This is a genomic window from Chryseobacterium sp. BIGb0232, assembly GCF_024810195.1.
GTDB classification, from domain to species: Bacteria; Bacteroidota; Bacteroidia; order Flavobacteriales; family Weeksellaceae; genus Chryseobacterium; species Chryseobacterium pennae.
In genome coordinates this window covers 57,672-173,014 of record NZ_JANUEH010000010.1, presented here as the reverse complement: position 1 = coordinate 173,014, position 115,343 = coordinate 57,672, and the positions used below count along the sequence as shown (strand labels likewise).

Sequence of the window (115,343 nt, the reverse complement as noted above, 5' to 3'; positions counted from 1 at the left end):
ATCTCAAACTTTGTTTTTGGAGTCACATTGAACATGGTCTTCAGCTTCGGTGTAATCTTCGTCAGAATACTGTTGAACCCGTCTAAAACCTCCTTAGAAGACTTATAGGTCATTGCTTTTGGATCTGTTTTCACAAAAGTGATAAACTCTTCTAATGTGCCGGAAAAACCAACCTGCTGCTTTACTTTTTCCATTTCTGCACGAAGCATAGCAACCTGCTGTAATCCGATCTTGTTGATCTCATCTGGAGATTTTTTCGTGGTTGTCCAGCTTTTGACATAATAACCGTAAATTTCATTTCCGTTGGGAAGACTGTTGTATCCATCTGTATCTCTGCCTTTGGGTAAATATTCTTTTTCAAGGAATGTTCCCATTTTGGTATAGGCAGGAATTATTTTTTTAGTAATGACATCTTTATAAAGTGCTGAAAATTTATCTTTTTGTGCTTGAGTGAAGTTCTTCGGGAAGTTTTTAACAGGTCCGTAGAAAATGTTTTTTTCCATATCCTGAGTGGTAATTTCCTCAGCTTTCATTTGTGGAATCATTTTAACAATCAGCTTTTTAGGCAAGACAACCTTATTATTAATTCCTTCACGGAAGTTATCTGCAGCGGCATCCATCCATTCCGGGAATTTTTCCATTCTCTTCAGCCAGTCACTATAGTCTTTTTCTGTCTTGAAAGGCTGGCTTCCCTGTCCGCTTCCATACAAAGGAAAGTTCAAAGGAAGGCCTCCGAACTGAGTGAATGGGATATATTCCGGGTGATAGGCATACGCTTCAATTTTATCCTTTAAAGTATAATCCAATACATCATATACCACTTTATCCTCATCAGAAAGTGCTTTGTAATCTACATTTTCAAGCTGCTTCTGTACTGAATTGTAAAAAGCCACTTCTCCTGAGATGAAATCTTTATCAATATTGATGGGAAGCTGATCATTGTATCTTAGATCTCCCTGAGATGTTGCAGCTAAAGGGTATAGTTTAAGATACTGTTCATAATAATTGGATGCAATAGAATCCAGGTTGGTAGGGGTCACCTTGGTAAGGGGAGAATCTGTCTTTTTGCACGAAGCAAGACCGATCATTAATCCTAGTCCCAGAATACTTTTCGATAAAATATTTTTCATTTCAGAATCTTTATAAAGCAAAAGTAAGTATTATTGGGTATTTACACCCATATCCGAATTGATTTTAAAAAATAATTTTCAAAATCCTTTTCACATTAAATCAATTTTTTATCTTTGTCTAAAACGTTTAACAATCATATTATTACAGTTCTTTTTTTAAGAAAAAATGAAAGGGATTTTAAAAATTTACCATCCGGAGGAAACGCTAAAATACAATATCAGAAATACTTATTGTAAAGCAGTTTACAGCAACCAGCAGCATTTTTTAGAGGTTGAAATTATTACGGATGACGGTTTGGATCACGTAGACGATGATTCATTACAGTACAACTTTCCGCAGCTTTCACTTGAGATCTTCGATTTTCCTATCGACTCTGCGGAAATAGAAGGAAAAACAATCAAAATCAATGATTCTGACGAAGAAACCTATACCGAGGTTGATCTTTTCGATGATGAAGATGCCTATGTCTATGACAATGAGCTCTTTTTCGAAAAGAATGAAGAAGGTGAGCTTCAGGTGATCTGGAAGGGAACTATTGATGATTTCTATACCGGATCCGATACTCCTATTCCTTTTAGGTTAAAATGCGAGTTCAGGCAGGATGATATTGAAGTAGACGAAGACTAAACACTACTGTCATTCTTTTTAGTATCAAATTTCTTTTCAAAATTTCTTTTGGAAAGAAATTTGCTGTTCATAAATCCTAACAAACTTTAAGTTGTTTTTAAGCAATTTTTAAGAGAGCAATTCATAATATTCCACTACATTTGTCGTTGAAACTTTAATAAAATTCACATTTAATGCTGTTAACGGAACTTTCTCAGATTTTATTTGCACAAATCACTACCCCTGCAGTTGCCGCAGACAATTTAGAATTTTCATTCTGGAAAATTATGTTCCACGGAGGAGCCTTCGCTAAAATAGTGATGGCAACCGTATTGCTGCTTGGAGTATTTTCTCTGTACCTGTTTTTTGAAAGATTTTTCTTTATTAAAAGGCTTACCTCAAAGACAGACTCCAACTTCATGAATAATATTGAAGATTTTATCAAGGAAGGGAAAATAGAAGCCGCTGCTGATTATTGTAAAACACAGAACTCTCCGGAAGGAAGAATTCTGGAAAAAGGAATTTCAAGACTGGGACGTCCGGTTTCTGATATTGTAAGTGCAATGGAATCTCAGGCTCAGGTAGAAGTGGCCAATATGGAGAAAAACCTGAATCTTTTGGCGGTAGTACCAAGTATTGCACCAATGTTGGGACTTCTGGGAACGGTAATCGGGATGATTATTGCTTTCTTTAATCTATCTCATGCATCCGGATCTTTCTCACCAAAAACACTTTCGGAAGGTATTTATACCGCCTTAGGGCAAACGGCTGTAGGTCTTGCAGTGGCAATCCCCGCAAACTTCTGCTACAATATTCTTTTAACAAGGATTGATAAGTTTGTACTGAAGGCACAGAATATGTCTGGAGAATTTTTAGATCTTATCAATAAACCTTTATAAATCTTTCCTAAGATGAAAATTCAGAGAAGAAATAAAGCGAACCCGGAATTCAGTTTAGCAGCGATGACAGACGTTATCCTGTTGATGCTGATCTTCTTTATGATTACCTCTTCTGCCGCCAACCAAAGTGCGATAGAGGTAAATCTGCCGAAAGCCGGGGCTGTTGAAGATAATATTCCCAATCCTGTGGTAGTAAGTATTAAACCGGATGGGGCTTATTTTGTAGATGACAATCCGGTGAACAGGGGAGATCTGGAGAAGATTATTGTAGATAAATTAACAAGTCAGGCCAATAAGTCTTTCACCATCAGAGCCGATGAAAATACCATGCATAAAGATGTTGTTTTCGTAATGGAAATCGCTGAAAAACATAAATTTAACATTGCTATTGCAACGGTTAAGGATAAATAATAAGTGTAAGAATCATTTTTTAGGATGAGAAGCTATACAGCAAACAAAAACGAGGAGAACCGGGACAGAATAAAAAGTGCATTGCTTTCTATTCTTATATGGTGTGCCATCCTGCTTTTTGTTTTTTACTATAAATTGAAACCGGAACTGGATAAAGAACCTGAGGTTATCACCACCATGCTGGTTAACTTTGGAGACAACAGAAACGGAAACGGAGCTGAAGAACCTGCTGAACAGCCCGGAAGTTTGGCTGCTGCTACAGAAGAAGTAACTCCTGAACCAGTAGAAGTTCCTGTTCCTGAAACGAAAGCCGAAGTAAAACCGGAACCTGTAGTGAAACCAGAACCAAAGAAAGTGGAAACTAAGGAGAAAGTTATTACAGGAAACAGTTCAAAAAATACGGTTCCTAAAAAGGAAGAATCTAAAAAAGCTGAAAAAAAGGAAGCCACCAGTGCAAGTGCTTCTAAAAATACTAAGAAATCAGGAGCCGCAAAAGCCAATTCAAAGACCGGAAACGGTGACGGGCAAGGAAATGCTGCTATCGGGAAGTTTCTTGGTGGTAAAGGACAAAACCCAGGTGGGCAGGGAGACGGAAAAGGTCCTGGAAATGCAGGAGATCCATTAGGTGGAGACGGAAACGGCGACAGTAAAGTGGGGATTGATAGAAAACTGGTAGGATACATTCCCGGAACGATGGGAAGAGGAGGAGCACAGCCCTCTCACAGCTGTACTGCCAGCGGATCTATTACAGTTGCCTACACTGTAGATAAAGCTGGAAATGTAGTATCTGCGAGAAGAGTAGGAGGAATTTCCGATCCTTGTGTATCATCTACATCCGTTAGCTGGGTAAAGAAATATGTAAAGGCTGAGAAAGCCAATGTATCTTCCAACGGAACATATAAAATTACATTCTAAAATAGAAAAAAGCACTTTATTCAAGTGCTTTTTTTAATTCATTTATTCTGTTGATGACCGGAAGGGCAAAGATTCCACTAGTTTGTAGGTAAAGCTCATAGAATGTTTTGGCCTTATCCTGAAAATCTTTATTCTGATCTTCTCTGCTCTTAAAGTAGAAAAGGTTTCCAAGCATTTCGTAATAGTCTTTATGGTCTCTTTCTTGTCTTTCATTGACAAGCGTGATCACTTCTTCTTTTGTCATTGAAGATACTTCCGTAAAATTCATTTTGAAAATATCTCTCATGAGAGTATCAAAATCCAGTTCTTTCTGTAGTAAACTTTCTTCAGGCTTGTCCAGGATCAGTTTTTCTAATGCCTGAGTCAGTTGACGAATAAGTCTTAGGGTGAATTCTTTATCTGTAATCATATACTGATATTTATTTTAATTAAAAGTTTAAATAATCTTCTGTTTGAGTGAGTTCACTCCATCTGGCAGAAAGAAATTTTGCGTAATTATAAGGGGAAATTCCATAGGTTCCCAAAGAATGTCCGTCATTTACTTCTACCAAAATTGTTTCTCCATTTTCATTTACTCCGAAATCCAAGGCATAAGAACGAGGCTGGGACTGAAATGCTGAGATTGCATTCCGAACAATTTTTAAATCAATTTTTTTATCCCATTCTCCTTTGTATCTTCTGATGTCCAGAATTTCTTTATATCGAATAAAGCACCTCCATTCCGTTTTAAAATCGATCAGTTCAGAACACCATATTCTAATATCATTTTCCGGATCAATAAGACCTACAAAATCCATTTCGTTTTTGATTACCTTGCCTGCGAAAAGCTTTGTTTCCGTTTGTGGTTTTATGAAAATGTTCCAGTTTTTGCTGTTGAATGTTTCATTGATGGTTGAATCCCAGATCTTTCTTTTTAAATAGGCTTTCAGTTCTGCAGGATAATCAATCTCTTTATTTTCACGAATGATATTTAAATTTTGCAGACGTTTTCTAACATTTAGAATACCTCCAACGATAATATGCTCAGGGTTGTTATCAGAAATTTCGCCTGAGTCTATGAATTTTTCAACTTCGAATCCAAAGTTTTTAAAGCCTTCATACGCTGTAAATGCATTCACATTATAAAACTCACCATCTTTATTTGTCTGAATATATGCTTTCATAGCGTAATAAGGTTAGGCAAAAAACAAATAAGCAAGTGCTATAGAGGTAATAATACCTACCAAATCCGCCAAAAGCATAGCAATTACCGTGTATCTGGTATTCTTAATGGCTACAGCGCCAAAATATACCGCAATCACGTAAAATGTAGTATCTGAACTTCCCTGAAGAACAGCTGCTAGTTTCCCCTGGAAGCTGTCTGCTCCAAAAGTTGACATCGTATCTACCATCATTCCTCTAGCTCCGGAACCGGATAAAGGTTTGATTAGTGCTGTGGGAAGTCCGTCAACGAATCTTGGATCAAGGTTGGCTGTATAGGCAACCCACTTCATTCCATCAATGAGTACATCAAAAACTCCGGAAGTTCTAAGAAGGGAAATAGCGATTAGCATTCCAACCAAATAAGGAATAATCTTTACGCAGGTTGTGAAGCCTTCTTTAGCGCCCTCAATAAAGGCATCAAAAACGTTGATCTTTTTATAAACGGCTCCAAGTACGATAGCAAGGAAGATAAACAGAATAAGACCATTACTTAATACCTTACTGAAGTCGTCAAGTTCATCTTTGCTCAATTGCACCAGGTAAACAACTAATAAACCGATAATTGCTGAGATTCCACCTACATAAGCAATTACTACCGGGCGGAGAAGATTGATCTTCTGATATAAAGAAACAATAATCATAGCTGCTAAGGTTGCCGCAAAAGTAGCAATCATACAAGGCAGAAAGATATCGGTAGGTGTTTTTGATCCCATCGAAGCTCTAATCGCAATAATTGATACCGGAATAAGGGTCATTCCTCCTGCATGAAGACACAAAAACATAATCTGTGAATTGCTGGCGGTATCTTTATTGGGATTTAAAGTTTGGAGACTTTCCATTGCTTTGAGTCCGAATGGGGTAGCTGCATTATCCAATCCCAGAAGATTGGCGCTGAAATTCATCAGCATATGTCCGAATGCCGGATGGTTTTTAGGTATGTCTGGAAATAATTTAGAGAAAAACGGTTGAATGAACCGGCTTAAAAGATTGATTCCGCCTGCTTTTTCCGCAATACTCATGAACCCCATAAAAAGAGTCATAATTCCAATCAGGCCAATGCATATTTTTACAGCTGTTTCTGAAGTTCCGATGACACCATCCGCTTCCTGAACACGGTAAACGTTTACATTTTGTTTTAAAGAATCTGTTTTATAATGAATTCGGCTTTCTGTAAAATCATTTTTCTTCATCAGGTTATCCTTCACGACAGGGGAGAAGGTATTCATAGGCTGAGTGGCAACCTTCACCGTATCACCACCTTTCCCAACAACCATATCATTGAAAATGGTTTTGTAATTATCTGATGAAATGTATTTTATACTGGCAATGGCAATGGCAATGATAATGAAAGCCGACCAAATTCTGCTGAGAACCATTCGATTGATTTAATTGTTTAAACTTATCAAAAATACTTTAAACCACAAAAGTTACAAAAGAATTAAACACTTAAGTTTTTGAGAAGTGAGAAGAATTCTGTTGATAACAGTCTCAAGCTATTGAAAATCATTTGTTTTAACGCAATGTTCGCAAAGATTTTTATAGGAAAATATCCATAAAGTTTTATTATTCCTTTGCGTATTCTTAGCGTTTGAAATAGAAAATATTACTCTTCCAGATAAACAAGATGACCTTCAAAATCATCATTCAGGTTTTTCAGGACCTTAGCATTATCCATTTTTTTAACTAACCCTTCTACAAAAAAGCTTTTTTCGAAGAATTGGCGGTGAATTCCTGGTAATAGTTCCATGAAATAATCCATTCCGAATTTGTTATTATGGAGATCCATTTTAGTTTCCAGAGGTTGATTGGGAAATAGTTCTTCGTGCATGTCTGTCATTCTTTTACAGAAATCCAGTGCTTTTTCAGGTGAGGAAATTTTACAGCAATACATCATGATGAAACAACACCAGAGTGCATGCCTGAAAGCATTTCCTATGCCATTGTTAGATGCTGTTTCAGGGAATTTTGCCTGTGCAATGGTAAATGCTTTCACGGTAGCATGAAAGCTGAGTATGGCAAAAAGAGGATGGGGGAGGATAAGAGATAAGAGACGGATGATCTTCTTAAAACTCATGCTCCGAATGGTATTGAAAAATATCTTAAAAGTCCTCATAAATAAAAATCTCTCCCCAATTAGAGAGAGATTGTATTGTTTTTGTTACAGAAACTATGCTTTTACAGCTAATAAATTAACGGTTTTAGCAACAGTGTCCTGAATTTCAGTTCTTTTTACAATGAAGTCAACAAATCCTTTTTCCTGTAGGAATTCAGAAGTCTGGAAACCTTCCGGTAAATCTCTACCGATCGTTTCACGAATTACTCTTGGTCCTGCAAAACCGATAAGAGCTTTCGGTTCAGCCATAATGATATCAGCAGTCATTGCAAAAGATGCTGTAATCCCACCAAAAGTTGGGTCACACAGATAAGCGATATATAAAAGACCTGCTTCTGAAAGTTGAGCCAATTTAGCCTGCACCTTAGCTAATTGCATCAAAGAATAGGTAGCTTCCTGCATTCTTGCTCCTCCGGACTGACAGATGATCATATACGGAAGTTTGTGCTTGATACAGTAGTCTACAGCTCTTCTGATCTTTTCACCCATTACAGAACCTAAAGATCCACCAATAAAAGCAAAATCCATACAAGAAACCACCATTTCAGTTCCTTTTACAGTTCCTACAGCGTTTCTGATAGAATCCGTAAGCTTGGTTTTAGCTTTTACTTCTTTTAAACGGTCTTTATAAGGTTTTGTATCCTTAAAGTTTAAGATATCAATACTTTCAACATTGGCATCCAGTTCGGTAAATTTACCACCGTCAAAAAGGATGTCAAAAAATTCCGCACTTCCTATTCTTACATGAAATCCATCTTCAGGAGAGACGTAATTATTTCTCTTTAATTCCTCATGCTCCACAACTTTTCCAGATGGAGTCTGATGCCACAGGCCTTTGGGAACGTCCTTTTTTTCATCAGTAGAGGTGGTAATGTTTTTTGCTTTTCTTTTAAACCAGTCGAATGCCATTTTTAATTGTATTAATGTATAAATGTAAAATGTACCAATGTAAATGTACTCCTTATGATTACTTTTTACATCGGTACAAATGTACAGTTCTTATTTTAAAGTATTTACGTTATTTAAATCTTCAAATGCTTTCACCAATCTTGTAGAGAATGTATCCTCACCTTTTCTAACCCAAACTCTTGGGTCATAGAATTTCTTGTTAGGCTTTTCTTCTCCTTCAGGGTTTCCGATCTGAGCTCTTAAATAATCAATATTGTTTACCATATAGTCTCTAACGCCTTCTGTGTATGCAAACTGAAGGTCAGTATCAATATTCATTTTGATTACTCCGTAGTCAATTGCTTCTCTGATTTCTTCCAAAGTAGATCCTGATCCTCCGTGGAATACGAAATTGATAGGCTTGTCAGCTGTTCCGAATTTTTCCTGAACATATTTCTGAGAGTTGTCTAGGATTTTCGGGGTAAGAACCACGTTTCCTGGCTTGTAAACTCCGTGTACATTACCGAATGCAGCAGCAATCGTAAAGTTGTCAGAAATAGCTCTTAATTTTTCGAAAGTATATGCTACATCTTCCGGTTGAGTATATAGTTTAGAGTTATCAACGTCTGAGTTGTCAACACCGTCTTCTTCACCACCAGTTACTCCGATTTCTACTTCAAGAGTCATCTGAAGCTTAGCCATTCTTTCAAAATACTGAGCTGAAATTTCAAGGTTTTCTTCTAAAGATTCTTCAGAAAGGTCTAGCATGTGCGAAGAGTAAAGAGATTTTCCTGTCTGCTTGAAGAATTCTTCGTTAGCATCCATTAATCCGTCGATCCAGGGAAGTAATTTCTTTGCACAGTGGTCTGTGTGAAGAATTACAGTTGCTCCATAAGCTTCAGCAAGAGTATGAATGTGTCTTGCTCCTGCGATAGCTCCTAAGATTGCAGACTTTTGTCCGTCATTGCTTAATCCTTTCCCTGCATTGAAAGCAGCTCCACCATTTGAAAACTGAATAATTACAGGAGAATTTAATTTCGCTGCAGTTTCCATCACAGCGTTTACGTTGCTTGATCCAATTACGTTTACTGCAGGTAATGCAAATTTGTTTTCTTTAGCATACTGAAAAATATCAGTAACTAACTGACCTGTGGCAACTCCTGCCGGAAAAATTCTGCTCATGTTTTACTTTTTATTATAAATTTATTAGGTGCTTAATTTCGTGTAAAGGTAATCATTTTTAAGAAATCATTAATTTCTTTTGTCGCGTCCCCAAAGCAGCTTCTGACGGATGGTTTCGTAAAAGCTTAGATTGTTGGGCTGTACCAGAAGAAGCTGAAAATCGGCTTTCCTGATGATGATTTCCTTATCGGTCTCAATATGGATCAGTCTGGAGTCTAAAGAAAGAGAGTATTGTGGTACCCTGCTTTCCACTCTGAATTTGATCTCCACTTTGTCGTTTACTACTAAAGGTCTTACATTCAGGTTGTGAGGAGCAATAGGGGTGATGACAAAGTTTTCGTTATTGGGAGAAATGATTGGCCCACCGCAGCTTAAAGAGTAAGCGGTAGATCCGGTTGGAGTTGAAATGATCACTCCGTCTCCCCAGAACACATTTAAAAATTCATTGTTAATATAAGAGTCTACCGTAATCATGGAAGTGGTCTCTTTTCTGGAAACCGTTACATCATTCAGCGCATAAGGAAAAAATCCTTCCAGATTTGGAGAAACTACTTCAATTACTGATCGGCGGCTTGTTTTTACATCTCCTTTAAGGATTGAATCCAGTTCTTTAAAGGCTTCCTCTTTGGTGAAAAAAGCCAGAAATCCTAATCTTCCGGTATTTACTCCTACGACCGGGATCTCAAGATCTTCAATGAATGTCAGTGAATTCACAATAGTTCCGTCACCGCCAAAGGTAAAGAAAAGGTCTACTTCCTTATCCAAAAGATCCTGTTTACTGTTGAATGTTTCGAAAATCTTCGAAAACTGAAGAGCTTCAGCCATTTCATCATACAGAACAGATTTTACACCTCTGGTTTCAAGTTCAGAGATAAACTTGCTTAAATATAAAAAAGTATCAAGATCTTTTTTCTGAGAATATATGGCTACCTTCATGTTATATTTCTATAAATTTTTGGAAAAAACCGAATCGGTCTTTAAACAGATCGGATTTCTCATCAGAATAGTATTTTTCAACAATTCTGTAATCGTACCGGTCAAAAGTTGAATCTATCGAGGCCAGGTTTTCATTGCTGATCTTGATGGTGATGTGGATCACTTCATCAGACATAAAGCTTATAAAACCACCGTAAAATTTCGAGTTATTACTTTCCACAATATTGGCAATCTCCGTCATGGAATATTTTCTGGAAGGAGTTTCTACAGTAAGAATAGCTCCTGATTCTGAAAATAGGGGATAACGGGAAAGATCCTGGAAAATATCATCACAGGTAATATAGCCCAAATACTTTTCATTCTTATTAATCACCGGGATTACATTAGAATTGAAAGTATAAAACAGGCGGATACTATCCATAATATTATGGTCATCCAAAATGGCAAACCGCTCGATCTGATGCTCAAGTTCCTTCAAAGTTCCACCATCTTCTTCGTATAAAAAGTCCTTTGCAAGGGCTCCGTAAAAGTGATGGGATTTTTTGATGAAAATATGAGAATATCCGAAATCTTCCAACATATTTCTGGCCGACTCTATAGAGTCCGACAGGCTAAAACATGGGAAGTCTTTTGAGATATAGTCCTTGATAAACATTGTGCTAATTTATAAAAAATTAAACGAAACTTTTTCTGAAAACACGACTTTTTTTAAGGTAAAACAAAAAAAATGCCATTAAAATTTGTTTGTAAAGAAAAAAAAGGTACCTTTGTCGCCTTTCATTTTTACTTTTTATTAGATTTATTTCAAACTGCACTGTCTACTAAGGACATATGCAGTTTTTTTATTTTAGGGCTTTCGCAAACTCCCACATTACAATTCCGCCACATACACTCACGTTAAGAGAATGCTTGGTTCCAAGCTGTGGAATTTCCAGAAATACATCAATATTAGGCAGTACCTCATCACTTATTCCCTCTACTTCATTGCCTAAAATCAGGGCGTATTTTTTAGACCTGTCAATAGAGAAATCTGTAATCATCTGACTGCCTGTAGTCTGTTCGATTCCTATGATTTCATATCCTTTACTTTTCAGTTCTGAAATTGCATTGTTGGTATCTTCTTCATGAGACCAGTCTACACTTTCTGTTGCTCCCAATGCTGCTTTGTGAATTTCGCGGTGAGGCGGCTGTGGCGTAATTCCGCAAAGGATTATTTTTTCAATTAAAAAGGCGTCTGCCGTTCTGAAAGCTGCACCTACATTGTGCATACTTCTGATATTATCTAAAATGATGACCAACGGAATTTTTTCAACTTTCTTAAATGTTTCTACATCTATTCTGTTAAGTTCCTCCAGTTTTAGTTTCTGTACCAATTGTATTATTTTGTTGAGATTAATTTTCCGTCTTTATAGACCTCTGTTTTTTCAATGCTGCCGTTTTCGAGGTAATGGACTCTGTTACCATTCCATTTGTCATTGGCAAATTCTGTTTCACGTTGTACTTTGCCTGAACGATAAAATACTTTCCATTTTCCGGTGGCAAGTCCGTTTTCATAATTCCCGATCTGCTTTATTGATTTTCCGTCTTCATGAAAGAGTTTGGTTTCTCCATGCAGTTTTGCAAATTTATAGTTGGAGACTTCTTCCACAACTCCCTTTGGAGAATAGAAGGTAGCGGTAAAACTATTATCATAAATGTTTTTGTCTCCATTTCTATACACTTCCTTCGCGGTAAGAGTTCCGTTTTTATCATAGTAAGACCATTCTTTTACTTTGAAATCTTTTTTGAACTCGCCTTTTGCATTTACTTTTCCGTTATCATGATAAAAAACAGCATCACCTTCTTTTTTTCCTTTCTTCCATTCAATTTCGGTTTTTACCTGCCCGTTGTCATAGAAGTCTTTGCAGTTTCCTTCCTGTAACCCGTCCTTATATCCACATGGTTTCTGGGCCAAACCCATGATAGAAAAAGAGAAAAACAATAGAAAAATGTATTTCATAGCTATTTTTATTTCAAAAATAGTAAAATACTTATATTTGATTCAAAAATATACTATGAAAAATTTATTCTCTTTATTCATACTGGTGTTTGCCTTTTTACCTTCACAGGCACAAAATACCTATTATCCTCAAGCTTTCTTTGATAAAAAACTAGCCCGTGATATGCTGGCATTCGGAAATTCAACGATTGAAGGGGTAGCTTCTACCAAGCAAAAAAATAATTGGGGCATAAAACCATTGCTTGGACAAAAACATTATGCTCCTAAGGGAACCGTTATTATGCTTTTTCCTGTAACTCCTTATTTTGAAGAGTTTTATAGCATGAGAAAAAAGTATGAAAATAAGAAGACTACAGTTTATATGTCTGAAGAAGCTTTTAAATACAGAGTGGAGGCTTTAACAGATGATCACGGCCGTTTTAAATTTGAAAAACTGAAACCAGGGAAATACTATCTTGAAACCATTGTAAACTTTACAGCAACGGCGAGTTACCAACAGCAAACGGGAACTTCAGATGCCTATAATGGATACGGGGGCTATCTGTATTCCACTCCCATATATAGCACCTTTTTTTACGGATATGACGCTGCCAACAGGGAAAGTAAATTTGTTGAGATAAAAGCAGACGGAGAACTTAAAGAAATCAACCTTTAAAAGGTTGATTTTTTATTTCTTGCTCATAATCTGATGAACATTTTTCTCAATATTCTGGGCTATGGTCTCCATTGGGATGTCATTCTCATCATTGTTGAAAGGATCTTCAATTTCCTCGGCAATCATCTCAAGACTCATCAGTACATAATACACAAAAACAGTAAGTGGTATCATGAAAAGGCCTATCGTAATAACGTAAGCAATAGGAAGGGCAAGTACATATAGGATGATGAATTTTTTAATAAAGGATGAATAAGAATAGGGAATGGGTGTGTTTTTAATTCTTTCACATCCGCCACATACTTCCAGAAAACCTGATAGTTGAGTATCTAGATACAGCATTTCAATCTCTGAAATCTTTCCTTCTTTCTTTAATTGGTTAAGTTTATGACTTAAAAGAATAAGAATTTCACTAGGTCCATGGTTTTTCAATGATTTTTCAATTTCTGTATAATCTTCATCTAATGCCAGGCGCGTTGATTCCTTAGAAAGGTGTTTGGCTAAAAAGTGAGGAAAATATTTTAAATATCTTGAAATCTGTTCTGCATCCTGACGGTTATCTCCAAGAATGGTATTGATTTTTATCGCAAAGTTGCGAGTATCGTTCACTAGTTTTCCCCATAGTTTTCTTCCTTCCCACCATCTGTCATAGGCTGTATTGGTGCGGAATACAAGCAAAAGAGAAAGGACAAACCCTAATAAAGAATGGATCATTCCTACATTGCTGATTCCTGATTTTGCAGTAAGATGAAAATATCCCACTTCCAGATATTGAATTCCCCAGGAATATAATCCCACCATAATCATGCTTGGAAAAAGTATTTTCAGGGTGTCGCTTTTATGTAAACTGAAAAGGATTTTAAGGAAATGTTTCGTGTTATAGACTCTCATAAATTCGCTTAATATCACAAATATAAATTTTTCAGAATAAAGTAGGAAGTCTGAAGCTGGAAGAGGAAAGTTATTGAGGTCGAAAAGCAGGTTTAAGCTTTCCATTAATAATTTTCTATTGAATGTTGTATTATAGGTACTTACAGACAAATAGAAACTTCCAGCCTCCTTCTTCCAGCTTCCAACTTAACAATCTTAATTTTCGCAGTTTTCAAAAAAAGACTATTTTTAATTCGCATTAAATACAAAGTACATGATCCTCGAAAACGTAGATGTAGTCAATGATATCAGTAAAGAAGATTTTCAGAAGAACTATTTCAAAAAGCATAAGCCTCTTTTAATCAAGAATTTTGCAAGCCGTTGGGATGCTTTTGATCTGTGGAACCTTGCCTATATCCGTGAAAAGGCAGGCGATCAGAATGTTCCTTTGTATGACAACAAGCCTGCTGATGCTGCTAAAAGCTCTGACGCTCCGGTAGCTAATATGAAAATGAGGGATTATATTGATACGATAAAAAGGAAGCCCTCAGATCTCAGGATCTTTTTCTACATCATTACAGACAGGTTGCCTGAACTGCTTAAAAACTTTACCTATCCTGATTTGGGAATGAAGTTCTTTAAAAGGCTTCCTACTTTATTTTTTGGAGGAAGTGAAGCACATGTGCTAATGCATTACGATGTAGATTTGGGAGATTTTATGCATATCCATTTTGAGGGGAAAAAGAGAATTTTATTATTTGATCAGAAACAGTCTCCATTTTTGTACAAAGTGCCTTTATCTGTTCATACCATCTATGATGTAGACTACGAGGATCCTGATTATGAGAAGTTTCCGGCACTGAAATACGCAAAAGGATATGAAATCTTTATGGAACATGGAGATGCGCTTTTTATTCCGGGAGCGTTCTGGCATTTCAACAGATATCTTGAACCTGGTTTTTCTCTGTCACTAAGAGCATTACCGAACAAACCAAACGTATTTGCTAATATGCTGTACCATGTCTTTATCATGAGATACACAGATAAGCTTATGCGCAAACTATTTAAAGCCAAATGGGTGGATTATAAGAAAAAATGGGCCTTTAAGAAAAGCAGTGAGGCTTTGGAAAAGCATTTACATAAAGGAAATTAGTCTGAAAGGATTGAAGATGGAGGCGGGGAAAAGTAAGTTATTTTTGTCGAAACCTCAGGGTAAGTCTTTCATAAAAAATATTTGATTCTTATATCCAATGTTGCATCATTGTCATAGGGTACGCCGAATCTTTGATTTCTGACATTTGGAAGGATATAAAAGATTCTTCCAGATGTTTAGAATGATAAGTAGATGTTTACAGACAAATAGTAACTTCCAGCTTCCTTCTTCTGGCTCCCAGCCTTATAACATCTTATTTATTAATTAACCCAAAGATCTTGGCATCTACAAATCTTCCTTTTTCAAAAAAGTAGTCTCTCAGCATTCCTTCTTCCTGAAAACGGATCGATGTTAAAAGTTTTTCAGATGAAATATTGGCCGGATCTATAAAGGCGTCCACACGATGCAGTCTCATACTTTCAAGACCAAAGGTCAGAATAGGCAGTATAGCTTCTTTCATATAAGATTGTCTCCAGAAAAGAGGATTGAGTTCATACCCGATTTCTGCCTTAAAATGTTCACGATACCAGTTGTGATAGCCGCATGTACCAATCACTTTTCCATTCGATTTCAACTGCAAAGCCCAGCGGAATCCTTTTCCTTTTTCAAATTCACTGTTGAAATGCTGAATGATTTGCTGTGCATCTTCGAGAGATTTGAACGCTTCAAGATCATAATATTCCATCACTTCTTCCAAAGAAAAATATTCGAGCAGATCTTGGGCATCATCGAGGGTAAGCTGGCGTAAAATAAGCCTTTCAGTTTCTAGAAGGGGAAATTCCATGGATGTGATTTTATGGTGAAAATACAATTAATTCCTGATAAGGAAAAGTTATTCAGCGATAAAGCATAAAACCACTCTGAACCCTGAATTTATTTTTCTAAATTTGGGGCTCATTTTTTACTATGGCAAAATCGAAGAAGGAAACTCCGCTAATGACTCAATATAATACCATCAAGGGCAAATACCCTGATGCGTTGTTGCTTTTCAGAGTAGGGGACTTTTATGAAACTTTTGGGCAGGATGCTGTGAAGACGTCCCAGATATTGGGTATTGTTCTTACCAAAAGAAATAATGGTGAAGGAAGTGTAGAACTGGCGGGATTTCCGCATCACTCAATAGATTCCTATCTTCCAAAACTGGTAAGGGCAGGGATGAGAGTAGCGATCTGCGATCAGCTGGAAGATCCTAAAATGGTCAAAGGAATTGTGAAAAGAGGGGTTACGGAGCTGGTAACACCAGGGGTAACGTTCAATGATCAGGTTTTAAATTCCAAAAAAAATAACTTCCTGCTTTCCCTGCACAAGGAAAAGGAAAAGTATGGGATTGCTTTAGTAGATATCTCTACAGGTGAATTTCTGGTAAGTGAAGGAAACCTTGAAAAACTGTTGCATATTGTCAATACTTTTGATCCCAGTGAAATTATTTTCCAGAGGAGTGTACAGATTCCGGAGCAGATTAAGAATAAGAATGCTTTTAAGCTGGAAGACTGGGCTTTTCAATATAACTTTGCCTACGAAAAATTAACCAATCATTTTAAAACCAATTCTCTAAAGGGGTTTGGAGTGGAGGCCCTTCCGTTAGCTATTACAGCAGCAGGAGCTATTTTTGCCTACTTGGTGGAAGATACACACCATAACCTGCTTTCTCATATTACAAAACTTCAGATTATTCCACAGGAAGATTATCTGATGATGGATAACTTCACCTTAAGAAATCTGGAGATCGTTTATCCAAGCAATCCGCAAGGGAAATCATTGCTGGATATTATTGATAAAACCTCAACGCCAATGGGCGGGAGATTACTGAGAAGAAGAATTATTCTTCCTTTAAAATCTGTAGATGAAATTTCAAGAAGACTTTCCCTGATTGATTTCTTAAACGAAAATGATCAGCTTAAATATGAAATAGGACAGCTTTTAAAGTCGATCTCCGATCTTGACCGATTGATGGGAAAACTGGCCGCAGAGAAAATCTCACCTAGAGAATTAGGACATCTGCGTCAAAGTTTGATTAATATTCATAGAATCAAAGCATTATTACATCCTCATGCAGATGTATTGGCTTGGCTAGAACCATTATTTGATCTTGAAGAACTGATTAAATACCTGCAGAATCACCTTAATGAAGAACTTCCGGTAAGCATTGCCAAAGGAAATGTCATTAAGAACGGGGTTTCTGAAGAGCTGGACAGATTGAGAAATCTTCAGAGTAAAGGCCGTGGCTTCCTCGATGAAATGTGCCAGAGAGAGATTGAAAGAACAGGTATTACAAGTCTTAAGATTGATTTTAATAATGTTTTCGGATACTATATTGAAGTCCGGAATACCCATAAAGATAAAGTACCGGATGACTGGGTGAGAAAACAGACCCTTGTGAATGCCGAGCGTTATATCACAGAAGAATTAAAGGAATATGAAAGTCAGATTCTGGGCGCTGAAGAAAAAATAGGCGTTCTGGAAACTCAGTTGTACAGGAATCTATGTTCTGAAACAATGGTTTATATTGATCAGATTCAGGGGAACTCCAATATTATTGCTCAGCTTGATGTAGCTGCCGGATTGTCTGAACTTGCTGTTTCAGAGAGCTATACGAAGCCTATTCTGAATGATGGTTATTCCATTGATCTGAAAGAAGCAAGACACCCGATTATAGAAAATGCTCTTCCATTGGGAGAAAAATATATTCCGAACGATATCTTCCTGAATAAAGATTCTCAGCAGATTATCATGGTTACAGGACCAAACATGGCTGGTAAATCAGCAATTCTCCGCCAGACGGCTATTGTATGTCTTTTGGCTCAGATCGGAAGTTTTGTGCCGGCTAAACATGCAGAAATAGGAATGTTGGATAAGATCTTTACCAGAGTAGGAGCTACAGACAATATTTCAGCAGGAGAATCCACTTTCATGGTGGAAATGAACGAAGCTGCCAACATCCTGAATAATATTTCAGAACGAAGCCTTATCCTTCTGGATGAAATTGGACGTGGAACTTCCACATATGATGGGGTTTCCATTGCATGGGCTATTGCAGAATATCTTCATCAGCACAATACACAGGCGAAGACTTTGTTTGCAACCCATTACCATGAACTGAATGAAATGACCGTGAATTTTGAAAGAGTGAAGAACTTCCATGTTTCCATTCAGGAAAACAAAGGGAATATTATCTTCTTAAGAAAACTGGTTCCCGGAGGCAGTGAGCATAGTTTTGGTATTCATGTGGCAAAGCTGGCCGGAATGCCTGCCAAAGTGGTAAACAGAGCAAATGAGATTCTTAAAACCCTTGAAGCAAGCAGAACCCAGGGCGGAGGAACCTCAGAGAATATCAAAAGGGTAACGGAAGAAAATATGCAGCTTTCTTTCTTTCAGCTGGATGATCCGGTTCTGGAGAATATCCGTGAGGAACTTACCAAGATAGACATCAATACTTTGACACCTATAGAAGCTTTAATGAAGCTGAACGCCATAAAAAAAATGATTGGAGGATAATCCAATCATTTTTTTTTATTGTAAACGTTTAAAATTGATTAGCAGCAACGCCCGTCTTCTCCTATAAGACCTGGTTCAAGCAATCCTGAATCACTTATACAGAATCCTGCGCGACATCTTATACCAGCCCCACCATTAATTTCTTTTAAATCTGTTTTTGTCAATTTTCTTTTTTTGTTCTCAAAATTTTTCATGATTTTTTATTTAATTTATACTAATATACATGGAAATTTTAATAATTCCACACTGTGTGATAAAATTTAACGGTATATTGTCACTGAATAGTGAATGATAGATATGCTTTCCCTTTTGTGATATGTGTTTGTACTATAAACAATTGTGTTTTATTTCTATAAAAAAATAAATTTGTTGTTTTTGTGTTGTCTTAACGATGCTTAATAATAGGATTTTAGAGTTATAAATCTAAAATTGTACCTTTCGGATTAATAAAACCAATCATGAAAAAAATATTTTTAGTATTCTTATTGATTTCACTATTCTCATGCAATAAAGCAGCAAAGGAAAGAGCTGAACAAAGAATTCATGATTCTGTAGCAGTAGTATATAAAGCGTATATCGATTCAGTGACAATCGTCAAGAGACGTGAAGATTCTATAGAGGAACATTACAGAAAGAAACCTCGACGACCAGGATCAATGTATTGTGAAAATGGAACAATGTTTTATGTTGCAAAGGCTTCTTCCTCTAAATCAAAAACTAAATCAAAAATTAGGTCAAAAACAAACACAAAATTAAAAGCTAAGAGAGAACAGTAAACATTTTTTAGCCAACAGACATGTGTAGGTTTCTGGGTTATAATTATTTATTAAATTTAACCATGTGGAATTATTAAAACCCTGTCAACTATTCTGTTTTGTACCATTGCAAAGCTCAGCCGTAAAGTATTCCCATTTTGAAATACGAAGACCTTCAAAAACGTGTTTAGGAAAAAAGGGATATCATTTTTTAAGAAAGCGGGTTCCCAAGGCAGGTGAGTACAGACATCAATAGTTTGACTTCTACAGAAGCTTTAATGAGCTGAATATGATAAAAAAAATGACTGGAGGAAATCCAATCATTTTTTTATTGTAAGCGTTTAAACTTGATTAGCAGCAGTATCCGTTTTTACCCACGGGGCCAATGATCATGAAATGACTGCTCACTCCTCTAAGTTTGCAAAGTCCTTCTGCGCAGTTGGCTGCAACACCGCCACTGATTTCTTTAAGCTCAGCTTTTGTTAGCTTCTTTTTTTCAATTTTTGATTTTTTCATATCTTTTTAATTTGGTATTATTACTCTGTAATTAGCAGCAAGGACCGTCCTGAATTCCGTAGACTCCATACAGCTCTTCCCCGGTATTACGGTCCGTACAGTTGATTACCCTCGGGCAGATAGGTCCTGCTCCGTTAATGGTTTTCAATTCAATCTTGGTAAGTTTCTTTTTTTGATTCATTGATTTTTTCATAATAATTTTAGTTTGGTTAGAAAGCTAATGTACATTTTATTTCAATAATTCAATACTGTGTGAACGATAAATTTAAAGGTTCATTGCGCCCGTTAACAAACTTTAACAGTTTGGAAATCATAGATAAAGGTTGCAATTATTAAATTTGAATATGAAGAATATATTTAAAATTCTGGCCATCTTTCTTTTCTGTGCGGTTTGTAAAGCTCAGCAGACCGAAGTTCCCGTTGTAAAATATGAAGACCTCGAAAAAACAATACAGCAAGAAAAAGATAAGTTTCTTGTTGTCAATTTCTGGGCAACCACCTGTGCCCCTTGTGTAAAAGAGCTTCCACATTTTATGGAGATAAATAATCAACATGCAGGTAATCCGAAGTTTAAAATGATTTTGGTTTCCTTAGACAGGCTGGTAGATAAAGAAAGAGTTTTAAAATTCATTAAAAATAAAAGCCTGACTGCTGAAGTGGTTCTCCTGGATGATATCAAAAGAATGAATACCTGGATTCCAAAGTTTGAAAAGGATTGGGACGGAAATATTCCGGTAACGTTATTTTATAAAAGCGGAGGAAAAGTATACTTTAATGATGGTGAAATGAGCAAGGAAGATCTTGAAAAAACAATTACTGAAAATTTACAATAAAGACTATTATGAAAAATATGAAAATTTTAATGACTGCATTCATCGCTGGTTTAGGATTACTAAGCTTTACAACGGAAGCTCATGATAAGAATAAATTGCAAAAAGAAACCGTTTCGAAAGTGAAAGGGTATGAAGTAGGAGATGAGGCAGCCGATTTTAAGCTTAAGAATATTGATGGTAAAATGATTTCCCTGAGTGATTTTAAAACAGCTAAGGGATTCATCGTTATCTTTACCTGTAACCATTGTCCGTATGCAAAGAAATACGAAGACAGAATTATTGAATTGGATAAAAAATATAAAAACCAGGGATATCCTGTCATCGCCATCAACCCCAATGACCCGAATGTACAGCCTGAGGATGGTTATAAAGAGATGATTGACAGAGCCAAGCAGAAAGGGTTTACTTTTCCGTATTTAGTGGATGAAGGGCAGAAGGTTTATCCTCAGTACGGAGCCACAAAAACGCCACATGTTTTTGTATTGCAGAAAGAAAAGGGTAAGAATATTGTAAAATATATAGGCGCTATTGATAACAACTACGATAACCCGAATGATGTATCAGAATATTATGCTCAGGATGCAGTAAATGCCCTGATTAAGGGAGAACCTATGAAAATGACAAAAACTGTCGCCATTGGATGTACAATCAAAGTAAAGAAATAATATATTTGTCAGAATAAAATCGGTATTTTTAATGAATACCGATTTTTTATGCCTGAACTTTTAAGATTTAAAACATCCATATGAAATTCCAATTTAGCCTGAAATATCTGCTTGCCTCCGTTTTTATTTTCCTGATTGAGGTACTGATTGCTACAAAACTGAAAGATATTTTCTTCGTACGAGCCTATCTTGGGGATGTTATTGTAGTAATGCTTCTCTATACTTTGGTGAAGAGCTTTTTCAGGGTAAACAATGAAAAACTTATCTGGGGAATTCTGATTTTTTCCTGTTTTGTAGAGTTTGCCCAGTATTTTAATATTGCAGAAAAACTGGGCTTCCGGGAGGGAAGCCTGATGTATATTGTCATCGGGAATTCTTTTTCCTGGATTGATATTCTGTGTTATGCTGCAGGTTGTCTGTTGCTTTATCTTTTTGTTAAAATGACAAATAATAAAAGTTTGGCTTCAACTCCTAATTCCTAATTTTCAGAACTTACCTTCCAAAACTGTCATATTTATCTTCAGCGTATTTAATAAATCTGTTCAGTAGTGCCACGTTATCCTTTTCCATGGGAGAAAGTTCGTTGTCTACATTATTGGAAACCGGAATGTACCAATTGGTCTGCTCGAAAAAGTCTCTGTACGTTTCTTTTTTGAAAGAATAACCATGCCTTGCAAACACTGAGTTCTTGATAATCTCAAGATCCAGTTTTCTCAGATTTTTAATGTCTTTTTCGCTTAGTTTTTGTTTAGAGGCATTCAGTTTAAAGACCGCATCAGAAGCAACCCGATTCTTTGATGTGGTATAACTTTCGGTTTTCCCATCACTGTCGGTGTATTTTTCTACAAAATCTTTAGGATTGTTCCAGTCTACCAGGTTGGATTCCGGATCAAGCATAAAATTAGGATTATACACAAATTCTTTTTTGATGAGTTTCAGAGATTTCAGAGGAGCTTTTACAGCTTTTTTATTGAAAGCATTCCATTTTCCCGTTAAGCTGTCTCCATTAAGTTTTACTTCAAACCTGCCGTCTGTTTTATCATTCCCGGGTTCATCCAGTACAAAAGATTTTGAAGATTCATTAAAAATTCCTCTTACAGGACGTTGGTTTCCATTCACAATGCTTTGTCCATACACACTGTCTTTGGTAATTTTGTTGATTTTTATAGAGATTCTTTTGTAGACATTCTCATCATATTCAGAGCCGTCTACATCATCAACCAGTTTTTCCATCCCTGCAAAGTCTCCGGTGTAAACTCCGTAATATTCTTTATGAACTTCAGGAATGACTACAGAGTCTTTTTTTGCGGTTAGAGAATCTTTGTCTGATTCATTCGTTTTTCCTTCTTTTTTGCAGCTTATCAGAGAAACTGCAAACAAGGAAATAAGGGTGTAACTTAAAGTTTTCATATCTGTTTTTTTGTAATTAAGTATTCAATGATAAGGATATTGGGAATCCAGCCCAGCCATGCAATGATTTGATAAACATCCATGGGATTTGGGTGAAATAAATATACAATAATAACTTTCCACATCCGTAATGTAATGGCTGATAATGTAAAAGCAAAACTCCGCCACATCCATTGCTTGTGTTCTTTAAACTTTTTTTGCCTGGCCAGCTGATAGGCTCTGAAGGTAGAAAACCACCATGAAAGCCCCAGAATAACAAATGATACCTTTGAAAAAAGGCCACCATTGGCAAAAAATCCCATATAAATTCCTGATGGTGCAGCTAAAAATAAAATGAGAAAAATATAAAACTTTCCCATGTTCCGGTGAAAGCTTTTCCATCCAAAATCTTTGCGAAGTATGGCTAAAAATCCTGAAAGAAGTACAAAAATGCTGGTGTACACATGAGTGTAGAAAAAATAAAGATATTCCGGCCTATGTTCTACTTCTGTTTGTTTAATCATCAGGAAGCTGACGTTGGGATCTACAGGAATATATTCCAACGTAATGCTGAGCATCAGCCAAAAGAAATATACAAATCCTATGATGAGAAGGATCTTTAAAAATGTGATATTTCTTTTGGCTGATAGCATACCTATGCTTTAATCAAAATTTATCGACATTGGAAGGGTATACCAATAGTCCACAGGTTTGTTTTTATAAACAGCGGGCTCCCATTTTTTGTTTATGGTATTGATGACCCGTATCAATTCTTTATTAAAGTTTTCCTGCTCTCCGTTTGCCGTCACAGAGCTCAGTTCTCCCTTGGAATCAATTAGAAACCGTACCTCTGAGTTTGCTGAGTCTGTAATGATACTAAAATTTATTTTACTCATAATGAGTGTTCTGAATACAGCAATTCCTCCTGGAAATTCAGGTTTTATATCTGCTTTATTAGTATAATCTTTTACAGGGGATTCTGCCCGGTCCTGTTTTACCTGAGAAAAACATAATGTGAACCCAAACGTAAATAGTAGAAATATTAATTTTTTCATGTGTCGTTATCCTTATTTTTAGTGATTTTTATAGGGAATTTAAATCCTGTGCAATCAGCCATCCTTCACTCCAGCATGCCTGAAAATTGAATCCTCCCGTCACAGCATCTATATTTAAAACTTCTCCGGCAATATAAAAATTAGGAAGAATTTTTGAAGACATGTTTTTAAAGTTAATTTCTTTTAAATCAACACCTCCCGCAGTTACAAACTCGTCTTTAAATGTTGATTTTCCGGTCACCGGAAACTTTTTCTTACACAGATTTTCCAGAATTTTCTGCGTTTCTTTTCCTGAAATATTGGCTACCTGCTTGTTGAGATCAACTTTTGAAATATCTAATATTTTTTGCCAGAATCTGTTTGTAATATCAAAGATTTTCGATTGGCCTATGGTCTTTTTAGGATTACTTTGTTTAAAGTTATGGAACATTTCTTCTGCATCGTCCATCTCTATGGAAACAAAGTTCACCTCAATTTCAAAATTGTATTTAAGTTTTGCGAGACTTATGGCTTCCCATGCTGAAATCTTTAGAACAGCAGGTCCGGAAAGTCCCCAATGGGTAATCAAAAGCGGTCCGCTTTCCTCAGTTTTCAGTTTAGGAATAGAAATTCCTGCATTTTCAAAACTGGTTCCGGGAAGATCTTTTAAAAGATCATCTTTAATATTAAAAGTAAAAAGAGACGGAACAAGGTCTATGATCTTATGCCCCAGATTTTCAACAATTTTTAAGGATTTAGGTGAGCTTCCGGTAGTGTACACAAGATAATCCGCTTCAAAATCTCCCGAATTAGTTTTTACACTATATTTTTCATCCTGTTTTTCAATCTCCTTTACGGTACATTTTGTCTGTACAACTACATTTTTCTTCTGAACTTCATTCAAAAAGGTATTGATGATGGTCTGTGAAGAATTGCTTTCAGGAAAAGTTCTGTTGTCATTCTCTATTTTCAACGGAACATTACGCTGATCGAACCATTCCATCGTGTCGCCCGGTTGAAATTTAGTAAAAACACTTAATAGTTCTTTGTTTCCACGGGGATAAAACTGTACGAGCTCTCTCGGGTCAAAGCAGGCATGGGTGACATTACATCGTCCGCCTCCGGAAATTTTAACTTTCTGAAGAACATCTGAGTTCTGTTCTAAAATCGTAATTTTATATTTCTTTTCGTCAAGGTTGGCTGCGCAGAAAAAGCCTGCAGCACCACCTCCGATAATGATGATCTGTTTCATGTATGGGTAATCTTATGCTGAAGATTATTTTTTCAAAAGTACAATTTTTATAAACCATCTTATTTGAGTATTTTTGAAGATTATAATTTTAATGATACCAAAAACGATTTCAGTATGATTTTCTACCATAAATTTGAAGTGCGTTGGAGCGATCTTGATGCCAACAAACACTTAGCCAATTCATCCTATGTACAATATTGTGCTCAAGCCAGAATGGCTTTTATGACCAAGGAAAAAATGGGAGTTACCCAATTAAGCAGATGGGGAATCGGGCCTGTTATCCTGCACGAAAGATATTCTTTCTTCAAGGAGATCTATGCCGATCAGATTGTTATTGTAAGTGTAGAAATAGACGGGTGTTCAGATGATTCCTCCATTTACCGTTTCGTTCACAAGTTCTATACACCGGAGGGAGTACACTGTGCTACTTCCGAAGCAACAGGAGTCTGGATTGATATGATGCTTAGAAAAATGACCACTCCACCAGATGATGTAGTGGAAGCAATGAATAAATACAAAAGCCCGGAAACTGTGGTGCTATCAAAGGACGATTTTAAAAAGCTTCCTTTCCATCCACATAATATTGATCCGGCAGAAATTAATATATAAAATTTATGTTTGAAGATAAATCACAGGAGCTGACTCCCATTTCAAAACTAGGAGAATTCGGTCTGATTAAACATCTGACAGAACATTTTCCTTTATCCAACGAATCTTCGGAGCTTGGAGTAGGAGATGATGCGGCAGTAATTAATCCTGGCAATAAAAAAGTAGTTCTTACCACAGACGTTCTGGCAGAAGGAGTACACTTTAATTTAGGCTATGTTCCGTTAAAGCATTTAGGCTATAAAGCGGTAGTGGTAAACCTAAGTGATATTGCAGCGATGAATGCCGTTCCTACACAGATTCTAGTCTCTTTGGCTGTTTCCAACCGTTTTCCAGTAGAAGCTTTGGAAGAACTCTATGCAGGAATTCAGGCAGCATGTACCCGATATAAAGTAGATCTGATTGGTGGAGATACTACAAGCTCCAATTCAGGATTGGTAATGAGTATTACGGCAGTAGGAATCGAAGAAGGGGAAAATATTGTGAAGAGAAGCGGAGCAAAACCAAATGATCTTCTTGTAGTAACAGGAGATTTGGGTGGAGCTTATATGGGACTTCAGATTCTGGAAAGAGAACATGCTGTTTATCTTGCAGACCCAAATATGCAGCCGGAAATGGAAGGCTATGATTATATCCTGGAAAGACAGTTGAAACCTGAAGCAAGAACAGATGTTAAAAGTATTTTGGAAGAGCTGGATATTAAACCAACTTCCATGATTGATATTTCTGACGGTTTAGCTTCTGAAATTCTTCACCTTTCCGATCAGTCTAAAGTAGGTTTCAGGCTGTATGAGGAAAAGGTACCGTTGGATAACCTTACGATCTCTACCGCAGATGAAATGAATTTAAATCCTGTTATGACTGCATTAAGTGGTGGTGAAGATTATGAATTACTGTTCACGATTTCACCAGAAGATTTTGATAAAATTAAAAACCATCCGGATTTTAGCATTATAGGACATGCTGTGGAAAAAGAAGAAGGAAACTTTATGGTAGCAAGAGGATCTAACCAATTGGTAGCTCTTACTGCTCAGGGATGGGATGCATTTTTAGGAAACCAGAACGGATAAAATTATTTAATTTTAAATATTGTAGAAAACCGCAGCACTTTTTTTGCTGTGGTTTTTGTTTATAGCTTAACTATTTTAAAACTCCAGTGATGATTATACCGGAAAAAGAAATACCGATGCACCATCTGACTTCTGAAGAATTTCAGATGAGTACTCTGAGTGCAGCTGGCCCTGAGAATTTCCATGATGTTCACCGGCATAATTTTTTTGAAATTATCTGGTTCAGGGAAGTGTATGAAAAAAGCCATTTAGAGCTGGATTTTGAAAGTTATAAACTTGAGAACAATCAAATCTGTATCATTGCACCTGGGCAGGCATTCAATATGAAGATAGAAGGAGAAGAGGGATATGCCATGGCGATAAGCCGGGAAATTTTTAACGAAGCCTGTGATATTGAATCTGTTCTTACCGGAGGTGTGCTTCCGTTCTTTTTAGATTCTAAAAATGAAAAAACCTGCAGCACACTTATCTCATTGATTGAACAGGAATATAAAGCCACTTCAAGAACAGAACTTTTAAAGGCTTATCTGAAAGCATTCTGTATCATTATTGGAGAACAAATTAATCCTCAGGAACTCTTGCTGAATGACCGTCAACGTGTTCATGACTTAGTAGGACTTATTGAGAAACATTATATAGAACAGAAGGAAACAGGTTTCTACGCCGAAAAACTAAAGATAAGTACCCATCACCTGAATGATATTGTGCGTCTTCTGAGAGGAACAACAGTAAAAAAAATGATCAACCAGCGTCTTCTCCTTGAAGCTAAAAGAGAACTCAGCTTTGGAGCGCTTACAGTAAAAGAGATTGCTTTTAAACTCGGTTTTAACGATGCTTCATATTTTTCAAGGTTTTTTAAGAAACATACAGGGCAAAACCCAGACTTTTTTAAGAATAATGAAAAACGGTAATCCTCAATATTTACAATTTTTAGGGTTTTAAACTAGCATTTTTTACTTATTATTGTACATTGATCTTCAATTTGTCCTATACTTCCTTCAGTTCTGTTATTGTAATCTTTTGCTTTTTAAGGCAATTTTGCATCCTGAAAAAAAACCGCCTGCGAAGGCTTACAATTTATGAAGAAGTTAGGTATTGTAGTGTTTATTTTAGCATTACTCAACACGTTGGAATCTTTAAGTATAGATCTTTATCTTCCTGCTTTCCCAAGCATGGCTGAAATTTTTAAAACAGATATTGGGCATATCCAAATCTCTATTTCTGTTTTCTTTGCCGGATTTGCGTTCGGACAATTATTATGGGGACCTTTATCAGACAAAACAGGCCGTAAGCCGATGCTGTATTGTGGTCTTCTCCTCTTTATCATAGGGGCTACTGCCATTTATTTTACCTCAGATATTTATGTTTTATGGGCGATGCGTTTCTTACAGGCGTTTGGAGGAAGTGCGGGAATTGTGATTGGAAGAGCCATTATTATTGATTTGTATGATAAACAAAAATCTGTAACCATTTTTGCCCAACAATCTCAGATCAGTGGAATTGCCCCGATTGTAGCTCCTTTGCTGGGAAGTGTATTTCTGAAATACTGGGGATGGAACAGTTCATTTGCTTTTTTATGCATCATGGGACTGATTACCTTCTTTATGGTATACAAATACGTTCCGGAAACAAATACAAGAATCAGCCAGCCGGATCATGACCTTCCGGATGAAAAAGGATTAAAGGAACAGTTGAAAATGATTATTTCCAATAAAGAATTCATCAACAGTACGATGGTGGGAAGTATTGCTTTTGCCTCTCTGATCATTTATATTTCAAATGCTCCGTTCTTATTTATGGAACTTCACGGATTCTCGAGTGAGACCTTCAGTTTTATATTTGCATTTAATTCATTGGCCTTGATTACAGCAGCTTATATTACTCCAAGGCTGATTAAGAGAATCAGTAATTCGGATCTTTTATTTGGAGCTACATTGATGCTGTTGCTGGTGTGTTCACTGCACATTCTGATCGCTGCCGGAAGCCTTTCTGTAGCTTTGGAAATCGCAATGCTGTATTTATCATTGCTGGCTATCGGAATTCTGTTCCCTATTACCTCTGCACATGCTTTATCTCCGTTTAAAGAGGGGAGAGGTACGGCTGCAGCGTTACTGGGATTCATGCAACTAATGGTTACCTTTTTAATATCAGGATTATTGGGGCTTTTAGAAGCAGATTCTATAATGCCGATGGTGGTTACCCGTACAGGAATGGCATTGGTTGCTGTATGGTTTGGATATCAGATATTTAAAAGTAAAAAAAACACAGTACAGCAATCTGTAGCTTAATAAGTAAGGAAGTGGGAAGCGGGAGGATGGAAGTTACTGAAAGTCAAAGAACGAATAAAGCTTAGGATTGCAGATTTTTCTGGGTTTTTAGTACTCTATTTTGTAATAACTTTCAGTAATTCAGTAGACAAATACTAACTTCCGGCCTCCCTCTTCCAGCTTCCAGCCCATTGAGCTTTATCCTGCCATTGCTTCTATTGGTCATACCATTCAGGCACTTAATCAAGTAATTTTTGTAAACAATCCCTAAAGGGTTCTCTTTGCGTAAAATTTAGAATATGAAAAGAAACCTTTTGACGGCTTTTTGCTGTCTGTTGCCATTAGGGTATTGGGTAAGTGCACAATCAGGAATCTCTGCAGAACTTAAAACAGAATATATTCCATCCTCTAATTATATCCGGCCGGAAGACAGCGTGAAAACCAATTCCAAAAGTGATTTTAAAAGAGTAAATCTGAACCTAAGTATTCCGTTATCGGTAAAAAAAGATAAAGATGGTAAGGTAAAAGCATGGGCTATGCTACTGGGTGGGTCTTACGCAAAAATGTCACACACAAATTATGAAACTCCGTTATTTCCGGATCAGATGTTGAACGCCCAGGTGGGGCTACAGCATATAAGACCTTTAGGTAAAAAGTGGAGTATGATGATGATGGCCTCCGTGGGAGTGTATACTGATATGGAAAAGATAAGCTTTGATGATGTGCTGGGACAGGGTGGTATTGTGTTTATCAGGCATTTTAATCCTAATCTTGCTTTGGGTGTTGGACCGGTGCTTACGACAGCATTCGGAGTTCCAATGGTGTTACCGTGGATCTATTTTGACTGGAAAACCAACGGAAAGGTCAAATTCAGAATTAATTTCCCGGAAGGCGCGGAAGCCGGATATGAGTTCTCAGATGCTTTTACCTTAAAAGCTGTGGTTAACCTCAGCGGGATGACTGTAGAAAGGAATAAAGAGGGACAATCCATAATGTTCGGTTATCAGCAGATTACAGCAGGTCTGAAACCGGAAATAAAGATCAATGATAAGCTGAGTATAGGGATTACAGGAGGATCAACCTTAACGAGAAGTTTCATAGAAAGTGAGCGAAAGATCAAAAGCATTTTTAAAGAGAAAAAAATTGCAGATCCAAAGTTTTCCAGTACATTCTATGCAGCTGTATCTCTACGCTGGAATTTACCTTAAGATATGAGAAAATAAGCCGGAATGTATTTATTTGATCTTATTTTTAACTTGAATAATTCCCCCACACCTTCCGGCTTTCTTCTTTTTACTTACTGATAAGCTTCTTATAAACGACCTGATTAAGCAGTTCTTCTTTTCGGGTACGGGATATAGGAAGCTCTGTTTTATTGATGAACAGACGGCCTCCGGAAATCATATCGATGTGGGTGATGTTGATCAGGAATGATTTGTGAATCCTGAAAAAATGTTCGAAAGGCAATGATTCTTCAATGGCCTTCATGGTCTGATGGATGACCAGGGATTTATCTTTAAAATGCAGCTTTGTATAGTTCTGCATACTTTCAATATATAAAATATCTACCCAGGAAACTTTGATAAAGGTATCAGATTGCCTTACGTACAGAAAAGGATCATCCCAAGGAGTGTTTTTCTTTAATTTTTCATTAATGATAAATTGCTGCTGGGCTTTATTGACAGCCTGATAAAAGCGGTTAAAAGCAATCGGCTTTAAAAGGTAATCCACTACCTGAAGACGGAATCCTTCCAATGCGTACTCAGAATAGGCGGTCGTAAAAATACATAATGGCGGATTTTCAAGCTGTTCCAGGAAATCGATACCATTCAGATAAGGCATATTGATATCCAGCAAAAGAAGGTCTATTTCGCTTTCTTTTACCTTGGTTCCTGCTTCCAGTGCGGTAGCATAAGTTCCTTCTACAGATAAGAAATCGATCTTGTCTGCCAGTTCCTTAAGGTGAAATCTCGCCAATGGTTCATCATCTACGATCAGACATTTCATTTTGGGAATATTATTGCTCATTTTCAGACAGTTTTAAGGTTAAAGTTACTTTATAAACAAGATGATCAGACTCTATTTTAAGATCGTAAGCATCAGGATATTGTAACTTAAGGCGTTTCTGTACATTTTGCAGGCCAATTCCGCCGTCTTTCTTTTTATGAACGGCTATTTCTGAATAGGAATTCTCAACATAGAAGAAAAGATTATTGTTTTCTTCCTTGCAGAAAATTTTCACATAACCGGTTTGTCCCGGAAGCCTGCAGACATATTTAAAGGCATTTTCAATAAAAGGAACCAGTAGCAAAGGTGCAATGTAAGCCTTTGTATTATTGATTTTCAGCGTGGCATTTACATTGAGCTCATTTCCCCATCTCAGTTTTTCCACTTCAACCAGGTTTTGGAGATATTCAATTTCCTTATCAAGAGGAACGAGGTTTTGATTGCAATGATAGAGCTGGTATCGTAAAATATCTGAAAACTTCATTAATAAAAAATCAGCAAGTTCAGTATCCGTTTTGATGAGAATATGGATGTGATTCAGAATGTTAAATACCACGTGGGGATTAATCTGGTCCTGAAGCAGCTTGAGTTGATTTTCCAAATGGGCTTGCTGAAGGAGAATATGGTCCCGTTCTATTCTTTCATGCTCAAGATAAAACTTAATACCGCATGTAGCTACACTTATCATAAAAGCAGCGGGAATGGCCATATAAAACCCTTGCCATAAAATGGGTAAATGACCGTAAAAACCGGGTGGTAAATCAACGGTAGGAGCCACCTGAAGGTAAGTAAAAATAATAGAATAAATACCACTTAAAATTAAAATATTCACTGTTGCCTGTACCAGAAAGATCTTCATTCTTTTTGTCCTTAAGGCTTTGGGAAGAAGCTTCTGGGCAAGATGATAAGTGAAAATAAAAGACGTTATTACAATGGCAATTGTTTGAAGTACAGCAATAAACCGGTCTGTGTTTGCCTGAAAATTAATCCATATTACAACGGCAAAAATACACCAGAAGCTGAGGTAAAATATATATTCTTTGAAAACATTAGATTTTGTCATGGATTGGTCTGAAGAGGGTTTATAAAAAATTAGAAACTGCAGATTCACAGTTTCTAATCAGTCAAAGATAATTCAAGTTTTTAGAATAAGAAATAACCTATCCCAAGGCTAAAGCTGTGAGGTTTGGATTTAAATTCCTTACTGATGTTAGACAGCCCGTGTTCATACCTTAGATCTACTGTAAAGTTTTTATAATCGATACCGACCCCGCCAGTAAATCCAATATTGGATTTGTCAAACTTATTAAAACCTTCCTGCAGAGATTCGGAAACCGATAACTTGTTGTTGAAAGCGTAGCTGTACACGCCACCAGCAAATGCTCTTACATTAAAATCATCGGTTTTAATAAATTTGTATCCAATCACTACAGGAATATCAATGGCATTCCATGTTAATTTTGCTTCTCCTTTGTCTTTTGCTTCGTAAGATGTTTTTCTTTTGTTGAACAGCGTTTCTCCTTGTACATACAGGCTTCCAATATCGAACCTTACCATTGCCCCTGCCTGATAGCCGAACCCGTATTTCCCTTCCAAGGAAGAAGATTCCGTTGAGGTTTTTGTAAAATTTGCCCCGCCCTTGATTCCGAAATGAATAGATGGAGTTTGTTGAGCCTGTGTATCCATAGAACATGTAATGCATAATAACAGTGAGCAGAATGCTAAAAATTGTTGTTTCATAATTTTAATTATTGTTAGAAATCTGATGCAAAACAACGAATCCGGAAGGCTTGATAAAATTTTATTTGATGAACGGTAATCGGGTAGTGATGAGCTGTAGATATTGCTGTTTTATCCTTTGATAACATTGATTAAAAAGAAAAAATCCCACGACAAATGAAGTGAGATTTTATCAATAGAGAGGGAAGGGTTAGTTTTTGATAAACTTAGAGCTTTGATCCCCTATTTTATACAGATAAACTCCTGCCTTAAGAGCTTCCACATCAATGGAAATGTTTTTCTCTCCGGAACTAAAGCTTTTATGGAGAACCATTTTTCCGGAAACATCATAGACCTGAACATTGTTTCCTCCGTTTCCCGGATTCATAATATTTAAAAGTTTGTTTCCCGGAATGGGAAAAGCTGAAAGCTTGTTTTTATTCTGTGTCTGAATTTCCAACGTAGTTAATGAAGAGGTAGGCAGAGAATATACTTCTGTAACAGTGCTAATGCCCAAGCTTTTTGAAATGACAAATTTGTTCTGATTAGAGGCCACATCATGGAAGATCTGGTATTGAGAATGGTAATCGTTTCCAAATTGCCTGATGATATTTCCGTCTTCATTGATAATAAGCATTAGGTGTTGTCCGCCCTGATTATTGATAAAAGTGAGTATGAACTCTAATTTATCATCAGTATTAAAAATACGTTTGGAGATGGAGTAGTTTTCTGTAAGCAATTCGGGAATATACATATAGCTACTCGGGATATTGGGCGTTAGTGTTTTATACAATGTATGATTGGCGTTGTAGATATCAAAAGTATTATTCCCTTTACCAATCAGATAATGAGAAGTAGTGTTGTCTGAATAAACATCCCAATGACTGCTATCAGAAGTATAAGAATGCTCAAGGTTCATTTGGCCAAATACAGAATTTGCTGCTATAATGGCCATTGAAAAAAGAGTTTTTTTCATAAGTGATTGTTGTTTAATGAATTTGATGCAAAACAACAGATCTGAAAGATGAACAGGAATTTTATTTGATGAATGGTAGAGATGTTTTGACGAGAATCTGTTTTCGAATGAAAATAAAAACGGAAGCCATTATAGCTTCCGATAGATTATTGTTTGATTTATCTTTAGTAAGGCTGCTCTGTGCAGTCATTCGGAGGTATGCATCCTCCTCCTCCTCCAGGATTTCCGCCACCGCCAACAGCAATGCATTGTCCCGGGCTTCCATCTTCATACATTTCGCAGGCTTTTCCCCAGGCACACTGGCAGTCACTCTGACAGTTATATGAATCTCCTCCCATATGGCAGCTGTCTATCCCGTTACCAAGAATCGTTGAAAGATCCTTTCTTAAAAGTTTTTTCATTGTTTTCATAATGTAATCTGATGTTAAAAATTAATAGTTTTTGTTTATAATGTAAAGGGTAAATATAACAAAAAAACAAATTGCTTTTAATTTTAACTATCCGAAAATGAATAGGATATGGGTGGGTTGTTATGTTGGATGATATAGAAAAAAGACCCACTCTAAAGCGGGTCTATTGTATTTATTTTTTAAATGTTAAAACTAAGGGAAGAGATATCGTAGATGATACCGGTTTTCCATTAGATTCTGCAGGTTTCCACTTACCTTTTTCTTTGATACGGTAAAAGGCGGCTTCAATAAATGAATTTACATCTTCATTATTTCCCTTTGCCTGCACCCCCAAGGCATTTCCCTTAGAGTCTACTACAAAGTTTAATGTTGCCTTATAGGAATCTGAAGCAAAATTTAAGAACGCTAGATCAACAGTATCATACAATGATTTTTGAAATGCAGTTTTTCCTGCTTCATATTCCGCTTCTTTTGTCAGTTTAATTTTGGCTGGCGGATCATTGGCTAATGCTTTTTTATCCTCTTCAGAAATTTTCTCCAGAGCATTTTTATAAGATGTTATTTTGTCTTCCGTAAGGAGCCACTCTAGCTTAGTTCTCAGATCATTAGGCTTAGGGTATTTATTATACAGGGCCGTTTTCTTTCTTTCATATTTCGAATCAGCCTTTTGAAATGCAGATATCTGAGCACTTCCGAAAGCAAAAGATAGTATGAATGCTAATGCTAAGAGTTTTTTCATCTTATTAAGCTTTTACAATATTAATAATCACTTCTGTTGCCTTCTCCATGCTTTCTAAAGCAACATATTCATAAGGACCGTGGAAATTGATTCCTCCCGCAAAGATATTCGGGCAGGGAAGTCCCATATAAGAAAGCTGAGCACCATCTGTACCTCCTCGGATGGCTTTGATCTTAGGTTCAATACCGCTTTCTGTCATAGCTTTTGCTGCAAGATCCACGATGTGCATTTTACCTTCAAACTGTTGCTTCATGTTTCTGTATTGCTCCTTGATCTCTACTTCAGCAGTTCCTGCACCATGTTTCTGGTTGAATTCAGCTATTTTTTCTTCCATGAATTTCTTTCTTGCTTCAAATTTATCAGCATCGTGATCACGAATGATGTATTGAAGTTTCGCTTCAGAAATATCAGCAGTAATATCCATTAAATGATAGAATCCATCAAAACCTTTAGTGGTTGAAGGAGTTTCATTAGCAGGTAACATTTGAGTAAATTCAGCAGCGAGTAAAGCCGCATTGATCATCTTACCATAAGCATATCCCGGGTGTACACTTAATCCGTGGATTTTCACTACCGCTCCGGCAGCGTTAAAGTTCTCATATTCAAGTTCTCCTACTTCTCCACCATCCATTGTATATGCCCACTCAGCACCGAATTTAGCCACATCAAACTTGTGTGCTCCTCTTCCGATCTCTTCATCAGGAGTAAATCCTACAGCAATTCTTCCATGCTTGATTTCAGGATGAGCAATAAGATATTCAGCAGCTGTTACAATTTCTGCACAACCAGCTTTATCATCTGCTCCAAGAAGTGTATTTCCATCAGTAGTAATTAATGTCTGACCAATATATTTTTTTAAACTTTCAAACCTTGAAGGAGATAAAGTGAATCCTGTGGTTTGGTTCAACAGAAGGTCATTTCCATCATAATTTTCCCAAACCTGAGGCTTTACATTTTCCCCGCTGAAATCAGGTGATGTATCGTAGTGTGAAATGAACCCAATCGTAGGTCTGTCATCATTTTCAAGGTTAGAAGGAACGTAGCCCATAATATAACCGTGCTCATCAATTGAAACATCTTCCAAACCGATCGTTTTCAGTTCTTCAGTGATATAGTTTGCAATATCCCATTGACGCTCTGTAGAAGGTGTAGATTCACTTTCTGCATCACTCGTTGAGTATATTTTTACATAACTAAGAAAACGGTTCAGCAATTTCTCTTTCCATAATGGATTGAATTCTATTGTACTCATCAGATTTATTGTAAATTTTAACAAAGTTAGCAAATTTGATGCTCAGAATACATTATTTGCGACTGAATATCAGTTATTGAAATTATAAATCAGATATAAAACTTTGAAAATCAAAATAATGTTAGATTTGTATACCTCAGATCTAAACTTATTTAGTTTTATTATATTTGAGAAAATGAAAGTACCAATGTTTCTTACCGAATGTCCTAGAGATGCAATGCAGGGATGGGGAGAGTTTATCCCTACTGACAAAAAAATAGATTATATCAACTCCTTAATGGATGTTGGCTTTGATGTATTGGATTGTCTGAGCTTTGTTTCTCCCAAAGCAATTCCCCAGATGGCTGACTCTGATGAGGTAGCTGAAAATATTGATAAATCCCGCTCCCAAACAAAAGTTTCTGCTATTATCGGAAACTACAGAGGAGCTGAAAAAGCGTTAAAACATGAGTCTGTAGATATTCTTGGGTTTCCTTTTTCTATTTCTGAAACATTTCAGCACAGGAATACCAATAAGAGTCAGGAAGAGGCTTTTGATGAGATCATTAAAATGCTTGAACTTGTAAAGACTGAAGGAAAACAGCTGAATATTTATTTTTCTATGGCTTTTGGAAATCCATACGGAGAAATGTGGAAATGGGAAGATGTGGACCAATGGGCACAAAGGTTTTCAGATATCGGTGTAAAAGATATTCTGCTTTCCGATACAACCGGAGTGGCAACCCCTGAAACCATAGCCCTTTTATTTGAGAAAATTCCGTCAAAATATCCTGAAATCAACTTCGGGGGACATTTCCATAACCGCTATGAAGAATCTTATTCAAAACTAAAAGCAGCTTATGATCAGGGATGCAGAAGATTTGATAGTGCCATCAAAGGAATTGGCGGATGTCCTATGGCAAAAGATGATTTAGTGGGAAATATGCCTACTGAGCAGGTCATCAACTTTATGAGTGTTGAAAAAGCAGACCACAAGCTGAATCTTTTAAACTTTGAAAGTTCTTACAATAAAGCTAAGGATATTTTTCATTTTTAAAATGATTTAAAATGATTTAAAATCTTTCGCAAACTCTACGCAGATAAGACACTGGAAAATTAGAATCTGCGAAATCCGTGTGATCTGCGTGAAATTAAAAAATATAAATAGGAGCGGACTTTAGTCCGCTTTACTATATTCATCAATCCATTGGCTTTAGCCAAAAACTAATTAGAATAACCTAAAATTTAACAAAATGTCTCCAATAGTTTCACCTTCTGAATTAAAGAGCCTTCCAACAGGTAACCTTATCATTCTTGATGCAAGAACGGGTAAAGATGTAAAGCAAAATTATCTTGAAAAGCATATCAAAGGAGCAAGATTCATTGATCTCGATAAAGATCTGGCGGATATAGGTGAAAATGCTGCTTTTGGAGGAAGACATCCGCTTCCAACTCCGGGAAAATTTGCAGAAACACTTTCCAATCTTGGGATTGCTGAAAATGCCCATATTGTTGTCTATGACGATAAAAATGGTTCAAACGCGGCTGCCAGAGCCTGGTGGATGCTAATATCCTTTGGATTTGAAAACGTACAGGTTCTGGATGGCGGAATACAGGCTGCAGAAAAGAATGATGTGGATTTTTCGTCAGGAGAAGAAATATTTGATAAAGCTCCGTTAATTAAAAAAGAAAATTGGATTCTTCCTGTTTCTAGTCTTGAAGAGGTAGAAGATGAATTGAAAATTAATTCGTCCACTGTAATTGATGTAAGAGATGCTTACCGATACAGAGGGGAGTCTGAACCTATTGATCTGGTGGCAGGACACATTCCGGGAGCCATCAATATTCCTTTTTCTGAAAACCTGGATGAAAACGGACTTTTCCTAAGCTCGGAAGTTTTAAAAGAAAAATACAGTCAATTATTAAAAGATAAACCTGAAAACCTGATTATTCACTGTGGTTCTGGAGTAACAGCCTGTCATACTATTCTGGCATTAGTTCGTGCAGGTTTTAATGTTCCAAATCTTTATGTGGGTTCATGGAGTGAATGGAGCAGGAGAGAAGGAAAAGAAATTGCAAAAGAAGCTTAAAAATAACCCTGAATTGGGTTTCAACGATACAGAAAAGGATGCCAATAATGACATCCTTTTTATATTTTCAATTCTTATATTACTTTTTATTCAGCTGCAGTAAAGCGATAATTATAAACCCTATTCCTGTAATGAAAGGAGGCTGAGTCTGCATTTTGGATCCTAAATAAAGCATATATACCCCTAAAAAAGCAAGGAGTATGGCTCCGATTTTTTTAATCATGTTTGCTGAGTCGTTGTACTATAAAATTATCTGTACAGAAATGCTTGAGATTTAAAGCATTCCCAGTTCAAACTTCGCTTCTTCGCTCATCATGTCCTTATTCCAGCTCGGTTCAAAGGTAAGTTCTAAATCTACACTTTTTACATTTTCTACCTCAGCTACCTTGTCTTTTACTTCCTGGGGAAGGGTTTCAGCTACCGGGCAGTTTGGAGTGGTAAGGGTCATTATAATTTTTACGTCTGCATCATCGGAGATCTGCACATCATAAATTAGCCCTAATTCGTAAATATCTACCGGAATTTCGGGGTCATATACGGTTTTTAGTACGTTGATGATTTCTTCACCAATGTCTGCAATTTGATCGTCTGTAAATTTCATTTTTTAATCTAGATTGATATTCCTTTTCAACAAATCTTCCTGACGCATACGTCGGAAAATATTTGCCAAAGTTAAGACATCTTTTTCACAATAGTCAACAATTCGCTGCAAGTCTTTTTCTATGTAGTAAATTGATGAAACCATTGAGCCGTCGATATCATCCTTTGGAGTGGGAATACCAAAGACATGAGCCAATAATTCCAGTGATACAAAACTTTTATAATCCCCGAACTTCCAAAGTTCCATAGTATCTATATGAGGAATCTCCCAGGGCTTTTTTCCAAACATCTGAAAGGGAGCGGGAGGTTGCATTCCGTTGATAAGATACCTTCGTGCAATCCATGGAAAATCAAATTCTTTCCCGTTGTGGGCACAGAGAATCACATTATAAAGTCTTGGACTGTTGAAGAGTTCTCCAAATTCCTGAAGCATCTTTTTTTCATCATGTCCGGAGAAGCTTTTGATCTTTAAGGTTTCATTCTTTTCCACCATTCCGATGGTAATGCAGATAATCTTTCCGAATTCAGCCATGATTCCGGCTCTGTCATAAAATTCAGCGGCAGAAACGTCTTCTTTTCTCTGGAATTTTGTTTTTTTATCCCAAAGATGCTGATCGGTTTCAGATAAATCTTCCCAGGAGCCTGCCTGTGGAACGGTTTCAATATCAAGGAATAAGACCTTTTCTAATGGTATGTTCTGTATCATCGTGTTTTTTATTTGCTATCCTACCTGCATTCCGTTTTTGGTGGGTAATGAAGGAGCTAAAAGAGTGACATCGTTTTTATCTTCCCCATATAATCCTAACACTAAACATTCACTGAAGAAGTTAGCAATCTGTTTTTTAGGGAAATTAACCACTGCTAAAATCTGTTTTCCTACCAATTCTTCTTTCTGATAAAGAGAAGTGATTTGTGCAGATGATTTTCTTATTCCCAGATCACCAAAGTCGATTTCCAACTGATATGAAGGATTTCTGGCTTTTTCAAAATCATGTACTGAAAGAATGGTTCCGCATCTGATGTCTATTTTTTCAAAATCTGCCCAGGTTATGTTTGGTTTTACGTTCATGGTAATGTGTTAATTAAATGTTCTACTTCTGTTTTCTGTTCTGCATATTTTTGTTGTAATTCCGAACCTTCACCCATTCTTTTATAATATTCCAAAGCTTTTCCGCCGAAGAATTTTTTATGAAAGTCCGAAACTTCAGGAACCTGTGGGAAAACTTTGTGAAAAAGCATTTCATAATACGCCTGAAACTCTCTTTCATTTTTATCCTCAATCACCTGTCCCGGAGCCTTTTGCCTTACATGAAGCATTTCGTGGGCTACCATATTCAGGACGAGGTTCAGGTCAAAATCAAATAAATTCCTTGGAATCATCACCGTTTGCGGGCCTCCGAGTTCCCCTTCCGCAGTAAGAAGCATCGAAGTAGGAGAGAGTTCTTCCCTGAATCCAAACCCTGCAAAATTGTCATGTTCCAGATCAAAAGAATGAATCAGGTATTGGGCTGCATCCAGAATCTGGTTGTGTTCTTTATAGGCTTCAAGGTGTAGATTAACCTGCTCGAAATTCATTTGAAGTATGTTTGATAACAAATGTATTAAAATATTGAGAAACCCAAGGTTGTTTATATCAAAGGTTTAGCATATAAGAGTAAAAAAGTTTTTATACGTCAACTTCTGTCGCTTCCGGGTAGCATCTTAGAGGACTATTATGAATCATTAAGAAAACAGTCTGATAACTTTTCTAAAAAACTGGCAGAAAGAAATGCTGAAAAAGAAACTAGAGCGATTTTTGATGATGCAGAGAAGGAATTGGATGAACACAAGTAAACTTAACGAAAGTAGATTCAAAATAAAATATAAAAATATTTCTATGAGAATGTTGAGGTTGGAAGTGCTGGTATTTCAAACGGTGGTTATCTTTCTTTTGATATTCCTGGAAACTTTCAGAGACAAAAACTTGGTGCTGAAATTATTGAAGAGGCTATTTCTTTTTTTGATAAACAAGGGAATTCAGGCAAGATGGCTGTCAGCAGCTAAATATGAAGGAGGGATTTCAACTAATTTAAAGTCGTTTCAATTGACTATCTTGGGAATAAATTACCTAGAGATGGCAGTACTTAATACACCCATAGGAAGAATAGTTAAGAAAAATGGCTTTACAAAAGTATCTGTTGATGATTGGGATGTTTTTTTGATCTAGGAGGTAATAGACCTGCTGAAATATATTGGATTGAATTAGAATTTAAAAAACCTTAAAACTGAAAAAACTATATACATACAATAATAAAAGAATCACTGTTTGTAACAATTTTGACTTAAAATTTAAAGATTTTCTTTTTTATCTAAAAAATAATGATGAAAAATTATATTTACTCTTGATGAGTAATGTTGATTTTAATGTGAATAGGGAGTTTTTTTTAGAAAAATTCAAAGATTTTTTAGAAAAATGGTTGCAAGAATTTTTTGAATTAAAACAATCTTTGTCTTTCAATAGTATAGAAAGTATTTTTAATACTGTTAAAATGACCAATAATAAATATGAAGAATTTTTCTCATTTTATAATTTTTATAAAAAGTTAATTGAATCAAAAGATGACATATTATTCTTTTATGATTCTCAATCAAAGACACCACATGAACATTTTAAAAGGTATGTAGATTAATTATGAATTTATTTTTAACTTCATTGATAATTAAAAATTATGTCAATTACATATCATTTAAAATTTCGAAACAAATTAGAACAAAAGCCAGAACTTACTCAACTTATTCATGAGTATAAAAATACGGTATTATTAATCTCTAATTTATATTCAACAGAGTACGGTTATGAAGGAGGAAAATTTCAAGATGAATATTTGGATGTTGACTTAGACAATTCTTCTCAAATATCATTTGATCTTTTACAGAAAGATGCTGATCCACAATCCTGGAAAAAACTACTGGAAGAAATTATTCATAAAATCACTAATGATGTATATCCAGATGAAGATTATTTTTTCGGTTTTCAGGGTGATATTGTGTATGAAATAAGAGAGAATGGGATTGTTAAGAAAAACAGGATTGATAAATTTATATAATAGTATTATAAATAGAAATTACCTTATTTATGTTAAAAGATAAGAAATGCTAACCATAGCAGAACGTTATTTAAAAAAACGAGGAGAACAAGGAGGCAGTAGCCATAATGACAGATAATATTATTGTGAAACCTTATGGTAGTATTTACTATTATAATTCTAAGGAATACCTATTGACAGGAGATTTCAATAAATCATTGATAGGTAATGCTCCTTTTTTAGTGGAAAAAAAATCAGATAGGGTCGTTACTTTTGGAACAGCAGCTAGATTAGAGGATTACATACTATCTTATGAAAATGGTACTATGACACCTAGTTTAGATCTTTACTGGTATGCAGATGAGGATAGGTTCGATTATAAGTAATCTTATTGCTTATAGAGTGTAATATTACAAAGGCTTTAACAAATATACAAAACAGTAGTGGTTTTACTGCTGTTTTATTATTTGGCAGCTGGAAGAAATCATGCTGTTTTTATTTATTGTAAAATATTCAGGAACAATTATGAAACAAACAGAAAATAAAATAAAAGAAGCTATAGCTAAGGTCTATAAAGATTTAAAATTAGACCATAACAACCAGTGTCCTATAAAATTGAATTTTTGGAAGAAAGAAGACAAAGATAATAGATTCAATATGGATTATTGGAGTGGCTGGTATGACTATTCAAAAGGATTTTCCTCTAATGAAATGTATGGAAACTATATAATAGCTATAAATGATGAAGATGGAAAGCCATTATCCGTATTAATCTTTCCTGAAGAACTTTGTATTGATACTGATAAAGATGGAAATTATTTCTTAGGAAATAGAAGCAATAATTAAAGACCATTTCGATTGTTTATCATTTAATATTCCGAAAACTTTAAAAAACAAAAGTCAGAATTTAAGGAGATAATATTAATGGACTTCTATCTTAAGTGTATAATTAATGGGTTATGAAAATAGAAAATTTAGATTTTGGAGCATTCTATTATGTCGAAGCTATGAAGATGATAGATGATCCCATTGAGAGTGTCAATGAATTTATGAAGTTTGAAAAAGAAAAGACAGAAATAGAATTGTTCTTAAAAGATTGTAGTTTGAAAGATTTTATTGGGGTAATCATTACTATTTTTAAAGATAAGTATGCTAATGGTGCTCTTTTGGGAGCCCTTATTTCAGAAACAATACAAAAAGAAAAACAATTAAATGAAATATTGTATGTTAAAAAATTTCAATATAGAGATGATTTAAAATCACTTAAGTTTAGATATAATGAAGATGATCACTTCGAATCACTTGAATTTGATATAATAATTCCTTTTACTCAGATTAGTCATATTATTGAGGAGTCTTTGATGGAAAAAAAATATTCAAAAAATGGAGATAAGTATATATTAGATTCTGATAGTGGAATGGAATATATTGAAGCTACTCCTACTTTTTTTAAACTTGGAGCAAACATGAAAGTATCAAAAAAATTTCATTAATAACTTAACCACCTTATTGGTGGTTTTTTTATTTTCAATCATATATATACTTCATTCAAATAAAGTATATATGATCCTGGAAAAAACAAAAAGATAAGAAAGAGGATATATTAGCAGAAAATTATTATGCTAACAGATAAAAAAATGCTGCAAATAGCAGAGCGTTATTTACAAAAAATAGGAGAAGGAAGCATTGAGGCAATAATATATTCGGCTGATACTATTAAAAGTCCTATGGTAATATTTATTTTAACGGGAGAGAAATTTAAGTATTCATTGGGTGGAAATGTACCTTTTTTAGTAGAGAAAGAAATTGGTAGAGTTATCACTTTTGGAACAGCGGGAATATTAGAAGACTATATAAAGGCTTATGAAAGGAAGACGTTATACAGAACTCTAGATCGTTATTGGTATCCAGATGAAGATAGATTTAACTACCAGTAATCTATACAATTTATACTAAGCATTCACAAAAGATTCCTACATGCGCGGAAAAAAACGACTGTATCCAAATCAAATAAAAAAACTGTATCTGTATTCATCCATAAGTTCTTCGCAACTTTACCCAAAGAAAAACGCATAATAACAGAAACATGAAGATTACACTGGTAGGCTTTAAAAAAGAAGATCGATTTTCGGTAGGAGTAGCCAATGATGAGGATAAAGAATTAATCAACTTTTTAAAAGATAAAGGATTGGATGTTGTTCCCACTATTTGGAATGACAAAAATGTAGACTGGAACAGCTTTGATGTAGCCGTTGTCAAATCTCCATGGGATTATCATAATCACTTGGCTGAATTTCTGAGCTGGTTGGATCATCTTGAAACCTTAGGCGTTAAAGTTTTAAATCCTGTGGAAATCATCAAATGGAATTCGGATAAACATTATTTGAAAGATATTGCCGATAAGCAGCTTCCGGTTATTGCAGCAGAATATCTGGAAAAAGGATCTTCCTTTAATACCCACTTTTTTGATCTTTTTAATGCAGAAAAATTAGTGGTGAAACCTTGTGTGAGTGCAGGTGCACAGAATACAGTAACAATCAGCAGGGATAATTTCGATGAACGCTCTAAAGAAATAGACCAATTTCTGAAAGAGCAGGATTATATGGTGCAGCCTTTTGTAGAGGAAATAAAAAACGGAGAATGGTCATTTCTGTTTTTCGACGGAAAATACAGCCACTGTTCCTTAAAAACTCCTAAACAGGGGGATTTCAGGGTGCAGCATTATCATGGTGGAAGCATCAGCTATCCAACTCCGGATCCTATGCATATAGAACAGGCAAGTGTTTACTTAAAAAACTTACCTCAATCTACACTGTATGCAAGAGTAGATGGGGTATTGATCAATAATTCATTTCACTTAATGGAACTGGAGCTTATTGAGCCTTATTTGTTTCTTAATGGCAACAATGAATTACAAGAAAATTATTATCAGGCATTAATGACTTTGATTTCCTGATAATTATTTTATTAAGGTGGTCTTCTACGTTGACAGCGTAGAAGACTTTTTTTATCAGGGTTATTTTATAATCTCGTATTTTGAAACTGGAATAATAGCTTTATTCTGAGGGGAATCAATCGTATTGGAGAAAGACAGTCCTCGTTTTGTAGCCTCCAAAAGAAATTCACCACCAGAGAAGGACCCGTCAGAATTATTACTTTCTACTGAATAAATGACTCTTCCAGATGTAAAATTATCATTCACTGTACAGTTGATATTTTTAATCTTATAAATCTGTTCAGATGGCTGTTTCTGAGTGGGTTCCTGTAACACGGTCTTTATGATAGAGTTTATCGGATCAATAGTAATTTCCACTTTAACCGGTTTTTCCTGACGATTTTTTGTAAAGACCATCTTATCTGATATCAATCTGAGCTTTTGTCTACATTGAATCGGATTTCCTTCCTGGCTGTTGTTGGATATCTGAGCAGATGACAGGATATATCCAAAAAATAATAAACAGATCATATACCATCGGTAATGAAAAAGAATAGGTTTCATAATAACTTATTTTGGTGCTTATATAAAAGTACAATTTATATCAGAATAAAATCGGAAATTTTTAATCTTTTTGTTTGGTTTTCAGTGGATATAGGATGCAAATAAAAACCGGACCGGAATTTTTCTCCGGTCCGGTTAAACAAGATTAAGTGTAAAATTTAACCCTTAAAAAGGCAAAAAAGGATAATTCAAATGTTGATTTTTATTGATTGAGCCTTAATCTATGTTTAGGGGGATTGATAGTAATGGAACTTTATTTTTATATGCCATGATGGCTGTCTTGCTTCGGTGAAAAAGAGATTCTACGAGATTGTATCTGTAGGGAACCATGGTCAGCAGATCAGAACTGGTCAGCTTTACTTCCTCTTCAATAGCTTTGATAATTTCAATGGATTGTATCATCTTAAAGCTGTATTTAATATCATCAAGATCATAGCCGGAATTCAGATCAATATCATGAATAACCTCCTCAAAATCTTCCAGCCTTTCACTTACATTAAACACCTCAATCTCCGAATCAAATTCATTAATGAAATAATAAATGTCGTTCATTGCTGACCAGGTGATAGATTTGTGGGTGTCATACGCAAAAAGAATTTTTCGGATCCCTGTATATTCTATATGTCCCGGAATAATCAGTATAGGCTTTTTGATCCTGTGAATAGCTTTAGTTACTGTATTTCCCAACAGCCTTTGTTCAAGCGTCTTTTCAGTCATACCCATGACAATAAAATTACAATTGACAGACTCTATACATTTATTAAGTTCCTCAATAAAATTCCCAGAAGCCAGATAATATTCTGTTTTGATGGCGTATAGTGTGCCGATTGCATTGGCCTTATCGGTAAGTTTCTTCTGGTTCTTTAGCGTCTGTTCATAGAAGAAATCAGCTGAGGCCTGAGCATTCAGCGCATGAATGGAAATGCTTTGAAGATTGAACAAAACAATATTATATTGGTTTTGTTTAGCCATGGATGCCGCGTAATGAATTGCACTTTCAGCTTCCCGGGAAAAATCTGTGCAGACAATTATTGTTTTCATTGTACCGATTTTGATATTGCAAAACTAGGGTGGAGGTTGGTAGTCTTTTATTAAAAATAGGGTGATGTTGCATAAAATGATGGTGAAATGTATTTTTCAGGTGATGAAACGTTATCTTCATTTGAACGGGTCTATTTTACGTTTCAGGTACAGTTTTGGCGGTCTCGTTAAAAACAGAGGAGGCTCTTCTGAAATCTATTTCTATATTTACATTCACAAAATCCCGGATATGAACAGGATTTCTAGTATCAGAAAAAATTTAGTACGGAGTAAAAAGATCCTTTCCACCATGAAAAGGAGATTTGTGATTTGGGCAGTAGCTGTAGTTGCTTTCTGTGGCTTTTCGTATCTTATTGACCCTTTTGATCCGGTTTGGCGGGGATATCTGGAGACCCCGTTAAAAATGATTATTGAGGACGCTCTTTGGATTTTTTTCTTTTCCATCATTATTTCGGAGGTCAGTATATTTATTGATCTGACTCTTAATAAACTGCTTCCGTGGAAGGATAGAACAGTCAAGCGATTATTGATACAGGGGCTTCTTCAGGTTTTAGGAAGCGTACTGATTGTGATGATTATTAATGCCATTGTAGATTGTACTTCAGATAATCTGCCTGAAATGGATTCCCGAAAAGAATATACTCTTTTAGGACAGTGGGTAGCCACTAATATTGTGATTTCGCTTATTATAAGCGGTTTTAATACAGTAGATTATTTACTTCAAAACTGGAAAAGAACGGCTGTAGAAGCTGCCCAGCACAAGCTTAGAGCTTCCAAACATAAACAGGCTGCGATGGTAGCTGAACTTCAGGCCCTTAAACTACAGATAGATCCACATTTTATCTTTAATAATCTTAGTGTACTTTCTGAGCTTATTCTGGAAGACCAGCAGCTGGGGTATGAATATTCGGAAAAATTTGCGCGGGTATATCGGTATTTGCTGGTGAATTCCAAGAAAGATATCATTGCCGTAGAAGAAGAGTTGAAGTTTTTAGACTCTTATATTTTCCTGATTGAAAAAAGGATCGGGGAAGGAGTAATATTTAAAATTGATATTCAGGAAGAATACAGATCCATGTATACCCTTCCGTTATCCCTGCAGCTATTGGTTGAAAATGCCATCAAGCATAACCAGACCTCCAAGGCAAACCCATTAAAAATTCATGTCTATACAAACCCCGAAAAAGAATTGGTAGTGGCAAATAATTTTTTACCATTGCTCAATAAACCGGATTCTTCAGGAGTAGGGCTTACCAATATTATTGCAAGATATGAGATCCTGGGCTACACAAAACCAATTATAGAACAAACAGAAGATAAATTTATTGTAAAACTTCCATTGATATGAAGATTAATAAAATTTTAATAGTTGAGGATGAAAGACCCAATGCAGACCGCTTAAAAAGGCTGTTGCTAAAGTTAAGACCGCACATTGAGATCCTGTCTGTAGAAGATTCAATAACCTCTACAGTCAATTGGCTGGAAAACAATGTCGTTCCGGATATCATTATGATGGATATCCGCCTGGCCGATGGCCTAAGCTTTGAGATTTTTAATAAGCATGAAATTAAAAGTGCCGTAATCTTTACCACTGCTTACGATGAATATGCCGTACAGGCCTTTAAATATAATAGCATAGACTACCTTTTAAAACCGATAGAAGAAGAAGAGCTGGATGCTGCATTGAAGCGGTATGAAACCTTTATGGAAGCAGTGCCTGTAGTGGGATCAGCGATAGAAGGGCTCCTTAATTATCTCCAGCCTAAAGATTATAGAAAACGGTTCCTTATTGTTCACCGTGATGGATATAAAACGGTTTTGGCAGAAGACATTCTCTACTTCTATACAGAATTGGGAATCAGTAAAGCAATGCTGAATACCGGTGTTGTGGAAAATATCCCACAGACCCTCGAAGAACTTGAAAAGCAATTGGATCCAAAGTTTTTCTTCCGTGCGAACAGACAGTTCATTATTCACATCGATTCCGTCAAGCAGATTTTTAATCATTTTAATGGAAAACTGAAACTGGAACTGAGAAAGCAGCCTGAAATGGAAGTGATTGTAAGCCGTGAAAAAGCCTCTGTTTTCAAATCCTGGATGGATTATTAGAGTAAGGAAGCTGGGGGCTGGAAGAGGGAAGTTATTGCAAACATAAGACAAATGAAGATCATTTTAATTACTGTTTTTTTAGAAAGGCTTTAAAATCCTTTTATCCCTGTCAGAAGTTGTATGCACTATAGTAACTTCCACCCTCCCTCTTCCAGCTTCCATCCCCATAATAACAAAACCCCCTCACGAATTGCTCATGAAGGGATCATATGAAGAAAAAGCTATGATTTAAACGTTATAAAGGAATAGCATATCCCAAAGAGATTGCAAAACCTCTGTTTTTCACATCTACTCCTTTCTCATCAGAGATATTGCTTAATCCTAAGTTATATCTGCCGTCTACAATGACTTTCCCCGGGCCCGCAGGAATTGCTAAACCTGCTCCCATCTGCAATCCGAAATCTACTGATCGGGTTTTACCATATGCTGCTTTCACTTTATCGTTTTTCCCCATTAAAAACCCAATGGAAGGACCTGCATTTACATATACCGGGCCGAAGCTGTATTTTGCCAATACCGGGACTTCTATATAGTTGAAATTGTAGGTCTCACTTCCATAATTGTTTTTAAACTTGGTTCCCTTGCTGATAAAGTTAACCTCAGGTTGTATAGAAAAGTTCTTTATCCCTGTCTGGATATTTACTCCCAAACCAGCCTGGAAGGACGTTTTTGACTTTTCACCATTTACATTTTTAATAGATTGGCTGGCAATGTTAATTCCTGCCTTCGGAATCAGTTCTATCCCTGATTCTTTTTTCGGTTCTGTGGTTTGAGCCTGTACTCCTAATCCTAACACAAGCGCCGTGATTGCTAAAAACTTTTTCATTTGATAAAAATTTAAATTATTGACTTATTTTTTGATGTTTTAATACTGCGAAATTAGGCTGGGAAATACCCTGAGTATGGAATTTTAAAAGTGAAACGTATAAATTAAAACCCCAACCGTATTTTTGAAATATTAAAACGAAAAAACCCTTTTTTATCGATCCTGATCCTGGAAATAATCGCTTTTCCTTTCATTTTTGGTATCATACGTTTCACCTGCGATTAATTACGTTTCACCTGATTTTTAGATGAATCTCCTTATTATATGAACTTATTTTGCTGCTGTAAAATTTAAAAACAAATGTTATGAACTACAGAAAAGGATATCTGGCAATCTCACTTACGGCTGCAGCAATACTGTATTCCTGCGGTTCAGGAAATAGTCAGGAAAATGCTCAGCAGGTGCAGGCTCTTCCTACAGACTTCATTCAGGTGAAATCCGGGAATGAAGATGTTTCAACAGGATACCCGGGAAGCATAGAAGGACAGGATAATGTAGAGATAAAAGCTCAGGTAACAGGATATCTGGAAGCAGTATACATCAAAGAAGGACAATATGTAAGCAAAGGGCAGACCTTGTTTAGGATTAATCCGTCTGTATACAATGAACAGGTGAATACCAATGAAGCTGCATTGAAGTCTGCATTGGCAGCACAGGAAACAGCGAAACTGGAAGTTGAAAAATTAAGACCTCTTGTAGAAGGAAAAGTAGTTTCCGATATGCAGCTGAAAACAGCGCAGGCAAATTTAAAAGCCGCAGCAGCGCAGGTTGCACAAGCTCAGTCTTCATTAGGTTCTTCAAAGATCAATGCTAATTTTACCTATATCAAAGCACCGGTGAGCGGATATATAGGCAGAATTCCAAACAGGGTAGGAAATCTTATCAGCCCGTCTGATGCATCACCATTAACGACTCTCTCAAACATCAGCAGCGTAAATGTTTACTTCTCAATGAATGAAGCAGACTTTATAGCGCATAGCAGAGCGGCTGTTTCAGGAGGAAATGCAGAGAATGTAGAGCTTATTTTAGCAGACGGTTCCACCTATGGCTTCAAAGGAAGATTAGAAAATGCAAGCGGAAACTTCGACAGAAATACGGGAAGCATCCAAATGAAGGCTGTTTTTCAGAATCCTGATAAATTGTTAAGATCTGGGGGAACGGGAAGAGTGATGATCCACAATGCACTGGACGGAGTTGTTAAACTTCCGAAAACATCTGTAAAAGATATTCAGGATAAATTCTTTGTCTATAAACTTCAAGGAAAAGATAAAGTGAAAATGACTCAGATTAAGGTGTCCGGAAGCACATCAGAGGATTACTTCGTGAAGAATGGAGTGAATGCGGGAGATAAAATCGCCATCAACAGGATAGATGCTCTTACAGATGGAGCTCTGGTTGTGGCTAAAGTAGCTTCTTCAAAATAATTTTATAATCATTCTTAGAAATTTCGAAAATGTTAAAAAAGATAATAGACCGTCCGGTACTGGCGACAGTAATATCCCTGATTATTGTCATTTTAGGGATTATAGGATTAAACCAGCTGGCAGTGACCAGGTTCCCGGATATTTCCCCACCTACCATTACAGTTTCAGGTTCATATCCTGGGGGGAACAGTGAAACGGTAATCCGTTCCGTAGTAACACCATTGGAAGAGCAGATCAATGGGGTGGAAGACATGAGCTATATGAAATCTACGGCAAGTAATGACGGAACATTTACTATCTCGGTTATATTCAAACAGGGAGTAAATGCCGATCAGGCAGCAGTAAATGTACAGAACAGAGTACAGCAGGCTACTCCTATATTACCTCAGGAGGTGATAAGAATGGGACTGACGACCTCAAAGCAGCAAAACAGTATGGTGTTGATTTTCAATATTTATACCGAAGATAATAAACAGTATGATGAAACCTTTCTTCAGAATTATGCGAATATCAACCTTATTCCACAGATAAAAAGGGTAAAAGGTGTAGGTCAGGCACAGATTTTCGGAATTAAAGACTATTCCATGAGAATCTGGCTGAATCCTCAGAAGATGGCTACTTATGGATTAGAACCATCCGATGTCTCAAATGCGATTGCTGATCATAGTTTAGAATCTGCTCCCGGTAAATTGGGAGAAGAATCAGATGCTGCATTGGAATATGTAATCCGATATAAAGGAAAAAAGAATAAGCCGGAACAATATGAGAACATCGTTGTTAAAAATGACGGAACCAATGTGATCAGGCTTAAAGATGTGGCCCGTGTAGAATTTGGTTCCATTAATAACAGTGGAGATAACCTTTCCAATGGTAAAAATGCAGTTACCGTTGCCATTATGCAGACAACAGGATCTAATGCCAATGAAATTGAAATAGGAGTAAATAAAGCGATTGATCAACTGTCAAAATCTTTTCCTCCGGGGATTAAATATACCAAGGTAATGAGTACCAAGGAAAGATTGGATGAAGCAACAGGACAGGTGAAATCTACTCTGATAGAAGCATTTATCCTTGTATTCATTGTGGTATTTGTCTTCTTACAGGATTTCAGATCTACCATTATCCCGGCCATTGCGGTTCCGGTAGCCATTATTGGTACTTTCTTCTTTCTTTTGGTATTAGGATTTACCATTAACGTATTGACGCTGTTTGCTCTTGTACTGGCAATTGGTATTGTCGTCGATGACGCTATCGTAGTTGTAGAGGCGGTTCACAGCAATATGGAAGGGACAGATCTTTCAGGAAGAGAGGCTACCCACAAAGCAATGAGCGAAATTACAGGAGCTGTTATTTCCATTACATTAGTGATGTCTGCGGTGTTTATTCCGATTGGGTTTATGTCAGGTTCTGCAGGGTTATTCTATAAACAGTTTGCTTATACATTAGCCATTGCAATTATCATTTCTGCAGTAAACGCACTTACTCTAACCCCTGCTTTATGTGCGGTATTTTTGAAAAATCACCATGCAGAAGAAGGTGGAAAGAAAAAAGGATTTGGACAGAGATTCGCTGTTGCTTTTAATGCAGGCTTCAATAATATGACCGAACGTTATGCAAAAGGAGTAAGATTTTTAATCGGACGTAAATGGATCGCAGCAGGATTGGTAGCAGGAATTATAGGACTTTCAGCATGGTTGATGTCAAGCACCACCAAGAGCTTTGTGCCTATGGAAGATGATGGGTTCTTCATCTATTCATTAAGCATGCCTCCAGGAACCGGACTGACAAAAACTACAGAAGTATCCAATAAGATCAATGCAATCTTAAAAACAGTAGATGCTGTTCAGGAGAATACTTCCATTACAGGATTTAACTTATTAAGTAACAGTGCCGGACCAGCCTATGCCATGGGATTTGTGAAATTGAAACCTAAAAAAGAAAGAGGAGCTGTTCAGGATATCGACGAGATCATGAATATAGTAAACGGAAAGCTGTCTGTAATCAAAGAAGGAAGTGTAATGAGCTTCAGAATGCCTCCGGTAGAAGGATATGGAGTGACAAATGACGCAGAGATTGTACTTCAGGACCGTATGGCTAGAGATCCGCAGGCTCTTAAGGCAAAAGCAGATGATATAATCGGGCAATTGATGCAGGTTCCTGAAGTTGCTTATGCCTATACCATGTTCAGAGCAGATTATCCACAGCTGGAACTGGAAGTGAACGAAGATAAAGCCAAGCAGTTAGGAGTAAGTATTTCCAATTTATTAAACTCTATACAGACTTATTTCTCAGGGGATCAGTCTCAGAATTTCTCAAGATTCGGGAAGTTTTACAGGGTGAATATTAAGGCTGATGGAGTATTCAGAATGGATGAGCAGGCGTTCAATGATATTTTTGTGAAAAATAATAAAGGAGAAATGGTTCCAGCCAGTACTCTGATTACTTTGAAAAAAGTATACGGTCCGGAATCCGTACAGCGATATAATCTTTATAATTCACTGAACATTAACGTAGTGCCAAAGCCGGGAATCAGTAACGGAGCCTTAATGGATAAAATTGAACCAACCCTGAATAAACTTCCGTCTGACTACAGTTATGAATGGACAGGATTAAGCTTAGAAGAAAAATCAGCAGGAAATCAGACCGTGGTAATCCTTGGATTGTGCTTACTGTTTGTATATCTGCTGCTTGCAGCACAATACGAAAGCTACATACTTCCGTTAGCGGTAATGCTTTCCATCCCAACAGGAGTTGTAGGAGCATTCCTGGGTATCAAAGCAATAGGGTTGGATAACAACATCTATGTACAGGTAGGATTAATCATGCTTATTGGTTTGCTGGCGAAGAATGCGATCCTTATCGTAGAATTTGCGGTCCAAAGGCGAAAATCAGGACTTTCTATTCTGGATTCCGCATTGGAAGGAGCGAAAGCGAGATTACGTCCGATCATCATGACCTCATTGGCCTTTATCGTGGGAATGATCCCACTGATGATCTCTACTGGAGGAATGGCTTCAGGAAATAAATCCATCAGTGTGAGTGCTGCCATAGGAATGCTGAGTGGAGTGGTGCTGGGAGTATTTGTGATTCCTGTACTGTATATGTTCTTCCAATACCTGGATGAGAAATTTTCATCCAAAAAGAAGTATCCTGTAATCCAAAACCAATTGACAAATGAGAATATTTAATATAAAGAATTTCCTTATCTCAGGCGCAATGGCATCAGTACTGGTGTCCTGCGCTGTGGGAAAACCCTATGCAAGAACAGATCTTCAGGTACCGGAAACCTATAAAGAATCCGTACAGGTAACAGGAGATACAGTAGTGGTTCCATGGAAAACGTTCTTTAAAGACCCTAAACTGATAGGGTTAATAGATAAAGCTTTAAGCAGAAATAATGAAGTAAATGTTGCATTAAAAAATATTGAACAGCTGGACCTGATTTATAAGCAAGCTAAGCTGTCTCTTCTTCCCACACTGGATTTCAATGCAGGAGCCAATAGAAGCTGGGCTTCCAAAAATACCCTGAACGGATCCCTTAATGAACAGTTCGTAGGTACAAAATATATGGATGATTTCAGCGCCAGTCTGAGACTGACCTGGGAAGTTGATATCTGGGGAAAAGCTAAAATGCAGAAAGAATCTGCCGCTGCCGAGTATTTTGCTCAGAAAGAAAATCTGAATGCCATAAAAAGCAGGATCGTTGTTCAGGTAGCTCAGGCGTACTATAACCTGATAAGTCTGGATGAGCAGGTGAAAATTGCGGAACAGAATATTGAATTAAGCAACAGTACCCTTAAAATGATGGATCTACAGTTTAAGGCAGGACAGATCAATTCACTGGCAGTGCAGCAGTCAGAAGCGCAGAAGAAAACTGCTGAACTTTTGATTCCTCTGGCAAAACAGAATATATCCATTCAGGAAAATGCGTTGAGCATTCTTTGTGGTGAATATCCGAATAAGATAGAAAGATCAGGAAATCTGAAAATGATGATTCCTGGAAATAAACTTTCAGAAGGACTTCCTGCACAATTATTGAGTCGAAGACCCGATCTGAAAATGGCAGAATTCAACGTCATCAGCCTGAATTCAAAAACAGGATTAGCTAAAGCTGCAATGTATCCGAGTATCAGTCTGAGCCCGCAGATTGGAGTTAATTCTAATAATTTCAGCTCATGGTTTGATATTCCGGGTTCTATTACAAAAGCTGTTGCTGCTAACCTGGCAGCCCCACTTTTCCAAAAAAAACAATTGAAAACCGCTTATGAGACGGCATTGATTGAACAGGAAAAAGCGGCGATCAACTTTAAACAGTCTGTAATGACGGCTGTAGGAGAAGTTTCCGATGCTATGGCAAAAAATCAGGGAACCTCAGAGAGACTGCAGCTCTTGGAACAGAGAACAGTCATTTTAGATAAAGGAATTGGTGATGCTTTAAAACTGTACAAAAGCGGAATGGCAACCTATCTTGAAGTGATTACAGCTCAGAATAATAAACTTCAGAATGACCTGGAAGCTATTAATGTAACACTGGAAAGATTAAATGCCGAGGTAGACCTTTACCGCGCCTTGGGCGGTGGAACAGAATAGAATGTAGAAGGTAAATGATAGAAAAAATGCAGCTGTATCATACAGCTGCATTTTTTATTGATTGAAGGTAAAACCGAAGTTAGTCTAAATAATTGTGAGGATAAGTAGTCTGCCCGAATTTTCTTTCGATTTCTTTTAATAGCGCGATCCTTTCCGGAGTCATTTCAGGGACAGGTAAAAACTCTCCCGGTTTTGCCGGAGTTCCTATCTCTCTGAATACCTGTTCAAGCCCTGCCGGAACCACGGTACATAACATACGGGCATAGCTATCCGAAACATTTTTAAAACAATGAACAGAGCCATTCAGTGGGATATTCACGAAACCGCCTTCCTTCAAAGTTGTTTTTCCAGCTTCTGTTTTAAACTCCAGTTCGCCCTCCATAAGGTAAAACATTTCCTGAGTGGCAGGATGGGCATGAGGTGGAGGTCCGCCACCCGGAGGAACCAGCATTTCTATAACGGCATAGGCATTATTGGTTGTTTCCCCTGAAATTACGATCCGGTAATTTCCACCTGCCACACCAAGAATTTCTCCCTGATCATGACTGACAATACTGATATTACTTTTCATAAGATAATCTTTTAGTGAGATATTTTATTGATTTGATTACCACTGTACATACCGCCATCATAATAAGGAGAGTGGGTATCTGTAACAAAGAGGACAAGCTCTGCTTTATCTTGAGTATTAAAACTGATAGATTCTCCTTTCACAAATACACTTTCACCTTTGCTTAGACTAATGGTATCATTCACTTTCAGGCTTCCCTGAAAAGCATACAAAAGAGCCCCAAAGTCTTCTCCGAATGTTTCAGGAAGTGAAAAATCCTGTCCTGGAGTAATCTGCATATCATATATCCAGGTATTGCTGCTTAGCTGAAGCTTGGTTTTGGAAGCGTCGGGTGAAGCAATCAGCCTCCATTGATTCATGCTGTGAACCTTATCCAGCTCCTGAAAAATAACTTCCGGCTTAGCATCTTTTTCTCCCGGACGGATAAATATCTGAAGCCCTTCCTGCTCGTCCAATATAGCCTCTTCGTGGTAGAAAAGCTGGCCGGCCTTCATCAGCATCAAACGGTTAGGTGTGATGAATTCAGTAAAACCTTCCGAGTCTGTATGCTTTACTTTACCTGTTCTGAAGTAGGAAAGAATATCATCGTTGATATGGGGGTGCATTTTGATAACCGCACCTCCATGAATATGAGCCTGATCAATACGTCCGATGCTGTAATATCCTGTGTCATTGTCTGTAAGGTCTAATCCGGGATATAGAATTGAGATATGAGCATTGCCCATTTTTTTAGAATTATCTATTTTTTTCAACATGTTCTTTATTTTTAATAAGGAAATTACACAAACTGTCCGATTTTGGAGATTACTTCTTCAAATACGATCTGTACTGTCTTTTCTCCATCTTCCGTTGCCCAGCTGTCAATCATATCAGCTACAAGTTGGTTGATAGTAGTGGTACGTACACCAGCTTTTTCCCATGTCTGTTGAGCCACATCATCTGCAATCTGAGTAGGAGAGCCTCCTGCATCTATCACGACCTGTACATCAAAACCTTCTTCTATCATAGATCGGGAAGGGTATACAATGCATACATCATGGGTAAGACCAGCCATAATTACATTTTTTCGGTCTCCGGCTGCTTCCAGGACTGCTTTTTTGAAGTTTTCATCCTTCCATGCATTGGTTATTCCTTCACGCTTTACCCTTTGAGCATATTCATCAGGTAAAATCTCTTTGAGCTCCGGAATAAGCATTCCTTGGGTACGATCTTCCTGGCTGCTCGTTAAGACTACGGGAATATTCAGTGCTTTTGCAATTCTTGCCAGTGCTATAGTTCTGCTGATGATCATTTCTTTCGGTCTGTTGGCACACCATTGCAGAGTTCCTGTTTGGTGGTCAATAAGTAGCATAACAGTATCTTCTTTTCTAAAATGTTTCATTGTATATAAATTTAGGGTTTACAATTATTAGGTAGTCATATCCTATTGTTAATTTTATCTTTAGGGTTATTGATTTGACAAATTGTAAAACACTAAATTAATTGATACATCATATATGGAAAAGGGCTGCAAGTAATATACTTTGGTCAGATAGTAATATTAGACTTGCTTTAAATTATTATTTTAAACATACTGTTGGATTTCCTGAATGTAATTACGGTATTCAGTGGGATTCGTTTCTGAATATTTTTTAAAATATTTTCCAAATGTACTTGGGTCAGGAAAATTTAAATGTTCGGCAATGGTTCCTATACTCATTTCTTCCTTTTGAAGCAGGATTTTGGCTTCCAGTATAATTTGGTGTTGTATCCATTTCCCTGGGGTACGTCCGGTTTCTTTACGGATAATCTGGCTGAGATATTTAGGATGAATATTCAGGAGATCTGCATAGAACTGCAATTCTCTTTGCTGGGTCGCATACTCGGTTACTGCTTTTCTGAATTGCATACTAAGGCTGTTTGTAAATGGAGTGATATCTCCCTGTTCAGTATGGATGCTAGCCGTAATATTAACCAGAGAATACACAGCACCATGTACAGTCTCTTTATGGAAAACAGATCTGGGTGGCGTATAGGAGCTTATCATTTTGAATATAGATTTGATATGCCCAGCCTCTTTTTTCCTGAGTTGAACAATAAAAGTTCCGTTTCCAGACAGATCCGAAAATCCCTTAAGAATATTATTTTCGATGATCTTTTCCTGTAAGAAGTCTTCAGAAATCAGAATACTTTCCGCTTTGTAGGGAAGTTCCTGCGTTTCCCAGTTTTTGATGGAAACCGGGTCCGCAAACACTATTGCAGGGGCTTTTACCTCATGACGGATGAGGTTGCTGTGAATCACAAGTTCTCCCTCTTTTAAAAATCCTATACAATAATAATTGGAACGGTAGGGCTCAGTAAGACTTTCTGAAATTCTGAAATCCGGGACATGTATATACCCTTCCTGAAGAGTAAGGTCTTTGAAATTATCGGTTAAATTCTGTAGAGAAATCTGTTTAATACTTTCCATAAACTAAACATCTTAGAAGAAAGATCTGATGATATTAAAGATACAAATTTTAGGTTAAAATGATTGTTATTTGAACGACTTAAAAATATGAATTTCCGAACAATCATCATTTTTTTATAGAAAAAACATTTATTTGAATTGATTTTTTAAATCACTAAATCAGTTAGTTATGAAAAATGTTTGTTTTTTTTGAAAAAAGCATGCAAGATTTCCGGAAAAGGAGATTTATATCAATGAGTACTCAAAATAATTAATGTTTAATGAAAAAAATAATGCAATGAAAAAATTTAAAGTATCTCAATTTTTAACAGCTATCTTAATTGTATTGACAGGTTTCACTTTGTATTCATGCACCGTTGATGGTCCGGAAATTCGTCCGGTAAAACAGGAGGATGTGATAGGAAACTACAAAGGGAGACTCATTACTGTACAGGGAGAGAGCAAAACAGAAAAAATAAAGAATTTTAAAGTAAAAAAAGATACGGTCATGTTTGCAGAATTTCCAGTAGATGAAATTGTGAAAACAGTAGTAAAAGACCCGGTAAAAGCAGAGATGGCCATCAAGGCACTGGGAAAGGTGAAATATGATATACAATATACGTCTTCGGTAAATGCAGCCAGTAATGTGATAGAATTGTCTTTGGTTCCAAAACCGATGGAAATCAGAATACCAGTAGATGGAACAACGAAAAAAACGGAAGTGGTATTGACGGCTAAGCAGAAAGGATTTTATGTAGGGATGGATGGCTCTATGCGATTTGTTTTGAATGCAGAGAAAATTACCGTAGACGGTACAGTACTTGCCCCTTATGAAGCGATTAATTATAATTTTCCATTCTGTGTAAAATATTAATTAATGGTTATTACTATAAATAGATTGTATTTATACAATGCAATCTATTTTTGCTTTGAAATTTAAATCAATATCGTATACTGGAGCAGTACATGGGAGAAAGTAAAGAACAGATTTTGATAGGCCGCCTTCTGCAGAAGGAGGAAGCCGCCTGGAAAGAGCTTTTTGGAGCTTATTCAGGTAATCTGACCTATGTATGCTCACGGTATATTTCTGAAAAGGAAGATGTGCATGATGTACTTCAGAACAGCTTTATCAAGATGTTCCATTCAATAGAGTCATTCGAATATAGAGGAGAAGGTTCTCTCAGGGCATGGATCACCAGGATTACAGTGAATGAGTCACTTAAGCATATCAGACAAAACGGAGATTTTAAATCTTCTGTTGAGGTGGAAGATCTTCCCGATCTTCCTGATGATGATGAACCGGATTTTGAAGAAATTCCGAAAGATGATATTATGGGATTGATCAGATCTCTTCCTGACGGATACAGAACCGTTTTCAACCTTTATGTGTTTGAACAGAAAAGCCATAAAGAAATTGCATCCCTGCTGGGAATCGCCGAAAATTCTTCTGCATCACAGTTTCACCGTGCAAAAGGGTTGCTGGTTCAGAAAATAAAGGAATTTAAAATGTCAAAAAAAGCACAATATGAATAACGAGTGGCTCAATACCCTGCGAAGCAGAATGGAGAACCATGAAGAAGAGGTTCCGGAAGGATTGTGGGATGACATCAGAGATGAACTGTTCTTGGGAGAAGAGGAGAATAAATTGGTGCCAGGCTTTATTCCTGCAACAGATGCTGAAAATAAAGGAGAAAAGATAGCTAAAACGAAACCGGATATAAAGAGCTCATGGTTGTATCGTATCGGAGGTATTGCAGCAGCAGCAGTTCTGATCTTTATGATGATGAAAATGCTGCCGGAGGAGAATCAGAAGAAAATCTCGCAGAATCCATCAGATTCGAACAAAAAAACAAGGGCTGGTCTGTCTTTGAATAATGTAGGGAATCAGGAGAATATAGAGGTTGGAGAAAAATCAAAGACGGAGAAGGCTTTAACTCAGAATAATGTTAATACAAGACATGCTTCTGTTCAAAAGATTACATCTAAAGAATCTAGAAAAAAAGAAGAAGGATATTATGAAAATACTCAGGACATCATAAAAATACCTGAGGTGATGAAGCCAATAGTTTCTAAGGAAGAGAATAAAATGACGGAAATGCCTTTAGCTGATAATAAAGTAAAAGATGAAGGTGTCGAAAAAGAGATTGATAGGGTAGAGCAGGGATTGCCTGAAAAATATGCAGATAATACCACAACTAAAGTCATAAAATCCCGGTCTGAAAAGAAATGGATGCTGAGTATGCTTACAGGAAACGCATCCTCCAATTCTTCAGAACAGCAGTTTCATGGGTATGCCTCCATGGATGGAGCGCCGATGAATATTGAAGAAGTTTGGAGCGCCTCCGAATATGTAGATGATCCTATGACCCAAATATTACTGGCTAATCAAAGTAAACCGGTAGAAGCGAGGATCAGGCATAAGATTCCGGTAACCTTCGGAATGTCTGTGTATTATAGTTTGGGAAAAAAATGGGGAATAGGAACAGGATTGAATTATACCAAACTGTCTTCTGAGCTCCATTCAGGTAGTAATGACAATTATATTAAAGGAGAGCAGACCGTTCACTATATCGGAATTCCTGTTCAGGTCAATTACAATGTATTTCAGAAAGGAAGATTTACAGGATATATCACAGGAGGAGCTATGGTGGAGAAGCCTATATCAGGAAACGTTACCACCAGTTATGTAGTACACGATAAGGTAAAGGAAACTTTCAGAGAGGATATAGATCATAAGCCACTGTCGCTTTCAGTAAATACTGCAGCAGGAGTTCAGGTAAAGCTGGTTAACCGATTGGGAATCTACGCAGAACCCGGGATCGGATATCATTTCAGGGATGAGAGGTCTCCCAACACCATTTATAAGGAAAAACCCCTGCATTTTAATTTGAAATTCGGGATCAGATTGTTGATTGATTAATGCTGATGACTTTTAAAACAGAAATCAACCTTAAATGTCAATATATATGAAAACAAAACTGACTTTTTTAACATTTTTATTATTCGGTTTTCTGAATATGAAAGCACAGTGCGAACCTACCATCACCAGCCCGAGATTAGGGGCTATATTTGCGGATAAGATATTGTTCTGTGAAAGTGAAGATGAAATACTTTCCACTACACAAACATACTCATCTTACCAATGGTACAAACAGGAATGGACCTGGCAGACACCCAATAACAATCCATGGGAAGCTATTCCGGGAGCTACCTCACAACAGTTAACGATCAATGGTGGCGACCAGCTTTATTATTTTAAGGTACAAGTGACACAGGGAGCCTGTACGGCAGAAAGTACAGCAGTAATGGCAGACGGATATGTGTATGGACTTCCGGCAATGATGTCCACGTTTGTTCCGGGAACTTATGAAATTGTAGATGGTGGAGTCGCTCATGTATGTGAAGGTGCTCCTGTGAAATTTGATGACATATTTCCTGTAGTCTATGGCCCTCATACATGGTTTAAATGTATTCCGACCACTGTTGCGCCTTTTACAGGAGACCCTTGTGTGATTCCAAATGTGACAGGAGATACCTATACCACTTCTGAGCCGGGAGAATATGGATTCTACGCCTGTACAGAATATTGCCCCAATCAGTGCCAGATGCTGGACCCTTTTACCTTCGTAAAACTTGAATACGGAAACTGGGAGTTCTGTGGAAATCTGGGGACAGGAGAAGTAAAAGTCAAAGAAAATAAATTAAGTATATATCCAAACCCTACTGCACAGTTCCTGTATATCGGAAAAGAATCAGAAGAGTATAAGGAAGTTACCATTATAGATATGTCCGGAAAACTGGTGCTTAAGAAAAATGATCACCAGTACAGACAAGCCATTGATGTAAGCCATCTGGCAGCCGGAAGTTATATCATTGTTTCTAAAAATGGCAAAGGAGAAGTCTATAGAAATAAATTTATAAAGAAATAAAGGATTAAATAATCTTTTCGTTAGTTTTTAATAGTGGTTAAATCGGTACATGAATTTGTGCCGATTTTATTTTGCTGATATAGAAACCCTCCCTGAACCTATTTTGCTTATTATCCGAATTCAACTTTATATTACAGATTAATTCTGCCTGACTATTATTGATCTTGAAAATAGCTATATAAAAGGGGTAGAATAAATCTCTTATGTTTCACATGAAACACTGAGAACATTTTTTTGTTTCAATTAAGCTTATTATTGATTTAGATTTTATTGTAAAATGGTTATATTTAATAAGTTATATTAATTAAATGGGTGTAGAAATGGAAATATTTTCTATGGTGAATCGATTAAATCATATAACAAAATCTATAGAAATCGGAGTATAGACTTAATTATCCATTATATAAAAGCACTGATTTAGACCAGAATTAGAACTAAGTCTATTATTTTATAATCTGATATTTTCATTTTATGATGAAATAATAGGGTTAAGAATTTAATTTTCAATGATTTTTGTAGGTTATTTCAAGTAAATTTTCATTTTAGTGGTGGTTTTTTCAAGCTCTGTTTTTGATAGAGGCAGGAAATGTAGATTTACAAAAGACGGTTCTCTTATTTTGAGAAATTTAAACTAAAACTGGAAAAATTGATCTTTAGTGGCAGGGAGAAAAATAAAGTTCAATAAATTTATAATACGCCATGTTTTGGCGCTGTGTGCCTGTACTTTTGGAAATAATTAATCAACCAATTAAATCATAAAGTACAATGGCAATTATTAAAAATTCAATGAATGAGCTACAAAATCTAAGTGTAGCCGGACTTTGAAAGAATATTTTTCAGATGATATCAAAAGCTTATTGTGTAGACTAAAATTCGGATTCTTTCTAACTTTTTACGATATTTATCAAATTATTTAATGATTAAAATGAAATTTAACAAAATACTCCTGCCTTTAATGATATTCTGTATGATACTGATACAGGCTCAAAAAAACACTGAAAATATCGATGGAGTGTATAAAACAAACGGATCTGTTTTCGTTATCAATAAAAATAAGACGTTTCTGATCATTGCTTATGCAACGCTGATAAAAGGAACATGGAGCATTGAAAAAGATCTTCTTTATCTGAAACCTAAAAATCCTGAAGCTAAATTCTTTGTATATGCCCGTAAAAATCCAGATATTAAAACTGGAATGCGCGTTAATTTTGCAGGAGATGGTATTGGAAACAGCAATATTGTTGTAGGCGAGTTTCCAAATAAAATGCAGCCTCTTTTTAATGATGAAGCCAACTGTCTGGACTATCCTAATGTTCATGTTTTCAAAGAAAAATGGCCAGTCATTACCCTGTTAGAAGAAAAGAAATATGAAAATGGATTAGAGGTTGATATCCCAAAACTGATCTATAATTTTCCGACTGGTGATTATAATGATTTTATTGTTCAGCATATGCAGGATAGTTTGTATCACCATGATTTTATTTTAAAAATCACAAAAAAAGGATTGTCGGAACTGAATAGCGAATCAGGTGAGGTGATTAAAAAATCTACTGTAAAAGAAGTGTTTTCCAATGAAAAAGAGCTGGAATTCATGAATCAATCATTCGATATGGCTTTTGATGCAGATTATAAATTGGTGAACAATGCATATAACACCAATGATGATATGAACGAAAAAATAGATTTGAATAACTATAAATACAACAAAATCAAGAATGTATATGTAAGCCTTAGTGTACCGGAAAAACAGGTGAATTATAAAAGCAAAGATTACCATGATAATGCTGTATTAATGAAGTTTGATAAGGTTACAGGAACTACTCAACCGCAGGTTGCTGTTAAAACATTGGGGAAACCGGTCTTTGTGGCGAATTGTGATCACTAAAAACTAATTGATGTTTAAATCTTTACTTTTCTTAAAATCATTTTAAGAATTCTTTTTTCTATAGAAAATTATTAGCATAACTTACAGATTTTCAAAACGGTATATTAATTATATTTACTTCAAAAACACACCATGCTGATCAAAATTTATGGCAGTGCCATTCATGGCGTTGCTGCCCAGACGATAATCATTGAAGTAAATGTAGATACCGGCGGAGTGGGGTACCATTTGGTAGGGCTTCCCGATAATGCGATCAAAGAAAGCAGTTATAGAATTTCTGCAGCTTTAAAAAATGTTGGCTATAAAATTCCCGGTAAGAAAATTACCATTAATATGGCTCCTGCAGACCTTAGAAAAGAAGGATCTGCTTATGATCTGAGTATTGCTGTTGGAATTCTAGCGGCATCAGATCAGATTCTGGCCGACGAAGTTCAGAACTATATCATTATGGGTGAGCTTTCGTTAGACGGAAGTCTGCAGCCTATTAAAGGTGTTTTGCCCATAGCAATTCAAGCCAGAGAGGAAGGATTTAAAGGAATTATTCTTCCCATTCAGAATGCCAGAGAAGCAGCCATAGTCAGTAATCTTGAAGTATATGGAGTAGAAAATATAAAGGAAGTCATCGACTTTTTTAATGAAGGAAAACCTATTGAGAGGGTCATATTGGATACCAAAAAAGAGTTCCATGAAAGAATCAATAATTTTCCGTTTGATTTCTCTGAAGTGAAAGGCCAGGAATCTGCTAAAAGAGCAATGGAAGTAGCAGCTGCCGGCGGGCATAATATCATTTTGATCGGTCCTCCGGGAAGTGGAAAAACAATGCTGGCAAAAAGAGTTCCAAGTATTTTACCTCCTTTAACATTGAAAGAGGCGCTGGAAACTACAAAAATACATTCCGTCGCAGGAAAAATAGGAACAGAAGCTTCATTAATGACAGTAAGGCCATTTCGTTCACCACATCATACGATTTCAGATGTGGCACTTGTAGGTGGCGGAAGCTATCCTCAGCCGGGAGAAATTTCACTGGCCCACAACGGAGTTTTGTTTCTGTATGAAATGCCGGAGTTTAAACGAACAGTACTGGAAGTTATGAGGCAGCCTTTGGAAGATAGGGAAGTGACAATTTCCCGAGCCAGATTCACTGTCAATTATCCTGCAAGTTTTATGCTGGTTGCTTCGATGAACCCAAGCCCGAGCGGCTTTTTTCCGGATGATCCTAACAATACTTCGTCGGTATATGAAATGCAACGGTATATGAATAAACTTTCCGGGCCGCTTTTAGACAGGATTGATATTCATATTGAGGTTCAGAAAGTAGAATTTGAGCAGCTTTCAGAAAAAAGAAAAGGAGAAAACAGTAAAGACATCCGGGAGCGGGTCCTGATCGCAAGAGAGATCCAGAACGAGCGGTATAAAAATCTTAATATCAGTAGTAATGCCCAGATTGGACCAAAAGAAATTGAAGCATTCTGTGATCTGGACGAGACATCTTTTAATCTTATAAAGCTGGCAATGGAAAAACTGAACCTTTCAGCAAGAGCCTACGACAGAATTCTGAAAGTTGCCCGTACTATTGCTGATCTTGAGGAATCTGAAAAAATTCTTTCCCACCATATTTCCGAAGCCATTCAGTATAGAAGTTTAGACCGGGAATTCTGGAATGCTTAGGAATCATGTAAATTGAAAAACAATCTTTAAAATTACCTCATTTATCAGTATTTTCGACGTCGCAATCAAAATGTCATTGTTTTTTTGAACTAAAACCATGGTTATACTATTTATTATCACAATAATACTGATCGTTTTGCAGGTTACAAACCGAAATATTTGGGGTGTTTATCTGTTAAATTATTTTTTTGGGATTATGATCATGATTATTTTACAGCATTATGAGTATAAAGGAGTCTATCTGGGGCAGGGTGGAGGTACCCTTATTATGATGTTTTATATATTTTACTTTTCAATCCTTTTTTTTGGATCATTACTTTATTGGATGGATAAGGACAATAGAAAAGTGTACTATTTTGTTGTTCCAGTTATTATTTATTTTTTGCTGGTAATGAGTTTGTTTTCTGATAAAGGTTATTCCTTGTGGGGGATTTTATTTTTAGCATTCTTTCCAACTCACCTTTATTCCTATTTTACATTGAAAAAGCTAGGACGTTTGTAATATTCAGACGTCTGTATGGAGATGTTGTTATGTATTTTATTTACGGAGTGTATTGCTTATTTTATAAAATAATACTTGCTGTGCATTATTTCTTTTTAAGATGAATTCTTAGTGGTTGTTATTTTTTTTTAATCTATTCTATTGTCATTCAGGTTGTTTTTTGCGCAAGTTAAATCTCTTATGTGGGATTATGTTGTAATTATGTAACAATTTATTCGTTTTATTATGTTAAATTTGATTATTAAATTATTAAAAATATCATATTATGACATTAAAATTATTAAAAAGAAAAACGAATTTCTATTAAAACCAAACATGAAAGAATAAAATATTCTTTCTATTCTTTTTTGAGAGTAATAAGTAAAGAGCGTCTTTATTTATAGTTCTGTTCACTGAACAGATCACCTGAACTTCTCTACATCTACCATTTACAGGCTTTTTATATAAAATACACATTGAATTCTTCAGTTGTGCTTATACTGTATACTCTGTTCTTCTCTAGGCTTATTGGATAGGGAAATAAGTTTACTGTCAGATTATTAGCTGTAAAATGAGGCTTAATGGAGAAGTGATAAAAACTAAACTTTTAACCAAATTACATCATTACAATGTCAAACTCAACACCAACTTTAGAAACCCATTCATTGGGAACCTCCGTCTTGTTGTCTTCCGGAGACAGAGAAAAACTTTTAAATGACTTTAATAAAACAGGGTGGGATTACAAACAGGAAGAAACTCTGGTATCCCTTTTCAGAAAGCAGGTGGAGCTTCGTCCTGATCATATTGCTGCAATATTTCAGGAGCAGTCTATTACTTATAAAGAACTGGACGAGGGAAGTAACCGTCTGGCTAATAAATTATTAGCTGAAGGAATTAAAGAAAAGATGTTCGTTCCTATATGGCTTGACCGTTCTATTGAGTGGCTAATAGCGGTTCTTGGAGTTGTAAAAACGGGTGCAGCTTATGTTCCGATAGATCCGGCATATCCCGTAAAAAGGGTAGAATATATAATTTCAGATACCAATTCTGAGATTATAATTACGAATTCTCATCTTGGCCTACAGCTGTCGGAAAATAATAATAGAGAAGTCTTTCATCTTGATGGCGTGGCGGACCTGGAGTCTTTTTCTTCAGAACAGCTGGAAGTTGAAATTCATCAGGACGCTCTTGCATATACAATTTATACCTCTGGGTCTACTGGAAAACCTAAAGGAGTAATGATTACCCATCAGGCCATTCAACATTTGGTAACATGGCACAACCATCACTTTCATGTGGATCATACCTCACATCTCACTATTGTTGCAGGTTTGGCATTTGATATCTCAGTGTGGGAAACATGGTCGGCACTCACTGCCGGGGCTACACTTTTTATGGCAGAGAACGAAGAAAGAGCAGAAGCTTCTGCTTTGGTAGATTATTATTACAGAAATCATATTACCCATGGCTTTGTACCGGCAGTACTGGCTCCTGCTGTGGTGGAACATACCGGAAACTTTCCTGATTTGAAACTGAAATATCTTTTTACAGGTGGAGAGAAACTGAAGCCGGTATTAACTGCAGAGTTAAGTTATGAATTGATTGATTATTATGGACCAACCGAATGTACAGTATTTGCAACATTCAAAAAAGTTAAAGATGTTGGTGGAAAGTATGTATCTTCAATAGGCAGGCCTATAGCAAACGCCAAAGCTTATATTTTAACAGAGAAGATGGAACTGTTACCCGTAGGAGCTATCGGTGAGTTATATATAGGTGGAGACCTTTTGGCTAAAGGCTATCTTAATAATGAAGAGCTCACTACTGAAAAGTTTATGACTAATCCATTTAGAAAAGAAGAAAAACTATACCGTACTGGAGATCTGGCCAAGTGGCTTCCCGATGGAGATATTGAATTTTTAGGAAGAATAGATAATCAGATAAAAATCCGTGGATTTCGGGTAGAGCTGGGAGAGATAGAAAGGACTCTGAGCCAGCAGGAGAATGTACAGGAAGCTACTGTGATCACAAAAGAAACAACGGGAAGCAATAAATACCTTATCGCTTTTATTGTTGCAAAACAAAGTTCTGAGAAAGATGTTAACTCTGTCAGAAACTTACTGAAAGAAGAATTACCAGGATATATGATTCCTGCCCAGATTATTTTTATAGATAAAATTCCACTTACAGCCAATGGGAAGACAGATTCCGATGCTTTAAAAGATCTGGCAGATAAGGAGGCGAAAGATCTGGTTTCCTTTGAGCCACCAACTAATGAAACAGAAAGAATAATATCGGATATATGGTCTACAGAGCTGGAACGTCCTGTGATTAATATTACAGATAACTTCTTTGACATCGGAGGAAACTCATTGTTGGTCGCTGTAGTGGCAGTAGCACTGGAAAGAAGACTTGATACAAAAGTATACCTTCGAGATATTTATCAGTATCCCGTATTGCAGCAACTTTCGGAAATTTTAATTGTCAGGTCTAAAGAAGCGAGGGAATCAGTGCCGGTAGAAGATGTAGAGCCTTATGTAGAGCTGCAGCAGGATGTTTATCTTGCCCCAGGAACAGTATTTGAAGGCGATTTTGACCCCAAACAACTGGAAAATCCATCAGTTATTTTTTTAACCGGAGTTACGGGATTTGTAGGGATTCACCTTGTACAGGAACTTTTAGATACAACAAGTGCTGATATCTATTGTCTGGTAAGAGCTCAGGATGATTTTCAGGCTAAAGAAAAAATTGATCGTTGTTATAAACAATTTGCCATTCCTCAAAAAGAAGAGCAGCAATCAAGAATTATTCCTGTGATTGGTGATCTCTCACAACCATCATTGGGTCTTTCTGAAGAAACATATACAATGCTGGCAGAAAAGACAGACCTGATTTATCATTCAGGAAGTTCCGTAAATTTCATAGAACCATATTCTTATATGAAAGCACCGAATGTAGAAGGGCTGAGAGAAATTATAAAACTCGCAGGGGCGGAAAGAATAAAATGTTTGGCACTGCTATCCACAATATCAGTGTATAGCTGGGGACATCTGTTTACCGGTAAAACTGTGATGCTGGAATCTGATGATATTGCTCAGAACCTGATGTCAGTAAGCAAAGATATTGGCTATGTAAGAAGCAAATGGGTGATGGAAGCTATTGCAGATCTGGCCGCTAAAGAAGGGTTACCGCTCATTACCTACCGATTAGGATATGCGATGTGCCATAGTGAAACGGGGGCAAGTGCACCATATCAATGGTGGTCGGGATTAGTAAAAAACTGTGTGGAATTCCAGTCTTATCCGGCATTGACGGAATTGAGAGAAGGTTTGATTACTGTTGACTATATGACCAGATCTATGGCTTATATTACAAAAAATAAAGAAGCTATAGGCAAGAAATTCAATCTAATTGCCAGCCCGGAAACGAATCTTACCTTAGAAGGCTTCTTCGGACTCATGAAAAAGCATTATCCGTTTATACTCAAAGATCTCCCTTACAAAGAATGGCGAAAACAATGGGAAGATGACAGTAAAAACAGGCTGTATCCGCTGACTAGTCTTTTCAGGGATAATATGCATGAAGGTTTATCCACTGTTGAATTATATCAGAATACCTATGTGTGGGATTGTTCCAATGTGATTCAATTCCTGGAAGGATCAGAGATTAAAGAACCCGTATTTGATAAAAAGCTATTAGATGCTTATTTAAAGTATCTCGGAATCTCAGTTTTGTAAGTTTTAAGCTTTGGAAATAAAATACCAGACAGAAACTGTCTGGTATTTTTAAATTCATTGTATGAATTTAATTCACTGTTACTTTAATCACATTTTGTACAGCGGGAATAGGATATTGGGTTCCAACCTTTGAAATTACCATATTTTCACTTTTTGGAGTCCCCCCGAATAAAGCCTGGCGGTTTCCTGCTCCTGGATATTGATCTACACCTGTTCCGGAATCAAATAATGTAGTTTTTGAACTAAGATTTCCCTTTACAGTGGCATCAATGCTTGTCTCATTAGCATAGAACCAGTCATTGGAAAAACCAAACATGGTAGCATAGGCAATTTTATCACCCTGATCTGCTGTGAATTTAGTCATGATCTTATTTCCCGGAGGAACAGGAGCATTCCCGGCAACGTAGATCCCTTTAATACCAGGGAAAGATTTTAAACTGTTTTGCAGTTTGCTTACATTTCCGGTTTGCGCAATTTCTTTTAGTCCCATTCCATTATCCATTTTTCCCAATTCATAGATAGGGTTTTTATCTCCACGATAAATAACCACCAAAGCAGGAGAAAGGCCTGTCATGATTCCTGTATTTGCGTTAAGCTTTGCTTTCATTTTATCAATATTTCCCATTTGAGCAATATCCGTAATTTCAGGATTAGATAAAGAGTTGGGAGTGAAAAACGGAACAGAGTTCAATAATTGAGTTCCATTGTAATTGGAAACAGCCCAGACTCCAGGAGAAAAAGGTGTTTCATTAGCCGTTCCACCTGAAGTATTGGTGATGGTTAAAGTAAATTCGGACGTTGTCTCATTATAGGAGAGGTTAAGTTTCATCAGTTGTGAAGCATTCACATTGGAAACCTGAGTGATAGGTTTATTTTCCGCTTGTCCGGTCATGTTATCTTTCGTTCCGTTATCCCATAGCAATACACTTGAAGAAACATCTCCAGTGATGGCTGTTCCATTGTCGGTAAACAGTTTGATACCTGGTTGTTTCGAAGCAAAGAACCAATCTTTAGAGGCTCCGTACATAGTAGCAAACATAAGAGCCTGCGCTTTTCCCGCGCTGAATGTAATAGATGCAGACTGTCCTGGTAAAATAATTGGAGGTGTACCAGTTCCCTGAAAACTTCCACTTTCCACAAAATCTTTAGGAGTAACAACATTTTCAAAAGTAATGGTCCTTTGAGATGGGATGTCCATCATGTTATTGTCTGAATCATTGCAGGCTGAAAGTGTAAATGCAGTCATAATTCCTGCTACAGATGCTGTAATTTTTAAAAAGGTCTTTTTCATAACAGTGATTTTTTATAGTTATGATCATAGTCGGGGCCTTTTTAAAATCCTGACAGAAAAAGATTATATTTTTTTGATGATACAGGATCAGATTGTTTTGAGAGACTTTTATATTGGAAATAATACGTCGAGTTTTGTCGCTGTAGATAAGAATCTTTGCACCAGAATAACAAATATTATAATTAAAAGAAAAATAATGGATAATTATATAATAATGGCTAAAGACTTTGTCGCTAATGAGAGTATGGTGGTAGATCTTACATCTGCCGGGTTTGAAAATAGAGTAGGTTCATTGGTGTTTCAAAATCAAAGTGGGCAATCAGCACGATTTCTATGGCAGTCCCATAGTTTGGAAAAGGCAGGCTATTTTAAAGAAGTTATCAATGATCTTGGAGTGAAGATTGCCCATTATGATGGCTTCCTGACAGTAACCAATGGAGGAGGGGGACAATATCTGAAAGCAGAATTAAAAGAGTAATATCTTAAGGAAATGAGGTTAGATTCCCCTTTTTCCGTTCAAAATCATCTGAATCATTTTGATCTTTCTGTTTTCTCTTGTCTCTGGCTTTTTAGCATCATCAATCCAGCGGATATATTCTTTTTTGTGAGTATAGCTCATTGTATCGAATAATGCTTTGGCTTCAGGGTTTTCTTTAAAAACAAGAGCAATATCATCGGCTATTTCAACAGTCCGTTCTTCTTTATCTTCAAGGAGAGAGACGGTAACCTCATCCCCAAAAGTTTTCCCCAGCTGTTTTCTTACCTCTTGTGTCAGTCCTAAAATATGGCAGTCAGATTTCATTTTAACCAGGCTTCCACGATATTCAACCTTACCGTCAAATATGGCTTTAATTTTTACCTGCCCTTTTTTATTAAATAACTCTTCTGTTGAAAAGGGAAACTCCACAAAAGCAGCATTCATTTCTCCGTTTTGCTTAATGATGGCTGTGAATAATATAGGCTGAATACTCATGGGTAATATTTTAATATTCAAAAATAAAAAAACCGTGAAAATTACTTTCACGGTTTTAAAAATATATCAGATAAGATTATTTTTTCTTTGTTTTCTTAGGCATTGCTGTAGTACCTGAGTTTTTAGTTTTTGTATCAGCCGGAGTGTTTGCATCTCTTACAAGCTTTAATTCATCAACTAATCTTCTTGCACCTGCAAATTTATCGATTGTCCAAAGAACGAAACGAACGTCTACGTTGATTGTTTTTTGCCATTCTTGTTCAAATACAATATCACCGCTTAATGCTTCGCTGTTTCCGTCAAATGCAATACCGATAAGGTTTCCATCCCCGTCAATTACCGGAGAACCAGAGTTACCTCCTGTAATGTCATTGTTAGAAAGGAAGTTTACAGGCATATATCCTTTTGCATCAGCATACTGTCCGAAATCTTTAAGGTTATAAAGATCGATAACTCTTTGAGGAAGATCGAATTCTTCATCACCTTTCTTGTATTTTCCAACAAGACCAGACATGTCTGTATAATAGTTATCTGTAACCCCGAAATAGTTTCTGTCTTCTCTGATAGGAAGCTTATCTACAGTACCGTAAGTTAATCTCATGGTAGAGTTAGCATCCGGATAGAATTTCTTCTCAGGCATAGCCTTCACTAAACCAGCTAAGAACAGACGGCTGTTTTTTGCAAAGTTATCATCTACTTTAACATATTTTTCAGTGTTCATTTTCTGATCTGCAACAATGCCGTTTGCAGCTTTCCAAAGTGGATCAGCATCAAGTTTTAAAGCATCTGGATTCAATAAGAAGTTAGTTGCAGAAGTTTTGTTTGCGAAAATAGAAGAATAAGCTAGGTTAGAAATTGCTTTAGCATCTAATCCTAAGATCGTAGCAGAAGCAACATCCTTATTTACTCTTGCCTGGTAAAGACTAGTCATTGAAGCAAGCATATCTCCTTCTAATGAAGGACTGAAATTTTCGTAAGCTGCTTTAATAGCCGCTTCAGTTTTAGCTTTCATAGCCAGTCTTCCCTGCATATCCTGAGCAGCATAAGCTTTTAAAACAGAGCCTAGCTGTAAAGCAAGAGAAACATATTTAGCATTTCTTGAGAACTGAGAAGCATAGTTTCTCTCAACATTTCTGTCAGACGTTTGTTTGTAATATACACTGATATCGTCTAGAATACCATCGTACATAGTATTTCCTGGTTGAGCTGCCCATGTTTTAAACTGGTCCTCAATAGCTTTCTTATCAGTGATGGTTCCGTTCTTCATTACGGCATCAATCGTTCCCTGTCTGTTTTTCCAGTAGTTAGCTACAGAAGCATACTGAGAAGCATAGTTAAGCTGAGTTGCTTTATCCTTATCCATGTACTTCTTCATAACATCCATCGCAGTTTTGGAAGCTTCAACCCAAGCCGGGTAGTCTTTACCTACCATCTGCTGAATTCCGTAAGAAGTCAAATAACGGTTTGTTCTACCTGGATATCCTAAGATCATTGAGAAATCTCCTGGCTTAATTCCTTTAAGAGAAACTGGTAAGAAGTGCTTAGGCTTCATAGGAACGTTGCTTGGAGAATATTCAGCAGGATTTCCTGCAGCATCAGCATACACTCTGAAAACAGTAAAGTCTGCAGTGTGTCTTGGCCACTCCCAGTTATCAGTATCACCACCGAATTTTCCTAATGATGAAGGTGGAGCACCTACTAATCTTACGTCTTTATAATCCTGGTATACGAAAAAGTAGAATTCGTTTCCGTTGAAGAAATCTTTTACAACTACAGTATATTTTCCGTTTTCAGAGTTTTCTGTTTGGATGGCTTTAGTTTCAGCATCAATTACAGCTTTTCTCTCTGCTCCGGTCATATTGTTGTTTAGCTTGGATGTGATTCTCTGAGTGGCATCATCCATTCTCACTAAAAATCTTACATAAAGATCCTTTGCATTGAACTCGTCTTTCTGTTTCATTGCCCAGAAACCGTTTTTCAAATAATCTTTTTCCGGAGTAGAAGCAGCAGCTACTGCTCCGTAACCGCAGTGGTGGTTCGTGAATAAAAGTCCTTTATCAGAAACAATCTCCCCAGTACAGAAACCACCGAAACTTACGATAGCGTCCTTTAAGCTGGAATTGTTAACTGAATAAATTTCCTCAGGCGTTAGATGCAGACCTTCTTTTTGCATATCAACACCGTTAAGTCTTTTGATGAGCATTAGCAGCCACATCCCCTCATCCGCCCTCATCTGAGCAAAGCCCAGCAAGAAAGTGAATAGTAGAAATAGTCTTTTCATTTTATAAAATAATTTTTGTGTTGCTAATTTACTAATTTTTACGATATTCTGTCCCGGATTGGTATGAAAATGGGATGAAAATCCGCATGAAAAAAATACTATTCCCCCTTTTTGCAATATTATTTCTGGGACTTGTTTTAAATTGCTCTGCTGTTCCGGATAAAAATCCATACCTCCAAAGACAATGGATGCTGGTTTCTTTTGCTGGTTTTTCTAAAGATCAGCTGATTGCCCATAAAGCTGAAATGAATCTGACAGGGAAGCTGGACAACGGTAAAATTCAGGGAAATGCATACATGGGTTGCAACCAGATGTCCTTTACTTCCGAATTTAAAAAAGATGGGATAGTGAAGATTTCCCAGGGAATAAGCACAATGAAAGCATGCCAGGATATGAACCTGGAAAGCTCTTTTCAGAAAAAAATTGAAACCATGACGAAATATTCTGTAGAAGGACACTTCCTTACATTGTCAGACAATCAAGGGAACACAATGAAATTTGTTGCTGCTGATTGGGATTGATACTCTCAGTTTCTTCAATATAAAAGTCCGCCATTGAGCGGACTTCTTTTTGTTTGAAAAATCTAGTTTGGTTATCAGTTTTTATGGGCTATTAGTTTTAAGAGGGTTACTAGTTTTTAGGAATAGTTTTTTTTATTTCTTCCAAAGTTGCTGTGTTGGGTAGCCCGATAATTGTTTTTGTGTTCCTAGAATTGATGGAGTTGTGAGATGCCTGTCTGTTGGGAATAGTTCTTTTTATTTCTTCGAGTGTTGCTGTATTGGGAAGAGTCTTTCCTGAGTCATGAGAAGCTTTAGGTTTCTGTTCCTGTTTTTTCACCTCCAGTCCCTGATCCGAAGTAAGTCCTGTATGAGCCGTTTGCTTTTCTATATTTTCTTTGGCCTCCTGCATCAGTTTTGACTCCTGTTCCTTAATCTGTTTCAAAGCCTGTGTCTGATCTTCCCCAGAAGTGGTTTGCTTATTTTCCTGAGCGTAAATAATAGTGCTTAAGAATAATAACGGGATGATATATGCTGTTTTCATAATGGTTTATTTTATGTTGACTAATACTTGAATTTTTCCAATCCCTTTTTGGTCATAATCCTGAAGAGCTTTTCCTATAACCTGTCCTATTTTTACCTTTTTAGGATTTGCTTTCATAGCGATACCTTTTTTGGATGAGGTTACCAAAAGATCACCTCTTTTTATTTTTCCGTTTTCAAGACATACTTTGGTAGGGATAACTCCAATAACGCCCATTGGAACTTTATTGGAAATATCAGTATCAATATGTTCTTCTGTTAAAAGTACCCCAGGTTTGGTGGCATATACTCCGGCTACAAGATTGGAATAAGGAGCTGAAGATTTTTCTACCGTTCTGTCAGAGTTTGTGGAAATAACCAATATATCACCAGGTTCATATTCAGAAATAGTTCCTTCTACATCAAATGCTTCTGCCACGTCTGCACCACTATTTTGTGTCCCACCATTAAAATAACCTGTTCCTGCTTTATTGATACGGGCTACATTGACGGATGCATTTTGATAGGTGGCAATATTACCCGATGGCCCCTGATGGTTGATAAGTAGAGTAGAACCTGTACCATTAGTAGTTATATGAACCACCGCTTGGCCATTAGCACTGTTGAAGTTGGCGAATCTACCTGCCTTACCAGTACCAAAGTTGGGGATAAAACCAGAAATCGCATTACCAGGTCCGTCACAAGAAGCCTCAATACCATCTCCATTTCCGCCTGCATTAGCAGTGATGGCATTTCCGTTTCCATCTGTTAAAGCTAGTACCGAAGGGCCATTTCCAGCCACATTTGATGCATGAAATAAGCCGGCATAGCCACCGGTTCCTGAAGAAACTCCATATATACCGGCTGTTCCGAAATTCGCAAACTGTGAGTTTACTTCACCTTTTACAGCAGCAGATGTTCCGGTAGTCCTGTCTACTTTGAAATTCCCTGCAATACCATTTCCAACCGTTTTTACTGTTATGACATCGCTGGTGTTAGCATCATTGAAAATTTCAAACCTTCCGGCTCTTCCGGTAGAAAAAGTTGGGACCCAAGCATAGAGGGCATTTCCGGCTCCGTCAATATTGGTTTCTACACCGTTTCCGTCTTTACCTGCATTAGCAGTAATGGCATTTCCGTTTCCATCAGTTAAAGCAATAAGTGAAGCTCCGTTTCCTGCGGGATTTGATGCATAGAATAAACCAGCACGTCCTCCGGTTCCGGATGAAACTCCAAAAACTGCAGCAGCCCCGAAGTTTCCGAAAATAGTATTTACCTCACCCCTTACAGCAGCGCCTACACTATTGTTATTATCGAGTACAAAAGAAGCTGCATTACCTTGGGTGTTATCGGGTATATTTCCGTTACCATTACTTTGTACCTCAAAAGTATTCCCTGTTGTATTAGTCTGGTTAAAGTTTTCAAATCTACCCGCCCGTCCGGTACTGTTATTTAATCCTACTTGCCCATAAACACCTATACCCGTACCGGATGTACTTGTTGAAATGAAACCTCTCACACCATATCCACCACCATCATTCCGGCCTACTACAGCTCCGGCAATATCACTGGTTGTAAGTCCAACAACTGCTTCTCCGTTTCCTGTGTTACTTCCTATAACCCCTGCGGATGATTGAGCTGTAGTGATTCCATGAATAGCAAAACCTGCTCCTGTAGCACTTTTTACCCCAGCCCCATTTCCACTAGTGGTAACATTAACAGCAGTTCCGTTTCCTACAGTAGAAACACTGAGAGCATTATTATTATTAGCATTATTGAAGATAGATATACTTGCCGGGATTCCATTATTACTAGTGGCTGTAAGACCAGTTCCTGCATTACTGTTGGCGTATACACCTGTTCCATTAGCTGTTGCATTTCCATATACTCCCAATCCATTAGGAGTTGTACCGTATACTCCCCATCCGCTTCCGGCATGGCTTCCGTATGCTCCTATACCAAGTCCTCCTGTTCCATTATTGATTCCTCGTACTGCAGATGAGAATCCTCCTGGAGCTGCACTGGTAACAATCCCTCTTACTGCGGCAATATTGGATGTGGTTGTGTTATTATTACCTTCTAAGGAAGTTCCGTCTCCATCATTTGTTAGCGAAAATAGAGTGCCGGCATTATTTACGGTGTTTGTATAAGGGATAGTGAAGCTACCACCACCGCCTCCGGCTGATTTTGCATACATGGCATACGGAACACTCAGTAACTGGCTGGTTCCTGCTATGGTATAGTTTGTTCCACCCGAAGGATCAGTTTCTGTTTTTAAATAATAGCTTCCTGAAGGCCAGTCGATAGTAGCAAATGTTCCTGAAAGAACAGTTCCTGTTCCTATTTCCATAGTGGTTAGTCCATTGGCGTTGGTATTACCAGTAAGCCGTTCTGAGTAAACCAGAGTACCTGCAGGTGATCCCTGTAATATACTTACTTTAATAGCAATTCCCTGATTGGTCAATAGCTGTCCTGATCCGTTTCTTACGACAGCCTGATAACTCATTTTTTCAGGAACCTGTGACAGTCCCATAAAGAGACCGGACAGAATCCAGAACAGTAATAATATTTTTTTCATGGTGATTATTTTTTGATTATTTTAAAAGTTTTTATATTTTCTCCATGCAGATTAATTCTGATGATATACATGGCAGAAGGGATATCGGAGAAATTGAGCTCAGATTTTGACTGTAAGATCACATTTTTTCGGATTAATTTTCCTTGTGCATCGAATAGCTGGTATTCTGCATCTTTAAAATTATGGGTTGTAAAGTCCAGATACAGATAATCTTTAAAAGGATTTGGGTAAAGTAAAATGCCTTCCAGATTTGTTGATAATGCTTCATGAGTGGCAAGTGCTACAATCTCATAAGGCTGTTGAACACCTTCCGTAATTTGATCTCCAGCTCCTTTGTAGAGGTAGGCTGCCTGACCAATACTGTAGGAAACAGAACCGTTGCCTCCTGAAATATCCGTTCCGGTAGGAAGAATGGCTGACTGGGCTTTCAGGTATGAGAGGGAGGTGGCAAGCAGTAAGAGGCAATAAATAGATTTTTTTTTCATGGATAACAGTTTTTAAGGTTATGAATTCAAGTTGTTCCATAAGAAATTTGGGAAGACTAAATTACTACCTATCATGACCTGCTCACCGAAAAATAGACTAACGGCAGAAATAATCGACCAATGGCGTTTTGTGAATTATGGTTGATGTTTAACAGCTTTCTAAGGTTCAAAGAAAGACAGATTATTTTTATAAGCTCTGCCGATGGGAAGTTTGATGCGATGGATGAGTTCTATTTCATGACAGCTCTTTCCACGGATGAGGTGTTTGGGTACAGCATAGCTCCTGTGTATTCTGACAAAAGAATCAAAAAAACTTTTATGTAAAAGATTACCTAAAGAATCAAGAATACAGTGTTTTTTTTCAAGAGTGATGATTCGGGTGTAATCTTTGAGTGCTTCCAGATAAAGAATATCTGCCTTTCTGATCTGAAAAATGTTTCCGCTTTCCTTGATTTTAATAAAATCGTGCCCCAGCATAACATCATAGCATTCGCATTTATCCTTTACCTTGAAAAACTCGAAAAGTCTCTGCATAGAATAATGGAAACGTTCTGAAGTGAGAGGTTTGGTGATAAAGTCCAGGGTATTAAGCTCAAAAACACAGGCAGCAAGTTCCGGATGGGAGCTCACAAAGATACAGGCAGGAATTCTATGGGCTAATTTGCGGAATTCCAGGCCGCTCATCCCTTTTAAATTGGTTTCAGTGATCAGAAGATCAATAGGAAGTTCGAGGTAAGGAATTGCTTTTTCAGCCGAATCAAATGATGCGACAATCTCTATATTCTCGTATTGTTTAATATAATGCTGAAGAACCAGCCTGTCCAGTTCATCATCATCAATAATCATACATCTAATATGGGTAATCATGATCTTCTGGAAATTAATTTTTAAGTTAAAAGTTTAAAAATCAGAAAATTATTATATAAAGTTATTGATTTTTTATAAAATAATAAAGGGTTGGTCTTAAATTTATATTAAAAAATGTTATTAACTAAAAATTGATTTTGTTTTTTTTCTGAAAAATATTATCTTGTAAAAATCATAAACATAGACAGAACTTTAATGTTAGAAAAGAAAGAACATAATTATGAGAAAGCAGTCCTGGTGGGCATTATTACCCAAAATCAGGATGAAGAAAAACTGGTGGAATATATGGATGAACTGGAGTTTTTGGCTTTCACAGCGGGGGCAACCGTACAAAAACGTTTTACCCAAAAATTAACACAGCCTGACTCCAAAACCTTTATTGGAAGCGGAAAAGCACTCGAAATAAAAGAATATGTAAAGGAAAATGAAATAGGAACAGTAATTTTTGACGATGAACTTTCTCCTTCACAGCTTAAAAATCTGGAAAGAGAAATGGAGGTTAAAATCTTAGACCGTACCAATCTTATTCTTGATATTTTTGCACAAAGAGCACAGACCTCTTATGCAAGGACCCAGGTTGAATTAGCCCAATATCAATATCTTTTGCCTCGATTGACCAGAATGTGGACTCACCTGGAGCGTCAGAAGGGAGGTATCGGGATGAGAGGACCCGGGGAAACGGAAATTGAAACTGACCGTCGTATTATCCGTGACAGAATTACTTTATTGAAGGATAAACTGAAAATCATTGATAAGCAAATGGCTACTCAGCGTAACAATCGTGGAAAAGTAGTGCGTGCAGCTTTGGTAGGATACACAAACGTTGGAAAATCTACCTTGATGAATTCTATCTCAAAATCTGAGGTCTTTGCTGAAAATAAATTGTTTGCAACACTGGATACCACGGTGCGGAAAGTTGTAATCGGAAATCTTCCGTTTTTACTTACAGATACTGTAGGTTTTATCAGAAAATTGCCTACTCAGCTGGTAGAATCGTTTAAATCTACGCTGGATGAGGTTCGTGAAGCAGATCTTTTGATTCATGTGGTTGATATTTCTCACGAAAGTTTTGAAGATCACATTGACTCTGTTAATCAGATATTAATGGATATCAATGCCCATCAGAAACCGATGATTATGGTATTCAATAAAATTGATGGCTTTAGCTATGAGAAAAAAGATGATGATGATCTGACCCCCGGTACAAAGAAGAATGTTTCCCTTGAAGAATGGAAAAAAACTTGGATGGCCAAATCAAAGCACCCAACGGTTTTCATTTCTGCTTTAACGAAGGAAAACTTCCCGGAAATGAAAAAAATGATCTATGATGAGGTAATGAAGATTCATATTTCCAGATTCCCATATAATGATTTCCTTTTCGAGTACTTTGATGACGAAGAGGAAGAAAACAACAATTAATGAAATATCATTTTTTCCTATTATTCATTCTGTTTTCGGTTTTTGGGTTCGGCCAGAAATCAAAAGTAGATTTTAAAGCCATTGAAAAAAGTCTTAAAAGTTCTGATTCTCCGTACAATTACGAGAAACTTATTTTTAAATACAAAGGATATCCGAAGTCTCTGGATAGTATAGAAGCTCAGTATCTTTACTATGGAAGGAGCTTTAGAGATAGTAAAATAAGTACTTCAGATGAAGGATTCAAAAGTCTGGCGGAAGCTTTTAAGCAAAACAATTTTGAGGAATGTATCAAGCAGGGAAAGGTTCTGTATGATAAAGATCCTACCAATCTGGACATTCTGCTAATTCTGCTCAGAGCGTATGATTCTATAAAAGATGGAAACAATTTTATGCACCATCTGAGCCAGTTTCGTGCTTTGGCAGAGGGAATCAAGAGTTCAGGGGACGGAAAGTCTGAGAAAACTGCTTACCTTGTGAATTCGGTGGGAGATGAATACATTTTGCTGAATATTCTCAATATAGGAAATGATTATACAAGAGGATCCAAGCCTTCGAAGGACGGAATGTTTGATATCTGGGAAAAAGGTGGTCAGAAAATATACATCAAGGTCCTTTACTTAGACTTATAAATTAATTTTAAAAAGAACACTTAGTGGAATTATATTATTCATTTTCAGCATTAATCGTATTAGCATCCATATTCGCCTATCTTAATTACAGATTTTTAAAACTTCCAAGTACCATAGGGATCATGGTGATTGCCATTGTGGTTTCCATTTTCCTGGTATTATTCGGAGAAGCGATACTTCCAAGAACTTTCGGACACCTTAACAATTTGATGGAAAGCATTGACTTTACAGAAATTCTGATGGGTGCCATGCTTAATTTCCTTCTTTTTGCAGGGGGAATTCACATTAATATAAATGATCTTAAAGAACAATTCAGGCCCGTACTGATATTTTCTACTGTGGGAGTCGTAATTTCCACATTTGTAGTAGGTTTTGGGATGTTCTATTTACTTCCGTATGTAGGTGTTCAGCTTCCGTTTATTTATTGTCTTGTTTTTGGAGCCCTGATTTCACCTACCGATCCTGTGGCCGTTCTGAGTGTCCTGAAGCAGGCAAAAGTTTCCAAATCACTGGAAACAAAGGTTGCGGGGGAATCTCTTTTCAATGATGGTATGGCCGTTGTGGTCTTTACAGTAGTATTACAGCTTGCCGTTGGAAAAGAAGTAGATCTTGGAGTGGAAAGTATTGGACTCCTATTGCTTCATGAAGCAGGTGGAGGTCTTTTATTGGGAGTTCTGTTAGGTTGGATTACTTCAAGACTGATGCGTGAAGTAGATGATTATATTATTTCTGTACTGGTAACACTTTCTGTGGTGATGGGAGGTTATCTTATTGCAAGACAGATGCATATTTCAGGACCATTAACGATGGTAGCCGCAGGGTTATTTATGGGGAACTTTAATATGAACTTTAAAATGAAATCCGTTACTCAGGATTATTTAATTAAATTCTGGGAGCTTATTGACGAAATTCTGAATGCGGTATTATTTCTTTTCATCGGATTTGAGCTTTTAATGATTAAAGATCTGAAACATTTTATGATTCCAGGTTTACTGGCAATTTTTGTAGTGTTGTTTGCTAGATTTATTTCCATTTGGGGGCCCACCAAGTTTACTTCTCTGAGAAGAAGTTTTAGCCCACAAACAGTGAAAGTATTGGTTTGGGGAGGAATTCGCGGTGGTGTTTCCATTGCATTGGCGATGTCTATTCCTAAAAGTGAATATAGTGAAACCATCTTAAGTATTACGTACTGTGTAGTGGTATTCTCTATCATTGTTCAGGGACTTACCATCGCGAAAGTGGCTAATCCTAATCAGATTGTGAAAGAAGAGGAGGAGCAGGAAAATAATGCTTTAGAGGACAAAGTTTAGTTTTTAAAAAATTAGATAGTAATGAGTACTGGTGTCGTTAAAGAAATACAGGAAGCTCTGGCAGTTTTATCCATTCCTGAAAAAGCTGAATTCTTTCCAAGGTTTTTCAAAACGGGAAAAGGAGAATACGGTGAGGGAGATCTTTTTCTGGGTGTGAAAGTTCCGGATCAGAGGACTGTAGCTAAGGAGTACTACTCAAAAATCAGTTTAAAAGAACTGAGTGAAATACTTTCTTCAGGATATCATGAACATCGGCTGACAGCTCTTTTTATGCTGATCTCAAAGTTTGAAAAAACAAAAGATAAAGCGGTAAAAGATGAAATCATAGTATTTTATCTTAATCATCTGCCTTATGTTAATAATTGGGATCTGGTAGACTCCAGTTGTTATAAAATTCTGGGCAGATATGCTTATGAAAACAAGAAGGAAAACCTGTTGAGGGATCTTTCGGAAGCGGAGGAGATGTGGCATAAAAGAATTGCTGTTGTAGGAACCATGCATTACATCAAAAAAGGCTCTTATGATCTTACAAAGGAATTTGTAACCAGAAACCTGAAACATTCCCATGACCTGATGCATAAAGCCAATGGCTGGCTGCTGCGTGAAATGGGAAATAAGAACGAACAGGAGCTGCTTGGCTATCTGAATCAGTATTATAAAGAAATGCCGAGAACCTGTCTTCGTTATGCCATTGAAAAGCTGGACGAAGATCTCCGTCAGGATTATCTGAAAGGGCGTATTTAAAAAATAAACCCAGAAGTAGCGGAAAACAGCTATATTATATACAAAAAGCCAAAGGTTGTAAGGGTTTAAGGCCAGAATTGAGTAATTTTGTGGTTTTTAAACCCAATCATGAAAAATTTTCTTAAATTATTTCTTCTATTTACCCCTTTGTTATTCCTGACAAGCTGTTTCGATATTCTTGATAAAGTGAATATAAAAGCTGATGGTACAGGAGAATATACCATTATTCTTAACGGTAGTAAGAGTAAAACAAGACTGGCATCCATCTCTAAAATGGAAACCATCAATGGGAAAAAAGTTCCAAAAAAAGCTGAAATTGAAAGCAAGATCAATGAAGCTGCAAAAATTTTTAAAGGAACTCCCGGAATCAGCAATGTAAAAACATCAATTGATTTAGATAATTATATCATTAAACTGAGCTGTAATTTCAAAAAAATTGAAAACATTAATGCAGGCCTCGAAAAGCTGAAAGCTCAGAAAATATTGGGTAAAATGACTCCCACACAAGTCTACAGCTATAATCTTGAGAAAAAGACATTGACAAGAAACAAAGTCAATACCTTCAAAGAAGATTACGATAAGATGAGTAAAGCGGATAAGGAAGTCTTTAATGATGCACGATATACTTCAGTCATGCAGTTTGAAAACGCTGTAAAATCACAAACAAACAGCTCTTATGCGCTGTCTCCAAATAAAAAAGCACTTAAACTGGAAGCTGACATTCTGGATCTTATCCTTCAGAAAAAACAAATACAAAACACAATTCTTTTTCAATAAATTTCTAAACTATAGTCATGAAATCTATCTTATTAAAAATACAAAAAATTATTCTCGTACTCTTTGGCTTTACATTGGTTTTTGCCCAAAATAGTATGAAAATACCGTCTGATGCCGTATTCTATATGGAAGTCAACGGAAAACAGCTTAATAATAAAATCAATTGGGATAAGCTGAATCCTTTGTTACATGAACTTAGCAAAAAAAGTAAAGAAAAACCAACATGGACAGACTATTCCAAAACAGGAATTAAATACGATGCTGTTCAGTATCATTATGCAAGCTTTAATGACTCCATAAAGACCTACAATACCCATTTTATCATTGATAATAAAGAAAAGTTCCAGCAGTTTGTTAATTCTATGAAGAAAAAAGGGCAGGAAGTTTTCAACAGAAAAAACTATTCTTATGTAGATATTGATGATGATATTTTTGTAGCCTGGAATGGAAGCCGTGCAGTTCTAAGCCTGATCAGTTATACCAAACCATATAAAGATCTTTGGACTGAAGAGGCTGTTACAGATAGTACAGCTGTTGCCGTTGCTGATTCAGCTGCCGTTGCAGTAGATGCTTATGCTGATGAACCGGAAAAGCCTTTCAACTATAAAGATGAAATCAAAAGTCTGAAGGAAGATATTAAGTATCTGAAAGAAAGCATTAAAGATAATAACAACGAGATTGCAAGAATTCAGAAAGATATCAAATACCTGCAAAAACATCACAAATATCCTGCAGAAAAAGAAAATGCAGAGAATCCTGAATACGAGGGAGAAATGCCGGAAGAAGGTGATGAAGAGTATGAAAAAGCCTACAAGAAAGAACAGGATTCTATCCGCAGAGAAGAATTCAAAGTTGTTCAGAAGAACGCAGAAGACAGGTTTGACCAATATTTCAGTTCAAATTTAGACATTGAAGTTCCTAAAGAAATGCTGTCATTCAGAGATGCCAATTCCGATGTTTTTGTTTATACAGACTACGGCAGAATTGTAAATGAAGGAATCTATGGCAAGATGACAAAGTATTATGCCTATGGACAGCTTTTCAAAAATATGTATAATTCTAACTATTCCTACAACCTGTATTTTGATAAAGACAAAGTAAGATTAGTTAACAATTATCAGCACAAAAATACAGACATTCAAAAGAATATTTCAGCGATCTATAAAGGAAAGAAAAACAAAAAACTGCTGGAACTTATCAATGAAAAAAGCGTTGGTTATTATGCGATGAATGTAAATGGAGCAAAATGTTTCGACATGATGTACAGCCTTCTTCAGAATTCCGGAGAAAATGATTACAAAAAAGAAATGGAGCTCATTATGGAAACCATGAAAATTATTCTCGATGAAGAAGCCATTACCAAAATTGCTCCAGGAAACGGAATTTTTGTTTTGAATGAATTAAAATCCAAAAAAGTAGAATACACAGATTACGAATACGATGCTGATTTCAATGAAAAGGAAGTAAAGAAAACCAAAGATATTGCTGTTCCTAACTTCACTTTCGCTTTTGCAACAGAGAACGAGGGCTATTGGAACCGTATTTTTGATTTACTGACTACCAATAAAAAACTGTCTAAAAGATTCTCTAAAAAAGGAAATCTATACACTTTTAAACAAGAAAAAGACGGAGGATATATTGATCAGTTATTCTTTACTGTAAAAGATGGAGTGGTATATCTGATGAGCTCTGCAGATAATATTCTACCGGTAAACCAATCTGATATTTCCAGAAAATGGGCAAAAGATTCTGCTAAATATCCTTTATCCGGAAGGCTCGATATTCAGAAGCTTTTAACCGGTTTAGATAAAGAATTCAAAAGCCCTAAAGAAAGAAAAGCATTAGATGCTATCAAAAAAAATGTAGGGGAACTGTATTATAAAACTGAAGTAAAAGGAGAAAGCATCCAGACTGAAATGAATTATAATATCAAAGATACTTCAGAGAATAGCTTGATGTATTTCTTTGATGTATTCGACCAGGTTTTTAAAACAAAAGAAACAGAAAAGCAGCCCCAAATCTTATAGATGAAAAAAAAGAAGATTATTGTCCCGTTACTTTTATTATTCGCTGTTGCGGTATATTTTGTGGTTTTTTATAAAGATAAAACCCTCAGATATATTCCGGAGAACGCAGATGCAGTTGTTTTAATTGATAGTAAGAAACTAATGGGACAATACCTCTTCAGTTTAGCCACACACCCTTCAAGCTGGTCCGGAAGCGATACGAAAAGTGAAAGTTCCCCTTCATTCAAAGATTCAGGAATCAGAATTCCGGATTTTTTGCAGGTATTCCATATTAAAGATACTAAGTTCTCAGAGTGGTATAGCGTTTTAGAACTTAAAGATCCTCAAAAATTCATTGCTTTTTTAAAGAAACAGAAGTTTGCAGATAAAGGAAATAGCCGCTTTCAGAAGGATCAGGTTTTCTTGATGATAAAAGGAGATCATTGCATTGCAGGAACTTCTGAGCTTGCTTTTGAAACTGTTCAAAAACAACTTTTCCATACTTCTACAGCTCCTGTTTGGAATGCAGATCAGTTTATTCAAAATACATTGGGAAGCCTTTCTTTTATCTCAGGACAGAAAACTCAAAATTTTTCTATTGAATTACTTGATGACGAAATTGAAATCAAAAATAATTCAAATCAGGAAGTTTTTAATTCAATTGCTTCAAAACTTCAGAAAGGAAACAATTTTCTGGAAATGGAATTAGACCAGGAGAACCTCAGAAAATTCTCATATTTTTTGGATAAAGGGATGGCAGATTCTTTACAGGCTACTTCTTTTAAAGCCACTGCAAATCTCGAACAGGTCAATGATACCATCATAAGTTATGAATATGATGACAACTTTAATGAAGTTGAAAAAAAAACCTTTCAAAAGATTGTACAACCTAATTATAGTATTGAAATTCAAAGTAAGGATCCTGAAAGAGCATGGGGGTATTTCCAATCTAAAAAATGGATTAATGGAGAAAACCAATTCACTCAAATTCCTTTTCAACCTAATAAAATTAGCCAAAATAGTGAAGGTGTTTTTATAAAATCGACCCGAAAATCGGTATTATCATCACCTCAATTACAAGAAAACTATGTCATAGTCAGAAACAGTACGCTGTTGTATTCTTCTTTAAAAACACTGAGTAACAAAGAGAAAAAAATCATTTCTGATATCGATTATGTGCTGTATGGGAATAAATCACAGGATTATTGGGTGAAAATAAAAGCGAAAAAAGGAGATTTACCCTTAATTTTACGGTGGTAAATGATAAATATATCCATTAATGGCTCCATCAGAAATTGCTTTGCTCAAAACGTGTACACATTATTTTTTACATCTTGTGTTTCCGGTCTTTATAGCACTGGTATTTTATCCTAAAAACTGGAAGAAAGTATATCTTATTTTGTTGGCTACAATGCTGGTAGATCTGGACCATCTTTTTGCAAATCCTATTTTTGATCCATCAAGAGAAAGCATCGGTTTTCATTTTTTACATTCTTATTATGCCATTGCGGTGTATTTTTTGCTGTTATTTTTTAAAGGAAATGTCAGAATTGTTGCCATTGGGTTGTTGCTTCACATGTTGACAGATTATCAGGACTTTAACTTCTGGCCTCATTAAAATATTATTAATATTTTCTTTTGATATTGAAAATATTATAGATTTTTTGTATTTTGTAGTCACTATATGAGACTTAAAGAACTTTTACATTACACCTATATTTTTCCTGTCCTTGCGGTAGGTTACTACTTTTCCGGACTGATGGGGAATGGCGTTATTTATGATATTATTGCAGGTATTTTACTCATTGGGAGTGTTTTATCGGCAGTTCACCACGCAGAAATGGTGGCTCATAAAGTAGGAGAGCCTTTCGGTACCATTATCCTTGCCCTTTGTATTACTATTATTGAAGTTGCGCTTATCATCTCACTGATGGTTGCCGGCGGAGATCAGGCGATCACGCTGGCCAGAGATACCGTTTTTGCCGCTGTTATGCTTATTCTTAATGGTATTTTGGGAATCTGTATATTGGTGGGCGGCGTTAAATATCATGAACAGTTCTTTGCCAGAACTTCTGCTACCACCTATTTGGTGAGTACGGTTTCAATTCTTATTCTTACGCTGGTTCTTCCTAACTTTACTTCAAGTGTTAATGGACCATTCTACAACCAGGCACAGCTTATTTTCGTATCTATTGCCTGTCTGGTCATTTATGGTGTTTTCCTGATGGTACAGACGGTGAGACATAGAAGTTATTTTATAGTTCCCGATGAACATCCTGAAGCACATTATATTCCTACATTAACTAAAACACTGATCAGTTTTGGCTTTTTAGTTGTTTGTCTGGTCATCGTTGTTTTAATGGCAAAAGGACTTTCTGATACTATTGAAGGAATGGTACAGAGTGTAGGGGCTCCTAAATCTTTAGTGGGAGTAATCATTGCTGCTGTTGTTCTTCTTCCCGAAGGCGTTGCAGCCATACGTGCCGCAAGAGCCAATCAAATCCAATCCAGTTTAAATCTGGCATTAGGTTCAGCACTGGCAAGTATCGGATTGACGATTCCTGCGGTTTCGGTAGTATGTATTATGTATGATATACCATTGGTACTGGGATTAGATAAGAAGGATATTATTCTGCTTTCCCTTTCCGTATTTATCGTAATGCTTTCATTGAGCCGTGGAAAGACCAATATCCTATATGGAACTGTACTATTAGTGAACTTGGCGGCGTATATCTTTACCGTAATTGTTCCTTAAGAGAGAGAGACCTTAGTATGAATTTCATATCCTGGAACTCGAATTCCGAAAACCCGGAACTCGCTAAAGTCTTCTAGCCAGCTCCATTTTAAAAGCCATCAGTTTGGCAATATTCTCAGATTTGTAAATCGCCATATCAGCGTTTTCACCTACAAAATTCTCCTCAATGGTTGTTCTCCATAGCTCAAGCCATCTGTCGAAGTGCTTTTGCTCCATAGCCTGTATTTCATTAATCGGAAAATGTACACCCATTGGATTTCCCTTGTAGGACATCTGCCCAAAAAGAATAGACTCCCAAAACGAATACATTTTTGGAAGGTGTTTGTCCCAGTCAACTTTCGCAATATCATTGAAGAAGAAACTGATAGCTTCATCCTTTACTACTTTGGTGTAAAATGAATTAACCAGGTGTTCAATGTCTTCTCTTGATTCAAGCTTTTTCATATCCCAAATTTACTGTAAAATCAAATTGGATAAGTAATGAATCGATTGATAAAATTCATGAAAACAATATTTTATCTTTGTATCCGGAAACGGAGGAAGATTAATGTTGAGTAATTAAGTGATTCAAAACAAATGATATAAAATGACAAGAGGATTCAGAAAAAAGATCCGCCAGAAAAACACTGAGAACAGTGGTTTCGGAAGCAATGCCTCAGGAAGATTCATCAATAAAGATGGTCTCCCGAATGTAAAAAGAACAGGTGTGAATGTTTTCAACAGCCTGAGCTGGTATCATACCATGCTGAATTTGTCTTCATTTCGTTTTATTTCATACCTCGTTGTAGCGTATATTCTGATCAACCTCATATTTGCAATGATTTATTACCTGATAGGAGTGGAGCATCTTACAGGGATAGATAAAAGCGATCCGTTGAATGAATTTATTGATGTCTTCTTTTTCAGTTCTCAGACATTTACTACAGTAGGGTATGGAAGAATAGCTCCTGTAGGCTTTTTGGCCAGTTTAGTGGCTACTTTTGAAGCTTTTCTGGGATTGCTTACCTTTGCCATTGCAACAGGGCTTTTCTATGGGAGATTTTCAAGACCCAGGGCTTATTTAAGATTTTCTGATATTGCAGTGATTGCCCCTTTTGAAGAAGGAACAGCTTTAATGTTTAGATTAGCACCTTATAAAAACAATGCGCTGACAGACGCTGATGTTATTGTATCTACAGCCATTGAAGTGATTGAAAATGATGTTCCCAAAAACAATTTTTATAGATTGGAAACACAGTTAAGTAAGATCAATACATTAGCTCTGAACTGGACTGTTGTTCATAAAATAAATGAAAGTTCGCCGTTTTACGGCTTCTCTGAAGCTGATTTTAAAAGTACGGATATCGAGATTATTGTTCAGGTGCGGGCATTTGATGAAGTATTCTCCAATACAGTGGTTCAGAGATCTTCGTTTGTGACAGGAGAAATTGTATACGGAGCGAAATTTGTCACGATGTATTATCCTGATAAAATGAATCTTGCTACCATTTTGGATCTGGATAAGATCAATGAATATCAAGAAGCTGAACTTCCGGAACAGCCAGGAAATAAAGAATAAATGAATTTAGATTTTTATAGAAAACAAGCTTTACAAAAGCAGAAAGAACATAAGAAATTTCTGGACGGATTAAAGAAAAAACCGCCCAAAAACCTCGATTATATAGTACAGGAAACTCATGATGAAGTTTTTGATGAAATAGACTGCTTACAGTGCGCCAACTGCTGTAAAACCACGGGGCCGTTATATACTGAAAAGGATATTGAGCGTATTGCGAAGCATCTGCGCATGAAACAAGCTGATTTTGAAGCTAAGTTTTTAAGAGTGGATGAAGACAATGATAAAGTGCTTCAGAATCTTCCATGCTTTTTCCTGAATAGTGACAATACCTGTTCTATTTATGAAGTAAGGCCAAAAGCCTGCAGAGAATACCCTCATACAGACCGTAAAAAGATTTACCAGATCAATAACCTGATGTTGAAAAATACAGTAATTTGCCCAGCTGCTTTTGAGTTTGTAGAAAAGATGATGAAGAATATAGCGAAGTAATCCTGAGGATAGAAAGGGAATCCTTGTCAAGGTTTTAAACCTTGACGAGGATGAAGAAAAAATCTCCTCAAACCAACAAATATTCCCATATCCAGCTTCGGTTTTCCTATAAAATCATCCGAATTATTTTTTGTAAATTCTTCTTAAAAAATGATAAAGTACGTTAAATAAGAAACTTACGTATAATTTTTTTAAATGATACCCCGTTTAGGTTAAACAATCATTTAAATATTACATTATGAAAAAGTTATTTTTAACGGCCGCGTTTACATTAGTCGGAGTAATTGCAGTATCGGCTCAAACACAAACTCAGAAGCCTGCCGAAAGTACGACTAATAATCAAACAACAACTCAGACACAACCGCAGACATCAGAAACCAAAAGTGATTGGAATTCTACCACCACTACAAATGGACAGAATCAAAGTACCACTACAGCAGAAGCTTCAACAGCTACACCAGCAGCAGAAGCCACTGTAAGTACAGGAACTACGATGGAAGCAACAAAACCTGCGGAAGCAACAAAAGAAGGAAAGAAATCTAAAAAGAAAAAGTGATAATACTTTAACAAACACTAGTCAGAATCCTGGAATCTTGTATTTCAGGATTTTTTTTGTTCAATTTCTGTGATTCTGAATGTTACAATCTTCTGAATCACATCCAATGGAATATCTTCCTCTATCGGAAATTGTACGGCCCCTTTGGAAAACTTGTAATTTCTCTCTTCAAACTCTTTTTCAAAATTTTTGATTCCTTCAGCTCCGGGATAGAATCCGATATGTTTTTTATATCCCGCAAAATAAACAAGAGGTTTTCCTTTATACTTAAAGGCAGGCATCTGATAACCAATGTACTCTTCAAGATCCGGAACCTGGGAATGGATAGCCTTTCTCAGTTCAATAAGTTTGCCCTGAACGGTAATGGGAAATAAAAGGATATAATCATCAATATTTTTAAAGGTGTCTTTCATACCTATAAAAATAAAAAAAGCGCTGCATATAGCAGCGCTTTCTCCTTTCACTTTTTACTTTTTTCCCATTATCCCGGGAACAGGCTATATCAAAAAAGGTCGGGATTTTTCCCAACCTTTATTATTTTATGTTACACAACTCCTTGAGCCAACATTGCTTCTGCTACCTTTACGAAGCCGGCAATATTTGCACCTTTTACGTAGTTTACATAACCGTCTTCGTCTTTTCCGTAGTCTCTACAAGCTTTGTGGATACCGATCATGATTTCCTTTAATCTTGCGTCAACTTCTTCAGAAGTCCAATTAAGACGGATAGAGTTCTGAGTCATTTCTAATCCTGAAGTTGCAACACCTCCAGCGTTGGAAGCCTTACCAGGAGAGAATAATACTTTATTGTCTAAGAAGTAGTTGATTGCATCAAGTGTAGAAGGCATGTTAGCAGCTTCAGTTACACAAAGACATCCATTTTCAACTAATTTTCTTGCATCATCTAAATCTAATTCGTTTTGAGTTGCAGAAGGGAATGCTACATCACACTTCACTTCCCAAGGACGTTTTCCAGCGTGGAATTCAGCAGATGGATATTTTTTAGCATAGTCCTCAGCTCTGTTGTTTCCAGAAGATCTAAGTTCTAATAAATAATCAATTTTTTCTCCGCTGATACCGTCTTTATCATAGATATATCCATCAGGACCAGAAAGTGTTACCACTTTTGCTCCAAGCTCTGTTGCTTTTTTGATAACTCCCCAAGCTACGTTTCCGAAACCTGATACCGTTACTGTTTTTCCTTGGAAATTCTGTCCGATAGTCTTAAGCATCTGCTCAGCAAAGTATACTACTCCGTATCCTGTAGCTTCAGGACGGATTAATGAACCTCCGTAAGCAAGACCTTTACCTGTAAGAACTCCGGTAAATTCATTTCTGATTTTCTTGTATTGTCCGAATAGGTAACCGATTTCTCTAGCTCCAACACCGATATCTCCTGCAGGTACGTCTGTTTCAGGACCGATGTGCTTACATAATTCTGTCATGAAAGCCTGGCAGAAACGCATTACTTCCATATCAGATTTACCTTGCGGATCGAAATCTGAACCTCCTTTACCACCACCCATTGGAAGAGTAGTCAAAGAGTTTTTAAACACTTGTTCGAAAGCTAAGAACTTAAGAACTGATAAGTTTACAGTAGGGTGGAAACGGATTCCTCCTTTGTATGGACCAATAGCAGAGTTCATTTGGATTCTGAAACCTCTGTTAACCTGAATCTCTCCTTTATCGTCAACCCATGGAACTCTGAAGATAATAATTCTTTCAGCTTCAGCCATTCTTTCAAGCAGCTTCATTCCGGTATATTCTTTTCTCGTAGCAATGAATGGAATTACAGTTACGGCAACTTCTTTTACAGCCTGTAAAAATTCCGGTTCGTTAGGATTTTTTGCTTCAATTTTTGCAATAAACTCTTGGATTTTCTGGTCAATATTATATTGTTCCATATATTAAGGTTGAATATTATTGTCAACAAATTTAATTTTTTTTTCAAGATTCACAACACTCTATTTCAACATTGTTAAAAATTAAATAATAATGTTTTGAAATATTATTAAATTAATAATTTATGATTAAAATTTATTAAAAATGAAATGTTATGTATGAAATAATGCAGTATTAAGAAATCGTTAATTCTTAAATTGCGATAAATTGCCTCCCGGAAAATGATTTTACTTTCCCTAAAAGCTCCAATTCTAAAATTATCGGTAGGATTTTGTGTGAAGAAACTACAATTTTCTGTACCAGATCGTCCAAGGATATCTGTGGATTCTGTTTGATGAATTCATAGACTATATTTTGATTATCAGTTAATTGTATTGTCTCTTCACTGTAAGGAAAAAGCTCTTCAATTTTTTCTTTGGGATTGTTCAGTCCCAGCATACTGATAAGATCTTTTAAATTTGAAATAGCCGTTGCTTTGTTCTGTAAAATCAATTGATTACAACCCTGGCTATAAATATCAGTGATCTTTCCCGGAAGGGCAAATACTTCTCTGTTGTAATCGTTGGCAAACGTTGCTGTACTTACAGATCCGCCTCCAAATGCTGTTTCCACTACGATAGTGGAAGGAGATAAACCCGCTACAATTCTGTTCCTCTGGATAAAGTTTTCCCGATCCGGCTTTCTTGCCGAATTAAATTCTGTTAACAAAATGCCACCGTCCTGAAGAATTTTCTCTGACAGTTTTCTGTTTTTGGAAGGGTATAAAAACTCAAAACCATGCGCAAGAACAGCAATAGTAGGTTTATGGGTCCGAATGGACTGTTCATGAACTTCTTTATCCACTCCCAAAGCAAGGCCACTTACAGAGACATATTTTGAAGATTGAGTGGCATCAAAAAAGTCTCCAATGAATTGTTTTCCATATGGAGTCATGTTACGGGTTCCTACAATGCTTATCTTCTGAAGAGAATCATCAATGTTTCCCTTCTGATATAGAATCGATGGAGAATCAATACATTCATTAAGTAAGGCGGGGATTTCTTTAAGGTGTCTTAGCCTGATATGGATATTGTTCTTTTTACAGAATTCAAGCTCCTTTTCGGCAAATTTGAGATGCTCTGTATTCCCGATATCAGAAACTGTTTTTTGTCCTATTCCCTCCAGTTTTTTGTACTCTTTTTTTGCTTTTTTCCATGCATTTTCTGCATTTCCGAAGGTTTTTACAAGTTTATGGAAATTGATATCGCCAATCTGGCTGCATTCGCGGAGAGCGATGGCATATAAATATTCTTCAGAGATCATGTGTGTTTTTTCCAAATGTAGTGAAATAAGTTTTATTTTTTCCTTAATTCATCCAAATGATCCCAAATATCATCTCTTTTTTTGTACGGCAATTCAAGAAAATCTTCCGGGTGATTTTCTCTGTATTCCTGCCAGAGTTTATCATCTTTTTCACTATAATAGTTAGGAAATTCCCAGATGAATTTTTTCTTTTTTTCTCCTATATTTTTAAAAGCAAAAGCTATGATACTTCCTACAACAGCTCCGGAAAGGTGGGCCTGCCATGAGATTTTGCTGGGTTCCTGCATATTATAAAACAGTTCTTCAGGAAGCATTCCCCAGACTAAACTGCCATAATATAATACAACGAGTAAGGAGATGGTCAGAAGCTTTGTATTCCATTTAAAAACTCCGCTGAAGAATAAGAAAAAGGCTAATACATATACGACACCACTGGCTCCGATGGTGCAGGTGTACATATACTCACCCGTCATAATGTCTATAGGAGGAAGGATCCATACCAAAAGCCCGGTTGCAATCCATCCAATGAAGAAAACTTTATTGGCCACCAATGGATAAAACTGAAAGAGAAGAAACATCAGTGCAGCAATGGGAATAGAGTTTCCTATGATATGCTCAGTATTTCCATGTAAAAGAGGAGAGGTAATAATTCCTAATAGTCCTTCAGGAACAAGAGGAATAATAGCTCCGAAGCAACTTCCAAAAAAGCCGTGCATCTGTAAAAAAAATCCGAACCACATTGCGGAAAGCATCAGCAAAGGGTATAAAACCGCTCTTTTGGAAATTACATTTTTAAACATAGTGATTGTACGTCAAATCAAAAGCCAATGATAAATTTCGGAAAATTTGTCGATGAATCCATTTCTATTAAACTGATTTTAAGACAAAAGGTATCAAATTTAACTTTTGAACCGATTATTTTGGCATCAATTTTATTGAAGTATTTTGTTGTCAGCGAATTGAAACTGGAAAAAATATATTGTTTAAGGCTAAATTTACCTTTAAAAAAAATTATATTAATATTTTTGCATTGAAAATTATTTAGAGTAATGAAGAAGTTTTTATTGATTCTTTCCATATTTATGGGGATTTATGCAAGTGCACAAGAAGAATTGAAAAAAGATTCAGTAGTGGTAGACACCGTGAAATACTGGTCGGTACTAGGAAAAAACACGGTAATGATTAATCAGGCAGCCTTTTCGAATTGGGTAGGAGGAGGAGCCAATAACGTAGGTTGGCTTGCCGGTGCCAATTATAATATCACCTATGAAAAAGACAATGATCTTTGGGAAAATATTATTATCCTTGGCTATGGTCAGAATGATACGAAAGGATTGGGCATAAGAAAAACTCAGGATGTTATCAATCTCTCTACAAATTATGGGCGAAAATTTTCCAAGAGCTGGTACTTTTCTTTAGGGGCAGGTCTTCAGTCTCAGTTTGCACCAGGATATGAGGATGGAAATAATCCTGAAGCAAAGAAAATTTCAAACTTTATGGCTCCTGGTTATATGAACGTCGGGATGGGTATCACTTACAGGCCCAATGACAATCTTACAGTGACCTTACGTCCTACCAACGCCAGATGGACCTTTGTTCAGGATAAAGAGCTTCAGTTTGCAGGAAGCTATGGTTTGAAAAATGATGGTGATTCTTCTCTTTTCCAGTTCGGTTTCTTGGGAACAGCAATATATAAGATAAAAATTATGGAAGATGTTCATTTAACCAATACAGCTTCGGTCTTTTCAAATTACCTGGATCGTCCGGACAGGCTCGTACTGGCTTATGGAGCACTTCTGAATCTAAAGGTTAACAAATATATTTCATCAAATATCTCACTAGACTTACTGTATGATCATAACCAGATTGAAAAAACACAGTTAAAGCAAACGTTGGGAATTGGCTTTGCTTATACGCTGGATAATGGTGTGAAGCGTTCTGACCGTAAAGACAGCCAGTGGTGGATCAAAAAATAAATAAACAATATTCATATCATAAAAGCACTTCAGTCATGAAGTGTTTTTTTGTTTTTTAAGTTTCCGGTTTTAAGTTGCTTTAAGTTTGGTATGTGCAGGTGATTGGTTAAATGGTTTGTTTCCATGATATTGTCTTGATAATTTTGACGTGATTCAATTCATTTTAAAGTGAATTTTATTTTAGCGTAAATTATTATTTATACATTTGTAGGAAATCGTTAATTATGAAAAAAGTTTTATTAATCGCTTCCATTTCTTGTGGGGCTATAGCCATGGCTCAGGAAACGAAAACAGATGCTCCTGCTGTGGATACTATTAAAGCCTGGTCTATTCAGGGACAAAATACATTAATGCTTAATCAGGCAGCCTTTTCGAATTGGGTAGGTGGTGGAGCCAACAACGTAGGGTGGCTTGCCGGGGTTAATTACAACCTTACTTACGAAAAAGGCAAAAATCTTTGGGAAAACATTATTATTCTAGGGTATGGACAAAATAACACCCAAGGTACTGGAGTAAGAAAGACTCAGGATGTGATTAATCTGTCTACCAATTATGGGCGGGAGTTTGCTAAGCACTGGTATATCTCCGGGGGTGTTGGGTTTCAGACTCAGTTTGCTCCAGGTTATGAAGATGGTAACAATCCTGATGCAAAGAAAATTTCAAACTTTATGGCACCAGGTTACTTGAGCGTTGGGGCAGGGGTTACCTATCGTCCCGATGATAATCTTACAGTAACGCTACGTCCTGCGAATGCCAGATGGACCTTTGTTTTGGATAAAGATCTTCAGAAAGCAGGAACTTACGGACTTAAAAATGATGGAGATTCTTCTCTATTCCAGTTCGGTTTCCTGGGAACAGCGATGTATAAGCTGAAAATTATGGATAACATCACTTTGCTTAACACAGCTTCAGTATTTTCAAACTACCTTGATCATCCGGAAAGACTTGTTCTTGGATATAGCGGAGTTTTAAGCATGAAAATCAATAAATATATTTCTACAAATGTAACCCTGGATCTGTTATATGACCACAATCAGATATGGAAAACCCAGTTAAAACAGACACTAGGCGTTGGTTTGGCTTATAATTTTGATAACGGAAAGAAACGTTCAGATAATAAAGACAACCAAAGCTGGTTAAAGAAATAAAACGGGATTAGACCATTTTAAAATAAAAAAGCACTTCAATTTGAAGTGCTTTTTATGTATCAATATATATAACGTTTAAAACTCTATATCTACTTCTAATTTCTCAGCTAAAAGCTTTGAAATCTTCTCTTTTAGAGGCTCAATATCAATGTTTTGCATCGCATCATTAGCAAATGCATATAGAAGCAATGCCTGAGCTTCTTTTTTAGAGATTCCTCTTGCTCTCAGATAGAACAAAGCATCTTCATTAAGTTGGCCTACTGTACACCCGTGAGAACATTTTACGTCATCTGCAAAAATTTCTAACTGAGGTTTAGTATCAATGCTTGCGCCTTCACTTAGCAATACATTATTGTTCTGTTGGTACGCATTGGTTTTCTGAGCAATTTTATCAACAAAAACTTTTCCGTTGAAAACTCCGTGGGCATTACCATCGTAGATCCCTTTGTAGTTCTGATAACTTTCACAGTTCGGGAAATTGTGGTGAACTGCCGTGTGGTGGTCAACCAGCTGATCTTTTCCGATAATAGTAATACCATTCATGAATGAATTGATATTAGAACCATTTTGGATAAAGTCAAGGTTGTTTCTTATCAGCTTTCCTCCGAAAGAGAATGTATTTACAGTCGTTAAACTGTCTTTTTCCTGTTTTGCAAACGTGTGGTCTACAAGGTAAGACGTATTGTTATCGTTCTGAAGCTTGTGCCAGTCTGCTTTTGCATTTGGATAGGTGAAGATCTCTGTCACAGAATTCGTTAACACATAAGTGTCATCAAAATTGTGGTGACTTTCAATAACCTCAACTTTTGCTCCTTCTTCAACGATCAATAAGTTTCTTGTATTGTAGAATGTATTTTCTTCCTGGTTTTGAGAAATGTAGAAAACATGAATTGGCTTTTCAATTACCACATTTTTAGGAACTTTCAAAAAGAAACCATATTTGCAGTACGCAAGGTTTAAGTTTGTGAAAGCTAAATCCTTAGAAGCAATTGTATTGAAATATTTTTCAAATACCTCTTTATGTTTTTCATCATTCAATGCGTAATTGAACGAAAGAAACTCTACATTTTCAATAGAAACTTTTGAAAGTTCTTTGTGAAGTTTACCGTTTACAAAAACAATCCAATCAAAATTTTCTTCTCCAAGATGCAATTCATCAAACTGCTCTTTAGTGATATTATGGTGCTCATTCGGAAAGAAATTATAGTTTTTTTCCGTGATCTCCTTTAGATTGGTATATTTATATTCTTCGTCTTTCTTTGTAGGAAAACCAGCGTTCTCAAACTTTTGGAGAGCAGCTTTTCTGTCACTATCTAAAAATCTGTGACGAAGACTCTCCAAAAACTCATTATGGTTTTCGATGATTTGTTCTTTTAATGCCATTACTGGTATATCTGTGGTTTGCACCATTTTTTCTTTTTATTTTGAACTAAAATATTGTCATTCCAAGGAAGAAGGAATCCAAATTTTTGATAATAGAGATTCTTCATTTTTTACGCTTCACTCAGAATGGCAGCGAAAAATTTTTGATCTCCGGAATAATCGATTTCCTTCTTAGTTAAGAAGCCAATCGTAACCTTTTTCTTCCAATTCTAATGCTAAAGATTTATCACCTGTTTTGATGATTTTTCCGTTAGCTAAAACGTGAACGAAGTCAGGTTGAATATAGTTAAGCAATCTTTGATAGTGAGTAATCAAAAGAACTGCATTTCCTTCGTTTTTAAAAGCATTTACCCCATCAGCAACAATTCTTAGCGCGTCAATGTCTAATCCTGAATCTGTTTCATCAAGGATCGCCAATTTAGGGTTAAGCATCATCATCTGGAAGATTTCGTTTCTTTTCTTCTCACCTCCGGAGAACCCTTCGTTCAGTGATCTTGAAAGGAAATCTTTTTTGATTCCTAATTTTTCAGATTTTTCACGGATTAATGCAAGCATTTCTTTTGCCGGCATTTCTGGTAATCCGTTTGCTTTTCTTGTTTCGTTTAAAGCAGCTTTGATGAAGTTCGTTACAGAAACTCCCGGAATTTCCACTGGATACTGGAAAGATAGGAAGATTCCTTTGTGTGCTCTGTCTTCCGGAGCATCTTCAATGATATCTTCTCCCTGGAACAAAATTTCTCCACCTGTCACTTCGTAATCCTCTTTTCCTGCGATTACAGAAGAAAGGGTAGACTTACCAGCTCCGTTTGGCCCCATAATAGCGTGAACTTCTCCTGGTTTTATTTCAAGGTTAATCCCTTTTAATATTTCTGCGCCATCTTCAATTTTGGCGTGAAGGTTTTTAATTTCTAACATTTTATTTGCTTAAACAAATTATTTTTGAATTCTATATACTAAACTTTCAGGTTGACCGGGAACATCATTTAGCGTTCCGATTTTGATCATACCTGCCTTTTCCAAAACTTTAACAGAAGCTAAATTACTGGGGCGGACAATGGCGAATATTTCATCTTTATTATCCTTATTCAACCCAAAATCTATAGCTTTCTTTGTGAATTCTGTGGCGTATCCTTTCCCCCATGCCTGGGAAGCAAAACGATAGCCTAAATTCAATTTTTCTTCTTCTCCGTAGAGTTTATAGCTCAGGCCGCCAAAACCTATTATATTCTCAAGACTGTCTTTTTCAACAATCACCCAGCTTCCGAAATGATACGTTTCCCAATGATCAAGTATTCTGGTAAATGTACTTTCTGCTTTTTCAAAACTCATGGGGCCGCTAGGATTATGAATATTGGTTTCAGGGTCATGATTAATTTCAAAGAATCTTTCAAAATCTTCTTTTGCAGGTTTTCTTAAAATTAATCTTTCTGTAGCTATCATGTTTTGTTATCCTACTGATCCTTCTAATGAAATTTCAAGTAGTTTTTGTGCTTCAATAGCAAATTCCATTGGAAGCTTATTTAAAACTTCTTTACTGAACCCGTTTACGATCAATGCAATGGCTCTTTCTGTATCAATACCTCTCTGGTTACAGTAGAAAATCTGATCTTCTCCAATTTTCGAAGTGGTTGCTTCGTGTTCCAATTGTGCAGTAGGATCTTTAATTTCAATATAAGGGAAAGTGTGTGCTCCACATTCATTACCCATCAATAAAGAGTCACACTGAGAGAAGTTTCTTGCTCCTTTTGCGGAAGGCATTACTTTTACCTGTCCTCTGTATGAGTTCTGAGATTTTCCTGCAGAGATTCCTTTAGAAATGATCGTTGACTTGGTATTTTTCCCAATGTGAATCATTTTTGTTCCAGTATCTGCATATTGGTGATTGTTCGTTACTGCGATAGAGTAGAACTCACCGATAGAGTTGTCACCTTTCAAGATACAAGATGGATATTTCCATGTTACAGCAGAACCTGTTTCAACCTGCGTCCAAGAGATTTTTGCACTTCTTTCGCAAAGACCTCTTTTCGTTACAAAGTTGAATACTCCTCCTTTTCCTTCTTCATTTCCTGGATACCAGTTCTGTACCGTAGAATATTTAATTTCAGCATTGTCTAATGCAATCAGTTCCACAACCGCTGCATGAAGCTGGTTTTCGTCTCTTGATGGAGCTGTACATCCTTCAAGGTAAGAAACATAACTTCCTTCATCTGCAATCACAAGCGTTCTTTCAAACTGTCCTGTTCCTGCCTGGTTGATACGGAAGTAAGTGGATAATTCCATTGGGCATTTTACGCCTTTAGGAATATAGCAGAAACTTCCGTCAGAGAATACTGCGGAATTCAGTGCTGCATAGAAGTTATCTCCTCTTGGAACTACTTTTCCAAGATATTTTCTTACTAAATCAGGATGGTTTTTAATAGCTTCAGAGATGGAACAGAAAATAATTCCTTTTTCTGCCAATGTATCCTGGAAAGTGGTTTTCACAGAAACAGAGTCTATTACAATATCTACAGCAACTCCTGAAAGTCTTTTTTGTTCCTCAATATTAATCCCTAGCTTTTCGAAAGTTTTCAATAATTCAGGATCTACCTGATCAAGGCTTTCCAATTCAGGTTTTGCCTTTGGAGCAGCGTAGTAACGAATTGCTTGAAAATCTGGCTTTTCATATTTGATATTCGCCCAGGTAGGCTCTACCATTTTTAACCAGATTTTAAAAGATTCCAAACGCCATTCAGTCATCCATTCCGGCTCCTCTTTTTTCGCGGAGATAGCACGGACGATGTCCTCATTTAAACCAATCGGGAAATCTTCATAATCAATTTTGGTTTCCCAACCGAATTCATATTTTTTATTTTCTAGATCGACTCTTAAATCGTCTTCAGTATATTTACTCATTATAATTTTTTAGATTTCAGATTTTAGGCTTCAGTTTTTTCTCTGAGGTCTAGTATCTTATGTCTTTTCTCTAAAGACTAAATGATTCTCCACATCCACATGTTCTGGATGCATTCGGGTTGTTGAAAACAAACCCTTTTCCGTTCAATCCTCCTGAATATTCAAGAGTAGTTCCTGCTAAATAGAGAATGGATTTTTTGTCGATGATAATTTTAATATTATTATCTTCAAAAATCTGATCTGTGTCTGTTTTTTGGTTGTCAAACTTTAAAACATACTCTAAACCAGAGCATCCGCCGCTTTTTACCCCAACTCTTATATAATCTTCAGCAGGGTTAAAACCATCTTCAGTCATTAACTGGATAGCTTTCTCCTTTGCATAGTCTGATACCTTTATCATTGTATTTATTTAGAATGATTTAATTACGCAAAAATACGAACAAAAATCAGGATATAAAAATCAGCATTTTTATTTTATCGATTTTTATCATTGATGAGTTTAACCTTGGTAATCTTTTGAAATCCAAAACATAAATTGACTCACAATGAAAAAAATAGGTATTATTGCTCTGGCACTGTTTATACAGCAGGTTTCTGCGCAGGCAAATCGATTTGTATATCAGGTAACGATGAAGCCGGATACTGAAAATAAAGCAGATGTAAAAACTGAAAATACATATCTTGATATTTCTCAGGATAAATCTATTTTTTATTCTGAAAACAGAATCAAAAGGGATTCTATCATGCAAAAAGCATTTCAGGGCGGCGGTGGCAGAGCGGGTATCAACAGAGATCAGATGGAAGGTCTTAAAACAAATATCAACTACACGGTAGAAAAAGATAAAGCGAATCAAAAGACTTATTTTAAAGACAGGATCGGCAGGGATATATATTCCTATGAAGAAGACAGGCCTTTAAACTGGAAAATGTCTTCAGAAACAAGAAAAATTGGAGAGTACAAAGTGCAGAAGGCTGAAACGGATTTTGCCGGAAGAAAATGGACTGCCTGGTTTACTACAGATCTTCCCTATCAGGATGGACCATATAAATTTGGTGGACTTCCGGGATTAATTGTAAAAGTTGAGGATGATAAAGGGGATTATTCTTTTGATCTGATGAAAAATTATAAGATTGCAGAACTTCCGACTTTAAACCAGCTTGGAAATACTTTAAAAGTAAAAAGATCTGATTTTGTAAAGCAACAGCAAAAGTTTAAGACCGATCCGATGTCCTTCATGAATCAGGGAACAGGAGGAGGCAGTACTGCACCAATGAGAATCGGCGGAGGACGGGGATCTGGAGGTGGCGGAAACCAAAATCCTGCTGATATGAGAAAGCGTATGGAGGAAAGAGCGAAAGAAGAAGCTAAGAAAAATACAAATCCGATTGAATTGCAATAAAACAAAGTGCCAGTGAATCCGTTCACTGGCACTTTGTTTTATACTGTAAGTTTATTTATTTTAAAAGTTGGTTGAAAGTATCACCCTGTCTGATATCACCAGTGTTGTATCCTTTCATAAACCATTCTTTACGCTGTGCAGATGATCCATGGGTAAAGCTTTCCTGATTCACATAACCTTGACCTCTTTTCTGGATATTATCATCGCCTACAGCTTCTGCAGCATCTATAGCAGACTGAATGTCTCCAGGCTCAAGAATTTTCTTAGAATCATCTGTACGTTTAGCCCAAACTCCGGCATAAAAGTCTGCCTGTAGTTCTGTAGCTACAGATACCTTGTTCATTTCAGCTTCAGAATATCTTCCACTTCTTCTTAAGGCATCTACTTTTTGGGTAGTTCCCAGAAGAGTTTGTATGTGATGTCCCATTTCATGAGCAAGAACATAGGCAACGGTAAATTCAGTTACTTTGGCTCCAAACCTCTGTTGAAGCTCACCGAAAAACTCCATGTCCATATAAATTTTCTGATCGGCAGGACAATAAAATGGACCCATAGCAGACTGTGCTGTGCCACATCCGGAGTCAGTTGTACTTTCGAAAAGAACAATTCTAGGTTCAGAAAAATTCATTCCATTTTCTTTAAAGGTCTGATTCCAGGTTTGGGTATTCCATCCGGACATCATATCAACCATTTCCCCAATTTGTTTTTCCTGTACAGTAAGCTCTCTTTTTTCTCCTGTATTTCCTGAAGATTGTATGCTGCCGGAATTCAATATCCCAGAAGGATCCCCTCCTAAAAAGAAAACAATGGCTGCTATAATTAAGGTTCCGAGGCCACCGCCTACAATCATACCGCCACCTCCGCCTCCGGAGCCACGGCGATCATCAACGTTACCGCCTCTGTCGTCTGTCCATCTCATAATAATATGTTTTTTTTTGTGTCGTAAATTTATAAAATTAAAGTTTACAACCGCTTATTAAGTTACTTTATGAAAGAAATATCTTATCGGTTAAGCTGCTTGGTCTTCAGCCAATAAGATGTTGACTGGTAGGCTGAAATAGCATCATTTACCAGTTTCTGATCTGTGTTTTTCAACAGTTTTTCATCATAATACAGTTTAAATTCCGGAGCAAGCTCACTTTTTTCCAGTTCCAGAGAGTATTGTTTTGCTTTCTTCACTGGTGAAATGATGGTTAAACGATTGTCTTTTACAAACCCAAGGTCCTGATAGGTGGCAATATAAGCCTTAGGCTGAAATTCTTTTTTGAAAACATCCTGGCCTAAGAATTTGGATTGATAATTGAAATTTAATAATCCGAATAGAGTAGGCATCACATCGATCTGAGACATCAAAGCATCAAATTTCTGTGGCTGGATGAATCCTTCTGAAAAGATCATTGCAGGAATTCTGTACTTATCCATCGGAAGTTCTGTTTTTCCGGCACTGGATGCACAATGGTCTGCGATAATAACAAAGACTGTATTTTTATACCAATCCTGTTTCTTTGCCATATCAAAGAATAGTTTCAGTGAATAGTCTGTATATTTTACCCCTCCTTCACGGGATTTTGATGTTCCGGGAATATCAATTCTTCCATCCGGGTAGGTAAAAGGTCTGTGGTTGGAAACTGTCATCCAATGGTTGAAGAAAGGTTTTCCTGATTTTGCTTCAGCATTCATTACCTGGATAGCTTTCCTTGCCATATCTTCATCTGCAACACCCCAAACATTGGCAAAAGTAATTTCTTCCGGTTTAAAGTTGTTTCTGTCTACAATATCATATCCGTTTCCACCAAAAAAGTCCTGCATATTATCAAAATAACTGTATCCACCATATAGGAATTTAACATCATATCCTTTTGATTTGAATACACTTCCTGTGGTGAATTTATTTTTATTGTCATTTCTCTTGATAATACTTTCCCCTGCTGTAGGAGGAATACAAAGCGTCAGGGCTTCCAGTCCGCGAACGGTTCTGTTCCCTGTAGCATAAAGATTGGTGAACATCAAAGATTTATCTGCAAGACTGTCCAGGAATGGCGTAATCTTTTGGGTATTTCCATAATGTTCAAGGAAATCTGCAGAAAGGCTTTCAATAGAGATCAGAACTACATTCTTCTTTGCTTCCGGCTGTTCAGCAACAATATTTCTTGCTAAGGTATGCTGTGGATATTGGCTTAGGAAATTCTTTTCTGCCTGCTGTTGATTGAGCTGTGAATAAAACTGGAAATAATCAAGTTCGTTATGGGTGAAAGCCCAGTAAAACTTTGGAAGTCCGTTGGCTTCAATCTCATCTGCAAAAACATTGTCAGATTTGATTTGCATTAATGATGGGAGAGTTAACAAGCTGATAGCACAAAGTACAGCAAAGGAACCTAGTAAAATCAATTTCTGCTTAAAATTAGGGAGTTCCAGTAATTCGTCTTTAGTCTTTTTATAAATGAACCATGTAATGGTTACTGTAACCAACATTATCCCTGAAAATAGAGGAATAACAGGATAACTTTCCATGATATTCCCAATGACTTCATTTGTATATATTAAGTAATCTACCGCAATAAAATTGTAGCGTACTCCAAATTCATTATAAAAGAAATACTCACTTACTCCATTGAATATAATCAGTAGAACATACAACAACAAGGTAATAAAATATAAAATGTTACGAATTCTGATTCTTTGGGTAGGAAGGAAAAGCATTAATCCGAACAGGAATGCCTTGACTCCCACAAAGGAAAGAGCAATTTCTGTTACAGAGCCTCCGTATTGCTTGAAAATATTATTTGGAATAAGCCAGATATACAAGAAAAATGCAACCAAAGCTCCAAAAATAATATATCCATAAGGTTTTTTATATTTCGAATTGGAAAGGAATAAAAAGTAGAGGGCAAGAATGGAACTTGCGAGGACAAAAACAAAAATATCGTTGATAAGACCTACAAACAGTACTTTAATGATCTCAAAGAATCCAAAACTGGCTGTAGTGATAGGATGAAAGAAGAATACTGTCCTTACGATCAAGGAAATAATCAGATAAAAGATTCCTAAATATAGGAAAGGTTTTATTTTTTTTAGAAACATGGATTTATGGTCTATACGATTTTCACAAAGATAGTTCGTTGTATCTAACTTTTATGTCAAAAAAAGCAAAACCTGATATTTATTAATAAGAATTTAAGAGTTCATGGGTATAATTTAAACCTTAGTTTAATTAATCCGTGAACATTTTGATATTTGCCAATAAAAAAAGGACTATTAAAAAATAGTCCTCTGTATTGTTAAAGTATATCAACGGTTAAGAATGTCCAAAACCGATGTTTCCTTTTTTATCAGATAAGTTCTTTTTGAAATCAATCATTCTTAAAGCGGTTACTGCTGCTTCTACACCTTTGTTTCCAAGGTCTCCGCCGCTTCTTGCAATAGACTGTTCCTTAGTGTCATCTGTCAAAACACAGAAGATTGTGGGAGTGTCTGTCATGATATTACAATCCTTGATTCCCTGTGCTACAGCAGAACATACATAGTCGAAGTGAGGTGTTTCTCCACGGATCACACATCCGATTGAGATGACAGCATCATATTTTCTTTCTTTGCAAAGCTGCATGCTTGCATAGCTTAATTCAAAAGCTCCGGGAACAGGGAAAAGCTTAATGTTTTCAGGTTTTACGCCTTCTTTTTCAAGGATTTCCAAAGCTGCATCACGAAGATTGTACGTTACAAAATCATTCCACTCAGAAAAAACAATGCCGATAGAAAAATCTTCGGCATTAGTTATATGAAGTGGCTTGTAATCGGAAAGATTAACTGTTGCCATTTTTTTAATAATATTTAGTCATTTCAATATAAGAATCAGACATTCCGTTGTCATAATCCTGGTATTTCTCATCAATTGCTGAGAAGTATTTTTTAGCATCTGCATTTTTCTTTAATCCTAATGCTACGATACCTGCTTTTCTTGTGAAGAAATAAGTAGTATAAGGATCATCAGAAGCTGTAGCTGCTTTGTCTAATAATGATAAAGCTTCATCATTTTTGTTCAATCCTGATTTTGCATCAGCCATAGCACCATATTTCATTGCCATCAGCGTTTTGTTGTCAGAAGAGAATTTATCTAAAAGATCATAAGCTTCCTGGAACTTTCCCTCTTTGAATTTCAATAAACCAGCATTGTAAGCAGATAGCTGACCGATGCTTGTTCCTGAATATTCGTTAGAAGTTCCGATGAAACCTGGATTTGCAGCAGATTTTCCACCTAAAGCTTCAGCGTTTTTATTTTCAGTAAGGTTTTTCTGAGCAGCAAGGAAGCTTTTTACAGCCTCAGCGTTTTTAGGAGCAACTACAAATTGCTTATATCCGAAGAATCCTAAAACTCCTAAAACTAAAACTCCAAATACAATTCCTAGTGGTTTTGAATATTTTTCAAGAAATCTCTCAGTGTTTAAGGCCTCTCTGTCAAGGTCTTTGAAGAACTCAACCGTTTCTTTACCTTCTTGCTCGTTCTGAGCATTCTTTCCCAATTTTGCCATAAGTTTTTAAAAATTGAATTGCAAATTTAATTGTTTCTTAGTGATTTACAAAATACTTTTAGAGCATTGTTATATAAATGTTATGAATTATCAATCGTTAATAATAAAAATGCCTCGAAAACATAGTTTACGAAGCATTTATTTTTTTATTGATATAGATTAGTATTCTAAGACATGGTACACTTCTGCACCAAACTTTTTCAGTTTTTCATCACCATTCAAGCCTTTTAATCCAATCAGGAAACTGAATTGAGAAACAGTGGCGCCCTGTTTTTCTACTAGTTTAGCTGCCGCTTCTGTAGTTCCTCCTGTTGCTAAAAGATCATCGTGGATTAAAACTCTCTGTCCTGGTTTTATCTGCCCTTCACGGGTTTCGATAATGGCACTTCCATATTCCAGGTCATATTTTTCCGAAATGATTGGTGGGGGGAGTTTTCCTGCTTTTCTGATTAAGATAAAAGGAACCTCTAGGGCTACTGCAATAGCGATTCCAAAAAGATAACCACGGCTTTCTATTCCGCATACTGCATCTATCTTTCCTTTACTGTTGGCAGCAAGGTCTGCAATTACATCTTCATAAAGTTTTGGATCTAAAAAGATGGGTGAAATATCCTTAAACTGGATCCCTGGAATAGGAAAGTCCGGAATATTTTCAATTGTTTCTTCTAGTTTTTTTATCAGTTCTGCTGAAGCCATTTATGGGTTGATTTTATAGCTGGAAATTTTCCAGTCTCCGTTTACATTTTTAAGTCCGAAAGTTACCTTTAATGAGGTTGTTTTTCCGTTTTTATCGGTTACATCATAAGTAGCATTTACGCTTGCTCCGTTAGGATTAGATGCACTTGTTGTAATATTTTTAACGCTTACATTTTTTACTGCTCCAAAACCGGAATTAGGATTGGAGAAAGATTCATAGCTTCCCCAGCTTGGGTTGTTGGATGTTTCATAAGCAGCTTTTAAGTTCTGAGAGCTTACGCTGTTCAGGAACTTGCTTACTGTATTTTTTGGATCTGCAACTGGCTGTTTTGGAGCTGTTGGAGCTGCAGGAGTGGCTGTACCAGGTTCTGTAGTTGCAGGTGGAGTAGTTGTTGATGGATTATTCGGGTCTACTACTGCACTTGGCTGTTGAGGAACAGCTGTTGTATCTGTTTTTGGAACGGCAGGAACTTTTAAGGCTGCAGCATTTACATCCAATCCGATTTTAGACATTTTGAAAGTCTTTGCCGTTGTTTTTACAGAAACAGTGATATCAATTTTATTATCTACAACCTTAGAAGCAGGAATAGAAGAGAATTTAAGGTTAAATCCTTTAAAGTTGTTATCCTGCATCAGGTTTTTAGCGGTTGAGAGTCTTACTCCATTGCTGAAAACTTCTAATGTAGCTTCCAAACCAGCACCTGTAAACGCTACAGGGTTTCCTGCTGCATCTACTAATCTTGGAACAATCTGGATAGCTGTGGGTGAGCCGTTTCCGTCATCTCCTGTTGGTCTTGTCACAAGGCTTAATGCTCCTGCTTTTATATCATTAGGATCACTTTCTTTAGCTTTATCATCACCGAAAATATTCATTTCACCTAGTGATGGTGGGTTACTGCTTGCCCATTCTATTCCGTTTTTCTGTGCAACTTCGTCAGCTAGGGTCATGATCTCAGGAACTTTTTTCCCGTTGATCAGTTTTCCAAGAGCTTTTAGCTCATTCACATCCCCATCAGCTTCCACTCCAAATGTTTTAAGGATATAAAGAGCTTCATTAAACTTAATCTGTTTAATGGTTGGTAGGCTGGAAGTCATATCGTTAATACTTGACTGCAGCGTTTTAGTATTCGTAGCATCTACATGATCTTTCTTACATGCTGTAAAAAGCAACAGACTGAAAACAAGTAGAAAAGAAAACTTTTTCATTTTTATTTGGTTTGTTGCAAATTTACTAAAACCTTTATTAATAGTAGATTTTATTTTTTGTTTTGTTTTTCCTGAAGATCCCCCTTGAAATAACTGCTGAAAATGGTCTGCATATTTGGGAAAGACGGATCCTTCCAGTATTGAGTCTTATAATTACTGTATTCTTTATTGAATCTTACATCATCAATATTATTTTCATTGCTAAAACTGATTTCTGTGGTATAAAAATTTTCATAAGAGATAATCTGGTTGTAGCTGGCTTCACTCTTATGTTTGAGCTTTACAAAAAGAATTTCATTAAACTCCAGCAGGTCTTTCAGTGATTTCTGAGAATCTTTTTCGAAGGAAATATTCTGAATGCCTCTAAAGTCAAAGAACCGGAATCCAAATAATGCTAATTCTTTCTGCTGCAGATATTCTCCGGTAACTTCTATTTCATCTTTAAAGTTTCCTTTCAGCTCCTTGATTTTTGTATCCTTCTTTTTATACTCATCTATATTTCCAACCTTTTTCATTTTCGGAACATCGAGTGAGTTTCCGTAATCCCAGCTTGCGGTGAGTTTCTTTTCTTGTTTAGGATCTATGAGTCTGTAAATTCGGTACTGCTGAACATTTGTACTTTTTAGCTTTTTGGTTTTATTATCGAAAACATAGGTAATGATTCCGTCTGCATACCCATTAAGTTTATTGTTAACGGTAACGTATGAATTAAAGTTTCCTTTAACCAGAATGTATTTGGCTGGCTTATTATTTTTAATAACAATGGTTTCAATTTCTTTTACCTGGTCGTTGATTTTAATGGTGGGCTGTTCAAAGTCAGAATAGGAGAGTGTTGCCACAGGGAAACTGTTATACACTAACTGGAATTTTTCCTGATCTGGGTTTAATGACTGTTTGTCGATTTTCCCATCAATATCAGAGTAAGCAAGGATACTTCCGTCTTTCCCGAAAACAGAAACTTTAGGTAGTGGCTTGTTGTTTTTTTCTGAAACAAAAGTAATTGTCTGTGCATCCATGAAAACAGAGATGAGACTGAATACAAAGTAAAGCAGGTGAATTCTTTTCATAGGAGTATTTTATTTGATGTTGGTGATCATGTTGCTTAGGTCTCTATTGAAAATTAGAACATAAAAAAAGACTGATCGTTTAAACAATCAGTCTTTTAGAGTTTTATTTTGTTACAAGTCCTTAGAAAGGATACTCATAAATTTCAGATTCGTGTAGGTATGGGTTTCCTGTTGGAATCAACTTCAGTTTAGATAAAGCTGAAAGTACAGTAAACATAAATAATCCTGCTACAAATAAAACAGCTCCTGCTATTAATAGGAATACCTCAGGAGTGTTCCAGTAAGGTCCTACCGTTCCAGGCATTACCATATTGAAATAATCTAAAAGGTGACCTAAAATAACGACAACAGCCATTGTTGTTACTACTTTGTAGTTTCTCTTGATGCTGCTACTTACTAATACCAATAAAGGTAATAAGAAGTTGATGATTAGCATTGGCAAGAATGTAGTACCATAGTGCTGGAATCTTCCAAAGAAGTAGTTAACCTCTTCCGGTACGTTGGCATACCAGTAAAGCATGAACTGAGCAAACCATGTATATGTCCAAAGCATACTTGTAGCGAAAAGGAATACTCCTAGATCGTGTAAGTGGTTGTCATTGAACTGTGGTAAGAAACCATTTTTCTTAAGATAAACACTTAGTAAAATGATAACAGCAATACCACTTGAAAGGCAGCTAACCATTGAATACCAGATATACATTGTAGAATACCAGTGAGGGTCAATAGACATCAACCAGTCCCAAGCCCAAGCAGCAGATGCAAATCCGAAGAATGCAATATATCCTACTGCCCATCTGTAAAGCATTTGATACTCAACTTTAGATTTAGTATCGTCTACTTTTTTAGACTGAGCTTTAAGTTTCCATGCAAAGAATGAAGCACCTATCACATAAATAAGGGTTCTGATTGCATAGAAAGGAATATTTAAGAATCTTTTCTTTTCAAATAAAATCACATCGAAATGTGCAGAGTTTGGATCTGTTAAATCCGGATCCATCCAGTGGAATAGGTGACCTTGGTGGAAAATATTCAATAGCATTATGATTACTAGAATAGCCCCTCCGTAAGGAATATAAGAAGCAATAGCCTCCATTACTCTTGTAATGATAATTGGCCATCCTGCATGCGCTGCATGTTGAATACAGTAGAAAAATAATACTGCACAACTTACTCCGAAGAAGAATACAGCTACGAAATGTATGGATGCTAAAGGCGAATTATGAATCTGCATTGTCGCATGCTCTAAATGAGCGTTGTGATCCTGCGGTCCAACCATTTCACTTGAATGTGTAGGAGCATTATGACCAGAAGCATGAACAGCCTCCATCATGTGTTCTATTTTCTCAGTAGAAATTCCTTTGTTCAAAAAGAAACCAATACCGAAAAGAACTAAACCTACAACAAGAAGTATTATAGAAGTTGATTTTAATTTTGGTGAAAAACTATACATTTCTTTTCTTATTTTTTAGTTTCAGTAGTCGTTTCAGTTGCTGGTGCTGCGGCTGCCGGTGCTGCTGCGCCTTTTTTGAAAGCACTCATCACATACATTGCCACTCTCCATCTATCACCAGGGTTTAGCTGTCCAGCATAAGATCCCATCGCGTTTCTACCGTTTGTTAATACATAATGAACAGATCCTACAGTAATTTCTCTGTCAGCATAGTTTGGTACTCCAGAAAATGCTCCAGTCTGTACAATTGGTCCTTGTCCATCACCTCCTGTTCCGTGACATGCAGCACAAGTATGGTCGAACAATACTTTTCCTCTTTCAATATCCTTTGCTGCATTAGCTGGATTTAGAGGAGAAGCAGTCATTTTTTTAGAAGCATCATATCCTGCGTTGTACTCGTCAACATTCTTTGGCTTTAACCCTTCTTCAAAAATACCATCTTTATTTTGCGCTACTGATCCTTCTACTGGAGAAAGACCTGTTGCACCACTATTTTTAACAAAAGCAGGAATTTCATTTTCATGATCTGAATACGCATCCTGAGCTTTCATCAATGGATCATAAGCTACCGGAAAATACATGTCCGGGAAGTATACCAACGGAGTGTTCTCCTTTGGCCCGCAAGAGTTAAGTAAAACTGTTGTTAAACCTAAAACTGCTGTAATTCTTAATACGTTCTTTTTCATTTTAAGCGTCTTTAACAGTTATTTCTTCAACTCCAGTTTCAATTAGCAACTGCTTTACAGATTCTACATCTTCAGTTACGAATTCCATCATGAATTTATCATCAGTAGTTCTTGGATCCGGATTCTGAGCTGGAGCTCCTGGATACATTTTGTTTCTAACTAAGAAAGTTAAAGACATCATGTGAGCTGCACAGAATACCATTAATTCGAACATTGGAACTACGAATGCCGGCATGTTGTGTGCCCAGTCAAATGCTGGTTTACCACCGATATTCTGAGGCCAGTCATGGTTCATCACATACCAAGTTACAGTAGCACCAATAGTAACACCGTAAAGAGCATATAAGAAAGCGGCATCAGAAATTCTAGTTTTCTTTAACCCTAAAGCCTTATCTAGTCCGTGAACCGGAAACGGAGTATACACTTCGTTTATAGCGATTCCTTTATCGTTGAATGCTTTAACGCCGTTCATTAAATCGTCGTCGTCAGCATAAAGTCCGTATACAATTTTAGTGGTGCTCATCTCCTTCTTTTGCTTTATAAGTTTCACCTGAGATTTTCAGAATCGATTTTAATTCAGCCTGTGCAATTACAGGGAATGTTCTTGCGTATAGTAAGAATAATACAGAGAAGAATCCGATTGTTCCTAAGTATACACCCACATCAATGATCGTTGGCTTAAACATAGTCCAAGATCCTGGTAAGTAGTCTCTAGAAAGGTTGATAACGATGATATCAAAACGCTCAAACCACATACCGATGTTAATGATTAATGCAACAATGAATGTCCAGATAATGTTCGTTCTAGCTTTTTTGAACCAGAATGATGCAGGAACAACAAGGTTACAGATAATCAATGACCAGAATGCCCACCAGTAAGGTCCTACTGCTGCACCCGGAGAAAGATATGTGAAATCTTCAAATCTAGATCCTGAGTACCATCCGATGAAATATTCAGTTGCATAAGCTACGGTTACCATACCACCTGTAAGAACGATTACGATGTTCATAATTTCGATATGATACATTGTGATATATTCTTCTAAGTGACAAACTTTTCTAGCGATCAACAATAGTGTCTGTACCATTGCAAATCCTGAGAAGATTGCTCCGGCAACGAAGTAAGGAGGATAGATCGTAGAGTGCCATCCTTTAATTACTGAAGTTGCGAAGTCAAAAGATACGGTAGTGTGTACCGAGAATACAAGTGGAGTTGCCAACCCTGCAAGAACCAAAGAAAGTTCTTCGAATCTTTGCCAGTGTTTTGCTTTACCACCCCAACCGAATGCTAGGAATGTATAAATCTTCTTAGTCCAAGGAGTTTTAGCTCTATCTCTGATCATTGCAAAGTCAGGGATTAGTCCCATGAACCAGAATACAGTTGATACTGAGAAATACGTAGAGATCGCAAATACGTCCCAAAGTAGAGGAGAGTTAAAGTTCCCCCAAAGAGAACCGAATTGGTTTGGTAATGGGAATACCCAGTATCCAACCCAAACTCTACCCATGTGAATTACAGGGAAGATTGCTGCCTGTACAACCGCAAAGATCGTCATCGCCTCTGCAGATCTGTTTACAGACATTCTCCATCTCTGTCTAAATAATAATAATACTGCTGAGATTAGGGTTCCGGCGTGACCGATACCTACCCACCATACGAAGTTGGTAATATCCCAACCCCAGTTAATAGTTCTGTTAAGCCCCCATGATCCAATACCTGTCCCGATCGTATAAGCGATACATCCGAATCCATAGATGAATAGAACTAAGGCTGCATATAATGAGATCCACCATAATTTACCTGCTCTTTCTTCGATAGGTCGTGCAATATCTTCTGTGATATCGTGATAAGTTTTGTGACCAATAATTAGAGGTTCCCTTATCGGAGCTTCGTAATGTCCTGACATTTTTTACCTATTTATTATTTAAACTTTATTTTTCTACTCTGTTTCTTACTTTAGTATGATAGAACACATTTGGTTTTGTTCCGATCTCCTCTAGTAAATAATATCTTCTGTTGCTAGAATATAATTCTCTAACTTCAGACTCTTTATCATTCATGTCTCCGAAAGTCATTGATCCCGTAGAACAAGCAGCAG

123 protein-coding genes (2 of these 123 cut by a window edge) are annotated in these 115,343 nt (G+C 36.6%); 55 read left to right on the top strand and 68 right to left on the bottom strand.

Going from position 1 to position 115,343, the window contains the following annotated elements; translation table 11 throughout:
• Positions 1-1,130, bottom strand: the 5' portion of a protein-coding gene (locus M2372_RS19800; protein ID WP_115968548.1) for a DUF885 family protein. The gene continues 667 nt to the left of window position 1, outside the view; 1,130 of the gene's 1,797 nt are visible here — the first part of the coding sequence; its start codon is at positions 1,128-1,130; its stop codon lies off the left edge, out of view.
• A gap of 166 nt (positions 1,131-1,296) precedes the next feature.
• Here M2372_RS19800 and M2372_RS19795 point away from each other — a divergent pair, with 166 nt between their 5' ends.
• From M2372_RS19795 to M2372_RS19780, 4 genes are all read left to right on the top strand, one after another.
• The gene (locus tag M2372_RS19795; RefSeq protein WP_115968546.1) at positions 1,297-1,758 is read left to right on the top strand and encodes a hypothetical protein; all 462 of its coding nucleotides are present in this window, start codon (positions 1,297-1,299) and stop codon (positions 1,756-1,758) included.
• A gap of 173 nt (positions 1,759-1,931) precedes the next feature.
• Positions 1,932-2,636: a MotA/TolQ/ExbB proton channel family protein gene (locus M2372_RS19790; protein ID WP_115968545.1), complete on the top strand. Its 705-nt coding sequence runs from the start codon at positions 1,932-1,934 to the stop codon at positions 2,634-2,636.
• A gap of 12 nt (positions 2,637-2,648) precedes the next feature.
• A complete protein-coding gene (locus M2372_RS19785) occupies positions 2,649-3,047 on the top strand; it encodes a biopolymer transporter ExbD (protein ID WP_123320294.1) in 399 nt (132 codons plus the stop codon).
• Between the two features lie 24 nt (positions 3,048-3,071).
• Positions 3,072-3,962 (top strand): ferric siderophore ABC transporter substrate-binding protein, encoded by an 891-nt coding sequence (locus M2372_RS19780; RefSeq protein ID WP_123320295.1) that lies wholly within the window; start codon positions 3,072-3,074, stop codon positions 3,960-3,962.
• Between the two features lie 16 nt (positions 3,963-3,978).
• On the opposite strand, the gene M2372_RS19775 is transcribed toward M2372_RS19780, so the two are convergent.
• From M2372_RS19775 to M2372_RS19730, 10 genes are all read right to left on the bottom strand, one after another.
• Positions 3,979-4,371 carry a hypothetical protein gene (locus M2372_RS19775; protein ID WP_115968541.1) on the bottom strand — a complete coding sequence of 131 codons (393 nt, stop codon included), beginning with the start codon at positions 4,369-4,371 and terminating at the stop codon, positions 3,979-3,981.
• A gap of 19 nt (positions 4,372-4,390) precedes the next feature.
• Entirely contained in the window at positions 4,391-5,125 is a 735-nt protein-coding gene (locus M2372_RS19770; RefSeq protein ID WP_123320296.1) for an ATP-grasp domain-containing protein, read from the bottom strand.
• A gap of 12 nt (positions 5,126-5,137) precedes the next feature.
• Complete coding sequence (locus tag M2372_RS19765; protein ID WP_123320297.1) at positions 5,138-6,541, bottom strand: nucleoside recognition domain-containing protein; 1,404 nt, start codon at positions 6,539-6,541, stop codon at positions 5,138-5,140.
• Positions 6,542-6,768: 227 nt separating this feature from the next.
• A complete protein-coding gene (locus tag M2372_RS19760) occupies positions 6,769-7,278 on the bottom strand; it encodes a DUF6973 domain-containing protein (RefSeq protein ID WP_115968536.1) in 510 nt (169 codons plus the stop codon).
• A gap of 54 nt (positions 7,279-7,332) precedes the next feature.
• A complete protein-coding gene (gene accD / locus M2372_RS19755) occupies positions 7,333-8,187 on the bottom strand; it encodes an acetyl-CoA carboxylase, carboxyltransferase subunit beta (protein ID WP_115968535.1) in 855 nt (284 codons plus the stop codon).
• 90 nt (positions 8,188-8,277) lie between these two features.
• Entirely contained in the window at positions 8,278-9,348 is a 1,071-nt protein-coding gene (gene fbaA / locus M2372_RS19750) for a class II fructose-bisphosphate aldolase (RefSeq protein WP_123320298.1), read from the bottom strand.
• 69 nt (positions 9,349-9,417) lie between these two features.
• Entirely contained in the window at positions 9,418-10,284 is an 867-nt protein-coding gene (locus M2372_RS19745) for an NAD kinase (protein ID WP_115968531.1), read from the bottom strand.
• 1 nt (position 10,285) lies between these two features.
• The gene (locus M2372_RS19740; protein WP_115968530.1) at positions 10,286-10,939 is read right to left on the bottom strand and encodes a CBS domain-containing protein; all 654 of its coding nucleotides are present in this window, start codon (positions 10,937-10,939) and stop codon (positions 10,286-10,288) included.
• Between the two features lie 187 nt (positions 10,940-11,126).
• The gene (locus tag M2372_RS19735) at positions 11,127-11,657 is read right to left on the bottom strand and encodes an RNA methyltransferase (RefSeq protein WP_123320299.1); all 531 of its coding nucleotides are present in this window, start codon (positions 11,655-11,657) and stop codon (positions 11,127-11,129) included.
• A 5-nt stretch (positions 11,658-11,662) separates the two neighbouring features.
• Positions 11,663-12,283, bottom strand: a complete 621-nt coding sequence (locus M2372_RS19730) for a toxin-antitoxin system YwqK family antitoxin (RefSeq protein WP_123320300.1) — start codon at positions 12,281-12,283, stop codon at positions 11,663-11,665.
• Positions 12,284-12,338: 55 nt separating this feature from the next.
• On the opposite strand from M2372_RS19730, the gene M2372_RS19725 reads away from it, so the two are divergent.
• Complete coding sequence (locus M2372_RS19725) at positions 12,339-12,938, top strand: hypothetical protein (protein WP_228438459.1); 600 nt, start codon at positions 12,339-12,341, stop codon at positions 12,936-12,938.
• 12 nt (positions 12,939-12,950) lie between these two features.
• On the opposite strand, the gene M2372_RS19720 is transcribed toward M2372_RS19725, so the two are convergent.
• Positions 12,951-13,934 carry a bestrophin family protein gene (locus M2372_RS19720; protein ID WP_228455752.1) on the bottom strand — a complete coding sequence of 328 codons (984 nt, stop codon included), beginning with the start codon at positions 13,932-13,934 and terminating at the stop codon, positions 12,951-12,953.
• A gap of 148 nt (positions 13,935-14,082) precedes the next feature.
• On the opposite strand from M2372_RS19720, the gene M2372_RS19715 reads away from it, so the two are divergent.
• Positions 14,083-14,961, top strand: coding sequence for a cupin-like domain-containing protein (locus tag M2372_RS19715; protein ID WP_123320301.1), 879 nt, complete (start codon positions 14,083-14,085; stop codon positions 14,959-14,961).
• Between the two features lie 253 nt (positions 14,962-15,214).
• On the opposite strand, the gene M2372_RS19710 is transcribed toward M2372_RS19715, so the two are convergent.
• A complete protein-coding gene (locus M2372_RS19710) occupies positions 15,215-15,745 on the bottom strand; it encodes a GNAT family N-acetyltransferase (protein ID WP_123320302.1) in 531 nt (176 codons plus the stop codon).
• 122 nt (positions 15,746-15,867) lie between these two features.
• On the opposite strand from M2372_RS19710, the gene mutS reads away from it, so the two are divergent.
• Positions 15,868-18,456: a DNA mismatch repair protein MutS gene (gene mutS / locus M2372_RS19705; protein WP_123320303.1), complete on the top strand. Its 2,589-nt coding sequence runs from the start codon at positions 15,868-15,870 to the stop codon at positions 18,454-18,456.
• Between the two features lie 38 nt (positions 18,457-18,494).
• Here mutS and M2372_RS19700 read toward each other — a convergent pair whose 3' ends face one another.
• On the bottom strand, positions 18,495-18,650 hold the full coding sequence (locus M2372_RS19700) for a hypothetical protein (protein ID WP_185018871.1): 156 nt from the start codon (positions 18,648-18,650) through the stop codon (positions 18,495-18,497).
• Positions 18,651-18,914: 264 nt separating this feature from the next.
• On the opposite strand from M2372_RS19700, the gene M2372_RS19695 reads away from it, so the two are divergent.
• Complete coding sequence (locus M2372_RS19695) at positions 18,915-19,232, top strand: hypothetical protein (RefSeq protein ID WP_123320304.1); 318 nt, start codon at positions 18,915-18,917, stop codon at positions 19,230-19,232.
• Between the two features lie 330 nt (positions 19,233-19,562).
• Here the strand turns inward: M2372_RS19695 and M2372_RS19690 are convergent, their stop codons facing one another.
• Positions 19,563-19,727 (bottom strand): bacteriocin, encoded by a 165-nt coding sequence (locus M2372_RS19690; protein ID WP_115968515.1) that lies wholly within the window; start codon positions 19,725-19,727, stop codon positions 19,563-19,565.
• A gap of 31 nt (positions 19,728-19,758) precedes the next feature.
• Positions 19,759-19,920 (bottom strand): hypothetical protein, encoded by a 162-nt coding sequence (locus tag M2372_RS19685; protein WP_165852156.1) that lies wholly within the window; start codon positions 19,918-19,920, stop codon positions 19,759-19,761.
• 151 nt (positions 19,921-20,071) lie between these two features.
• On the opposite strand from M2372_RS19685, the gene M2372_RS19680 reads away from it, so the two are divergent.
• The 3 genes from M2372_RS19680 to M2372_RS19670 all read left to right on the top strand — a co-directional run bounded on the left by M2372_RS19680 (position 20,072) and on the right by M2372_RS19670 (position 21,707).
• Positions 20,072-20,560, top strand: coding sequence for a TlpA disulfide reductase family protein (locus tag M2372_RS19680; RefSeq protein ID WP_123320305.1), 489 nt, complete (start codon positions 20,072-20,074; stop codon positions 20,558-20,560).
• Positions 20,561-20,568: 8 nt separating this feature from the next.
• The gene (locus M2372_RS19675; protein ID WP_123320306.1) at positions 20,569-21,225 is read left to right on the top strand and encodes a thioredoxin family protein; all 657 of its coding nucleotides are present in this window, start codon (positions 20,569-20,571) and stop codon (positions 21,223-21,225) included.
• Positions 21,226-21,305: 80 nt separating this feature from the next.
• Positions 21,306-21,707 carry a DUF2809 domain-containing protein gene (locus tag M2372_RS19670; RefSeq protein WP_123320307.1) on the top strand — a complete coding sequence of 134 codons (402 nt, stop codon included), beginning with the start codon at positions 21,306-21,308 and terminating at the stop codon, positions 21,705-21,707.
• Positions 21,708-21,717: 10 nt separating this feature from the next.
• On the opposite strand, the gene M2372_RS19665 is transcribed toward M2372_RS19670, so the two are convergent.
• The 4 genes from M2372_RS19665 to M2372_RS19650 are packed head-to-tail and all read right to left on the bottom strand — an operon-like array spanning position 21,718 to position 24,900.
• Positions 21,718-22,635: a YARHG domain-containing protein gene (locus tag M2372_RS19665; protein ID WP_123320308.1), complete on the bottom strand. Its 918-nt coding sequence runs from the start codon at positions 22,633-22,635 to the stop codon at positions 21,718-21,720.
• On the bottom strand, positions 22,632-23,267 hold the full coding sequence (locus M2372_RS19660) for a DUF2306 domain-containing protein (protein ID WP_123320309.1): 636 nt from the start codon (positions 23,265-23,267) through the stop codon (positions 22,632-22,634). The genes M2372_RS19665 and M2372_RS19660 overlap by 4 nt, the downstream gene beginning before the upstream one ends.
• Before the next feature lie 9 nt (positions 23,268-23,276).
• A complete protein-coding gene (locus tag M2372_RS19655; protein WP_115968506.1) occupies positions 23,277-23,669 on the bottom strand; it encodes a hypothetical protein in 393 nt (130 codons plus the stop codon).
• A gap of 28 nt (positions 23,670-23,697) precedes the next feature.
• Entirely contained in the window at positions 23,698-24,900 is a 1,203-nt protein-coding gene (locus M2372_RS19650; protein WP_123320310.1) for an NAD(P)/FAD-dependent oxidoreductase, read from the bottom strand.
• A gap of 114 nt (positions 24,901-25,014) precedes the next feature.
• Here M2372_RS19650 and M2372_RS19645 point away from each other — a divergent pair, with 114 nt between their 5' ends.
• The 5 genes from M2372_RS19645 (at position 25,015) to M2372_RS19625 (ending at position 30,051) form a co-directional block, all read left to right on the top strand.
• Entirely contained in the window at positions 25,015-25,509 is a 495-nt protein-coding gene (locus M2372_RS19645) for a thioesterase family protein (RefSeq protein ID WP_123320614.1), read from the top strand.
• A gap of 5 nt (positions 25,510-25,514) precedes the next feature.
• A complete protein-coding gene (gene thiL, locus M2372_RS19640; protein WP_123320311.1) occupies positions 25,515-26,576 on the top strand; it encodes a thiamine-phosphate kinase in 1,062 nt (353 codons plus the stop codon).
• An 89-nt stretch (positions 26,577-26,665) separates the two neighbouring features.
• Entirely contained in the window at positions 26,666-27,487 is an 822-nt protein-coding gene (locus M2372_RS19635) for an AraC family transcriptional regulator (protein ID WP_123320312.1), read from the top strand.
• A gap of 168 nt (positions 27,488-27,655) precedes the next feature.
• Positions 27,656-28,864: a multidrug effflux MFS transporter gene (locus tag M2372_RS19630; protein ID WP_123320313.1), complete on the top strand. Its 1,209-nt coding sequence runs from the start codon at positions 27,656-27,658 to the stop codon at positions 28,862-28,864.
• Between the two features lie 278 nt (positions 28,865-29,142).
• Complete coding sequence (locus M2372_RS19625; protein ID WP_123320314.1) at positions 29,143-30,051, top strand: DUF6268 family outer membrane beta-barrel protein; 909 nt, start codon at positions 29,143-29,145, stop codon at positions 30,049-30,051.
• Positions 30,052-30,136: 85 nt separating this feature from the next.
• Here M2372_RS19625 and M2372_RS19620 read toward each other — a convergent pair whose 3' ends face one another.
• From M2372_RS19620 to pepT, 7 genes are all read right to left on the bottom strand, one after another.
• Positions 30,137-30,871, bottom strand: coding sequence for a LytTR family DNA-binding domain-containing protein (locus M2372_RS19620; RefSeq protein WP_123320315.1), 735 nt, complete (start codon positions 30,869-30,871; stop codon positions 30,137-30,139).
• On the bottom strand, positions 30,861-31,913 hold the full coding sequence (locus M2372_RS19615) for a sensor histidine kinase (protein WP_123320316.1): 1,053 nt from the start codon (positions 31,911-31,913) through the stop codon (positions 30,861-30,863). The genes M2372_RS19620 and M2372_RS19615 overlap by 11 nt, the downstream gene beginning before the upstream one ends.
• Positions 31,914-31,993: 80 nt before the next feature.
• Positions 31,994-32,590, bottom strand: coding sequence for a porin family protein (locus tag M2372_RS19610; RefSeq protein WP_115968493.1), 597 nt, complete (start codon positions 32,588-32,590; stop codon positions 31,994-31,996).
• A gap of 190 nt (positions 32,591-32,780) precedes the next feature.
• Positions 32,781-33,545 (bottom strand): T9SS type A sorting domain-containing protein, encoded by a 765-nt coding sequence (locus M2372_RS19605; RefSeq protein ID WP_123320317.1) that lies wholly within the window; start codon positions 33,543-33,545, stop codon positions 32,781-32,783.
• A gap of 164 nt (positions 33,546-33,709) precedes the next feature.
• Positions 33,710-33,946, bottom strand: coding sequence for a hypothetical protein (locus M2372_RS19600; protein ID WP_148060791.1), 237 nt, complete (start codon positions 33,944-33,946; stop codon positions 33,710-33,712).
• A gap of 181 nt (positions 33,947-34,127) precedes the next feature.
• Entirely contained in the window at positions 34,128-34,694 is a 567-nt protein-coding gene (locus M2372_RS19595; protein ID WP_123320319.1) for a hypothetical protein, read from the bottom strand.
• A 4-nt stretch (positions 34,695-34,698) separates the two neighbouring features.
• Positions 34,699-35,946 carry a peptidase T gene (gene pepT, locus M2372_RS19590; protein WP_123320320.1) on the bottom strand — a complete coding sequence of 416 codons (1,248 nt, stop codon included), beginning with the start codon at positions 35,944-35,946 and terminating at the stop codon, positions 34,699-34,701.
• Between the two features lie 187 nt (positions 35,947-36,133).
• Here pepT and M2372_RS19585 point away from each other — a divergent pair, with 187 nt between their 5' ends.
• Together M2372_RS19585 and M2372_RS19580 are read left to right on the top strand one after the other, a co-directional pair.
• Positions 36,134-36,982: a hydroxymethylglutaryl-CoA lyase gene (locus tag M2372_RS19585; RefSeq protein ID WP_123320615.1), complete on the top strand. Its 849-nt coding sequence runs from the start codon at positions 36,134-36,136 to the stop codon at positions 36,980-36,982.
• A 196-nt stretch (positions 36,983-37,178) separates the two neighbouring features.
• Positions 37,179-38,015: a sulfurtransferase gene (locus M2372_RS19580; protein ID WP_123320321.1), complete on the top strand. Its 837-nt coding sequence runs from the start codon at positions 37,179-37,181 to the stop codon at positions 38,013-38,015.
• A gap of 79 nt (positions 38,016-38,094) precedes the next feature.
• On the opposite strand, the gene M2372_RS19575 is transcribed toward M2372_RS19580, so the two are convergent.
• The 5 genes from M2372_RS19575 to M2372_RS19555 are packed head-to-tail and all read right to left on the bottom strand — an operon-like array spanning position 38,095 to position 40,190.
• Positions 38,095-38,238: a hypothetical protein gene (locus M2372_RS19575; RefSeq protein ID WP_165852148.1), complete on the bottom strand. Its 144-nt coding sequence runs from the start codon at positions 38,236-38,238 to the stop codon at positions 38,095-38,097.
• 51 nt (positions 38,239-38,289) lie between these two features.
• A complete protein-coding gene (locus tag M2372_RS19570; protein WP_047098097.1) occupies positions 38,290-38,616 on the bottom strand; it encodes an SUF system Fe-S cluster assembly protein in 327 nt (108 codons plus the stop codon).
• Positions 38,617-38,619: 3 nt separating this feature from the next.
• On the bottom strand, positions 38,620-39,321 hold the full coding sequence (locus tag M2372_RS19565; RefSeq protein ID WP_123320322.1) for a 3'-5' exonuclease: 702 nt from the start codon (positions 39,319-39,321) through the stop codon (positions 38,620-38,622).
• Positions 39,322-39,336: 15 nt separating this feature from the next.
• Positions 39,337-39,684, bottom strand: coding sequence for a tRNA-binding protein (locus M2372_RS19560; RefSeq protein WP_123320323.1), 348 nt, complete (start codon positions 39,682-39,684; stop codon positions 39,337-39,339).
• A complete protein-coding gene (locus M2372_RS19555; RefSeq protein ID WP_123320324.1) occupies positions 39,681-40,190 on the bottom strand; it encodes a hypothetical protein in 510 nt (169 codons plus the stop codon). Before M2372_RS19555 ends, M2372_RS19560 begins: the two co-directional genes overlap by 4 nt.
• A 193-nt stretch (positions 40,191-40,383) precedes the next feature.
• On the opposite strand from M2372_RS19555, the gene M2372_RS19550 reads away from it, so the two are divergent.
• From M2372_RS19550 to M2372_RS19515, 8 genes are all read left to right on the top strand, one after another.
• Entirely contained in the window at positions 40,384-40,821 is a 438-nt protein-coding gene (locus tag M2372_RS19550) for a hypothetical protein (RefSeq protein ID WP_123320325.1), read from the top strand.
• A 178-nt stretch (positions 40,822-40,999) separates the two neighbouring features.
• A complete protein-coding gene (locus tag M2372_RS19545) occupies positions 41,000-41,284 on the top strand; it encodes a hypothetical protein (RefSeq protein ID WP_123320326.1) in 285 nt (94 codons plus the stop codon).
• Positions 41,285-41,323: 39 nt separating this feature from the next.
• Positions 41,324-41,701, top strand: a complete 378-nt coding sequence (locus tag M2372_RS19540; protein ID WP_123320327.1) for a hypothetical protein — start codon at positions 41,324-41,326, stop codon at positions 41,699-41,701.
• Between the two features lie 107 nt (positions 41,702-41,808).
• Positions 41,809-42,066: a hypothetical protein gene (locus tag M2372_RS19535; RefSeq protein ID WP_123320328.1), complete on the top strand. Its 258-nt coding sequence runs from the start codon at positions 41,809-41,811 to the stop codon at positions 42,064-42,066.
• A 139-nt stretch (positions 42,067-42,205) separates the two neighbouring features.
• A complete protein-coding gene (locus tag M2372_RS19530) occupies positions 42,206-42,526 on the top strand; it encodes a hypothetical protein (protein WP_123947258.1) in 321 nt (106 codons plus the stop codon).
• 113 nt (positions 42,527-42,639) lie between these two features.
• Positions 42,640-43,173: a hypothetical protein gene (locus M2372_RS19525; RefSeq protein ID WP_115968461.1), complete on the top strand. Its 534-nt coding sequence runs from the start codon at positions 42,640-42,642 to the stop codon at positions 43,171-43,173.
• A gap of 126 nt (positions 43,174-43,299) precedes the next feature.
• Positions 43,300-43,617, top strand: coding sequence for a hypothetical protein (locus M2372_RS19520; protein ID WP_123320329.1), 318 nt, complete (start codon positions 43,300-43,302; stop codon positions 43,615-43,617).
• A 149-nt stretch (positions 43,618-43,766) separates the two neighbouring features.
• Positions 43,767-44,636 (top strand): RimK family alpha-L-glutamate ligase, encoded by an 870-nt coding sequence (locus tag M2372_RS19515; RefSeq protein WP_123320330.1) that lies wholly within the window; start codon positions 43,767-43,769, stop codon positions 44,634-44,636.
• Between the two features lie 60 nt (positions 44,637-44,696).
• Here M2372_RS19515 and M2372_RS19510 read toward each other — a convergent pair whose 3' ends face one another.
• Both M2372_RS19510 and M2372_RS19505 read right to left on the bottom strand, forming a co-directional pair.
• Positions 44,697-45,179 (bottom strand): hypothetical protein, encoded by a 483-nt coding sequence (locus M2372_RS19510; protein WP_123320331.1) that lies wholly within the window; start codon positions 45,177-45,179, stop codon positions 44,697-44,699.
• Positions 45,180-45,395: 216 nt separating this feature from the next.
• A complete protein-coding gene (locus M2372_RS19505; protein WP_123320332.1) occupies positions 45,396-46,220 on the bottom strand; it encodes a universal stress protein in 825 nt (274 codons plus the stop codon).
• Positions 46,221-46,284: 64 nt separating this feature from the next.
• On the opposite strand from M2372_RS19505, the gene M2372_RS19500 reads away from it, so the two are divergent.
• Together M2372_RS19500 and M2372_RS19495 are read left to right on the top strand one after the other, a co-directional pair.
• On the top strand, positions 46,285-47,568 hold the full coding sequence (locus M2372_RS19500; RefSeq protein ID WP_259081176.1) for a sensor histidine kinase: 1,284 nt from the start codon (positions 46,285-46,287) through the stop codon (positions 47,566-47,568).
• On the top strand, positions 47,565-48,329 hold the full coding sequence (locus M2372_RS19495) for a LytTR family DNA-binding domain-containing protein (protein ID WP_115968453.1): 765 nt from the start codon (positions 47,565-47,567) through the stop codon (positions 48,327-48,329). The genes M2372_RS19500 and M2372_RS19495 overlap by 4 nt, the downstream gene beginning before the upstream one ends.
• Before the next feature lie 235 nt (positions 48,330-48,564).
• Here the strand turns inward: M2372_RS19495 and M2372_RS19490 are convergent, their stop codons facing one another.
• Entirely contained in the window at positions 48,565-49,155 is a 591-nt protein-coding gene (locus M2372_RS19490; protein ID WP_123320333.1) for a porin family protein, read from the bottom strand.
• A gap of 305 nt (positions 49,156-49,460) precedes the next feature.
• Here M2372_RS19490 and M2372_RS19485 point away from each other — a divergent pair, with 305 nt between their 5' ends.
• The 3 genes from M2372_RS19485 to M2372_RS19475 are packed head-to-tail and all read left to right on the top strand — an operon-like array spanning position 49,461 to position 55,169.
• On the top strand, positions 49,461-50,579 hold the full coding sequence (locus M2372_RS19485) for an efflux RND transporter periplasmic adaptor subunit (protein ID WP_123320334.1): 1,119 nt from the start codon (positions 49,461-49,463) through the stop codon (positions 50,577-50,579).
• Between the two features lie 29 nt (positions 50,580-50,608).
• A complete protein-coding gene (locus M2372_RS19480; RefSeq protein ID WP_123320335.1) occupies positions 50,609-53,767 on the top strand; it encodes an efflux RND transporter permease subunit in 3,159 nt (1,052 codons plus the stop codon).
• Positions 53,754-55,169, top strand: coding sequence for an efflux transporter outer membrane subunit (locus tag M2372_RS19475; protein ID WP_123320336.1), 1,416 nt, complete (start codon positions 53,754-53,756; stop codon positions 55,167-55,169). Before M2372_RS19480 ends, M2372_RS19475 begins: the two co-directional genes overlap by 14 nt.
• Before the next feature lie 79 nt (positions 55,170-55,248).
• Here the strand turns inward: M2372_RS19475 and M2372_RS19470 are convergent, their stop codons facing one another.
• From M2372_RS19470 to M2372_RS19455, 4 genes are all read right to left on the bottom strand, one after another.
• Complete coding sequence (locus tag M2372_RS19470; RefSeq protein ID WP_123320337.1) at positions 55,249-55,740, bottom strand: cupin domain-containing protein; 492 nt, start codon at positions 55,738-55,740, stop codon at positions 55,249-55,251.
• A gap of 11 nt (positions 55,741-55,751) precedes the next feature.
• The gene (locus tag M2372_RS19465; protein WP_123320338.1) at positions 55,752-56,495 is read right to left on the bottom strand and encodes a pirin family protein; all 744 of its coding nucleotides are present in this window, start codon (positions 56,493-56,495) and stop codon (positions 55,752-55,754) included.
• Between the two features lie 23 nt (positions 56,496-56,518).
• A complete protein-coding gene (locus M2372_RS19460; protein WP_123320339.1) occupies positions 56,519-57,121 on the bottom strand; it encodes an isochorismatase family protein in 603 nt (200 codons plus the stop codon).
• Between the two features lie 183 nt (positions 57,122-57,304).
• Positions 57,305-58,189: an AraC family transcriptional regulator gene (locus tag M2372_RS19455; protein WP_123320340.1), complete on the bottom strand. Its 885-nt coding sequence runs from the start codon at positions 58,187-58,189 to the stop codon at positions 57,305-57,307.
• Between the two features lie 277 nt (positions 58,190-58,466).
• Here M2372_RS19455 and M2372_RS19450 point away from each other — a divergent pair, with 277 nt between their 5' ends.
• The 7 genes from M2372_RS19450 (at position 58,467) to M2372_RS19420 (ending at position 69,868) form a co-directional block, all read left to right on the top strand.
• A complete protein-coding gene (locus M2372_RS19450; RefSeq protein WP_115968670.1) occupies positions 58,467-59,042 on the top strand; it encodes a DUF4840 domain-containing protein in 576 nt (191 codons plus the stop codon).
• 92 nt (positions 59,043-59,134) lie between these two features.
• Positions 59,135-59,701: an RNA polymerase sigma factor gene (locus M2372_RS19445; protein ID WP_115968439.1), complete on the top strand. Its 567-nt coding sequence runs from the start codon at positions 59,135-59,137 to the stop codon at positions 59,699-59,701.
• Positions 59,694-61,088, top strand: coding sequence for an outer membrane beta-barrel protein (locus M2372_RS19440; RefSeq protein WP_123320341.1), 1,395 nt, complete (start codon positions 59,694-59,696; stop codon positions 61,086-61,088). The genes M2372_RS19445 and M2372_RS19440 overlap by 8 nt, the downstream gene beginning before the upstream one ends.
• A 46-nt stretch (positions 61,089-61,134) precedes the next feature.
• A complete protein-coding gene (locus M2372_RS19435) occupies positions 61,135-62,097 on the top strand; it encodes a T9SS type A sorting domain-containing protein (protein ID WP_123320342.1) in 963 nt (320 codons plus the stop codon).
• A gap of 967 nt (positions 62,098-63,064) precedes the next feature.
• Positions 63,065-63,982 (top strand): hypothetical protein, encoded by a 918-nt coding sequence (locus M2372_RS19430; protein WP_148060792.1) that lies wholly within the window; start codon positions 63,065-63,067, stop codon positions 63,980-63,982.
• Between the two features lie 132 nt (positions 63,983-64,114).
• Positions 64,115-65,650 carry a YifB family Mg chelatase-like AAA ATPase gene (locus M2372_RS19425; protein ID WP_123320344.1) on the top strand — a complete coding sequence of 512 codons (1,536 nt, stop codon included), beginning with the start codon at positions 64,115-64,117 and terminating at the stop codon, positions 65,648-65,650.
• Between the two features lie 1,110 nt (positions 65,651-66,760).
• The gene (locus tag M2372_RS19420; protein WP_123320346.1) at positions 66,761-69,868 is read left to right on the top strand and encodes an amino acid adenylation domain-containing protein; all 3,108 of its coding nucleotides are present in this window, start codon (positions 66,761-66,763) and stop codon (positions 69,866-69,868) included.
• 67 nt (positions 69,869-69,935) lie between these two features.
• On the opposite strand, the gene M2372_RS19415 is transcribed toward M2372_RS19420, so the two are convergent.
• Positions 69,936-71,159: a spondin domain-containing protein gene (locus M2372_RS19415; protein ID WP_123320347.1), complete on the bottom strand. Its 1,224-nt coding sequence runs from the start codon at positions 71,157-71,159 to the stop codon at positions 69,936-69,938.
• 196 nt (positions 71,160-71,355) lie between these two features.
• On the opposite strand from M2372_RS19415, the gene M2372_RS19410 reads away from it, so the two are divergent.
• Positions 71,356-71,637 (top strand): hypothetical protein, encoded by a 282-nt coding sequence (locus M2372_RS19410; RefSeq protein ID WP_148060793.1) that lies wholly within the window; start codon positions 71,356-71,358, stop codon positions 71,635-71,637.
• Positions 71,638-71,655: 18 nt separating this feature from the next.
• Here the strand turns inward: M2372_RS19410 and M2372_RS19405 are convergent, their stop codons facing one another.
• Both M2372_RS19405 and M2372_RS19400 read right to left on the bottom strand, forming a co-directional pair.
• Entirely contained in the window at positions 71,656-72,132 is a 477-nt protein-coding gene (locus M2372_RS19405) for a YdeI/OmpD-associated family protein (protein WP_123320349.1), read from the bottom strand.
• A gap of 76 nt (positions 72,133-72,208) precedes the next feature.
• Positions 72,209-74,413, bottom strand: coding sequence for a S46 family peptidase (locus M2372_RS19400; protein ID WP_123320616.1), 2,205 nt, complete (start codon positions 74,411-74,413; stop codon positions 72,209-72,211).
• A gap of 86 nt (positions 74,414-74,499) precedes the next feature.
• On the opposite strand from M2372_RS19400, the gene M2372_RS19395 reads away from it, so the two are divergent.
• On the top strand, positions 74,500-74,934 hold the full coding sequence (locus tag M2372_RS19395; RefSeq protein ID WP_228455754.1) for an META domain-containing protein: 435 nt from the start codon (positions 74,500-74,502) through the stop codon (positions 74,932-74,934).
• A gap of 109 nt (positions 74,935-75,043) precedes the next feature.
• Here the strand turns inward: M2372_RS19395 and M2372_RS19390 are convergent, their stop codons facing one another.
• The 4 genes from M2372_RS19390 to M2372_RS19375 form a co-directional block, all read right to left on the bottom strand.
• Positions 75,044-75,454, bottom strand: coding sequence for a hypothetical protein (locus M2372_RS19390; protein ID WP_115968389.1), 411 nt, complete (start codon positions 75,452-75,454; stop codon positions 75,044-75,046).
• Between the two features lie 6 nt (positions 75,455-75,460).
• Positions 75,461-78,010: a collagen-like protein gene (locus M2372_RS19385; RefSeq protein ID WP_123320350.1), complete on the bottom strand. Its 2,550-nt coding sequence runs from the start codon at positions 78,008-78,010 to the stop codon at positions 75,461-75,463.
• A 5-nt stretch (positions 78,011-78,015) separates the two neighbouring features.
• On the bottom strand, positions 78,016-78,495 hold the full coding sequence (locus tag M2372_RS19380) for a T9SS type A sorting domain-containing protein (protein ID WP_123320351.1): 480 nt from the start codon (positions 78,493-78,495) through the stop codon (positions 78,016-78,018).
• A 159-nt stretch (positions 78,496-78,654) separates the two neighbouring features.
• Positions 78,655-79,362, bottom strand: coding sequence for a LytTR family DNA-binding domain-containing protein (locus M2372_RS19375; RefSeq protein WP_228455755.1), 708 nt, complete (start codon positions 79,360-79,362; stop codon positions 78,655-78,657).
• 195 nt (positions 79,363-79,557) lie between these two features.
• Between M2372_RS19375 and hflX the strand changes: the two genes are divergently transcribed.
• The 9 genes from hflX to M2372_RS19330 all read left to right on the top strand — a co-directional run bounded on the left by hflX (position 79,558) and on the right by M2372_RS19330 (position 89,002).
• A complete protein-coding gene (hflX, locus tag M2372_RS19370) occupies positions 79,558-80,781 on the top strand; it encodes a GTPase HflX (protein WP_123320352.1) in 1,224 nt (407 codons plus the stop codon).
• Positions 80,781-81,410, top strand: a complete 630-nt coding sequence (locus tag M2372_RS19365) for a DUF4919 domain-containing protein (RefSeq protein ID WP_123320353.1) — start codon at positions 80,781-80,783, stop codon at positions 81,408-81,410. The genes hflX and M2372_RS19365 overlap by 1 nt, the downstream gene beginning before the upstream one ends.
• Positions 81,411-81,433: 23 nt before the next feature.
• Positions 81,434-82,720, top strand: a complete 1,287-nt coding sequence (locus tag M2372_RS19360) for a sodium:proton antiporter (protein ID WP_123320354.1) — start codon at positions 81,434-81,436, stop codon at positions 82,718-82,720.
• Between the two features lie 21 nt (positions 82,721-82,741).
• Complete coding sequence (locus M2372_RS19355; RefSeq protein ID WP_115968379.1) at positions 82,742-83,464, top strand: DNA alkylation repair protein; 723 nt, start codon at positions 82,742-82,744, stop codon at positions 83,462-83,464.
• Between the two features lie 108 nt (positions 83,465-83,572).
• Positions 83,573-84,241 carry a hypothetical protein gene (locus M2372_RS19350; protein WP_123320355.1) on the top strand — a complete coding sequence of 223 codons (669 nt, stop codon included), beginning with the start codon at positions 83,573-83,575 and terminating at the stop codon, positions 84,239-84,241.
• Between the two features lie 95 nt (positions 84,242-84,336).
• Positions 84,337-86,268, top strand: a complete 1,932-nt coding sequence (locus M2372_RS19345; RefSeq protein ID WP_228455756.1) for a hypothetical protein — start codon at positions 84,337-84,339, stop codon at positions 86,266-86,268.
• Complete coding sequence (locus tag M2372_RS19340; protein WP_123320357.1) at positions 86,269-87,507, top strand: hypothetical protein; 1,239 nt, start codon at positions 86,269-86,271, stop codon at positions 87,505-87,507. It abuts the gene before it with no gap.
• A 19-nt stretch (positions 87,508-87,526) separates the two neighbouring features.
• Positions 87,527-87,865: a DUF6122 family protein gene (locus M2372_RS19335; protein ID WP_185018872.1), complete on the top strand. Its 339-nt coding sequence runs from the start codon at positions 87,527-87,529 to the stop codon at positions 87,863-87,865.
• Positions 87,866-87,931: 66 nt separating this feature from the next.
• Positions 87,932-89,002: a calcium:proton antiporter gene (locus M2372_RS19330; protein ID WP_115968372.1), complete on the top strand. Its 1,071-nt coding sequence runs from the start codon at positions 87,932-87,934 to the stop codon at positions 89,000-89,002.
• 63 nt (positions 89,003-89,065) lie between these two features.
• Here the strand turns inward: M2372_RS19330 and M2372_RS19325 are convergent, their stop codons facing one another.
• Positions 89,066-89,446, bottom strand: a complete 381-nt coding sequence (locus tag M2372_RS19325) for a group III truncated hemoglobin (RefSeq protein ID WP_123320358.1) — start codon at positions 89,444-89,446, stop codon at positions 89,066-89,068.
• Positions 89,447-89,588: 142 nt separating this feature from the next.
• Between M2372_RS19325 and M2372_RS19320 the strand changes: the two genes are divergently transcribed.
• The 3 genes from M2372_RS19320 to M2372_RS19310 all read left to right on the top strand — a co-directional run bounded on the left by M2372_RS19320 (position 89,589) and on the right by M2372_RS19310 (position 91,605).
• Complete coding sequence (locus M2372_RS19320; protein WP_123320359.1) at positions 89,589-90,560, top strand: ion channel; 972 nt, start codon at positions 89,589-89,591, stop codon at positions 90,558-90,560.
• Entirely contained in the window at positions 90,561-91,049 is a 489-nt protein-coding gene (locus M2372_RS19315) for a YkgJ family cysteine cluster protein (protein WP_123320360.1), read from the top strand.
• 238 nt (positions 91,050-91,287) lie between these two features.
• The gene (locus M2372_RS19310; protein ID WP_115968366.1) at positions 91,288-91,605 is read left to right on the top strand and encodes a hypothetical protein; all 318 of its coding nucleotides are present in this window, start codon (positions 91,288-91,290) and stop codon (positions 91,603-91,605) included.
• 44 nt (positions 91,606-91,649) lie between these two features.
• Here the strand turns inward: M2372_RS19310 and M2372_RS19305 are convergent, their stop codons facing one another.
• The 4 genes from M2372_RS19305 to M2372_RS19290 all read right to left on the bottom strand — a co-directional run bounded on the left by M2372_RS19305 (position 91,650) and on the right by M2372_RS19290 (position 95,608).
• A complete protein-coding gene (locus M2372_RS19305) occupies positions 91,650-92,018 on the bottom strand; it encodes an iron chaperone (protein ID WP_123320361.1) in 369 nt (122 codons plus the stop codon).
• Between the two features lie 131 nt (positions 92,019-92,149).
• A complete protein-coding gene (gene gdhA, locus M2372_RS19300; protein WP_123320362.1) occupies positions 92,150-93,508 on the bottom strand; it encodes an NADP-specific glutamate dehydrogenase in 1,359 nt (452 codons plus the stop codon).
• 190 nt (positions 93,509-93,698) lie between these two features.
• A complete protein-coding gene (dprA, locus tag M2372_RS19295) occupies positions 93,699-94,808 on the bottom strand; it encodes a DNA-processing protein DprA (protein WP_123320363.1) in 1,110 nt (369 codons plus the stop codon).
• 32 nt (positions 94,809-94,840) lie between these two features.
• A complete protein-coding gene (locus M2372_RS19290; RefSeq protein ID WP_115968360.1) occupies positions 94,841-95,608 on the bottom strand; it encodes a rhomboid family intramembrane serine protease in 768 nt (255 codons plus the stop codon).
• A 249-nt stretch (positions 95,609-95,857) separates the two neighbouring features.
• On the opposite strand from M2372_RS19290, the gene M2372_RS19285 reads away from it, so the two are divergent.
• On the top strand, positions 95,858-96,784 hold the full coding sequence (locus M2372_RS19285) for a DUF3078 domain-containing protein (RefSeq protein ID WP_123320365.1): 927 nt from the start codon (positions 95,858-95,860) through the stop codon (positions 96,782-96,784).
• Positions 96,785-97,008: 224 nt separating this feature from the next.
• The gene (locus tag M2372_RS19280; RefSeq protein ID WP_123320366.1) at positions 97,009-97,932 is read left to right on the top strand and encodes a DUF3078 domain-containing protein; all 924 of its coding nucleotides are present in this window, start codon (positions 97,009-97,011) and stop codon (positions 97,930-97,932) included.
• Positions 97,933-98,007: 75 nt separating this feature from the next.
• Here M2372_RS19280 and sufD read toward each other — a convergent pair whose 3' ends face one another.
• The 5 genes from sufD to M2372_RS19255 all read right to left on the bottom strand — a co-directional run bounded on the left by sufD (position 98,008) and on the right by M2372_RS19255 (position 102,610).
• On the bottom strand, positions 98,008-99,315 hold the full coding sequence (sufD, locus tag M2372_RS19275; RefSeq protein ID WP_123320619.1) for a Fe-S cluster assembly protein SufD: 1,308 nt from the start codon (positions 99,313-99,315) through the stop codon (positions 98,008-98,010).
• A 171-nt stretch (positions 99,316-99,486) separates the two neighbouring features.
• Positions 99,487-100,230 carry a Fe-S cluster assembly ATPase SufC gene (sufC, locus tag M2372_RS19270; protein ID WP_115968354.1) on the bottom strand — a complete coding sequence of 248 codons (744 nt, stop codon included), beginning with the start codon at positions 100,228-100,230 and terminating at the stop codon, positions 99,487-99,489.
• Between the two features lie 18 nt (positions 100,231-100,248).
• A complete protein-coding gene (locus tag M2372_RS19265) occupies positions 100,249-100,755 on the bottom strand; it encodes a GNAT family N-acetyltransferase (RefSeq protein WP_123320367.1) in 507 nt (168 codons plus the stop codon).
• A 6-nt stretch (positions 100,756-100,761) separates the two neighbouring features.
• Positions 100,762-102,210, bottom strand: coding sequence for a Fe-S cluster assembly protein SufB (gene sufB, locus M2372_RS19260; RefSeq protein WP_123320368.1), 1,449 nt, complete (start codon positions 102,208-102,210; stop codon positions 100,762-100,764).
• Positions 102,211-102,280: 70 nt separating this feature from the next.
• Positions 102,281-102,610, bottom strand: a complete 330-nt coding sequence (locus M2372_RS19255; protein ID WP_027372006.1) for an iron-sulfur cluster assembly accessory protein — start codon at positions 102,608-102,610, stop codon at positions 102,281-102,283.
• Between the two features lie 145 nt (positions 102,611-102,755).
• On the opposite strand from M2372_RS19255, the gene M2372_RS19250 reads away from it, so the two are divergent.
• Entirely contained in the window at positions 102,756-103,610 is an 855-nt protein-coding gene (locus M2372_RS19250; RefSeq protein WP_123320369.1) for a GLPGLI family protein, read from the top strand.
• Between the two features lie 55 nt (positions 103,611-103,665).
• Here M2372_RS19250 and M2372_RS19245 read toward each other — a convergent pair whose 3' ends face one another.
• The 12 genes from M2372_RS19245 to M2372_RS19190 all read right to left on the bottom strand — a co-directional run.
• Complete coding sequence (locus M2372_RS19245) at positions 103,666-104,529, bottom strand: neutral zinc metallopeptidase (RefSeq protein ID WP_123320370.1); 864 nt, start codon at positions 104,527-104,529, stop codon at positions 103,666-103,668.
• An 83-nt stretch (positions 104,530-104,612) separates the two neighbouring features.
• Positions 104,613-106,691 (bottom strand): LTA synthase family protein, encoded by a 2,079-nt coding sequence (locus M2372_RS19240; protein ID WP_123320371.1) that lies wholly within the window; start codon positions 106,689-106,691, stop codon positions 104,613-104,615.
• A 214-nt stretch (positions 106,692-106,905) separates the two neighbouring features.
• Positions 106,906-107,424 carry a 6,7-dimethyl-8-ribityllumazine synthase gene (ribH, locus tag M2372_RS19235; RefSeq protein ID WP_065395674.1) on the bottom strand — a complete coding sequence of 173 codons (519 nt, stop codon included), beginning with the start codon at positions 107,422-107,424 and terminating at the stop codon, positions 106,906-106,908.
• Between the two features lie 4 nt (positions 107,425-107,428).
• Positions 107,429-108,136, bottom strand: a complete 708-nt coding sequence (locus M2372_RS19230; protein WP_123320372.1) for a tetratricopeptide repeat protein — start codon at positions 108,134-108,136, stop codon at positions 107,429-107,431.
• 159 nt (positions 108,137-108,295) lie between these two features.
• Positions 108,296-108,832: an adenine phosphoribosyltransferase gene (locus tag M2372_RS19225; RefSeq protein WP_115968340.1), complete on the bottom strand. Its 537-nt coding sequence runs from the start codon at positions 108,830-108,832 to the stop codon at positions 108,296-108,298.
• Complete coding sequence (locus tag M2372_RS19220; protein WP_115968338.1) at positions 108,833-110,038, bottom strand: hypothetical protein; 1,206 nt, start codon at positions 110,036-110,038, stop codon at positions 108,833-108,835.
• Positions 110,039-110,088: 50 nt separating this feature from the next.
• A complete protein-coding gene (locus tag M2372_RS19215; protein ID WP_123320373.1) occupies positions 110,089-111,105 on the bottom strand; it encodes a hypothetical protein in 1,017 nt (338 codons plus the stop codon).
• 121 nt (positions 111,106-111,226) lie between these two features.
• Positions 111,227-112,558: a quinol:cytochrome C oxidoreductase gene (locus M2372_RS19210; RefSeq protein WP_115968335.1), complete on the bottom strand. Its 1,332-nt coding sequence runs from the start codon at positions 112,556-112,558 to the stop codon at positions 111,227-111,229.
• 8 nt (positions 112,559-112,566) lie between these two features.
• The gene (locus M2372_RS19205; RefSeq protein ID WP_123320374.1) at positions 112,567-113,244 is read right to left on the bottom strand and encodes a cytochrome c; all 678 of its coding nucleotides are present in this window, start codon (positions 113,242-113,244) and stop codon (positions 112,567-112,569) included.
• 1 nt (position 113,245) lies between these two features.
• Complete coding sequence (locus M2372_RS19200) at positions 113,246-113,767, bottom strand: DUF3341 domain-containing protein (RefSeq protein WP_047376185.1); 522 nt, start codon at positions 113,765-113,767, stop codon at positions 113,246-113,248.
• Complete coding sequence (gene nrfD / locus M2372_RS19195) at positions 113,754-115,151, bottom strand: NrfD/PsrC family molybdoenzyme membrane anchor subunit (RefSeq protein ID WP_089735129.1); 1,398 nt, start codon at positions 115,149-115,151, stop codon at positions 113,754-113,756. The genes M2372_RS19200 and nrfD overlap by 14 nt, the downstream gene beginning before the upstream one ends.
• Positions 115,152-115,176: 25 nt before the next feature.
• Positions 115,177-115,343, bottom strand: the final stretch of a protein-coding gene (locus tag M2372_RS19190) for a TAT-variant-translocated molybdopterin oxidoreductase (RefSeq protein ID WP_123320375.1). The gene runs 2,899 nt beyond the window's last position; the window shows 167 of its 3,066 coding nt (coding positions 2,900-3,066); the start codon falls outside the window, past its right edge; the stop codon is at positions 115,177-115,179.

Coding starts and splice junctions, on each gene's coding strand:
- fbaA (WP_123320298.1), bottom strand. CDS start 9,348: ATGAGCAGAATTTTTCCGGCAGGAGTTGCCACAGGTCAGTTAGTTACT.
- M2372_RS19575 (WP_165852148.1), bottom strand. CDS start 38,238: ATGATTAAAAAAATCGGAGCCATACTCCTTGCTTTTTTAGGGGTATAT.
- M2372_RS19615 (WP_123320316.1), bottom strand. CDS start 31,913: ATGACAAAATCTAATGTTTTCAAAGAATATATATTTTACCTCAGCTTC.
- M2372_RS19685 (WP_165852156.1), bottom strand. CDS start 19,920: ATGAAAAAATCAATGAATCAAAAAAAGAAACTTACCAAGATTGAATTG.
- M2372_RS19710 (WP_123320302.1), bottom strand. CDS start 15,745: ATGGAATTTCCCCTTCTAGAAACTGAAAGGCTTATTTTACGCCAGCTT.
- M2372_RS19515 (WP_123320330.1), top strand. CDS start 43,767: ATGAAGATTACACTGGTAGGCTTTAAAAAAGAAGATCGATTTTCGGTA.
- M2372_RS19415 (WP_123320347.1), bottom strand. CDS start 71,159: ATGAAAAAGACCTTTTTAAAAATTACAGCATCTGTAGCAGGAATTATG.
- M2372_RS19205 (WP_123320374.1), bottom strand. CDS start 113,244: ATGAAAAAGAACGTATTAAGAATTACAGCAGTTTTAGGTTTAACAACA.
- M2372_RS19535 (WP_123320328.1), top strand. CDS start 41,809: ATGACAGATAATATTATTGTGAAACCTTATGGTAGTATTTACTATTAT.
- sufB (WP_123320368.1), bottom strand. CDS start 102,210: ATGAGTAAATATACTGAAGACGATTTAAGAGTCGATCTAGAAAATAAA.
- M2372_RS19320 (WP_123320359.1), top strand. CDS start 89,589: ATGACAAGAGGATTCAGAAAAAAGATCCGCCAGAAAAACACTGAGAAC.
- M2372_RS19505 (WP_123320332.1), bottom strand. CDS start 46,220: ATGAAAACAATAATTGTCTGCACAGATTTTTCCCGGGAAGCTGAAAGT.
- M2372_RS19645 (WP_123320614.1), top strand. CDS start 25,015: ATGATTTTCTACCATAAATTTGAAGTGCGTTGGAGCGATCTTGATGCC.
- M2372_RS19580 (WP_123320321.1), top strand. CDS start 37,179: ATGTCTCCAATAGTTTCACCTTCTGAATTAAAGAGCCTTCCAACAGGT.
- M2372_RS19355 (WP_115968379.1), top strand. CDS start 82,742: ATGAGTACTGGTGTCGTTAAAGAAATACAGGAAGCTCTGGCAGTTTTA.
- M2372_RS19455 (WP_123320340.1), bottom strand. CDS start 58,189: ATGGAAAGTATTAAACAGATTTCTCTACAGAATTTAACCGATAATTTC.
- hflX (WP_123320352.1), top strand. CDS start 79,558: ATGTTAGAAAAGAAAGAACATAATTATGAGAAAGCAGTCCTGGTGGGC.
- ribH (WP_065395674.1), bottom strand. CDS start 107,424: ATGGCAACAGTTAATCTTTCCGATTACAAGCCACTTCATATAACTAAT.
- M2372_RS19760 (WP_115968536.1), bottom strand. CDS start 7,278: ATGAGGACTTTTAAGATATTTTTCAATACCATTCGGAGCATGAGTTTT.
- M2372_RS19485 (WP_123320334.1), top strand. CDS start 49,461: ATGAACTACAGAAAAGGATATCTGGCAATCTCACTTACGGCTGCAGCA.
- M2372_RS19385 (WP_123320350.1), bottom strand. CDS start 78,010: ATGAAAAAAATATTATTACTGTTCTGGATTCTGTCCGGTCTCTTTATG.
- M2372_RS19350 (WP_123320355.1), top strand. CDS start 83,573: ATGAAAAATTTTCTTAAATTATTTCTTCTATTTACCCCTTTGTTATTC.
- M2372_RS19560 (WP_123320323.1), bottom strand. CDS start 39,684: ATGAACGTAAAACCAAACATAACCTGGGCAGATTTTGAAAAAATAGAC.
- M2372_RS19310 (WP_115968366.1), top strand. CDS start 91,288: ATGAAAAAGTTATTTTTAACGGCCGCGTTTACATTAGTCGGAGTAATT.
- M2372_RS19630 (WP_123320313.1), top strand. CDS start 27,656: ATGAAGAAGTTAGGTATTGTAGTGTTTATTTTAGCATTACTCAACACG.
- M2372_RS19610 (WP_115968493.1), bottom strand. CDS start 32,590: ATGAAACAACAATTTTTAGCATTCTGCTCACTGTTATTATGCATTACA.
- M2372_RS19410 (WP_148060793.1), top strand. CDS start 71,356: ATGGATAATTATATAATAATGGCTAAAGACTTTGTCGCTAATGAGAGT.
- M2372_RS19780 (WP_123320295.1), top strand. CDS start 3,072: ATGAGAAGCTATACAGCAAACAAAAACGAGGAGAACCGGGACAGAATA.
- M2372_RS19775 (WP_115968541.1), bottom strand. CDS start 4,371: ATGATTACAGATAAAGAATTCACCCTAAGACTTATTCGTCAACTGACT.
- M2372_RS19725 (WP_228438459.1), top strand. CDS start 12,339: ATGAAAAATTTATTCTCTTTATTCATACTGGTGTTTGCCTTTTTACCT.
- M2372_RS19480 (WP_123320335.1), top strand. CDS start 50,609: ATGTTAAAAAAGATAATAGACCGTCCGGTACTGGCGACAGTAATATCC.
- M2372_RS19250 (WP_123320369.1), top strand. CDS start 102,756: ATGAAAAAAATAGGTATTATTGCTCTGGCACTGTTTATACAGCAGGTT.
- M2372_RS19545 (WP_123320326.1), top strand. CDS start 41,000: ATGAGTAATGTTGATTTTAATGTGAATAGGGAGTTTTTTTTAGAAAAA.
- M2372_RS19280 (WP_123320366.1), top strand. CDS start 97,009: ATGAAAAAAGTTTTATTAATCGCTTCCATTTCTTGTGGGGCTATAGCC.
- M2372_RS19460 (WP_123320339.1), bottom strand. CDS start 57,121: ATGAAACATTTTAGAAAAGAAGATACTGTTATGCTACTTATTGACCAC.
- M2372_RS19495 (WP_115968453.1), top strand. CDS start 47,565: ATGAAGATTAATAAAATTTTAATAGTTGAGGATGAAAGACCCAATGCA.
- M2372_RS19650 (WP_123320310.1), bottom strand. CDS start 24,900: ATGAAACAGATCATCATTATCGGAGGTGGTGCTGCAGGCTTTTTCTGC.
- M2372_RS19740 (WP_115968530.1), bottom strand. CDS start 10,939: ATGTTTATCAAGGACTATATCTCAAAAGACTTCCCATGTTTTAGCCTG.
- nrfD (WP_089735129.1), bottom strand. CDS start 115,151: ATGTCAGGACATTACGAAGCTCCGATAAGGGAACCTCTAATTATTGGT.
- M2372_RS19400 (WP_123320616.1), bottom strand. CDS start 74,413: ATGAAAAGACTATTTCTACTATTCACTTTCTTGCTGGGCTTTGCTCAG.
- M2372_RS19550 (WP_123320325.1), top strand. CDS start 40,384: ATGCTGAAAAAGAAACTAGAGCGATTTTTGATGATGCAGAGAAGGAAT.
- M2372_RS19655 (WP_115968506.1), bottom strand. CDS start 23,669: ATGAAAAAATTAATATTTCTACTATTTACGTTTGGGTTCACATTATGT.
- M2372_RS19795 (WP_115968546.1), top strand. CDS start 1,297: ATGAAAGGGATTTTAAAAATTTACCATCCGGAGGAAACGCTAAAATAC.
- pepT (WP_123320320.1), bottom strand. CDS start 35,946: ATGAGTACAATAGAATTCAATCCATTATGGAAAGAGAAATTGCTGAAC.
- M2372_RS19675 (WP_123320306.1), top strand. CDS start 20,569: ATGAAAAATATGAAAATTTTAATGACTGCATTCATCGCTGGTTTAGGA.
- M2372_RS19430 (WP_148060792.1), top strand. CDS start 63,065: ATGATACTGATACAGGCTCAAAAAAACACTGAAAATATCGATGGAGTG.
- M2372_RS19770 (WP_123320296.1), bottom strand. CDS start 5,125: ATGAAAGCATATATTCAGACAAATAAAGATGGTGAGTTTTATAATGTG.
- thiL (WP_123320311.1), top strand. CDS start 25,515: ATGTTTGAAGATAAATCACAGGAGCTGACTCCCATTTCAAAACTAGGA.
- M2372_RS19425 (WP_123320344.1), top strand. CDS start 64,115: ATGCTGATCAAAATTTATGGCAGTGCCATTCATGGCGTTGCTGCCCAG.
- M2372_RS19670 (WP_123320307.1), top strand. CDS start 21,306: ATGAAATTCCAATTTAGCCTGAAATATCTGCTTGCCTCCGTTTTTATT.
- M2372_RS19595 (WP_123320319.1), bottom strand. CDS start 34,694: ATGAAAAAACTCTTAGCATTAGCATTCATACTATCTTTTGCTTTCGGA.
- M2372_RS19510 (WP_123320331.1), bottom strand. CDS start 45,179: ATGAAACCTATTCTTTTTCATTACCGATGGTATATGATCTGTTTATTA.
- M2372_RS19790 (WP_115968545.1), top strand. CDS start 1,932: ATGCTGTTAACGGAACTTTCTCAGATTTTATTTGCACAAATCACTACC.
- M2372_RS19255 (WP_027372006.1), bottom strand. CDS start 102,610: ATGATAAAGGTATCAGACTATGCAAAGGAGAAAGCTATCCAGTTAATG.
- M2372_RS19475 (WP_123320336.1), top strand. CDS start 53,754: ATGAGAATATTTAATATAAAGAATTTCCTTATCTCAGGCGCAATGGCA.
- M2372_RS19450 (WP_115968670.1), top strand. CDS start 58,467: ATGAAAAAATTTAAAGTATCTCAATTTTTAACAGCTATCTTAATTGTA.
- mutS (WP_123320303.1), top strand. CDS start 15,868: ATGGCAAAATCGAAGAAGGAAACTCCGCTAATGACTCAATATAATACC.
- M2372_RS19375 (WP_228455755.1), bottom strand. CDS start 79,362: ATGATTACCCATATTAGATGTATGATTATTGATGATGATGAACTGGAC.
- M2372_RS19490 (WP_123320333.1), bottom strand. CDS start 49,155: ATGAAAAAGTTTTTAGCAATCACGGCGCTTGTGTTAGGATTAGGAGTA.
- M2372_RS19285 (WP_123320365.1), top strand. CDS start 95,858: ATGAAGAAGTTTTTATTGATTCTTTCCATATTTATGGGGATTTATGCA.
- M2372_RS19465 (WP_123320338.1), bottom strand. CDS start 56,495: ATGTTGAAAAAAATAGATAATTCTAAAAAAATGGGCAATGCTCATATC.
- M2372_RS19660 (WP_123320309.1), bottom strand. CDS start 23,267: ATGCTATCAGCCAAAAGAAATATCACATTTTTAAAGATCCTTCTCATC.
- M2372_RS19330 (WP_115968372.1), top strand. CDS start 87,932: ATGAGACTTAAAGAACTTTTACATTACACCTATATTTTTCCTGTCCTT.
- M2372_RS19445 (WP_115968439.1), top strand. CDS start 59,135: ATGGGAGAAAGTAAAGAACAGATTTTGATAGGCCGCCTTCTGCAGAAG.
- M2372_RS19605 (WP_123320317.1), bottom strand. CDS start 33,545: ATGAAAAAAACTCTTTTTTCAATGGCCATTATAGCAGCAAATTCTGTA.
- M2372_RS19555 (WP_123320324.1), bottom strand. CDS start 40,190: ATGAATTTCGAGCAGGTTAATCTACACCTTGAAGCCTATAAAGAACAC.
- M2372_RS19785 (WP_123320294.1), top strand. CDS start 2,649: ATGAAAATTCAGAGAAGAAATAAAGCGAACCCGGAATTCAGTTTAGCA.
- M2372_RS19715 (WP_123320301.1), top strand. CDS start 14,083: ATGATCCTCGAAAACGTAGATGTAGTCAATGATATCAGTAAAGAAGAT.
- M2372_RS19395 (WP_228455754.1), top strand. CDS start 74,500: ATGAAAAAAATACTATTCCCCCTTTTTGCAATATTATTTCTGGGACTT.
- M2372_RS19700 (WP_185018871.1), bottom strand. CDS start 18,650: ATGAAAAATTTTGAGAACAAAAAAAGAAAATTGACAAAAACAGATTTA.
- M2372_RS19225 (WP_115968340.1), bottom strand. CDS start 108,832: ATGGCTTCAGCAGAACTGATAAAAAAACTAGAAGAAACAATTGAAAAT.
- M2372_RS19390 (WP_115968389.1), bottom strand. CDS start 75,454: ATGAAAACAGCATATATCATCCCGTTATTATTCTTAAGCACTATTATT.
- M2372_RS19730 (WP_123320300.1), bottom strand. CDS start 12,283: ATGAAATACATTTTTCTATTGTTTTTCTCTTTTTCTATCATGGGTTTG.
- M2372_RS19420 (WP_123320346.1), top strand. CDS start 66,761: ATGTCAAACTCAACACCAACTTTAGAAACCCATTCATTGGGAACCTCC.
- M2372_RS19405 (WP_123320349.1), bottom strand. CDS start 72,132: ATGAGTATTCAGCCTATATTATTCACAGCCATCATTAAGCAAAACGGA.
- M2372_RS19745 (WP_115968531.1), bottom strand. CDS start 10,284: ATGAAGGTAGCCATATATTCTCAGAAAAAAGATCTTGATACTTTTTTA.
- M2372_RS19440 (WP_123320341.1), top strand. CDS start 59,694: ATGAATAACGAGTGGCTCAATACCCTGCGAAGCAGAATGGAGAACCAT.
- M2372_RS19220 (WP_115968338.1), bottom strand. CDS start 110,038: ATGAAAAAGTTTTCTTTTCTACTTGTTTTCAGTCTGTTGCTTTTTACA.
- M2372_RS19470 (WP_123320337.1), bottom strand. CDS start 55,740: ATGAAAAGTAATATCAGTATTGTCAGTCATGATCAGGGAGAAATTCTT.
- M2372_RS19325 (WP_123320358.1), bottom strand. CDS start 89,446: ATGAAAAAGCTTGAATCAAGAGAAGACATTGAACACCTGGTTAATTCA.
- M2372_RS19765 (WP_123320297.1), bottom strand. CDS start 6,541: ATGGTTCTCAGCAGAATTTGGTCGGCTTTCATTATCATTGCCATTGCC.
- M2372_RS19215 (WP_123320373.1), bottom strand. CDS start 111,105: ATGAAAAGAATTCACCTGCTTTACTTTGTATTCAGTCTCATCTCTGTT.
- M2372_RS19365 (WP_123320353.1), top strand. CDS start 80,781: ATGAAATATCATTTTTTCCTATTATTCATTCTGTTTTCGGTTTTTGGG.
- sufC (WP_115968354.1), bottom strand. CDS start 100,230: ATGTTAGAAATTAAAAACCTTCACGCCAAAATTGAAGATGGCGCAGAA.
- M2372_RS19620 (WP_123320315.1), bottom strand. CDS start 30,871: ATGAGCAATAATATTCCCAAAATGAAATGTCTGATCGTAGATGATGAA.
- M2372_RS19525 (WP_115968461.1), top strand. CDS start 42,640: ATGAAAATAGAAAATTTAGATTTTGGAGCATTCTATTATGTCGAAGCT.
- M2372_RS19690 (WP_115968515.1), bottom strand. CDS start 19,727: ATGAAAAAATCAAAAATTGAAAAAAAGAAGCTAACAAAAGCTGAGCTT.
- M2372_RS19720 (WP_228455752.1), bottom strand. CDS start 13,934: ATGGAAAGCTTAAACCTGCTTTTCGACCTCAATAACTTTCCTCTTCCA.
- M2372_RS19665 (WP_123320308.1), bottom strand. CDS start 22,635: ATGAAAACTTTAAGTTACACCCTTATTTCCTTGTTTGCAGTTTCTCTG.
- M2372_RS19680 (WP_123320305.1), top strand. CDS start 20,072: ATGAAGAATATATTTAAAATTCTGGCCATCTTTCTTTTCTGTGCGGTT.
- M2372_RS19520 (WP_123320329.1), top strand. CDS start 43,300: ATGCTAACAGATAAAAAAATGCTGCAAATAGCAGAGCGTTATTTACAA.
- M2372_RS19340 (WP_123320357.1), top strand. CDS start 86,269: ATGAAAAAAAAGAAGATTATTGTCCCGTTACTTTTATTATTCGCTGTT.
- M2372_RS19265 (WP_123320367.1), bottom strand. CDS start 100,755: ATGATAGCTACAGAAAGATTAATTTTAAGAAAACCTGCAAAAGAAGAT.
- M2372_RS19600 (WP_148060791.1), bottom strand. CDS start 33,946: ATGAAAAAACTTTTAAGAAAGGATCTTTCAACGATTCTTGGTAACGGG.
- M2372_RS19290 (WP_115968360.1), bottom strand. CDS start 95,608: ATGTTTAAAAATGTAATTTCCAAAAGAGCGGTTTTATACCCTTTGCTG.
- M2372_RS19570 (WP_047098097.1), bottom strand. CDS start 38,616: ATGAAATTTACAGACGATCAAATTGCAGACATTGGTGAAGAAATCATC.
- M2372_RS19210 (WP_115968335.1), bottom strand. CDS start 112,558: ATGTATAGTTTTTCACCAAAATTAAAATCAACTTCTATAATACTTCTT.
- M2372_RS19200 (WP_047376185.1), bottom strand. CDS start 113,767: ATGAGCACCACTAAAATTGTATACGGACTTTATGCTGACGACGACGAT.
- M2372_RS19230 (WP_123320372.1), bottom strand. CDS start 108,136: ATGGCAAAATTGGGAAAGAATGCTCAGAACGAGCAAGAAGGTAAAGAA.
- M2372_RS19565 (WP_123320322.1), bottom strand. CDS start 39,321: ATGATACAGAACATACCATTAGAAAAGGTCTTATTCCTTGATATTGAA.
- dprA (WP_123320363.1), bottom strand. CDS start 94,808: ATGATCTCTGAAGAATATTTATATGCCATCGCTCTCCGCGAATGCAGC.
- M2372_RS19245 (WP_123320370.1), bottom strand. CDS start 104,529: ATGAGATGGACAGACGACAGAGGCGGTAACGTTGATGATCGCCGTGGC.
- gdhA (WP_123320362.1), bottom strand. CDS start 93,508: ATGGAACAATATAATATTGACCAGAAAATCCAAGAGTTTATTGCAAAA.
- M2372_RS19435 (WP_123320342.1), top strand. CDS start 61,135: ATGAAAACAAAACTGACTTTTTTAACATTTTTATTATTCGGTTTTCTG.
- accD (WP_115968535.1), bottom strand. CDS start 8,187: ATGGCATTCGACTGGTTTAAAAGAAAAGCAAAAAACATTACCACCTCT.
- M2372_RS19380 (WP_123320351.1), bottom strand. CDS start 78,495: ATGAAAAAAAAATCTATTTATTGCCTCTTACTGCTTGCCACCTCCCTC.
- M2372_RS19585 (WP_123320615.1), top strand. CDS start 36,134: ATGTTTCTTACCGAATGTCCTAGAGATGCAATGCAGGGATGGGGAGAG.
- M2372_RS19335 (WP_185018872.1), top strand. CDS start 87,527: ATGGCTCCATCAGAAATTGCTTTGCTCAAAACGTGTACACATTATTTT.
- M2372_RS19635 (WP_123320312.1), top strand. CDS start 26,666: ATGATTATACCGGAAAAAGAAATACCGATGCACCATCTGACTTCTGAA.
- M2372_RS19500 (WP_259081176.1), top strand. CDS start 46,285: ATGTTGCATAAAATGATGGTGAAATGTATTTTTCAGGTGATGAAACGT.
- M2372_RS19530 (WP_123947258.1), top strand. CDS start 42,206: ATGAAACAAACAGAAAATAAAATAAAAGAAGCTATAGCTAAGGTCTAT.
- M2372_RS19540 (WP_123320327.1), top strand. CDS start 41,324: ATGTCAATTACATATCATTTAAAATTTCGAAACAAATTAGAACAAAAG.
- M2372_RS19695 (WP_123320304.1), top strand. CDS start 18,915: ATGAAAAAAATATTTTTAGTATTCTTATTGATTTCACTATTCTCATGC.
- M2372_RS19305 (WP_123320361.1), bottom strand. CDS start 92,018: ATGAAAGACACCTTTAAAAATATTGATGATTATATCCTTTTATTTCCC.
- M2372_RS19315 (WP_123320360.1), top strand. CDS start 90,561: ATGAATTTAGATTTTTATAGAAAACAAGCTTTACAAAAGCAGAAAGAA.
- M2372_RS19240 (WP_123320371.1), bottom strand. CDS start 106,691: ATGTTTCTAAAAAAAATAAAACCTTTCCTATATTTAGGAATCTTTTAT.
- M2372_RS19625 (WP_123320314.1), top strand. CDS start 29,143: ATGAAAAGAAACCTTTTGACGGCTTTTTGCTGTCTGTTGCCATTAGGG.
- M2372_RS19345 (WP_228455756.1), top strand. CDS start 84,337: ATGAAAATACCGTCTGATGCCGTATTCTATATGGAAGTCAACGGAAAA.
- sufD (WP_123320619.1), bottom strand. CDS start 99,315: ATGGCATTAAAAGAACAAATCATCGAAAACCATAATGAGTTTTTGGAG.